This window comes from Pseudonocardia sp. CA-107938 (assembly GCF_050936315.1).
Classification (GTDB): Bacteria; Actinomycetota; Actinomycetes; order Mycobacteriales; family Pseudonocardiaceae; genus Pseudonocardia.
In genome coordinates, this window is record NZ_JBNJNA010000001.1 from 6,517,501 (window position 1) to 6,620,831 (window position 103,331).

Consider the following 103,331-nt stretch of genomic DNA (forward strand, 5'->3'; position numbering starts at 1 on the left):
GCGGGGTCGTCGGCGCCCCGGTAGGCCTCCACCTCGACGAGGCGCACCGCGACGATGCCCTCCGGGGTGTCGGCCTCGATCGTGGTGCCGAGCAGGCGGACGGCGCCCGTGAGGACGTCGTCCGCCAGCTCGGCACGATCGAGGAGAGCTGTCACGCCCCCTGCTGCGCGATCGCCAGCTTCACGCAGGTGGCGACCCCGGCAGTGGCCTTCTCGACCTCGTCGAGCACGGGGAAGCTCGGTGCGAGCCGGATCACGGCGTCATCGGGGTCCTGGCCGTACGGGTGCGTGGCACCGGCCGGGGTGAGCACCACACCGGCGTCCTTCGCCAGCGCGACCGTGGCGGACGCCAGGCCGGCCGGGACGGTGAGGGTGACGAAGTAGCCACCGTCGGGCCGGGTCCACGACACGCCCTCGACCCCGCCGAGCTGCTCGGAGAGGATCCGCTGCACCGCGGCGAACTTGGGCGCGAGGATCGCCCGGTGCTTCGCCATGTGGGCAGCGACACCCTCGGGGCTGCCGAGGAAGCGGGCGTGGCGCAGGTGGTTGACCTTGTCGGGGCCGATGGTGCGCTTGGCCGTGAGGGTCAGCCACCAGGCGAGGTTCGCCTCGGACGCGCCGAAAAACGCGACGCCGGCCCCGGCGAGTGTGATCTTCGACGTGGAGCCGAAGACGAAGACGCGGTCGGCGTTGCCCGCCTCGGTGGCCAGCGCCAGCAGGTCGGCGATCTCGTGCGCGGTGTCGGTGAGGTGGTGCACCGCGTAGGCGTTGTCCCACATGATGCGGAAGTCGGGCGCGGCCGTCGGCATCGTGGCGAGCCGGCGCACGGTCTCGTCGGAGTACACGACCCCGGTGGGGTTCGAGTACTTCGGCACGCACCAGATGCCCTTGATCGTCGGGTCCTCGGCGACCAGCTGTTCGACGACGTCCATGTCGGGACCGCTGTCGGTCATCGGCACCGGCACCATCTCGATGCCGAGCCGCTCGCACACGCCGTAGTGGCGGTCGTAGCCGGGGACGGGGCAGAGGAACACCACCCGCTCCTGCTCCACCCAGCGCTGCTCGGCGCCGGGCAGCGGCGAGAGCAGCGCGTGGACGAGCGTGTCGTGCATCAGCTCGAGGCTGCCGTTGCCGAACGCGACGAGCTGCGCGACCGGCACCTGCAGCGCGTCCGCGAAGATCTCACGCAGCTCCGGCAGCCCCTGCAGGCCCTGGTAGTTGCGGGTGTCGAGGCCATCGGCGGCGCGGAAGTCCGGGCCGGGGAGCGTGAGCAGGTCGTTCGCCAGATCGAGCTGCTCCGCCGACGGCTTGCCGCGCGTGAGGTCGAGCTTCATGCCCAGGGCCTTCAGCTCGTCGTACGCCGCGCGGGCGGCGTCCAGGTCGGGTCGGGCCAGATCGGCTGGCGAGGTCATGACGTTCCCTTCATGAGACGTGCGCGGGCGGCTGCGGCCCCCGCGCGCAGCTCGTCGAGCTGCTGTGCGACGCGTTCGCCCGCCGTACCGCCGCGGGCGTCGCGCGAGGCTATCGAGCCTTCGACCGTCAGCACGTCCCGCACCATAGGCGTGAGCGCGGGGTGGACGGCGGTCAATTCGGCGTCGGTGAGCTGGTCGAGGCCCACGCCGCGCGCCTCCGCCGCACGGACGCAACCGCCGGCCGCTTCGTGCGCGACCCGGAACGGGACGCCCTCGCGGACGAGCCATTCGGCGATGTCCGTCGCCAGGGTGAACCCGGCGGGCGCGAGCTCGGCCAACCGCTCGGTGTGGAACGTGAGCGTGGCGATCATGCCGGCCACCGCGGGGAGCAACAGCTCCAGCTGCTCGACGGAGTCGAAGAGCGGTTCCTTGTCCTCTTGCAGGTCGCGGTTGTACGCGAGCGGGAGGCCCTTGAGCGTGGCCATGAGGCCGGTGAGGTTGCCGATCAGCCGGCCCGCCTTGCCGCGGGCGAGCTCCGCGACGTCGGGGTTCTTCTTCTGCGGCATGATCGAGCTGCCGGTGGAGTACGCGTCGTCGAGGGTGACGTAGCCGAACTCGGCGGTCGCCCACACGATGACCTCCTCGCTCACGCGCGAGAGGTCCACGGCGATCATGGCCAGCACGAACGCCGCCTCGGCCGCGAAGTCGCGGGCCGCGGTGCCGTCGATCGAGTTGGCGGCGCTGGAGTCGAAGCCCAGCTCCTTCGCGACGGCCTCCGGGTCCAACCCCAGCGACGAGCCGGCCAGCGCCCCCGACCCGTACGGCGACACGGCGGCGCGCCGGTCCCAGTCGGCGAGCCGGTCGACGTCGCGCAGCAGCGCGTGCGCGTGCGCGGCCAGGTGGTGCGCGAGCAGGACGGGCTGCGCGTGCTGCAGGTGCGTGCGCCCCGGCATCGCGGCGCCCGGGTGCGCCTCGGCCTGCGCGACGAGCGCGTCGACGACGTCGAGCACCCCGGACCCGATGCGCACCGCCGCGTCGCGCAGCCACATGCGGAAGAGGGTGGCGACCTGGTCGTTGCGCGACCGGCCCGCCCGCAGCTTGCCGCCCAGCTCCGGTCCGGCGCGCTCGATGAGGCCGCGTTCCAGCGCCGAGTGGACGTCCTCGTCGGCCTCCTCCGGGCCGAACGCGCCGGACGCGACGTCGGCGGCCAGCCGGTCGAGCGCGTCGAGCATGCCGGACAGCTCGTCGTCGGACAGCAGTCCGGCGCGGTGCAGCACGCGGGCGTGCGCCATCGACCCGCGCACGTCGTACGGGGCGAGCCGCCAGTCGAACTGCGTGGACTTGCTCAGCGCGGCCAGCGCGTCGGCCGGTCCCGAGGTGAACCGACCGCCCCACAGCTGCGAGCCCGACATCAGTCCGTGCCCGCTTCCAGCGCGGCGGCGTCGAGCGAGCTGCCGTCCTCGCGCTCGCCGTCGGCCGTGGCGATCCGGTCGAAACCGCCCGACGGCAGCTCACCGAACAGCGTGCCGTGCTCGACGAGCACCGTGCCCTGCTCGGCCGGCTGCCCGGCGTACGCCTCCAGCTTGGCGCGCGAGTCGGCGATGTCGAGGTTGCGCATGGTGAGCTGGCCGATGCGGTCGGTCGGGCCGAACGCGGCGTTCTCCACCCGCTCCATCGACAGCCGCTCCGGGTGGTAGGAGAAGCCGGAGCCTTCCGTGTTGAGGATCGTGTAGTCGTCGCCGCGGCGCAGCCGCAGCGTGACGGTGCCGGTGACCAGCGAGGCGATCCAGCGCTGGATGGACTCGCGCAGCATCAGCGCCTGCGGGTCGAGCCAGCGGCCCTCGTAGAGCAGCCGGCCCAACCGGCGGCCCTCCGAGTAGTAGTTGGCCAGGGTGTCCTCGTTGTGGATGGCGTTGAGCAGCCGCTCGTAGGCGGCGAAGAGCAGCGCCATGCCCGGCGCCTCGTAGATGCCGCGCGACTTGGCCTCGATGATCCGGTTCTCGATCTGGTCGGACATCCCGAGGCCGTGCCGGCCGCCGATCGCGTTGGCCTCCAGCACGAGCGCGACGTGGTCCGGGAACCGGATGCCGTTGATCGCCACCGGATAGCCCGCCTCGAACGTGACGGAGACGTCCTCCGGCTCGATCACGACCGACGGGTCCCAGTGCTTGACCCCCATGATCGGCTCGATGGTCTCCAGCGACACGTCGAGGTGCTCCAGCGTCTTCGCCTCGTGGGTGGCGCCCCAGATGTTGGCGTCGGTGGAGTACGCCTTCTCCGCCGAGTCGCGGTAGGGCAGGCCGTGCGTGGCGAGCCAGCGGCTCATCTCGTCGCGCCCGCCCAGCTCCTGCACGAAGTCGGCGTCGAGCCAGGGCTTGTAGATGCGCAGCTCCGGGTTTGCCATCAGGCCGTAGCGGTAGAACCGCTCGATGTCGTTGCCCTTGAACGTGGAGCCGTCGCCCCAGATGTTGACGTCGTCGGCCTGCATCGCCCGCACCAGCAGCGTGCCGGTGACGGCGCGGCCCAGCGGCGTGGTGTTGAAGTACGTCTTGCCGGCCGAGCGGATGTGGAACGCGCCGCACGCGAGCGCGGCGAGACCCTCCTCGACCAGCTGCGGCTTGATGTCGACGGCGCGGGCGATCTCGGCGCCGTACTGCTTCGCGCGCGCGGGGACGCCGGCGATGTCGGCCTCGTCGTACTGGCCGAGATCGGCCGTGTACGTGCAGGGGATCCCGCCCTTGTCGCGCATCCACGCGACCGCCACGGAGGTGTCGAGGCCGCCCGAGAAGGCGATGCCGATGCGCTCGCCCTTCGGGATCGAGGTCAGGACCTTGCTCACGAGCACTCCTCGCTGACGCTCGTCGCGCGCGTTCGCGCTGCTGCTGTGCTGGACGATGAGCTCGCAAGCTCACTCATGTAACAGTCTCCTTGCTCACGAGTTCGCGCAGCCGCGCGACGAGTTGGGCGCCCGTGAGCGGTTCACGGGCGACCACGAGGATCGTGTCGTCGCCGGCGATGGTGCCGACGACGTCCTGCAGGCCGGCGCGGTCGAGCGCGCTGGCCAGGTAGTGCGCGGCGCCCGGCGGGGTGCGGAGCACGGCCAGGTTCCCACTCGCGTCGGAACCGGTGAGCAGCTCCCCCAGCAACCGGGCGACCCGGCCGGTGCCGTTCTCCGGCCCGAGCACCGGCTGGCCGTCGTCGGGGATCACGTAGGCGCCGCGCACCTTGATCGCGCCCAGCTCGTCGAGGTCGCGGGAGACGGTCGCCTGGGTGGCGTGGACGTGCCGGCTCTCCAGCTCGACCATGATCTGGCGCTGGTTGTGCATGCCGCCGGTGTGGATGATGTCGAGGATCATCGACTGCCGCTCGGCCCGGCTGATGGTCATCGTCGGACGAGCCAGGTGAGGAGGGCCTTCTGGGCGTGGAGGCGGTTCTCCGCCTCGTCCCAGACCGCGCTGTCGGGGGCGTCGAGGATCTCGTCGGTGATCTCCTCGCCGCGGTGGGCCGGCAGGCAGTGCAGGGCGATCGCGCCGGCGTTGGCCCGGGCCATCAGTGCCGCGTTCACCTGCAGACCGTGGAACGGGGCGATCCGGTCGAGGCCGTCGGACTCCTGCCCCATCGACGTCCACGTGTCGGTGACGACGACGTCGGCACCGTCGACGGCTGCGTGCGGGTCGGCGACCACCTCGGCGCCGCCGCCCGTCTCGGCGGCGCGCGCCTTCGCGTCCCGCAGGTACTCCGGGTGCGGCTGGAAGCCCTCCGGCGCGCACACGCGCACCGTCATGCCCGCGGTGGCGCCGCCGAGCAGGAGCGAGTGGGCCATGTTGTTGGCACCGTCGCCGAGGTAGGTCATCGTGAGGCCCGCCGTGCGGCCGAACCGCTCGCGGATCGTCTGCAGGTCGGCGAGCACCTGGCACGGGTGGAACTGGTCGGTCAGGGCGTTGACCACGGGGACCGTGGAGTGGGCGGCCAGCTCCGCGATGCGCGACTGGTCGCCGGTGCGCCACACGATGATGTCGACGAACCGCGAGAGCACCCGCGCGGTGTCGGCGATCGTCTCCCCGCGGCCCATCTGCGACGACCGCGCGTCGACGACGAGCGGGTGGCCGCCCAGCTGCGCCACGCCGGCCTCGAACGAGACGCGGGTGCGGGTGGACGGCTTGTCGAACAGCAGCGCCACGCTCTTCGGACCGGCGAGCGGGCGGTGCGCGAACCGGTCGGCCTTCAGCTCGGCCGCCAGGTCGAGCACCTCGGCCTGCTCGGCAGGGGTGAGGTCGTCGTCGCGCAGGAGGTGCCTAACCATCGGCTTCGTCCAGGAATCCGGGCAGGGCGGCGAGGAACTCGCCGGCCTGCGCCTCGGTGAGGGTGAGCGGCGGCACGAGCCGCAACCGGTCCGGCACCGGGTTGTTGAAGAGGAAACCGGAAGCGCGACCGGCCGCGGCGACGGCCGCCGACACCGGCTTGCGCAGCATCACCCCGATGAGCAGGCCGGCACCGTCGACCCCGGTGACGAGCGGGTGGCCCAGCTCCTCGATGCCGTTGGTGATCGTCTTGCCGACCAGCGCGACCTGCTCCAGCAGCCCCTCGGACTCGATGGTGGACAGCACCGCGAGCCCGGCGGCGCAGCTCACCGGGTTGCCGCCGAACGTGGTGCCGTGCTGGCCGGGCAGGAACAGCTCGCCCGCCTCACCGAGCCCGATGCAGGCCCCGATCGGCAGGCCGCCGCCCAGCCCCTTCGCCAGCGTGACCACGTCTGGGGTGATGCCGGCCTGCTGGAAGGCGAACCACGAGCCGGTGCGGCCGATGCCGGTCTGCACCTCGTCGAGCACCAGCAGGGCGCCGCGCTCCGCGGTGATCCGCCGGGCGGCCGCGAGGTAGCCCGCGGGTGGGGTGACGGCGCCGGCCTCGCCCAGGATCGGCTCCAGGAACACCGCGGCCGTCTGCTCGTCGACGGCCGCGTCCAGCGCCGCGACGTCGCCGAACGGGATGTGCGTGACGCCCGGGGTCATCGGCTCGAACGGGGCCCGCTTCGGCTGCTGCCCGGTGAGCGCCAGCGCGCCCATCGTGCGGCCGTGGAAGGCGTTCTCGCACGCGATGATCGTGGGCCGGCCGGTGCGGCGAGCCAGCTTGAACGCCGCCTCGTTGGCCTCCGTGCCGGAGTTGCAGAACAGCACCCGTCCCGGGGCGCCGACCAGCTCCAGCAGCCGCTCGGCCAGCGCGACCGGCGGCTCGGTGATGAAGAAGTTGGACGTGTGGCCCAGCGTCGACAGCTGGGTGGTGACGGCCTCGATCACCGCGGGGTGCGCGTGACCCAGCGCGTTGACGGCGATGCCGCCGAGCAGGTCGAGGTAGCGGCGGCCCGCGGAGTCCCACACCTCGGCGCCCTGCCCGCGCACCAGCGTGAGCGGCGGGGTGCCGTAGTTGTTCATGAGCGACGCCTGCCAGCGCTCGCCGAGCGCGTTCTCCCCGGTCATGCGCCCACCACCATCGTGCCCACTCCCTCGCTCGTGAAGACCTCGAGCAGCACCGAGTGCGGCACCCGCCCGTCGATCACGTGCGCCTGCGGTACCCCGCCGCGCACCGCCCGCAGGCATGCCTCCATCTTCGGTGCCATGCCGCTCTCCAGGCCGGGCAGCATCGGCTCCAGCTCGTCGGCCGTCAGCGAGCTGATCAGCGACTCCGGGTCGGGGTAGGCCGAGTACAGGCCCTCGACGTCGGTGAGCACGACCAGCTTCGCCGCCCCCAGCGCCGACGCGAGCGCGGCGGCCGCGCTGTCGGCGTTGATGTTGTAGACGGTGCCGTCGACGTCGGGCGCCACGCCGGCGACGACCGGGATGCGGCCGGCCGCGACGATGTCGAGCACCGCGTCGGGATTGACCTCGACAACGTCGCCGACCAGCCCGATGTCGACCGGCTCCCCGCCGACGAGGGCCGTGCGCTTCTCCGCGGTGAACATCCCGGCGTCCTCGCCGGACAAGCCGACCGCGTAGGGCCCGTGCTGGTTGATCAGCCCGACCAGCTCGCGACCGACCTGCCCGACCAGCACCATCCGCACCACGTCGATCGTCTCGGGCGTGGTGACGCGCAGGCCCCCGCGGAACTCCCCCGGCAGACCGAGCCGCTTGAGCATCGCGCTGATCTGCGGGCCCCCACCGTGGACGACGACCGGCTGGATGCCGGCGAGCCGCAGGAACACCATGTCCTGCGCGAACGCCTGCTTGAGCTCGTCGTCGACCATGGCGTTGCCGCCGTACTTCACGACGACGATCTTCCCGTGGAAGCGCTGCAGCCACGGCAGCGCCTCGGCGAGCACGCCGGCCTTGGCCAAGGCGCCGTTGATGGTCGAACTACGAGGAGTAGGCACTGTTCTCCTCCACGTAGGCGTGCGACAGGTCGGTGGTGAGGATCTCCGCGGTGCCCGTGCCGAGCCCCAACCCGATCTCGACGACGATGTCCTCGCCGCTGAGATCGGCCGCGCCCCGATCGCCGGCCGCGGTGCCGCCCGAGCAGAGCAGCACCCCGTTTATGGTGATGTCGAGGGTCTCCGGGTTGACGTCGGCGTCGCTGTAGCCGACAGCCGCGGCGATCCGGCCCCAGTTGGGGTCCGACCCGAACAGGGCCGTCTTGACCAGCGAGTCGCGGGCCACGGTGCGGGCGACGGTGACGGCGTCGTCCTCGCTCGCGGCGCCGACGACCTGCACCACGATCCGCTTGGTGACGCCCTCGGCGTCGGCCTGCATCTGCTGGGTGAGGTCGCGGCAGACGGCGGTCAACGCGGCCGTGAGATCGAGCGCGTCGGCGGTGACGCCGCTGGCGCCGGACGCCATCACCAGCACGGTGTCGTTGGTGGAGGTGACGCCGTCGATGTCGAGGCGGTCGAAGCTGACCCGCACGGCGGCCCGCAGCGCCTCCTGCAGGACGCCCTGCTCGACGACCGCGTCGGTGGTGACGACGGCCAGCATCGTGGCCATCGACGGCGCGATCATGCCCGCGCCCTTCGTCATCCCGCCCATCCGCCAGCCCGACGGATGGGAGCGGGAGGACTGCTTGGCGACGGTGTCGGTGGTCATGATCGCCGTGGCGGCGGCGAGACCCGCTGCCGGATCGGCCGCGAGCGCAGCGGTGGCCGCGTCGACGCCGGCGAGCACGCGGGCGCGCGGCAGCTGGGCCCCGATGAGCCCGGTGGAGCAGACGGCCACCTCGATGGCCCCGCACTCCAGGCCCTTCGCGGCCTGCTCCGCCGTGGCGTGCGCGGTCTGGAAGCCCTCGTGGCCGGTGCAGGCGTTGGCACCGCCCGAGTTCAGCACGACGGCGCGCAGGCGCTTCGTGGCCGCCAGCACCTGCTCGGACCACAGCACCGGGGCCGCCTTCACCTTGTTGCGGGTGAACACGCCCGCGGCGGTGAACGTGGGCCCGTCGTTGACGACGAGTGCGAGGTCGGGGTTGCCGCTGGCCTTGATGCCGGCCTTGACCCCGGCCGCCCGGAAACCTCGGGCGTGGACGACACTCACGGCGCCACTCCCGTCAGCGGCAGGCCGGTGGTCTCGGGCAGCCCGACGGCGAGGTTCATGCACTGCACGGCGGCGCCCGCAGTGCCCTTGGTGAGGTTGTCGATCGCACCGACGACGACCATGCGGCCCGCGTCGGGATCGACCGTGACCTGCAGCAAGACGGTGTTGGCGCCGAGCGTGGCGGCCGTGGTGGGCCAGACGCCCTCCGGCAGCAGGTGCACGAACGGCTCGTCGGCGTACGCCTTCGCGTAGACCTCCTGCAGCTCACCCGCCGACGCCGTGGTGGGCGCCGAGCAGGTGGCGAGGATGCCCCGCGGCAGCGGCGCCAGCACCGGCGTGAAGCTCACCGAGACCGGTGCGCCCGCGGCGGCGGACAGGTTCTGGATCATCTCCGGGGTGTGCCGGTGCGCGCCGCCGACGCCGTACGCGGACAGCGCGCCCATGACCTCGGAGCCGAGCAGGTGCGGCTTCGGCGACTTGCCGGCGCCCGAGGTGCCGGTCACCGCGGTGATCACGACCTCGGGCTCGACCAGACCGGCGACCAGCGCCGGAGCGAGCGCCAGGCTCGAGACGGTGGGGTAGCAACCGGGCACGGCGACGCGGGTGGCGCCGCGGAGTGCGTCGCGCCCGCCGGGCAGCTCGGGCAGGCCGTACGGCCACCGGCCGGCGTGCTCGCCGCCGTACCAGCGCTGCCACGCGGCCGGGTCGGCGAGCCGGTGGTCCGCGCCGCAGTCGATCACGACCGTGCCCTCGGGGAGCTGGGCGGCGAGCTCGGCCGATCGGCCGTGCGGGAGCGCGAGGAAGACGACGTCGTGGCCCGCCAGCACCTCCGCGGTGGACTCCTCCAGCACCCGGTCGGCCAGCGGCAGGAGGTGCGGCTGGTGGCTCCCCAGCAGGCTCCCCGCGTTGCCGCCCGCCGTCAGCGCACCGATCTCCACCTCGGGATGGCCCAGCAACAGCCGCAGGAGCTCACCCCCCGCATACCCGCTCGCACCCGCCACCGCGATCCGCACCATGCGGATGACTATGCAGGATCACGGAAAATCATGCAAGCGTGTTGTGGGGGCGCCGCCTTGTCGCTCGTCGCCGACGCGGCGGCGGCAGCTGCAGCTCGATCTGCGACATCACGAGCGGGAACAGGAGGACGGCGAGCGGAACGGCGATCACGGACCACATGCCTTCGGAGTCGCCACGATGCCCGGCGGGCAACCGCGACTGGAGCGGTCCGACCGGATCGGATGTCGCCCACCACCCGATCGGACCCGGCACCGGCCACGGTAAGTGCTGCTCAGCCCATGCTCTTCTGCCCGTCGATCGTCTCCCGGATGATGTCGGCGTGCCCCGAGTGCTGGGCGATCTCGGCGATCAGGTGCAGGAACACCCGGCGTACCGTCCAGTACACCCCCGCCGGCTGCCACGGCGCCTCGGGCAGCTCGTAGGTCGTGTCGAGGTCGACGGTGCGGACCAGCTCGTCGGTCGCCGCGGCCACCTCGGCGTACGCAGCCCGCACGCCGTCCAGGGTCTCGCCGTCGACGAGGCGGAAGTTCGCCTCCCACGCCGCGACCAGCTCCGGGGTGAACTCCCCCGGGCTGTCGGACCAGTCGTCCTGGTTGCCGTGCTTACCGGAGGTGGCGAACGTGGCCCAGCCCTTCTCCACCTCGGCGACGTGCTTGATCAATCCCCCGATGGTCAGCGCGCTGACCGTGCTGCGGGTGTTGGCCTGCTCGTCGGTGAGCCCCTGGGCGGTGTGCAGCAGGAAGTGCCGGGCCTTGGCCAGGCCGGCGAGGATGTCGGCCCGCTCGCCGGTGACGGCGGTCTGCTCGGTGGTGGTCATGGGCCGTACTCTAGGACCTGCTGGTGTCAGTTATTGACCTCAATCCGGCGGATCCTGGAATCCATGGCGAACACGAGCTCCCGCACGCTGCGGCTGCTGTCCCTGCTGCAGACCCACCGCTACTGGCCGGGCGCCGAGCTGGCCGACCGGCTCGAGGTCTCGGTGCGCACCCTTCGCCGGGACGTCGAACGGTTGCGCGAGCTCGGCTACCCCGTCAACGCCTCCCGCGGCGTCGACGGGGGCTACCAGCTGGCCGCCGGCGCGGCGCTTCCCCCGCTCGTCCTCGACGACGAGGAGGCGGTCGCGCTCGCCGTGGGGTTGCAGACCGCGGCGCAGGGAGGCGTCGCCGGGATCGCCGAGTCGTCCGTGCGCGCGCTGGCCAAGGTCGTGCAGGTGATGCCGCCGAAGCTGCGCAAGCGGGTCGATGCGCTGCGCGCCATGACCACGCCGGTGACGTGGTCGGCCGGCGGGCCGACGGCCGACCCGGAGGTGCTCACCGCGGTCGCGGAGGCGTGCCGCGCCGAGGAGCGGCTCGAGTTCGCCTACACCGCCGCCGACGGCGCGCGCACCGACCGGCTGGTGGAGCCGCTGCGGCTGGTGGCGCTCGGCCGCCGCTGGTACCTCGTCGCCTACGACCTGCACCGGCACGCATGGCGCAGCTTCCGGCTCGACCGGCTGGCCGGTCCGCGCTGCACCGGCGTCCGGTTCCGCCCGCGCGAGCTGCCGGCCGCCGACGCCGCCCAGTTCGTGCAGGCCGCCGTCGACCAGCGACCGTCGTCCTACGAGATCGAGATCCGGTTCGCGGCACCCGTCGAGCGGGTGCGGACGGCGATCGGCCGGTGGGGGCAGGTCGACGAGGACGGCGACGGCTGCCGCTTCCGCGTGCGCAGCGACACGCTCGACTGGGCCGCCATGGCGATCGCCGTGCTCGGTGCGGACGCTGAGATCGTCTCGCCGCCGGAGCTGCTCGACCACGTCCACGGCTGGGCCCGCAGCCTGGGCCGGGCCCGGTGAGCGCGCTGGCGCAGGTCCTGCGCACGCGACTGGCGGAGGTGGCCGACCCGGAGGCCGCCCCGGCGATGCAGGCCTACATGAAGTCGGCGATGCCGTTCCGCGGCGTGCCCAAGCCCGCCCGCGCGCGGGTGCTGCGTGCCGCGCTGGCCACGCACCCGGTGGCGGACGCAGCCGAGCTCGCCACCACCGTCGACGACCTGTGGGACGGCGCCGCGTACCGGGAGGAGCGCTACCTGGCCATGGACCTGGCCGCGCACCGCCGGCACCTGCCGTGGGTGGGCCTCGCGTGGCTGCCGCGGCTGCGCGGCTGGATCGTCGACGCCGGCTGGTGGGACGTCACCGACGAGCTGGCCAACCGGCACGTCGGCCGGCTGCTGCGGGCGCACCCCGCCGAGGTGACGCCCGTCGTGCGGAGCTGGATCTCCGACCCCGACCGCTGGCTGCGCCGCAGCTCGGTGATCTGCCAGCTCTCCTCCGCCGCCGCGACGGACCGCGACCTGCTGACCGACGCGATCGAGACCAACGCGGCCGACCCGGACTTCTTCCTGCGCAAGGCCATCGGCTGGGCCCTGCGGCAGTACGCCCGCACCGACCCCGACTGGGTCCGGGCGTTCGTCGCCGCACACCCCGAGCTCTCCCCGCTGTCGAAGCGGGAGGCGCTGCGCGTGATCACCACGTCCGGCGCGCAGCACCGGTCGCGTGGTTGACTGCCCCGTGGAGATCGGTGTGTACGGCTTCGTCGACGTGGCGCTGGACGCGGACCCGGAGGCTCCCGCGCTGCGGATCCGGGAGGCGGTCGAGCAGATCGCGCTGGCCGACGAGGTGGGGCTCGACGTGGCCGGCATCGGCGAGCACCACCGCCGCGACTACGCCTCCTCCACGCCCGCCACGATCCTGGCCGCGGCCGCCGAGCGCAGCAGCCGGATCCGGCTGACGAGCGCCGTCTCCGTCCTGTCGTCCGACGATCCGGTGCGCGTGTTCCAGCAGTTCGCCACACTCGACCTGCTCTCCGGCGGGCGAGCGGAGATCATGGCCGGTCGCGGCTCGTTCATCGAGTCGTTCCCCCTGTTCGGGCACGACCTCGCCGACTACGACGAGCTGTTCGCGGAGAAGCTGGAGCTGCTGCTCGCCCTGCGCGCGAACGAGCGGGTGACGTGGTCGGGCCGGCACCGCGCCCCGCTCGTCGAGCAGGCCGTCTACCCCCGGCCGCTGCAGGATCCGCTGCCGGTGTGGCTTGCCGTCGGCGGCAACCCGCCGTCGGTGGTGCGGGCGGGCCGGCTCGACCTGCCGATGGCGCTCGCGATCATCGGCGGGCAGCCGGCGCGGTTCGCGCCGCTCGTCGAGCTGTACCGCCAGGCCGGCGGCACCCAGCCCACCAGCCTGAACATGCACGGGTTCGTCGCGGAGACCCGCGCGGCCGCGGCCGACACGTACTACCCCGCGCACTCCGGCGTGATGGACCGCATCGGCCGCGAGCGTGGCTGGGGCCCGACCAACCGGGCCGCGTTCGACGCCGCCACCGCCATCGACGGCGCCTACCTCGTCGGCGCCCCGGAGGCCGCGGCGGAGAAGATCCTGCACCTGCACTCGCTGTTCGACCACGACCGGATGCTCATCCAGATGGCGATCGGCGACGTCGCACACCGCGACGTGCTGCGGGCGATCGAGCTGCTCGGCACGGAGGTGGCCCCGCTGGTGCGCGCGGAGGTGGCGCGCCGACACGCGCCCGCCGCCGGTTGAGAGGCCTCTACCGCACTCCGGCCCACAGCTCCCGCGTCGCGCCGCGCGGGTCGTCCGCCGTCTCCGTCGCGGCGCCGAACGTGCGGACGGTGCGGGCGTCGCCGTAGCGCGCCCACCCCGGATCCCGACCGGACGCGAACGCGACCCACGCGCCGTGCACGGTGTCGGCGAGCTCCTGCGGCGCGTCCGGCCCGTTCATGGCCTCGGCGGCGGCCAGCGTGTCGAACACGAACGGCAGCTCGACGGCGTGGCAGGCGCCGAGCCGCCCGTCCAGCCCCTGTGCCGGCCAGTCGAACTCGTAGACCCAGGCGCGGCCGTGCGCCTCGGCGAGCCGGATCGCGGGGATGCGGAACATCTGGTCGGTCATGACGTCGGACAGCACCTCCCAGGGCGCGCCGCCCGGGCGTCCGGCGCGGTAGCGGTCCACGGCGCCGTCGGGCAGCCCGAGCATCCCGACGAACCCGGTCATCGCGGCGTCGGTGACGAACTCCGTCATGCCGCCGGCCACGGTGAAGAGGTGGACCTCGTCGCGGGTGGTGCCGATCAGCACCTCGACGTCGGTGGCGCTGCCAGCGGCGATCCGGTCGATCGGCCGGCCGGGAAGCGACTCGCCGTCGACGATCGGGACGTAGACGAGCGCGCCGGCGGCCGCCTCACCGAACTTCACCGGGTCGGGCCTGGCCCGCAGTTCCTTCAGCAGCTCGGTGTGCGCGCGAACCAGGCGTTCGGGCGGGACCTGGCCGAGCTCGGCGGGCGCCAGCCCGACCTGCGCCGCGACGAGCGTGGCGATCTTCTCCGCCGTCTCGACGGAGTACGCGTTGTGCGCTGCGCCGCTCTGCAGGATCGCCCGCTGGAACAGGCCTTCCGCGGCTGGCATCGCGAGCAGCGTGCCGACGCTCATCGCGCCGGCGGACTCCCCGAACACCGTGACGCGGCCGGGGTCGCCGCCGAACGCCGCGATGTTGTCGCGGACCCACGTCAGGGCGGCCACCTGGTCGAGGATGCCGAGGTTCGCCGGGCCGCCGGGCAGCTTCAGGAACCCTTCGGCGCCGAGCCGGTAGTTCACCGACACCAGCACGATGCCGTCCCTGGCGAAGGCCGTGCCGTCGTAGACGGGCACGGCGTTGGAACCGTTGACGAACGCGCCACCGTGGATGAACACCATCACCGGCGCGCCGCTCGCGTCCGCGGGCGCCCACACGTTGACGGTGAGGATCTCGTCGCCCGGGATCACCGGCTCGGGCAGCACGTCGCGGAACACCGGCGGGTAGGGCCCTGCTGGCGCGGTCGCTCCCAGCTGCAGCGCGTCGCGGACCCCCGACCAGCCGGGATGCGGCTGGGTCGGGCGGAACCGGTGCTCCCCGAACGGGGCGGCCGCGTACGGGATGCCGAGGAAGCGGGCGACCCCGCCCTCGACCGTTCCACGGACGGTGCCGGAGATCGTCGTCGCCTCGATGCTCGTCACCCGACGACTCTAGGTGCGCAGCGCAGCCCCGTGGCGCTCGACGGCCACCGCGACCGCGGCGTCCCGGGCCGCGTTGGCCTCCTCGCTGGTCAGCGTGCGGTCGGGGGCGCGGAATCGCAGCGTGTAGGCCAGCGAACGCTTGCCCTCGCCCACCTGCTCGCCCGCGTACACGTCGAACAGCCGCACCTGCTCCAGCAGCGCGCCGCCGCCGTCCTCCAGCGCCTCGGCCAGCGCGGCCACCGGCACAGCCGTGTCCGCGACGAGCGCGACGTCGACCGTGATCGGCGGGTACGGCGACACCACCGGCACCGGCCGTGCCTCGTCCAGCGGGATGAGGTCGAGGTCGATCTCCATCGCGCACGTGCGCGGCGGCAGATCCAGCGCCTCGACGACCTTCGGGTGCAGCTCGCCGGCGTGCCCGAGCGGGAAGTCGCCGAGCCGGATCTCCGCGCACCGCCCCGGGTGGAACGGGGGCAGAGCGGCCGCGGTGGCCCGCAGCTCCACCCCGGCCGCCTTGCCCACGAGCAGGGCCGCCGCCACCGCGTCGGCCCAGCCGGCGGGACGTCCGGCGCCCCACCAGCCGCGCGCCTCCCGGTCGCCGGCGAGCACCACGCCGACGTGCGTGGGCTGCTGCGGCAGCGCGGCGTTGATCTGCGCGTACACGTCGTCGGACGGGCGGGCGTCGACGGGCGGGTCCGGCATCGGGACGGTCTCGTGGTGGGGCTGGGTGACCTGACCGATCGTGTAGAGGGCGAGGTCGACCAGCCCGCGCGACCGGTTGCGGCCCAGTGTCTCCAGCAGGCCCGGCAGCAGGGTGCTCGCCAGCTCGGCCCGCTCGGCGTCCAGCGGGTTCACCACGTGCACGGTGCGCCGGCGCGGGTCGCCGGCGTCGAGCCCGAACGCGTCCCACACGGTGGGGTCGATGAACGGGAACGGCAGCACCTCGACGTAGCCGTTCTCGGCGAGCGCCCGGCCCACGACCCGTCTGCGCTGCTGGGCGGGTGTGAGGCCACGTCCCGGCACCGCCGACGGGAGGATCGACGGGATCCGGTCGAGCCCCTCCAGGCGCAGGACCTCCTCCACGAGGTCGGCCGGGCGGACCAGGTCGGGTCGCCAGGTAGGCGGCGTCGCCACGACCTGGCCGCGACCGTCGTCGCCCGTGACCAGCTCGACCGCGCAGCCGATCTGGGCCAACCGGCGCACGGTGGCCCCGCGCTCGTAACCGACGCCGGCGACGCGGTCGGGCAGGTCGAGCGGCATGCGGACCGCCGCGGGTGCCGTGACGCCGCCCGCGTCGGTGCGTCCCGCGGCGATCGTCCCGCCGCCGAACTCGACGAGCAGCTGCGCCGCCCGCTCCGCCGCGACGGGAGGGAGCATCGGGTCGACGCCACGTTCGAAGCGCTTGGACGCCTCGCTGGGCAGCTTGTGCCGGCGCGCGCCGCGGGCGATCACGGCGGGCACGAAGTGCGCGGCCTCCAGCAGCACGTCGACGGGCTCGGTGCCACCGACCGGGATCTCCGTGCTGGCCCCGCCCATCACGCCGGCGAGGCCGATCGGGCCGCTGTCGTCGGTGATGAGCAGGTCGTCGGGATCGAGCGAGCGCACCACGTCGTCGAGGGTGGTGAGCTTCTCCCCCGCGACCGCCCGGCGCACCACGATCGGGCCGCTGACCAGCGACGCGTCATAGGCGTGCAGCGGCTGGCCGAGCTCCAGCATCACGTAGTTCGTGACGTCGACGATCAGCGAGATCGGCCGCATGCCACCCGCCAGCAGCCGCCGCTGCATCCACCACGGGGTGGGTGCGGTCGGGTCGACGCCGTCGACCCGGCGGGCGACGAACCGCGCGCATCCCTCGTCGTCGAGGCGGACCGGCCACGCGTCGCCGGTCGTGTCCGGCACCGCGACCCGCGCGGCCGGATCGGTGTAGTCGGCCTCGGTGGCAGCGGCCAGCTCGCGCGCCAGCCCGCGCAGCGCGAAGCAGTAACCGCGGTCGGGGGTCACGTTGATCTCGATCACCGGCTCGGCCAGGCCGAGCACATCGGCGGCCGGGGTGCCCGGCTCGGCCGTGCCGGGCGGCAGGACCAGGATGCCGGCGTGGTCGGTGCCGATGCCCAGCTCACGCACCGATGCGATCATGCCCTCGGAGAGGTGGCCGTAGGTCTTGCGGGCGCCCACCTCGAACCCGCCGGGCAGCACCGTGCCCGGCAGCGTGACGACGACGAGGTCGCCGACCGCGAAGTTGGTGGCACCGCAGATCACGTTCTGCGGCGCCCCGGTGTCGTTGGCGTTGCCGACGTCCACCTGGCACCAGCGGATCGGCTTCTTGAACTCGGTCAGCTCCTCGATCGCGAGGACCCGCCCGACCACCACCGGACCGCTGACGTCGGGCGCCGGATGGATCTCCTCGATCTCCAGGCCGACCTTGACGAAGGCCTCGCCGAGCTCGTCGGCCGACTTCGCGTCGACCCCTGTTCCGATGCTGACGTACTCCGACAGCCAGGACTGCGTTACGCGCACCCGATACCCCTAGACCCCGAACGCCCGGCTGAACCGGACGTCGCCCTCGACCATGTCACGCATGTCGGGGATGCCGTTGCGGAACATGAGCGTGCGCTCCAGACCCATCCCGAACGCGAAGCCCGAGTAGACGTCGGGATCGACGCCGCAGGCGCGCAGGACGTTCGGGTCGACCATGCCGCAGCCGCCCCACTCGACCCAACCCGCGCCGCCCTTCTTCTCCGGGAACCACACGTCCGGCTCGGCCGAGGGCTCGGTGAAGGGGAAGAACGAGGGGCGCAGGCGGATCTTCGACTCGGTGCCGAACATGGCCCGCGCGAACGCGTCGAGGGTGCCCTTCAGGTGCGCCATCGTGAGGCCCTTGTCGATCGCCAAGCCCTCGACCTGGTGGAACACCGGGGTGTGGGTGGCGTCGAGCGCGTCGGTGCGGAACGTGCGCCCCGGGCACACGACGTAGACCGGCAGGTCCCGCTCCAGCAGCGCGCGGATCTGCACCGGGGAGGTGTGCGTGCGCAGCACCAGCCCGGACTGCTCGCCGTCGCCCAGGTAGAACGTGTCCTGCATGGTGCGGGCGGGGTGGTCCTTCGGGAAGTTCAGCGCGTCGAAGTTGAGCCACGACGACTCGACCTCGGGGCCCTCCGCGACCTCCCACCCCATCCCGACGAACACGTCGGCGATCTGCTCGCCGATCTGCGTCAGGGGGTGGCGGGCGCCGCGCGGGATCCGGTCCCACGGCAGCGTGACGTCCACGGCCTCTTCGACGAGCACGCGCTCGTCGCGCTCGGCGACGAGCACGGCGCGCCGCTCGTCGAACGCGGCCTGCGCCTCCTGGCGCGCCGCGTTGACCCGCTTGCCGGCGTCGGCGCGCTCCGGGCCCGGCAGCGAGCCCAGCTCGCGGCGGGCCAGCTGCAACGGCGCCCGATCGCCGAGGTGGGCGGGGCGGACGGCGGCCAGCGCCGCCAGGTCGGCTGCCTCGGCGAACGCGGCGCGGGCGGCCGCGACCGCCTCGGCCAGCGCCCCGGCGTCCAAGAGTCCGGGGGACGGCAGGCCCGACGAAGGAGGGCCGGGGTTGGTAGGCCTGGTCTCGCTCATGATGGGCTCGATCCTAGAGAGCGGCTCCCGAGCGTCACGACGGGGACACCGTGTGCTGGAGGATGCGAGCCATGCGTGACGGGTTCGCCGAGCTGCTCGGCCGGCTGCGGCGTGGCGAGGAGACGGCGGAGCAGGCCGTGGCGGAGCGGCTGGCGCTGGTGCGGGCCGCGCACGAGCGGACCGGTGCCGTCGCCTTCTTCGAGGACGAGCGCGCGCTGTCGGACGCTCGCGCCCTCGACCGCGCGTTCGCCGGGACCGGCCCCGTCGGGCCCCTGCACGGCCTTCCGATCACGGTCAAGGACTGGATCGACGTCGAGGGCTTCCCGTGCGCGGGCGAGACGGACGACCGGGAACGCCGCCCGGTCCGGGACGCCGCGGCGGTGGCCCGGTTGCGGGCCGCCGGCGCCGTCGTCGTCGCGAAGACCAAGCCCTGGGGCGACGTCGCGCATCCGGGCGATCCCACCCGATCGGTGGGCGGTTCCAGCAGCGGGGAGGCCGCGCTCGTCGCCGCCGGCGCGTCGGTGCTCGGCATCGGCAGCGACTCCGGCGGCAGCATCCGACTCCCCGCGTCCTGGGCGGGGGTGTGGGGGCTGCGTCCCACCGCAGGGCGGGTGCCGACCACCGGGCACTACCCGCGCGTCGGCCTCCGCAGCGACGGCCGCACGCAGATCGGGCCGCTCGCGGACTCCGTCGACGCGGTCGAGCTGGCACTCGCCGTCCTCGCGGGGCCGGACGGCCGCGATCCGGCAGCAGCACCGGTCCCGCTGCTGTCGTCGACCACGGTGGAGCTGCAGGGGCGCCGCATCGCGGTCATCCCGGGCGGCGCGGTCCCGGTGGTCGAGGCAGCCGTCCGGCGGGCCGGCGCGGCACTCGTGGCTGCGGGCGCCGTCGAGGTGGAGTGGACCTTCGACTGGCTCCCGCCGGCCTGGGACGTCACTCGGCGGTACTGGGCCCGGGCCGGCGGGGAACCCGGCCTGACCGGCGCCGACGTGATGCGCGAGCTGGAGGACTGGGACCACTACGTCCACCGCTACCTGAGAGCCACCGCGGACGTCGACCTGATCGTCACACCGGCCACGCCCGACACCGCGCCGCTGCGCTCCGAACCCGTCGAGGGTGAGCGCTTCCTCCACCTCCTGCCGGCGAGCCTCGTCGGAGCGCCGGCGCTCGCGGTGCCCGCCGGGGCGGACGCGGCCGGACTGCCGATCGGTGTGCAGATCGTCGGGCGCCTGTGGGAGGACCACGTCGTGCTGGCGGCGGGCCGGACCGTGGGGGCGGCCGTCGGCCGGAGCTGAGGCGCCGGGTCAGCGGCGGGCGGCGACCGTCGCGTAGAGACAGATCGCCGCGGCAGTGGCCAGGTTGAGGCTCTCGGCGCGGCCGTGGATGGGTACCCGCACCCGGTGGTCGGCCGCGGCGGCGAGGTCCGCCGGCACGCCGTGCGCCTCGCCACCGAAGATCCACGCCACCGGGCCGGCCAGCAGTGCCGCGGTGCCGGGATCGTGCAGGTCCCGCTCGCCGTGCCCGTCCGCGACGAGGAGGGTGAGACCGGCCGCGCGGCACGCGGCCAGCACGGCGGCGGCGTCGCGGTCGCGGGCCAGTGGCAGGTGGAACACGCTGCCCGTCGACGCGCGGACGGCCTTGCCGTTGTGCGGGTCGACGGTGTCGCCGGCCAGGAGCACGGCGTCGGCGCCCGCGGCGTCGGCGACGCGGATGATCGTGCCCGCGTTGCCCGGGTCGGTGATGCCCGCGCACACCGCGACGAGCGTGGGCGCCGGACCCAGCGCGGTCGCCGGAGGGACGTCGAGCAGGTCGCAGACCGCGACCAGCCCCTGCGGGGTGACGGTCTCGGAGAGCGTCTCGGCGGCCCGTTCGGTGACCGGGCTGATCCGGGCGCCCGCGCGGTCGGCCGCGTCGATCAGCTCCGGGTTGCGCGCGGCGGCTGCGTCGGTGAGGAACAGCTCGTGCACCCGCCCGTACGCGAGCGCCTCCCGGACCGCCTGCGCGCCCTCGACGAGGAACCGCCCGGCCCGATCGCGGCCCGCGCGGCGCAGCAGCTTGCGTGCTGCGACCACGCGCGGGGTGCGGTCGGTGCCGGGCGGTCCCGGTACTGCCGTGCTCAGGCGGCGGTCCCGCCCGCCTGCGCCGGCACGTTCGCCTTGGCCACCTCGACGAGCGCGGTGAACGCGGCCGGGTCGGAGACGGCGAGCTCGGCCAGGTTCTTCCGGTCGACCTCGATCTCGGCGATCTTCAGACCTTGGATGAAGCGGTTGTACGTCATGCCGTTGGCGCGGGCGGCCGCGTTGATCCGCGTGATCCACAGCTGCCGGAAGTCACCCTTGCGGGCGCGCCGGTCGCGGTAGGCGTAGTTCAGCGAGTGGAGCATCTGCTCCTTCGCCTTGCGGTACAGCCGGGAACGCTGCCCGCGGTAGCCGCTGGCCGCTTCGAGGGTGGTGCGGCGCTTCTTGGCGGCGTTGACCGCGCGCTTCACGCGTGCCATGGGTGTGTCCTTACGTGTGGGAGGTCAGGGGCAGGGAGTGGTCAGCGACCGAGCAGCTTCTTGACGCGCTTGACGTCGGCCTTCGCGACGGGCGCGAGTCGCCCGAGGTCGCGTGCTTCCTTGCTCGACTTGACCTCCATCCGGTGGCGGAGGCCGGTCTGCTCACGCATGAGCTTTCCGCTCCCCGTCACGCGGATCCGCTTGGCGGTCCCCTTGTGCGTCTTGTTCTTCGGCATGGCGGGTCCTACTTCCCTGCCGGCGCGGACGCCGGCGTCGTGAGCTGTGCGAGCTGCTGCGGCCGTCAGGCCTGCGGAACGCTCTCGGCCGCGCGCGGGCGGCCCTTCTTGTTCGGAGCGATCACCATCGTCATGTTGCGGCCGTCCTGCTTCGGCGCGGCCTCGACCGTGCCGAGCTCCGCCACGTCCTCGGCGAGGCGCTGCAGCAACCGGAACCCGAGTTCGGGACGGGACTGCTCGCGACCGCGGAACATGATCGTGACCTTGACCTTGTTGCCGCCCTCGAGGAAACGCACGACGTTGCGCTTCTTGGTCTCGTAGTCGTGGCTGTCGATCTTCGGTCGGAGCTTCTGCTCCTTGATCGTGGTGAGCTGCTGGTTGCGGCGGGACTCCCGGGCCTTCTGCGCGCTCTCGTACTTGAACTTGCCGTAGTCCATGAGCTTGCAGACCGGCGGGCGGGCCTGAGCGGCGACCTCGACGAGATCCAGCTCGGCCTCCTGCGCGAGCCGCAGGGCGTCCTCGATGCGCACGATGCCGACCTGTTCACCGTTGGGTCCGACCAGTCGGACCTCGGGAACACGGATGCGGTCGTTGATGCGCGTCTCTGTGGTAATGGGGTCTCCTCGTTTCGGCGTCCAATGGCGCGACGAAGCGGAGACCCTACGATCAGGAGGCCACGCGTGCGCGGCTACCGGACCGGAACCCGGTCACCGGTGGTGGCGGGTGGGAGCGGGGCTCCACTTGAACGCCCTGACGCACGTGAGAACGCGCGACGGGGTGGTCGCATTCCGTAGGGTAGCAGGCAGCGTCGGTCGGTGCCCGATGGGCCCGCTCCGGCGACGTCACACAGCGCGTGGCCGCCTCACACAGGTTGCAACGTGTGTGCCGTGGCCGCGCGCTGTGTGAGATGAGTCAGGGGCGGCCGAGCGCGCGGTAGGTCCAGCCTGCCGCACGCCACCGGGCCGGGTCCAACGCGTTGCGTCCGTCGACGATCCGCCGCTCGGCGACGACCCCGGCGAGCTCGGCCGGGTCCAGTGCCTGGAACTGCGGCCACTCGGTCAGGTGCAGCACCAGGTGGGCGCGGTCGGCGGCCAGCTCGGGGGTGTCCTCGTAGCCGAGGCCGGGGTGCAGCTTGCGGGCGTTGTCGTTGGCGACGGGGTCGTGCACCGTGACCTGGGCGCCCTGCAGCTGGATGGTGGCCGCGACGGTGAGGGCGGGCGAGTCGCGGATGTCGTCGGAGTGCGGCTTGAACGCGGCCCCGAACACCGCCACCCGCTTGCCGATGAACGACCCGCCGAGCTGCTCGCGGGCGAGGTCGACCATGCGGGCACGGCGGCGCATGTTGATCGCGTCCACCTCGCGCAGGAACGACAGCGCCTGGTCGACGCCCAGCTCCCCGGCACGCGCCATGAACGCGCGGATGTCCTTGGGCAGGCAGCCCCCGCCGAACCCGAGCCCGGCGTGCAGGAACCGACCGCCGATGCGCGGGTCGAGCGCGAGCGCACCACCCAGCTGGGTGACGTCGGCGCCGGTGGCCTCGCACACCTCCGCCATCGCGTTGATGAAGGAGATCTTGGTGGCGAGGAACGCGTTCGCCGACACCTTCACCAGCTCGGCCGTCGCGAAGTCGGTGACCACGACGGGCACACCGGCGTCGAGGAGCTCGGCGTAGACCGTGCGGAGGACGGACTCGGCGTGCGCCGATCCGACCCCGAAGACCAGTCGATCGGGGCGCAGCGTGTCCTCTACGGCGTGCCCCTCTCGGAGGAACTCCGGGTTCCAGGCCAGCTCGGCCGTCGGCGCCCGCTCGGCGAGCCGTGCGGCCAGCCGGGCCGCGGTGCCGACCGGCACGGTGGACTTGCCGACGATCAGGCACGGACCGGCGACGTGCGCGGCGAGCGCCTCAACCGCCGCGTCGACGTGGCTGAGGTCGGCGGCCAGCTCACCCCTGCGTTGCGGGGTGCCGACGCACACGAAGTGCACGTCGCCGAAGGCCGCCGCCTCGGCGATCGAGGTGCCGAACCGCAGCCGGCCGACGGACACCTGCTCGGCGAGCAGCTCCGCGAGCCCGGGTTCGTGGAACGGCAGGCGCCCGGACTGAAGGAGCGCGACCTTCTCCGGGTCGACGTCGACCCCGAGCACGTCGAAGCCGAGCTTCGCCATGCAGGCGGCGTGGGTGGCGCCGAGGTAGCCGGTGCCGATGACCGTGAGGCGGGGAGCCATGGCGGAGGTGTAGCCGCCGCGGTCGAACCGGCCGGGACCTGTGCCGATCGTGTCGATGGCCGCCGGATGAACATCCTTGCGGTTGACGTGGCGTCAACTTCTACGCTGGTCCGCATGACGGTCTGGTCGACGCGCGAGGTGACGCGGCTGGCGGGGGTCACCTCCCGCACGCTGCGCCACTACGACCACATCGGGCTGCTGCGGCCCACCGACATCGGCGCGGGCGGCACCCGGCACTACGACCGCGACCAGCTGCTGCGGCTGCAGCACATCCTCGTGCTGCGGGAGCTGGGGCTCGGACTGCCCGAGATCGCCGAGGTCGTCGACGGCGACACCGACGTCGTCGAGACGCTGCGGCGCCACCACCGGCGGCTGCTGGCCGAGTCGGACCGGCTGAAGGAGCTGGCCGCGACGGTGGCCCGCACGATCGCCGAGCACGAAGGAGGGGTGCCCGTGGGCACGACCGAGATGTTCGACGGGTTCGCCGGCGACCCGTACGCCGCGGAGGCGGTGGAGCGCTGGGGCGACACCGCCCGCGAGGCGCAGGAGCGCGCGGCCGCGTGGAGCCCCGCGGAGAAGCGCGACTTCATGGTCGAGCTGCAGGAGGTGAACGAGCAGTTCGCCGAGCTGCTGCGCGGCGGAGCACAGCCGGGCGACCCGCCGGTGCAGGCGGTCGTCGCCCGCCACTACGCGTGGATGTGCCGGTCCTGGACGCCCGACCGCGAGGGCTACCTGTGCGTCGGACGCATGTACGTCGACGACGAGCGCTTCACGGCGAACATCGACCGCACCCAGCCCGGCCTCGCCGTGTTCCTGCGCGACGCCATCGAGGTGTGGGCGCCCGCGAACCTCGCCTGACCCCCGCTGCCCACACGCACGTGGTGCGACGTGTGCGCGAGGGCTGTCGTCCTAACCGGCCTTCACGAGCTGCCCGCGCACCGCGCCGACCCGGAACTGCTTCGTGTGCACGTCGACGAACCAGTCGGCGGGGTTGCTCTCCACCATGGCGAGCCGGAAGCCCCGGCCGGTGTCGCCCCTGGCCAGCACCACGCCGGTGGTGAAGGGACCTTTCAGGCAGCCCTTGCTGGTCAGCGGGCCGCCGGGCGGGCCCTGCGGGTCGGGGAACACCATCCGCGGGTAGCCGCTCTCCCCCGGCTTGCCCTCCTGCAGGTGCGTGGCCGTGCGCGCGGAGCTCTCGTACGGCTGCGTGACGCCGGTGAGCGTGATGTCGTAGCAGACGATGTCCTGCTGGCTGTTGATCCGCAGGGTGAACGTGCCCGACGCGCCGGGCTGGCCCGGCATCGGCTTGCCGAAGTCGTCGACCACCTGGTCGGGCGTCGCCGTCGACGTCAGCGTGCTGGTGAACGTCGTCGGCTCGGGCACCGACACGTCCGTCGGCGGCGCAGCCGCTGCCGGGCCCGCCCACACCGGCAGAACGGCGACCGCGGCAAGGCAGAGGGCCGTGCGGTGCAGCGACGCGCGGAACATGGCGACCTCCTCGACGGCTGACCGCCAGGATCGCCCTCCGGACCGCCGCGGCATCCGCACACCACGCCGAAACCCCCGGATCGGGTGGCGCCTGCTCAGTAGCGTGCGGCGTAGTGCGTCAGCGGCTCGCCGAAGAGCGCGGCGAAGTCCCGGGCGAGGTGCGCCTGGTCGGCGAACCCGAGCTCGGCGGCCAGGGCCGCCCAGTCGACGGGGCGGGCGTGCGCCATCCGCTCGGTGACCTCGCGCAACCGGTAGCGGCGGATCACCCGCTTCGGCCCGACGCCCACGTACTCCGCGAAACGCCGCTGCAGCCCGCGCACGTGCGTCCCGCGCAGCTCGGCCAGCTGGTCCACCCGCACGATCGTGCGGTCGGCCGCGACCAGCGCGACCGTCTCCGCCGCCCACTCCGCGGCCGGATCGTGCGCGGGGACGAGCGGCTCCAGCCAGGCTCGCAGCTCGTGCGGGCCGCCGGGCTCGGCGGGCGTGCCGCGCAGGCCAGGCACGTCGGCGACGCCCACGACCCGATCCGTCAGTGCGGCGACCCGTGATCGCAGGAACGGGCGGAAACCGCCCGGGCGGAACTCCACGCCCGTGACCCGGCCCTCCCCGTCCAGCTCACGGATCCGGCGGCTCGTCGCGACCCCGTGCACCTCGGGAGCGCACCCCGGCCGCACCGTCAGGTGCACGCCGGGGAACGGCACCACCACCTGACGGTACGGCCGCGCGTACGACCAGCAGGCCCACCAGATGCGCTCCACGAACGGCGCGAGCACCGGGCCCGGCTCGGCCACGCCGTGTCGCTGGGCGGCCCGCCAGGCGCCACCGATCTCACGCGTGTCGCGTTCCTTCAAGACCGGAGCTCCGCACGCCACCTACGGTCGCCGGTATGACCGCATCGACCGTCACCGCGATCGCGTTCGGCTGCGCCGACCCGGCTCGGCTCGCCGAGTTCTACCGCGCCGCCACGGACGCGACGGTGATCTTCTCCAGCGACACCAGCGTGTACCTCGACCTCGGCCATGGGTCGGCTTCGACCAGGTGCCGCACGCGGCCCGCCCCGACTGGCCCACCGGCCTCCCCACGACCCGGCTCGACCTCACCGCCACCGAGCTCGCCGCCGACGAGCGCCGGCTCCGTGAGCTCGGCGCCACCCGGCCCGGGCACCCGTTCTCCCTGACGACGGTCTACTGACCCACCGCGGCCTTGCGCCGCCGCGCCGGCTTCGCCTCAGCCGGCTCCTCCTTGACCAGCTCCTTCAGGAACTGCCCGGTGTAGCTGGTGGGGTGTGCGGCGACCTGCTCCGGGGTGCCCTCGGCGACGACGGTGCCACCGCCGGAACCGCCCTCGGGGCCCATGTCGATGATCCAGTCGGCCGTCTTGATGACGTCGAGGTTGTGCTCGATGACGACCACCGAGTTGCCCTTGTCGACCAGCCCGTTGATGACCAGCAGCAACTTGCGGATGTCCTCGAAGTGCAGGCCCGTGGTGGGCTCGTCGAGGATGTAGATCGTGCGGCCGTTGGACCGCTTCTGCAGCTCCGACGCCAGCTTCACGCGCTGCGCCTCGCCGCCCGAGAGCGTGGGCGCGGGCTGCCCGAGCCGCACGTAGCCCAGCCCGACGTCGACGAGCGTCTCGAGGTAGCGGCTGATCGAGGTGATCGGCTTGAAGAACTCGGCGGCCTCCTCGATCGGCATGTCGAGGATGTCGGCGACCGTCTTGCCCTTGTAGTGCACCTCGAGGGTCTCGCGGTTGTACCGGGCGCCCTTGCACACCTCGCACGGCACGTACACGTCGGGCAGGAAGTTCATCTCGATCTTGATCGTGCCGTCGCCGGAGCACGCCTCGCAGCGCCCGCCCTTGACGTTGAACGAGAAGCGGCCCTGCTGGTAGCCGCGCACCTTCGCCTCGGTGGTGGCCGCGAACAGGGTGCGGATCTTGTCCCACACGCCGGTGTACGTGGCCGGGTTGGAGCGCGGGGTGCGCCCGATCGGCGACTGGTCGACCCGCACCAGCTTGTCGAGCCCGTCGAGGCCCGTGATGCGGGTGTGCCGGCCCGGCACCTGCCGCGCGCCGTTGAGCTGGTTGGCCAGCACGGTGGCGAGGATGTCGTTGACCAGCGTGGACTTGCCCGAGCCGGACACCCCGGTGACCGCGACCAGCGTGCCGAGCGGGATGTCGACGTCGATGCCGCGCAGGTTGTGCTCGCGCGCGCCGACGACCGTGAGCTTGCGCTTCGGGTCGATCTTGCGGCGCTTCTCCGGGAGCGGGATCGAGCGCCGCCCGGACAGGTACGCGCCGGTCAGCGACGTGTCGTGCGACTCGAGACCGGCGACCTCGCCGCTGTAGACGATGACGCCGCCGTGCTCCCCCGCGCCCGGGCCGATGTCGACCGCCCAGTCGGCGGCGCGGATGGTGTCCTCGTCGTGCTCGACGACGATCAGGGTGTTGCCCAGGTCGCGCAGCCGCACCAGCGTCTGGATGAGCCGGCGGTTGTCGCGCTGGTGCAGCCCGATCGACGGCTCGTCGAGCACGTACAGCACGCCGACCAGGCCGGACCCGATCTGCGTCGCCAGCCGGATGCGCTGCGCCTCGCCGCCGGACAACGAGCCCGCCGCGCGGTCGAGCGAGAGGTAGTGCAGGCCCACGTCGAGCAGGAAGCCCAGCCGCGCCTGCACCTCCTTGAGGACGCGTCCGGCGATCATCGCCTGCCGCTGGTCGAGCAGCATCCCGTCGAGGAACTCCGAGCACTCCGCCACCGACATCGCGGAGACGTCGGCGATCGACTTCTCGCCGGCATCGCGGTGCGCGAGGGTGACCGCGAGGACCTCGGGCCGCAGCCGGGCGCCCTTGCACGCGGGGCACGGCACGTCGCGCATGTAGCCCTCGTACTTCTCGCGCGCGTACTCAGAGTCGGTCTGGTCGAGCCGGCGCTCCAGGAACGGGATGACGCCCTCGAAGTTGGCGTAGTACGAGCGCTCGCGGCCGTACCGGTTGTGGTAGCGCACGTGCACCTGGTCGGTGGAGCCGTGCAGCACGGCCTTCTGCGCCGCCGCCGGCAGCTTGCGCCACGGCGTGTCCATGCGGAAGCCGAGCTGGCTCGCGAGCCCCTCCAGCAGCCGGCCGAAGTACTCCGCGGTCTGCCCGCCCGCCCACGGGGCGATCGCACCGGCGGCCAGGCTCGCGTCCGGATCGGGCACGACGAGGTCGGGGTCGACCTCCTTCTTGATGCCGATGCCCGTGCACTCCGGGCAGGCGCCGTACGGCGAGTTGAAGGAGAACGTGCGCGGCTCGAGGTCGTCGAGCGCGAGCGGGTGGCCGTTGGGGCAGGCCATGCGCTCGGAGAAGCGGCGCTCGCGCTGCGGGTGGTGCTCGTCGAGGTCGACGAAGTCGAGCACCACGAGCCCGTCGGCGAGCCGGAGCGCGGTCTCCACCGAGTCGGTGAGCCGCTGCTTCGACGACGCCTTCACCGAGAGCCGGTCGACCACGACCGCGATGTCGTGCTTCTCCTGCTTCTTCAGCTTCGGCGGGTCGGTGAGCTGGTGCACCACCCCGTCGACGAGCACGCGCGCGTAGCCCTGCGCCTGCAGGTTGGTGAAGAGGTCGACGAACTCGCCCTTGCGGGTGCGCACCACCGGGGCGAGCACCTGGAACCGGGCGCCCTCCTCCATGGCGAGCACCTGGTCGACGATCTGCTGCGGGGTCTGCTTCTCGATGACGTGACCGCAGACCGGGCAGTGCGGCACGCCCGCGCGCGCGTAGAGCAGCCGCAGGTAGTCGTAGACCTCGGTGATCGTGCCGACGGTCGAGCGCGGGTTGCGGTTGGTGGACTTCTGGTCGATCGACACGGCGGGCGAGAGGCCCTCGATGAAGTCGACGTCGGGCTTGTCCATCTGCCCGAGGAACTGCCGGGCGTACGCGGACAGCGACTCGACGTAGCGGCGCTGCCCCTCCGCGAAGATCGTGTCGAACGCGAGGCTCGACTTGCCCGACCCCGACAGGCCGGTGAACACGACGAGGCTGTCGCGGGGCATGTCGAGGTCGACACCGCGCAGGTTGTGCTCGCGCGCGCCACGCACGACGAGCCGGCTACCTGCACGTTCGATGTTGCGGTCGACCACGGTGGGGAGCCTCCTGATCGGGCTGCCGGATCGCGTCTGGACGGCGGGATGCCGCCCCGATCCATGCTACGAGCGACCACCGACAGAATCCGGACGAGCATCCGTGCGAGCTTCGGCGCGGGCGTCGGGAACCGCTTCGGACAGGATCGCACGGACGTTCGAAGATCGGTCTTCGGGGGACCCTCGACGCAGCCTGGCCAGCAACTTCGCCGACTGGCGTGCCCCGATGTGGGGAACGTACGCACGGCCGATCGCGAGCCCGATCGAGGGCAGCGCCGCCGGATCGGGATAACACAGGTGCAGCGGCGCGTATTCCGGCTGGAACTTCGCCTTGAACGCGTGCAGCGAGCGGAACCCGTAGATGGGTTCGAGTGCCGCGCCCAGCCCGTCCAGCACGCGTTCGAGGCGCCGGGCGTCGCCGGTTCCGCGGTCCTGCCGCGCCAGCGGCGACCCGGACAGCGACAGGAACTGCGCGCCCTCCTCCTGCAGGTCCCGCGCCGCCGACGCGACGAGGAACTCCGAGACGCCGCGGAACGGGTCCGGGCCGGAGCGGCGGCGCATGAAGTCCAGCGTCCAGCCGACGACCTTGCCGTCGCGGTGCACCGGCATCCAGCTGGTGACGCCGTGCACGGTGCGGTCGGCGTCCACGGCCACGAGCACCCGCACGGCGTCGTCGGCGAGCTCGGCGAGCCCGCCCAGGGTGAAGCCCATCTCGGGCAGCCCCTTGTCGGCCACCCACTCCTCGCTGATCGCGCGGATCTGGTCGGTGATCGCCAGCGGCGCCTTCGCGAACGCGAACCACTCGGCCGTGATGCCCTGCTTGCCCGCCTTGTTCAGCGCTGTCCGCACGTCCTGCCAGCGCCGGCCGGTGAACGACAGCCCGGCCAGCGGCAGCACGATCTCCTCCGCCACCTGGACCGAGCGCAGGCCCAGCGCCGAGCACGCGTCCCGCGTGGCCGTGGTGACGCTGTAGAACGCCGGCACCCAGCCGCGTTCCGCGCAGGTCGCGACGAACCCGGCGACCGCGGCGGCCCGGCGCTCCGGGCTCCCGATCGGGTCACCGGTGGTGAGCGCCACACCGCCGATCACCCGATAGGCGACGGCGGCGTCGGGCGGGTCGGCGAACCAGTACGAGTTGCCCGCCCAGGTGGTGATCCACGCGAGGTCCGTCCCGCCGTGCTCGACGAGGATGGCCCGGGCGCGCGCAGCGTCGGCGGACGCCGGGTCGATCCGGGAGCGGACGAACCCCACGAGCAGACCGCCTACCACGACCAGCCAGAACACGACGCCGACCCAGTCCGACACCGCCGTGGCGACGGGGCCCTGCGGCAGGAACGACGGCGCCACCTCACCGAGGTAGCCCGGCGGCAGGAACCGCAGCGGCACGTCGGCGAGCAGCGCCAGCACCGTCGGCGGGGTGTCGAACTGGCCGGAGGCCACCAACCCGACGACGACGTAGAGGGCGGAGAGCCCCACGAACATGGCCGCGGCCAGCACGGCGGTGCGCCGGTACGTGCGGCGCGGCGCCTTGACCTCGAACTGCTCGCGGGTGAACCACAGCAGAGCCGCGATCACGGCCGGCACGAGCGCGGGCACCACCGTGGCCAGCGCAGCCCGGACCCCCGGCGCGGTCGTGTACGCGACCATCGCCTCGTCCGGGGTGCTCGCGATCAGCGCGCCCAGCCAGACCCCGAGCGCGGCCAGCACGACGTTCACCGCCATGCCCAGCACCCACGCCGCCCGGCGGCCCCGCCGCAGCCCCTCCGCGATCACCAGCAGCACGATCACGGGCAGCGCCGACGCCAGTGCCGGGCCGAACCCGAACAGCCGCTGCCGGGCCTCCATCGCGCGGCAGTGCCGGTTGACGCCGTGCGCGCACGCCTGCAGGACGGCACCCGGGTCCGGGGGTGGGGAGAGCAGCAGGAACCGCAGCACCGCCAGCGGGCCGATCGGGGTGTGCGCCGCCGCGGCGATCACCGGACCGACCGCGGTGGCCGCCACCACGATGGCGACGAGCACGCGCGTCTCGTTGCGCGACGCCGGCCCCGGGCGTCGATCGCGCCGGTGCCCGAACATCCACGCGCCGCTGACCAGCCCGATCAGCGCCGATGCCAGCAGCACGACGTCGGACAGCTGCCCCGAGTAGGCAACGAGCATCACCGGCACCGTCAGCAGGATCACCCGCAGCCGGCGCCGCCACAGCGCCGACAGCGCCGCCGACGTCGCCAGGCCGAGGCCGAACGCACCGGGCGCCGCACTCGTCATCTCCTGGGTGCCCAGCACGTCCACCCACGACCGGTCGAACAGCACCCCGACCTGGACGAACGCCGACACGAGCACCGTGCCCAGCACCTGGGTACCGACGAGGAACAGCGCCGTGCGGAACGGGCCGATCCGCCGCTCGGCCACCGGACCGGCCACGACCACCGCGGCCGTCGTCAGGAAGTGGGCGCCGATCCCGCCCCAGAACAGCATCGCCGTGACCGGGCTCCACCAGTGCCCGGCGCTGAGCGGGCGCGGCCCGCTGGTCAGGAACGCGACGAGGGCGTGCGCCGCCGGAGCGGGCAGCGTCCAGGTGAGGACGCCGACGGCCCACCCGACCGCGAGCACGCCGCAGGTGATCGGGGCCCGCCGCGCGAGCCGGACGAGGGTGGTCGGGAGCGTCCGGGTCCGGCCACGACGTTCGGCGTCCACCCGTGCAGCCTGCCCCAGTGCCCGAGCGGCACTGCTGGCGGGGACCGCCCGGCGGGCTGCCGATCGCCGTGATCAACCGGTGCGGCGGCCGAACACCAGATCGACCGCGAGCCGGGCCCGCAGCACCCGGCCGAGCCAGTGGCTGCCGTTGCCGCGCCGGGGCAGCGCGTCGATCCGGTCGGCGAGGCGCGGCAGCCGGTCGTGGTGCCCGGTGGCCACCGCGCCCACGACGTGCACGGCGGCCAGCGCGTGCGTGTCCAGGATGCTGTGCCCGGTGGTGGGCAGGGGCACCAGCACCCCGTCGGGGAGGTCCGCCACCAGCGCCTCGGCCACCGGCCGCGGGGTGCGCAGGTCCCGCGCACCCGACACGACGGCCGTCGGCCACTCGAACTTCGCCGACGCGGCCACCAGGTCGTAGGGCTCCCGCACGAACGCCGGGTGCCGGCGAGCGCCGTCGACGAGCTGCACCTGCGGGTCGAGCGGCAGCCCGTCCGGTGGGGCGCCGTAGTCGAGCTCGGCGTAGGCGATCCGGCCGACGAGGTCGGTCTCCAGCGTGTAGGCCGAACCCGGACCGTCCGCCTCCGCGCCGCCGACCGACTGCACCCAGTCCCAGGTCGTCCGACCACGACCCCGCGCCAGCGCACCGAGCAGCCGCTCCAGCACGTCCACGCCACCGGCCTCGTACACGACGGGCACGACGGCGCCGGTCTCGCGGGCGTCCACCACCCCGTCGGCGACCAGCTCCCGCAACCGGGCGGCGCACGCCGCGGTGTGCACCGTCCCGTCCCAGAGCAGCGACCGCAGGTGCCGCCGCACGACGTCGAGGTCGCGGGCCGAGCGCATCGGCGAGTCGAGCACCATCCCCGCGATCCGCCCGGGATGCCGCACGCCGAGGCCCTGCACCAGGTAGGTGCCGTACGACGAGCCGTACGCCACCACCCGGTCGACGCCCTCGGCGTCGAGCACGGCGACGAGGTCGGCGACGACGTCCTCGATCGTCAGCACCTCGGGTGGCAGGTCGGCGCCGTCCCGGTCGCAGCGCGACAGCCCGACCCCGCGGTGCTCCACCATCACCACGTCCAACCCCTTGGCCGCGGCGATCGCGCGCACCACGGCGTACGGCAGCACCGACGCCAGGCCCGGCCCGCCGGGCACCACCAGGACGGTCGGGCCGCCGCGTGGTCCGGTCCGCACGTAGCTCAGGTCGAACGTCCGCCCGTCCGGCAACGGGCGCGCGATGCGGCGCACCCCCGGCAGGCGCTCGGCGGCACGGCGCACCCCTGCTCCTCGATCCCCCATGCAGGGCCGAACGGCTGCCGGACCGGTCCGGTTCCGCCGGGTCCTCAGACCACTCTCAGGGGGACTACTCCTCGTCGCTCCCGGTGGCCGCCGCCTCCCGCGCCGCGCGCTCCTCGGACGCCTTCACGACCTGCACCTGGTCGCCGACCTGCAGGAAGTCGAACCACGCCCGGGCATCGGCGGCGTCGAGGTGGATGCACCCGGCGGACGAGCGCTGCGGGCTGCCGGCGTGGAAGGCGATGCCGCCGTCCTCGAAGAAGACCGACCACGGCATCGGTGCCGGCTCGCCGTTGGGCAGGCGCGACTCGGTGCTCTTGTGGTCGGCCTCCTTCCGGTAGACCCGCAGCGAGTGACCGACCGGCGTCTCGGTGCCGTTGCCGCCGGAGGAGATCTTCACCGGGCCGCGCACGACCTTGCCCTGGTCCAGCAGCCAGGCGCGCTGCGACTCGAGGTCGACGCACGAGCGGGCGCCGACCGAGCACGGCGTGCCGGCGGCGAGCGCCTGCGAGCGGGCGGCCTGCGCGGCGGGAGAGGCGGCGTCCGACGCGGCGTCGGCCTCGGCGAAGGCCTGCCCGGCCAGCACCGTCGTCGCGACCATCACCGATGCGGCTGCCGTCACGACTGCCGCCCGCGCCTTGCCCATGCCCGACTCCCCTACCTTCCGTGATCATGAGTGCACGTTCGGTCGACACACTCAGGAGGGCCAACGGCCGATCGGCGGGAAGGTTGCGGCCATTCGGCGCAATCGTCAGGCGCGCCGCGCCCATGCGTCGATGAAGCAGTACGCACCGAACGCGGCGATCCCGGCCGCGACCAGACCCAGCGCGACCGAACCCCACAGGTCGGAGCCGAGGGCCCGCAGCACCCCGTCGAAGCCGGCCGAGCGTCGCGGGTCGACGGTGAACGCGGCCCAGCCGAACGACACGCCGACGCCGCCCATGGCGACGGCGCGTCCGAGGTTGCCGGCCCGGCCGAGCCAGCGCGCGAGGGCGTGCGTCCGCGGCGGGAGGTCCCGCCCTCGCAGGTCGCCGAGGAAGGTCGCCCGGACGGCGGTGTAGACCATCGTGCCCGCCGTCACGACGGCGACGGCGCCGATCGCCGCGACGAGCCACCGTCCCGCGGGCAGCACGAGCAGCGAGGCGGTCAGCGACCGCACGGTCGCGTCGCCGTCCTGCACGGGTTCGCCGACGAGCGCCGGCACCGTGGCCGCCGCAACGGCGAACACCGCGACGGCCTTCGCGACCGCCCCGATCCGCTTGCGGACCCGCTCCCCGCCGTCGACCCAGCGGAACCCGGCGACGGCCGCGCAGACCTGCCACACCCCGAACGCGACGAGCCCGGCCGCGGCCACCCCGAGCAGCACCCGGCCGGCCGTGCCGAGACCGGCGACCACCGTGACGGCGCCGCCCTGGTCCGCAGCCGGCTGGCCACGGCTGCCGAGCATCGCGGCCACCACCAGCCACGCGATCAGCAGGTGCACGACCCCGTACGCCACGACTCCGGCGCGGCCGAGCACCTCCACCCACCGTCCGGGAGCGTCACCGCCGCCGCGCGCCACGGATCGGGCGTACCCCGGTCCGTGCGGCGGCAACCGATCGAAACCGTTCGCGGGCTACCGGTAGCTTTGACGGCCGAGAGACACCCCCCCGCAAGCAGACGATCTGGATGGACGATGCACCGATACCGGTCCCACACGTGCGGCGAGCTGACCACGGCCGACGTCGACTCCGACGTCCGGATCTCGGGGTGGCTGCACAACCGGCGCGATCTCGGCGGCGTGCTGTTCGCCGATCTGCGGGACAACTCGGGGATCGTGCAGCTCGTCCTCCGCTCCGACTCGCCCGCCTACGAGGCGCTGGGCAGCCTGCCGAAGGAGACGGTGCTGCGCGCCGACGGGCGGGTGCTGCGCCGCGACGCCGAGAACGTCAACCCGGAGCTCCCGACCGGTGAGATCGAGGTCTCGGTCACCGAGATCGAGGTGCTCGGCTCGTGCGACCCGCTGCCGTTCTCGGTGTTCCCCGAGGAGAAGGTCAACGAGGAGCTGCGGCTCACGTACCGCTTCCTCGACCTGCGCCGCCAGCGCATGCACGAGAACATCAAGCTGCGCTCGCGGGTGATCGCGGCGATCCGCGACAAGATGACCGCGCGCGGCTTCCTCGACCTGCAGACGCCGATCCTGTCGGCCACCAGCCCCGAGGGCGCCCGCGACTACCTGGTGCCCTCGCGCAACCACCCTGGGAAGTTCTACGCGCTGCCGCAGGCGCCGCAGCAGTTCAAGCAGCTGCTGATGGTGTCGGGCTTCGACCGCTACTTCCAGATCGCGCCCTGCTTCCGCGACGAGGACAGCCGCGCCGACCGCTCCCCCGGCGAGTTCTACCAGCTCGACATGGAGATGAGCTTCGCCGAGCAGTCCGACGTCTTCGGCGTCATCGAGGGCGTCATGACGGAGCTGTTCACCGAGTTCCGGCCCGACCGGCGCACCACGTCCCCGTTCGTGCAGATCCCGTTCGCCGACGCGCTGGCCCGCTACGGCACCGACAAGCCCGACCTGCGCTCCGAGCTGGAGCTCGTCGACGTCTCGCACCTGTTCGCGGGCAGCGGGTTCCGCGCGTTCGCCGACAAGCACGTGCGCGCGCTGCCGGTGCACGACACCGCGGAGCAGCCGCGCTCGTTCTACGACCAGCTCGGCGCGTTCGCCGTCGAGCAGGGGGCGCAGGGCCTGGCGTGGGTCAAGGTCGGCGAGGGCGGCACGCTCACCGGCCCGATCGCGAAGTTCCTCGACGAGGGCACCACGGAGAAGCTGCTCGCCGAGGTGGGCGCGCAGCCCGGCACGGCGATCTTCTTCGGCGCCGGCACCATCGACGAGGTCGCGAAGATCATGGGCGCGGTGCGCGTCGAGGCGGCGAAGCGGGCCGGGCAGTTCGTCGAGGACGAGTACCGGTTCTGCTGGATCGTCGACTTCCCGATGTTCGAGCGCAACGAGGACACGGGCGCGATCGAGTTCAGCCACAACCCGTTCTCGATGCCGCAGGGCGGGCTGGAGGCGCTGCGCACCAAGGACCCGCTCGAGATCAAGGCCTGGCAGTACGACATCGTCTGCAACGGCATCGAGCTGTCGTCGGGCGCGGTGCGGAACCACCAGCCCGAGGTGATGTACGAGGCGTTCCGCATCGTCGGCTACTCGAAGGAGCAGGTCGACGCCGAGTTCGGCGGCATGGTGCGCGCGTTCCACTTCGGGGCGCCGCCGCACGCCGGGATCGCGCCGGGCGTCGACCGCATCGTCATGATGCTGGCCGACGAGCCCAACATCCGCGAGATCATCGCGTTCCCGCTCAACCAGAACGCGCAGGACCTGCTGATGGGCGCACCGAGCCCGGTCACCGAGGCGCGGTTGAAGGAACTGCACCTGGCGCTGCGGCTGCCCCCTCAGAAGAATCCGTCGGCATGACGATCACGCTCTGCCGCACCTGCGCGGTCGAACACGCCGAGCCGCTGCCCGACGTCTGCGCGATCTGCGCCGACGAGCGCCAGTGGGTGCCCGCCGCCGGCCAGATCTGGACGACGCTCGAAGACCTGCAGGACGACGGCACCACGGTCGTCGTGAGCGAGCTCGAACCGGACCTCTACGGCATCGCCGCTCGCCCGGCCGTCGGGATCGGGCAGCTGACGAAGCTGCTGCGCACCCCGGCCGGCAACCTGCTGTGGGACCCGATCGGCTACGTCGACGACGCCGGCGCCGCGCGGGTCGCCGAGCTCGGCCCGGTGGCCGCGATCCTCGCCAGCCACCCGCACATGTACGGCGTGCAGGTGGAGTGGAGCCGGGCGCTCGGCGGGGCGCCGATCCTGGTGCCGGAGGCCGACGCCGAGTGGATCGCCCGCCCCGACGACGCGATCAGCACGTGGAGCGGCACCCGGGAGATCTTGCCCGGCGTCACCCTGTTCCAGCCGGGCGGGCACTTCCCGGGCAGCACCGTCGTCCACTGGGCGGCCGGTGCCGGTGGCGCCGGCGTGCTGCTGGCCAGCGACACGATCTTCGCCAACCCGGACCGGGTGTCGGTCAGCTTCATGCGCAGCTACCCCAACCGCATCCCGCTGTCCGCCGCGGTCGTCGACCGGGTGGCGAAAGCCGTCTCCAGCTACCCGTTCGACCGGCTCTACGGCAACTTCGACAACGTGATCCCGCGCGACGCCGCTGCCATCGTGCGGCGTTCGGCGGACCGGCACATGGCGTGGGTGCGGGGGGACTTCGACCACCTCACCTGAGGTCGGTCGGTCGGCGGCGCGGCGCCGGTCGACGTCACACATCGTCTGGCCGATAACGCGCGCGAACGGCACACCAGCGCAGTTTCGGCGCGTCCGAACTACCGTGTTGTGCCGTTCGTGCGTGCGACGGGTTCTGCGGGTCTGCGGTCAGGTCGGCCGGGCCAGGAGGTGCACGCCGTCGTGCTGGCGCACGGCCGGCGGGTCGTCGCCCAGGGCGTCGGTCACCCGGACCGCGTAGGCAGGGTCCATCAGTTCGGCGACCTCGCCCGGATCGACCCAGCGCACGTCTGTCGCCTCGGCGGTCGTCGAGGCGCCGGCGCTGAGCGGCGTGCAGCGGAACACGACGGCGACGATCCCTCGCGCCATGTTCTTGTAGACACCGGTGAGCCGCTCGACCGCGACAGCGACGCCCGTCTCCTCCATCACCTCACGGCGCACGCCGGCATCGAGGCTCTCGCTGAGTTCGAGCACGCCGCCCGGCGGCTCCCAGTGCGCGTTGTCGCGCCGCCTGATCACGAGGATTCGCCCGCGATCGTCGACGACGACTCCGGCGACGCTCACCGAGTGCTTCGGCGTGTCGGGCATGTCGAGCATCTCCGGTGGGCGGCTGCGTGTGCCACGATCGTACTGGTCCAGACGTCCAGGAAAGTGACTGGCAGTGATCCAGCTCGACCAGCTCGACCGATCCGATGCCCGGTCGCCGTACCTGCAGATCGCTGCGGCGCTGCGCGAGGCGATCGGCGCAGGGCGGCTCCGACCCGGTGATCGGCTGCCGTCGGAGAGCGAGCTGACCAGGTTCTACGGGGTCGCCCGCATGACGGTGCGGCAGGCCATCCAGGAACTGAAGACCGAAGGACTGGCCACGGCCGAGCACGGGCGCGGCGTGTTCGTCCGGCCGGTGCCGGTGGTGCGCCGGCTCGCATCGGAGCGATTCGCCCGCCGGCACCGCGAACACGGCCGGGCGGCCTTTCTCGTGGACGCCGACGAAGCGGGCTACGCCGCCGGGGTGGACGGGATTCGCGTGCACGAGGCGCCGGCCACCGCGGAGGTGGCCCAGCGGCTCAGGATCGCGGACGGGGAACCGGTGATCGTGCGTGAGCGGCGCTACCTCGCCGACGGTGAGCCCGTCGAGATCGCCACGTCCTACGTCCCGGCCGGCTTTGCCCGCGGGACGGCGATCACAGAGATCGACTCCGGCCCGGGCGGGATCTATGCCCGGCTGGAGGACGCCGGGCACCCGCTGGCCCGGTTCGTCGAGGAGGTCGGCGCGCGCATGCCCACCCCGCAGGAGCGCCGCAGTCTCCGCCTCGGACCTGGCATGCCCGTGCTGACGGTCGTGCGCACGGCGTTCGACGAGCAGGACGTGGCCGTCGAGGTGTGCGACACCGTCAAGTCCGCGGCGGCCTACGTGCTGGAGTACGACTTCCCAGCCCGCTGAAGGCTGACCGCGCCCCGCCCGGATTGCGTTGATCAAGGGCAAAAGGTCGTCATCCGATCTTGGGCAGCAACCTTTTGCCCTTGATCGGCGAACCCCGGCCGCGCCGCGCCACTCGCGCCTTGTCTAGTCGTGTAGCCATCCGATAACTTGTCTAGGCGAGCCAGCGGCCGGCGAGAGGACACACGGCGATGACCACACCGAGCAGCGCCAACCCCGCAGACCAGCTCCGCGCCGCCGCCGTTGCGTTCATCGCCGCGCAGCCGGGCGGGCCGCAGCGACTGCTGGCCCAGCACACGGCGGACGCGACTGGCCGCTGCCGCGGGTGCACCACGCCCGGCTACGGAACGGCGCACGGGCAGTGGCCGTGCACGCCCGTCCTGCTCGCCCGCGCCGCGGCACAGGACGCGTCGTGAAGGCTCAGGTCGTGGTGGCCACCGCGGAGCTGGCGCGGTTGCAGGCGGTCGACGAGCGCGCACGGTGGGCGGCCAGCCGCTCGATGCCGCACAGCACCTGGGACGGCGCGGCCGCTGTTGCTGCCGCCTGCATCGCGCAGGCCGAGTGGATCCACACCGGCCAGGACGGCCTCAGCGCCGCCGAGCACCGCGATGGCCCGCCGCGTGCTGATCGCTGACCGGCGCTCGAACCAGGACCTCGCGAGGACACCTCAACCCCTGCGAGGTCCCGGCCGTCACAGCGCCGCGATGCCGGGCACCGCCTCCGCCAGCGTTGCGACGGCCGCGTCGGTCCACGGTCCCGTCGTGATCACGCCGACGTGGTCGATGCCGAGCTCGACGAAGGCGCTGCAGCGCTCGACGAACGCCTCGGCCGTCTCGTCCGGGCCCAGCCGCGTGGCGATCATCTTCTCGATCTCGGCGTACGGACGGCCGATCTCGTCGCACAGCCGCTGCAGGACGCCGAGCTTGTGGCGGACGGTGGCGCCGCCGTCGGGGATGTCGAAGACGTTGCACACGTCGCCGTAGCGGGCGACCAGCGGCAGGGTCCGCTTCTCCCCCGTGCCTCCGATGAGGATCGGCGGCCGGCGGATCGGGGCCGGGCTGCTCTGCGGGTGCTCCAGGCGGTAGTGGGCGCCGTGGAACGGTGTCTCGTCGCCCGCCCACAGCTGCAGCGCGATCTGCAGCGCCTCCTCGAGCCGGTCGAACCGCTCCCCGACGGGCCCGAGCGGCAGGCCCATCGCCGCGGCCTCGTCGGCCTGGTAGCCGGCGCCGATGCCGAGCAGGGCCCGGCCACCGGACAGCACGTCCAGCGTGGTGACGGCCTTCACCAGCAACGCAGGCGGGCGGAACGTCACCCCGGTGACGAGCGTGCCGAGCTGGATGCGGCCGGTGACCGCGGCCAGGTAGCCGAGGGTGGTGTAGGCCTCCAGCATCTCGGTCTCCCCCGGCCGGGCGCCGTAGGGGTCGGCCTGCAGGAGGTGGTCGGCGACCCACAGGCCGTCCAGTCCGCCGGCGTCGGCGGCCCGGGCGATCTCGGCGAGTCGCGTGGCGAGGGCGCCGTCGCGCCAGGAGAAGTTGGTGACGCTCATACTCAGTCGCATGCAGATAGAGTACTAACGCTTAGACGTCTAATCAATAGACGTCACCAGTTCTGGCTCGTCACCTTCTCCACCAGCACGGACGTGGCGTAGCGCGGCAGCCCGTCGTCCGCCGAGTCCCCCTCAGCGGCCTCCGGCGCCACCGGCGCGTACTTCGCCGCGACCCGGGCCTCCAACGCCGCCTCGGGATCGAGCACCAGCTCGTCGACGCGTCCGCGCAGCTCCACGTACCGCGTCGGACGTGCGGGATCGACGATCACCACCGAGATCCGCGGGTCCCGGCGCAGGTTGCGCAGCTTCTGCCGGCCCTCGACGAGGCTGATCCGCACCTTCCCGTCCTCGTGCAGGAACCAGAGCGGGGTCGTCTGCGGCTCGCCGCGCGGCCCGATCGTCGAGACGAACGCGACGGCGGTGGAGTCGAGCAGGGGACGCAGAGCCTCGGGGATGTCCACGGGCACCGTTCTACCGCGCGGCCACCGCCGGCTCGGCGCCGATCCCCACGATCACCAGCACCGTCCCCGGGTCCCCTCGTACGCCGTCGCACGATGAGACATCACGCGCTCGGTCCGCGTGGGAGCGTGACGCGGCGTCCACCACCCGGGAGTCGCCGATGCTGACGACATGGCACCGCGAGGTGCTCGCCGCGATCCTGCGCTGGCCGTGGCTGCGCACGGCTGAGCAGCAGGTCAGCGCCGTCGTCGAGCCGCTGTACGACCGGCACCGCGACGCGCTCGCCGTCGAGCTCATGCACGGCGGGCGCTGGGCGGGCCATTCCGTGCACGCGGCGCTGTCGGACCTGCCGATCGGCTTCTACGCCGGCGCGCTGGTGCTCGACGCGTTCGGCGGGAGCACGCCGGGCCGGCCCGACCCGGCCGCGACGCTGTCGGCGGCCGGCATCGCCGCCGCCGCGATCACCGCCGCGACCGGGGTCACCGACTGGGCGGTCAGCGACGGCGACGACCGGCGGGTCGGGCTCCTCCACGGCCTGCTCAACGGCGCGGCGACGGTGCTGCAGGCGGCGTCGCTGACGGCGCGCGTGCGCGGTCACCGCCGGCCCGCGCAGGCGCTCGGGGCGGCGAGCATGGCCGTCACGGCCGCCGCCGGCTATCTGGGCGGGCACCTGGTGCAGGGCCGCGCCGTCATGGTGAACCGCGCGCTGGGCGGCAACGTCCCCAGCCGGTGGGTGCGTGCCCTCCCCGAGCCGGAGCTGCCGGACGGCGGGATCGCCGGCGTCGACGTGGACGGCCGCAAGGTGCTGCTGCACCGCGCCGGCGCCGACGTGCACGCCATCGACGACCTGTGCAGCCACGCCGGCGCCCTCCTCTCCCGCGGCGAGGTCACCGGCTGCGTCGTCACGTGCCCCCTGCACGCGTCCCGCTTCGACCTGCGCGACGGGCACGTCGTGCGCGGGCCGGCCCACCACCCGCAGCCGGTGCTGCCGGCGCGGATCCGGAACGGATGGATCGAGGTCCGCGGCGCCGAACCCCGGCGGCGCGGCAGCGGATAGGAGGCACCCATGGCGTGGGAAGCGGTCGCGGACCTCGACCAGCTCGAGGAGGGCGACATGATGGTCGTCCGCATGAACGGCGAGCCGATCTGCGTCGTCCGGCTCTACGAGGACGAGGCGGTCGCCGTGCACAACACGTGCACGCACCAGCAGCAGCCACTCAACGAGGGCTACCTGCAGGAGGACGACACCCTGATCTGCCCGGCGCACAACTCCTGCTTCGACCTGCGCACCGGCGAGCCGAAGGGGGTCCCCGCCGTCGCGCCGATCCCGGTGTACGCCTGCAAGATCGAGGACGACGCCATCTGGGTGGACGTCGACCAGCAGCTCAACGACGCCGAGATCCCCCACCGGCCGTTCCACTGACCGCGCCGACGTCGAGCGCGTCGCCGCGAGCGGCGCCCTGGGAGAACTCGGTGTCGAAGGCATCGCCCAGCGCCGCCCGCGCGGCGGCGGTGATCCGGTCGACGTCGCCGCGGTCGCTGGACACCTCCGTCCCGTCGACCCCGGCCCGGACGGCCGCCGCCGCGCCGAGCAGGCGGGCGGCGGCGCGGTGGTCGCCGCCGAGCACCCGCTCGCCGGCGAGGCCTTCGAACGCCAGCGCGACCGCGCGCGGGTCCCCGCTGCGGCGGGCCGCGTCGAGCCCTTCCGCGTGCAGGCGGCCGGCGGCCGCGGCGTCGCCGCGCTGCTCGGCGAGGAAGCCGAGCTCGGCGAGCGTGATCGCCTTGCCCGGCTCGTAGCCGGCGTCGCGGTACCACTCGTGCAGCTCCGCCAGGTGGTCCTGCGCCTCGGCGAGCCGGCCGGTGCGGCGGGCGACCATGCCCAGGCCGAGCTGCGCGTAGGCCGCCTTGGACTCGTAGCCCTGCTCCCGCGCGAGGTCCAGCGCACGGCGGTGGCGGTCGTCGGCGAGCGCGGGGTTGCCGGTGAGGGCGGCGATGCGGCCGAGGCGGCTCAGGTGGTCGATCACGGCGGGCCACAGCTGCAGTTCCTCGGCGCAGCGCAGGCCGTCCCGGTGCCGGCGGGCCGCCGACTCGTGATCGCCCGCGATCTCGTCGAGGTTCCCCAGGACCTCGGCCGCGCTGGTCCGCCCCCACTGGTCGCCGAGCTCGTCGAACAGCCGGGCGCTCTCCTCCCCGGCCTGCCGCGCCGCCTCGATCCGGCCGCGGGACATCGCGTACATGCTGACCTCGCGCGCCGCTGCGGCCGTGCCCCACGGGTCGCCGAGCTCGCGGAACGTGGCGTGCGCGGCCGCGGCGAGCCGCTCACCGGCCTCCAGCTCGCCGATCCCGCTCAGCACGTTGGCGTGCTGCCACTGCGCGTGCGCGAGCGCGCCCGCCGCGTCCAGGCCGGTGAACGCGGCGAGCGCGGCGCTGCTGTGCGCCACCGGATCGGCGACGCCGCGTTCCCGGATCTCGACGGCGGCGAGCGCGGCCCTCGCGGCGGCGCGCGCCACCGACGGTTCCTGCCCGGCGATCCGCAGCGCCGCAGCGAGGGACCGGCCGGCCGTGCGGTGGCGGCCCCGCAGGAACCAGTACCACGTGAGCGCGTCGACGAGCCGCAGCGCGAGCACCGGGTCCGGCCGGGCGACGGCGGTGTCGAGCGCCGCCTTGAGGTTCGCCGTCTCGGCGTCGAGCTGCGCCAGCCAGTCCCGCTGCTCGGGGCCGCGCAGCCGGGGTGCGGCCCGCTCGGCGAACTGCGTGTACGCGACCGCGTGGCGGTAGCGGACCGCGGCGTCCTCGCCGGCCTCGTGGAGCCGCTCGCACGCGTACGCGGCGACGGTCTCCAGCAGCCGGTAGCGGGTGCGGCTGCCGTCCTGCACCGGGAGCACCAGCGAGCGGTCCACCAGCCGGGACACGATCTCCAGCACGTCGTCCTCGTCGACGGGGGCGCCCCCGCACACCGCCTCGGCGAGCCCTGCCGTGCACCCGTCGGCGGTCGCCCCGAGCCTGCGCAGCACCGCCCGCTCGGACTCCGCCAGCGGTTCCCAGCTCCAGTCCATGACGGCCCGCAGCGTCCGCTGCCGCCGGGGCGCGTCGCGGGGGCCGGAGCCGAGGACGCGGAAGCGGTCGTCGAGGCGCGCGGCCACCTCGGCGAGGCCGAGCGTGCGCACGCGGGCGGCCGCGAGCTCCAGCGCGAGCGGGAGCCCGTCGAGCTGCCGGCAGACGGCGGCGATCACCGCCGCGTTCTCGCGGGTGAGGGCGAACCCCGGCGCCGCGGCGGCCGCGCGGGCGACGAAGAGCTGCACCGCCGCGGACCCGGCGGGGTCGGCCGGGTCGGTGGGCAGGTCGAGGGCCGGGACGGGTCGGACGACCTCGCCGCGCAGGCCGAGCGGTTCCCGGCTCGTCGCGAGCACGCGCACGTCGGGCGCTCGGCGCAGCAGGGCGGCCACCAGCTCCGCTGCCTGCTCGACGATCTGCTCGCAGTTGTCGAGCAGGAGCAGGACGCGCCGGTCGGCGAGCACGCCGACGAGGCGGCCGAGCGGGTCGGCGGACGCTGCCCCGTCGTCGCGCAGGTCGAGGACGGCGGCCACCAGATCGGCCAGCTCCCCGACGGTGGCGCCGCGCGCCGCGTCGACCCCGGACAGGTCGACCATCCACACCCCGTCGCGCGTCCCGGGCACGAGCCGGCGGGCCGTCTCGACGGCCAGCCGCGTCTTCCCGACGCCGCCGAGGCCGGTCAGCGTCACGAGCCGGGCCGTTGCGAGCAGGGAGCGCAGGTCGGCGACGTCGGCGTCGCGGCCGATGATCTCGTCCCACGTCGCGGGCAGGTTGGTGCGCGGGCGCGCCGGGGCGGCCAGCGCCGGTTCCTGGACGAGGATCGCCCGGTGCAGCTCGACGAGCTCCGGTGCCGGGTCGAGACCGAGCTCGTCGCGGAACCGGGCGCGCAGCTCGGCGTAGCGCTGCAGCGCCTCGGCCTGGCGGCCGGCCCGGTACAGCGCCCGCAGCCGGACGGCCTGCAGCTTCTCCCGCAGGGGGTGCTGGTCGAGCAGCGTGTTCAGCTCGCCGATGACGGCGTCGAGGTCGCCCAGCTCCAGCCGCGCCTCGGCCCGCTGCTCGACGGCGCCGAGGCGCAGCTCCTCCAGCTCGGCGATCGCCGGGGCGGCGAACTCCTCGTCGGCGACGTCGGCGAACGCGGGCCCGCGCCACAGCGCGAGCGCCGCGGCCAGCTGCTCGACGGGGCGCTCGCCGCGCCGGGCCGCCGCCACGAGCTCGGCGAACCGACCGGCGTCGACGGCTGAGGCCGGCACGTCGAGGACGTAGCCGGGCCCGCGCGAGACCACGAGCTCGCGGGCGCCCGGCTCGGCGTCGTCGAGCGCGCGCCGCAGCTGCGAGACCTTCACCTGCAGGGCGCCGAGCGGTCGTCGGGGCGCTTCCGCGCCCCACAGGTCCTCGACCAGGCGGTCGGCCGTGACCAGGGTGCCGCGGTGCACCAGCAGGTCCGCGAGCAGCGCGCGGACCTTCGCGCCCGGCACCACGACCGGCGTGCCGTCGTCGGTCCACACCGCCAGTGGCCCGAGCACCCCGAATCGCACGGTTACGACCGTAACGGGCGGATCGTCAGCGCACGGGAAGTGATCGGTAAGTGCGGAAGCACAGAGTCGGTCCCGTTCACACCGACGAACCGAGAGGGAAGACCGATGACCACCCGCATCCTCGCCATCTCCGGCAGCCTCCGCACCGACTCGGTCAACACCGCGCTGCTGCGCGCGGCGGCGACCGTCGCGGGCGACGACACCTGGTTCGAGGTCTGGTGCGGCCTCGGCGCCATCCCGCCGTTCAACGAGGACGGCGAGGACGACACCCCCGCCGCCGTGGCGGACATGCGGGCGACGATCGCCGGCGCGGACGCCGTGCTGATCTCCACCCCCGAGTACAACGGCTCGATCCCCGGCCAGCTGAAGAACGCGCTGGACTGGGCCTCGCGGCCGTACGGCGACTCGGTGCTCACCGGCAAGCTCGTCGGCGTCACGAGCGCGAGCCCCGGCGAGTACGGCGGCGCGTGGGCGGCCGAGCACCTCGGGAAGGTGCTGAGGATCGCCGGCAGCCAGGTCGTGGATCCCTCCTTCTCCCTGCCGCTCGCCGACGTCGCGTTCCAGCCGGGCACCGCCGTGCTCCGCGACCCCGCCCACACCGCCGCCTTGACCGAGCTGGTCGCGGCCCTGCAGGCCGCCGCCCGGCCCGCACTGGCCATCGCGAGCTGACCCCACCCCCGAGAGGAGGACGTGATGTCCCCGCGCATCGCCGTCGTCTACGACTCCGCGACCGGCAACGTCCACGCCATCGCCGAGGCGCTCACGAAGGGCGCGGCCGAGGCCGGCGCCGAGGTCCGGCTGCGCCGGGTGGCCGAGACCGTGCCCGACGACGTCGTGGACCGCAACCCGGACTGGCGGGCCCACCTGGAGGCCACCGCCGACGTCGGTGAGGCCACCCTCGACGACCTGACCTGGGCCGACGGGTACGCCGTCGGCACGCCCACCCGCTTCGGGAACGTGGCGGCGCAGCTCAAGCACTTCCTCGACGGGACCGGCGGGATCTGGGAGGCCGGCCACCTCGCCGGCAAGCCGTTCACCGGCTTCACCAGCACCGGTGAGGTGCACGGTGGCCAGGAGGCCACGATCCTCGCGCTGTACAACGTGGCCCACCACTGGGGCTCGGTCATCGTGCCGACGGGGTACGTCGACTACGACCTCATCCACGCGGCCGGCGGCAACCCGTACGGGCTGAGCACGGTGGCGGCGCCCGGCGGGCCACCGCCGGAGGTGCTCGCGGCGGCAGTCCACCAGGGCGCCCGGCTGGCCCGCATCACCGCCGCGCTCACGTCGGTGCGCGCGTCATGACCGCCACCGTCGCCCGGCCGGAGCCCCGCACGTTCCCGCGCCTCGCGCTGCTCGCGCTCGCGGCCGGAGCGTTCGTGATGTGCACCGCCGAGTTCGTCATCGCCGGGCTGCTGCCCGACCTCGCCGCGGACCTCGGCGTCGGCATCTCGACGGCAGGCCTGCTCATCTCCGGGTACGCGGCGGCCATCGTCGTCGGCGGGCCGCTGTTCGTCGTGGCGGGTACCCGGGTGGCGCGGCCACGGCTCCTGGTGATCGCCGCGGCCCTGTTCGTGGTCGGGAACACCCTCGCCGCGCTGTCCGGGACGTACGCGCTGCTCATGACGGGTCGGGTGCTCAGCGCGCTCGGGCAGGGCGCGTTCCTCGCCACCGCGTCGGTCGTGGCCGCCGACCTGGTCCCGCCGGCGCTGCGGGCCCGCGCCATCGCGATCGTCTTCGCGGGCGGGACGGTCGCGAACGTGGCCGGCACCCCGCTCGGCGCGCTCGTCGGGCAGCTGATCGGCTGGCGGGCCACGTTCTGGGCCGTCGCCGTGCTGGGGGCGGCGGCGCTGGTGGCCGTCGTGAGCGCGGTGCCCGCATCGGGGCCGCCGGCACCGACGTCGTTGCGGGCCGGCCTGAGCACGTTCGCCCAGGTGCAGGTGTGGTTGACGCTCGCGATCGGCATGGCCGGACTCGGCGGCCTCTTCGCGGCCTACACCTACATCGCCCCGCTGTTGACGTCGGCGAGCGGCTTCCCGCCCGGCGCGATCGCCCCGCTGCTGGGTCTGTTCGGGATCGGCCTGCTCGCCGGCAACGCCGTCGGCGGGCGGCTGGGGAGCCGGGCCCAGCTCCCGGTGCTCGGTGGCGGGTTGGCGGTGCTCGCGATCGGCCTGGCGGGCCTGGCCGTCGGGGCGGGCTCCCCGGTCGTCGCCGCGGTCCTGCTGATGATCGTCGGGGCCAGCGCGTTCGCGATCGTGGCGCCGTTCATGACCCGGCTGATCGACCAGGCCGCCGGCGCGCCGCTGCTCGCGTCCGCGGCGGGCGGGTCGGCGGTCAACGCCGGCGCCGCGCTCGGCGCGTACCTCGGCGGTCTCGCGATCGACACCACGCTCGGCGTGACCGGCCCGCCGATCGCCGGCGCGGCGATCGCGGCGCTCGGCCTGGTCGCGGTGCTGGCCAGCCGGCGCACGTGACGGCTCGCTCCGGCGCGCTGCGTTCCGCGGCGCGAGTCTTGCGTTCTGCGGGGCGAGTCCTGCGTTCGGTCGACGGGCGCCGGTGATCATGCCGGCCCGTCCGCGACGGTGAAACGCCGAACTCGCCCGGCAGAACGCAGGACTCGCGCGGGGAAACGCAGGACTCGCCCGGCGGAACGCAGGACTCGCCGAGCCAGGCACTCAGAACGGGGCGTCGTCCTCGTCCGCCGGCACCGCGAGCCCGCGGGAGCCGAGGAGCAGCGCCGCCGCCGCGCCGAGGACGCACAGCACCGCCGTCACCCCGAAGATCTCCCGGTACTCGACGAGCACGGCGCCGCGCAGGGCGTCGGCGTAGGCGGCCAGCCGCTGCTGGTAGACGGCCATCTCGACGAACCCGGTCGCGTCGAACGGCAGCGGCAGGGTGAGCCCGGCCGTCAGCTCGGCGAACCGGTGCAGGCCCCACGCGGTCAGCGCGGCCACCCCGACGAGCATCCCGGTGATGCGCGCGACCACGACGGCGGCCGACGCCACCCCGTGCCGGTCCGCCGGCACCGCCCGCAGCACGGCGGCGGACACCGGCGCGATCACCAGTCCGAGCCCGAGCCCGGCCAGCACCAGGTCGGCGTCGAGCATCGAGACGCCGAGCACCCGCTGCGCCGCGGTCGGGTCGACCGGCCAGCCCGACATGAACCAGTAGCCGACGGCGGCCACCACCATCCCGGCCGTCGCCGTCGGCGCGTCCCCGAGACGGCGGGCCAGCAACCCGCCCAGCACCGCGCCGGCGGGCAGCGCCACCAGGAAGCGCGTCAGCAGCAGCGCTGCGCCCGTCGCGTCCCGCGCGAGCAGGGTCTGGGCGAACAGCTCGACGTCGACGAGCGTGACCATCAGCGCCGCACCGGCCAGCAGGCTCACCACCAGCGCGGCGAGCACCGGCCGCCCGCGCACCCCGGCCGGGTCGAACAGCCGGGTCGCGGCCCGGCGCTCCCAGACGACGAGCGCGACCAGCGCCACCGTCGCGGCCGCGAGCGCCGGCCAGCCCCACGGCGGCAGCACGGCGTGCTTCGGATCGGGGTTGTAGAGCCCGACGACGAGCAGCCCGAGCGCCGCCGCGAGCAGCAGCCCGCCGACGACGTCGACCCGCCGTGCCGGGGACGGACGGGTCGCGGCCCGGGGCAGCGCGAGGTGCACCGCCACCATCGCGACGAGCGCCAGCGGCACGTTCACCCAGAACACCCCGCGCCAGCCGACGAGCGCGGCCAGCCCCGCCCCGTACAGCGGGCCGAGGACACTGCCGAACTCCTGAGCGGCCCCGACGATCCCCAGCATCGTCGCGCGCCGGCGCTCGGCCACGAGATCGCCGACCAGCGCCATCGTCACCGGCAGCAGCGCCCCGCCCGCGACGCCCTGCAGCGCCCGCCCGGCGACGACCGTCGGGAGATCGGTGCCGAGCGCCGTCACCACCGAGCCGGCCGCGAACCCGAGCAGGCACAGCTGCACCACGGGCCGGCGCCCGAACCGGTCCGACACCTGCCCGAGCAGCGGCATCGCGCCGACGTAACCGAGCAGGTACCCGGTGACCAGCGGCGTCGCCCGTTCCAGCTGGGTCAGCGGCACGGCGAGGTCGGTGATGATCTGGACGAGCAGCGTCACCACGACGTACGCGTCCAGCGCGGCGAGCAGCACCGCCACCGCACCGGCGCCGACGGCCGCGCCGGAGCGCGTCGGGATCGTGGCTCGCTCCTGCTGGCTCATCGAGCGGGACCCTAGCGGCGCGGGTCGTCGCGAGGCCCGGGGTGTCGGCTCCGGGGGGCGCCCCTCTGCACCTGCGCGCGCGGAGCGCTGTGCGACCATTCGGCGTAGAGGCGCACTGTCCGTGAGCACGGCGACCGGGACGTCACCCGTTCGAGGCGCGATCGGGTACGCGCAGACGCGATGGGGGCCGGGTGGAGGCGCTGGAGCAGGACGATCCTGCGACGGTCGGCCCGTTCGCGCTCCTCGGCCGGCTGGGTGCCGGCGGGATGGGCACGGTGTACCTCGGCCGGTCCGGCGACGGGGCGATGGCGGCGGTGAAGGTGCTGCACAGCGGGTTCGCCGCGGACGTCGAGTTCCGCAGGCGGTTCGCGCGCGAGGTGGCCGTCGCGCGGACGGTGCGCGGCCACGGCCTCGTGCCCCTGCTGGACGGGGACGCGGAGGCTCCCCGGCCGTGGCTCGCGACGGAGTACGTGGAGTCGCGGTCGTTGAACCAGGTCGTCGAGGACCGCGGGCCGCTGTCGGAGCCGGAGGTCACGGTGCTCGGCCGCGGCCTGGCGGACGCACTGGCGCAGCTGCACGCGCAGGGCGTGGTGCACCGCGACCTGGCGCCGTCCAACGTCCTGATCACCGACGACGGGCCGCGGCTGATCGACTTCGGGGTGGCGCGGTCGATCGGCGAGTCGGTGATCACCGCGACCGGCGCGGTGCTGGGCACCCCGGCGTTCATGTCCCCCGAGCAGGCCGGGGGCACCGAGATCCGGCCGGCGTCGGACGTGTTCTCGCTGGCCGCCGTGCTGGTGTTCGCCGCGACCGGGGCGGGCCCGTACGGTCACGAGACGGACGCCGTGGCGCTGCTGCGGCACATCCGCGACGACGAGCCCGACCTCTCCGCGCTCTCCCCCGGGCTGCGCTCGGTCCTGGAGCCGTGCCTGGCGAAGGATCCGACGACGCGGCCGGACGCGGCGTCGGTCGCCGCGCAGTTCGGGGCGCGCCGGCGGACCCCGACGGTGTCCCCGCTGTCCGAGTGGGACCCGCCGACCATCGGCCCGTACCGGCTGCTCGGGCTGCTCGGGGCCGGCGGGATGGGCAAGGTCTACCTGGGCGAGGAACCGACCGCGGACGGGCCGCGGCAGGCCGCCGTCAAGGTGGTGCACGAGCAGTTCGCGGCCGACCAGCGGTTCCGGGAGCGCTTCGCCCGCGAGGTTGCCGTCGCCCGCGCGGTGCAGGGGCCGCGGGTGGCCCAGCTGATCGATGCCGAGCCCGACGCGCGGGTCCCGTGGCTGGCTACCGAGTACGTGTCCGGGCCGTCGCTGGAGCAGGCCGTCGCCGGCGCGACGCTGCCCGAGCACGCCGTGCTTCGGCTGGCCGCGGGCCTCGCCGAGGCGCTGGCCGCCATGCACGCCCGTGGCATCGTGCACCGCGACCTGAAGCCGTCGAACGTGCTGCTGGCCCTCGACGGCCCGAAGCTGATCGACTTCGGCATCGCGCGCGCGTTCGACGAAGCCGGCATCACCCGCACCGGCGGCGTGCTCGGCGCCCCCGGGTTCATGTCGCCGGAGCAGGCCGCCGGACATGACGTCGGGCCGGCGTCGGACGTGTTCTCGCTGGCGTCCGTCGTCGTGTTCGCCGCGATCGGCCGTGGCCCGTTCGGGACGAGCACGACGCCGCTCGCGCTGCTGCGGCGCGTGATCGACGACGCCCCCGACCTCACCGGCCTGTCGCCGCGGCTGGCCGCGATCGTCGAGCCCTGCCTGGCGAAGCAGCCCGACGACCGGCCCACTGCGGCCGAGCTGGTCGACCTGATCGCGGCCGCGCCCACTGCCCCGGCCGTCGACGGCGGCACCCGGGTGCTGCAGGCGCCGGAGCCCGAGCGCCGTCGCCGCGGCATCGGCCGGCGCGGCCTGCTCATCGGGGCCGGGCTGGTCGGGGCGGCGGCCGCGGGCGGCGTCGGTCTCGTGCTTGCCGCACGGTCGACGCCGCGGGCCGCGCGGTGGGTCATCGACGTGCCCGGCCCCGCGACGCTGGACGTCGCCGGCGGCGTGCCCTACCTCTACGGCAGCGACCGGGTCGTGCGGGCCGTCGCACCCCGCGACGGCTCGGTGACCTGGACGTACGCCCTGCAGGACGACCACAGCCTGCTCCTGCCGCGCTTCCGGGCGACACCGGCCGCCTGCTACGTCGACGACGAGCCCGGCCTCTCCGCCGTCGACACGAGCACCGGGCTGCTGCGGTGGGCCGCGCCCGCGACCTTCCTCGTCACGGCCGACGTGGACGTGGTCGTCGCGTTCCAGCTGGTCGACGACGCGTGGTCGGTCGTCGGGCTCGATCCGGCGACGGGGACCCGGCGCTGGGCGGCCCCGACCGGGTTGCCGCACCCCGACGGCGCGGCCGTGCTCGACGGTCGCGTGTTCGTCAGCCAGGAAGCCGTCACCGCCTTCGACGCCGGCACCGGCGCGCAGCTGTGGCAGCAGCCGCGGGCGCCGCGCGGCTTCAGCTGGACCGTGTCCGGGGCCGGGCTGTTCCTCACCGACGGTCGTCAGGCCGTCGCCCTCGATCCCGCCACCGGCACGATTCGGTGGCGCCGCGACCTGCCCGACCCGCCGTTCCCCGCCGAGATCTCGCCCACCACGTACGCGACGGGCGCGGCGCTGTGCCTGACGTCGGCGGGCGGGCAGCGGGCGCAGGTCTGGTCGACCGACACCGGGCAGCTGCGGTGGCAGGCCAACGACCCCGATCCGCGCCAGCCGTCGAGCAAGCTGTGGCTGCTGGAGCCGCAGAGCGTCGGCAACGCGGACGTGATCTTCTTCGCCGAACGGGGATTCGACCGCAACGCGCCGATGTCGTACACCTCGTACACCTACCGGGTCACCGCCCGCTCGGCCGCCAACGGGGACATCCTGTGGACGGTTCCCCTGATCAGCCCGTCGGCGACCAACCTGGAGGCGAGCCTCGCGCTCGACGGCAACACCCTGTTCGCGCTGCTCGGCCCGCGGCGCACGTCCGGCACGACCAGCACGACCGGTGGCACGCTGCACGCGTTCGATCTGACCTGATCGGTGACGAACCCTGCGTTGCGCGCGGCGACCGTGCCCTGACAGTGTCGACCACGGCGACGTCGCCGGCACGAGGAAAGGACGAGGTCCGATGCGGTTGCAGCTGTCCCCGGAGGAGGAATCCTTCCGGCAGGAGATGCGCACGTTCTTCACCAGCCAGGTCCCCGAGTCGATCCGGGAGACGGTCGCGGCGCACCGGGAACTGACCCGTGACCAGTGGGTGCAGACCCAGCAGATCCTCAACGCGGCCGGGCTGGCCGTGCCGCACTGGCCCGTCGAGTGGGGCGGCCGGGAGTGGACGCCGCTGCAGCGCCACATCTGGCGCGAGGAGATGCAGCTGGCGTGCGTGCCGGAGCCGCTGCCGTTCAACGCCGGCATGATCGGCCCGGTCCTCGCGGCGTTCGGCAGCCAGGAGCAGAAGGAGCGCTTCCTGCCGGCCACCGCCAACCTCGACATCTGGTGGTGCCAGGGCTTCTCCGAGCCCGACGCGGGCTCCGACCTCGCCGGCCTGCGCACGTCCGCGGTCCGCGACGCCGACGACTGGGTCGTCAACGGGCAGAAGACCTGGACCACGCTCGGCCAGTACGCCGACTGGATCTTCTGCCTGGTGCGCACCGACCCGGAGGCGAAGAAGCAGCGCGGCATCTCGCTGCTGGTGTTCCCCATGGACAGCCCGGGCGTCACGCTGCGACCGATCGAGCTCGTCGACGGCAGCTTCGAGGTCAACGAGGTCTTCTTCTCCGACGTGCGGGTACCCGCGGAGAACCTCGTCGGCGAGGAGAACCATGGCTGGGACTACGCCAAGTTCCTGCTCGGCAACGAGCGCGTCGGCATCGCCCGCGTCGGCTACACCAAGCGGATGCTCGCGGAGGCCAAGGAGCACGCCCGCAGCGTCACCAGCAACGGGCGACCGCTGCTGGAGGAGCCGCGGATGGCCGCACGGATCGCCGAGATCGAGAACGAGCTGCTCGCACTGGAGCTCACCGCGCTGCGGGTCGTCGCGCACTCGTCCGACGGGCGCCCGCACCCGGCGTCGTCGGTGCTGAAGCTGCGCGGCTCCGAGCTGCAGCAGGCTGCCACCGAGCTGGTGCTCGACATCGCCGGCCCGCTCGCCGTCGCCTCCTTCGCCGAGGACGGCTCCGACGTGCCCGAATGGGCCCGCACCGCCGGTCCCGGCTACCTGAACTACCGGAAGGTCTCCATCTACGGAGGCTCCAACGAGGTGCAGCGCACCATCATCGCCGGCACGATCCTGGGGCTGTGAGCTGACGTGGACTTCGACTTCGACACCGAGCAGAACGACCTGCGCAGCGCCGTCCGCGCGCTGCTGGAACGCGCCTACGGCGAGAACGAGCAGCGCCGCCGGGCCGTCGCCAACGACCCCGGATTCGACGAGAAGGTGTGGTCCCGGCTGGCCGAGATGGGCCTGCTCGGGCTGCCGTTCCCCGAGGAGCACGGCGGCACCGGCGCCGGACCCGTCGAGGTGGCGATCGTGGCCGAGGAGATCGGCCGGGTGCTGGCCCCGGAACCGTTCGTGGAGGCCGTCGTGCTCACCGGCGGCGTGATCGACGCCGCCGGCACCGACGCCCAGCGCTCCCGCCTGCTCGCCGCCATCGCGGAGGGCACGCAGCTGGTCGCCTTCGCGCACGCCGAGCCGGGCAGCCGCTGGACCGTCGAGGCGTCGGCGGTGCGCGCCACCCCCGACGGGGACGGCTGGCGGCTCTCCGGCGTCAAGGAGCCCGTGGTGAACGGCGCCCGGGCGGACGTGCTGGTCGTGAGCGCGGCGACCGACGAGGGCACCCGCCTCTTCGTCGTGTCCGGTGACGCGGACGGCCTGACCCGCACCGGCTACCGCACCACCGACGGTGGCCGCGCCGCGCACGTCGCGTTCGCGGACACACCGGCCGAGGCGCTCGGCGACGCAGCGGACGACAGCGCGCACATCGAGCGGGCACTGGCGCAGGCCCGGATCGCCTACGCGCACGAGGCCGTCGGCGTGATGTCGTCGGCCATCACCGCGACCAGCGACTACCTGAAGACGCGCACCCAGTTCGGGGTGCCGCTCAAGACGTTCCAGGCGCTCACGTTCCGTGCCGCCGACATGTACGTCTCCCTCGAGCTGGCCCGCAGCATCGCACTGTGGGCGACGCTCGTGATCGACGCCGGCGGCGACGTCGTCGCTGCCGCCGACCGGGCCCGGCTGCAGACCAGCCGGGCCGGGCGGCACATCGGCGAGGAGAGCGTGCAGCTCCACGGCGGCATCGGCGTCACCGCCGAGTACTCCGCCGGGCACCGCCTCAGCCGACTGGCCGTCATCGACCACCTGCTCGGCGACGGCGACTGGGCGCTCGACCGGCTGGCCGAGCGGGTCGGCGACCACGAGACCGTCGACCCGCTCGGGGCGCCGTACGTCTGAGGTTCACACCATCCCGTGCGGGTTGGCCGGCGCGTCGGGGAACGGCTGGACGACGTCCCAGTGCTCGACGACCTGGCCGTCGAGCACGCGCAGGATGTCGACGACCGCCGTCGCCGGCGCGCCCGCGCGGGCCAGCCGGCTGTGCACCGCGACCAGGTCGTCGCCGGCGACGATCCGGCGGACCTCGGTGTCGGCCTGCATCAGCGCGGTGCCGGCCGGCCCGCGGAAGAACGCGAGGAACGCGTCGCGGCCGCTCTGCGTGGCCGGGTCGTGCGGGACGAGCGGGTTGTGGGAGACGAAGTCGGGGTGCAGGAGGGCACCGGCGGCGTCGAGGTCGTTCGCGTCGAAGACGAGGTGGAGCAGCTCTTCGACGATCTCTCTGTTCTGATTCTTGGTGCTCATGCAGGGAAGACGGATGCCGACGGGCCCGCGTCACGCGGCGCTAGTCTCGGCCTGGATGGCTGATCTCTTCGAGGCCGAGCGGCCGGCGCTGTTCGGGCTCGCCTACCGGATGCTCGGCACCCGCGTCGACGCCGAGGACGTGCTGCAGGACGCCTGGCTGCGCTGGAGCCGCGTCGACCAGGCCGGCGTCGAGGACCCGCGGGCGTACCTGTTCCGGCTGGTCACCAACACCGCGGTGGATCAGCTGCGGCGGCTGCAGGCCCGCCGCGAGACGTACGTCGGGCCGTGGCTCCCGGAGCCGCTGGTCGGCGACGCGGCGCAGGAGGTCGAGACCCGCGCGGCCGCGTCCGTCGGGCTGCTGGTGGTGCTGGAGTCGCTCGACCCGGACGAGCGGGCCGTCTTCGTGCTGCACGAGGCATTCGGGTTCGGCCACTCCGAGATCGCCGCGATGCTGGGGCGCACCGACCGGGCCGTGCGGCAGCTCGCCTACCGGGCGCGGCGGCACGTCCGGGATCGGCGGCCACGGCGGGAGCCGCACCCGCAGGAGCACCGCGAGCTGGTCGCCCGGTTCGCCGACGCGGCCGTCCGCGGCGACGTCGCGGCGCTGGTGGCGCTGCTCGCACCGGACGCCGTGTTCGTCGCCGACTCCGCCGGGCGCCGCGAGACCCCGCGCACGCCGCTGCACACGGCGGCCGCGATCGCCGACTGGTTCCGCAGTGCCCAGCCGTTCTGGCCGGCGGATCTCGGCCTGCACGTCGTCACGGTAAACGGCGAGCCGGGGCTGCTCGTCACGACGGGAGGGACGCCGTTCCTGGTCGCCGCGCTCGAGGTGGCCGACGCCCGCATCCACGCGATCCACGCGCAGCTGAGCGGGGAGAAGCTCGCCCTCGTCGCACGGGCGTGACGACGTACCGCTCCGCGGTGGAGTACGCGGCAGAACGCGTGGCCCAGGTCCGCGACGACCCCGCGGGCCGGTTGCGGCTGCTCGACGAGCTGTACCGCGACGGGGTCGCCGGCCGGCAGGCCTACCTCCCCTACCGGCGGGCCGCCGCCGCCTTCATGGCGTGGCAGCTGCGGCGGCGGCTGCTGGACCCGCCCGACGGGCCGTCGCCGGGGAGCCCGTGGTGGCGCGCCGTCAACGAACGGCTGCTGCGCGACGGCTGGGAGGCCCGCGCCCGCGCCGCCGGGTGCGGCGGGCCGCCGCCGTCGCCGAGCACCGCAGCGGCACTGGCCTTCATCACCCGGCCCACCGCGCGAAGCTGGTACCGCGCGCACAACGCCAGCATCGCCGCGGCCTACCTCGACCACCACGACCTCGCCCGAGCCGAGGGCCGGGTCGAGCGGTTCTTCCTCAACGTGGTGCTGATCAGGGTGATGTACGCCCACGCCATGGTCGCGGCGCCGCGGCTCGCACTGGGCTGGTTGGGCCCGGCCGCCCCGCTGCTCGGCGACCCGCGGCTGGGCATGACGGGGATCTTCCTGTCGCTGTCCCGGATCCTGCCCGACCGGTACCCGCTCGACGACGACGTCGAGCGGCTCGTCGCGATCGAGCACGGCTTCGGGCACCTCGTCGACTTCGGCGTGATCCAGCCGCGGCTCGCACGCCTCTACGCGTGGTCGGCCGTTCAGCTCGGAGTGCCGGAGCTGCGAGGCCTCGTCGAGGACGGGATCCCGACCTACGCCTGGTCGCCGGCCGACACCGTCCCCTGGACGCCTCGACCGTCGCGGGCCGCACGCGTCGCCCGCCGGGTCGTGCGCTGACCCGTTCAGGCCGACCGGGGCGCGCGCCGTGCCTTCCGCGCGGCGAGAGCGCACCGCACCAGGTACGCGGGGGTGGGCGGGACCCAGCCGAGCTGGCGCGCCATGCCCAGGTCGTCGCGGTTGGCCCAGTGCTCGAGGACCTTGCCGTCGGCCATGCGGAACCAGTGCGACTGCGTGATCGCGAACCGGCGGCCTGTCGGGACGAACGCCTGGTCGACCTGCGCGTCCTCGGTCCAGAAGACCACGGTTGCGGTGTGCCGGCCGTGCATCGTCGAGTTGACCGTGACGAGATCGCCGTCGGCGACGACGTGATGGATCTCGTACGACAGGTCGTCGATGGCCGCACGCAGCCATTCGGCGAGCGCGTGGAAGGCGGCCGGGCCGGTGCCGCGTGCCCACGGTGGTGCGGCCCGCCGCTCGCGGGTGAACCCGTCCGGGTGCACCACCTCGGCGAAGGCGGCCAGATCGCCCGCCGGCATCATCTCGATGCTGCGCACCGCGACGGATGCGAGGTCGTTCGCCACCGTGGGATCAGTGCTCATGCCGCACCGCCAATTTGAGTTCTGCCAGACTGAACTGAAAGTATGGAACCCGCGATGACCCAGGTCAAGAGGGCCTATGACAGCAGCGGGCGACGAGCACAGGGCCGCGCACGCCGGCTCGCCGTGCTCCGCGCGGCGCAGGAGCTGTTCGAACGCGACGGCTTCCGCGCCACGACCATCGCGGGCGTGGCCGCCCGGGCCGGAGTCTCGGACAAGTTCGTCTACAACGGCTTCGGCACCAAGGCCGCACTGGCCAAGGCCGTCTTCGACGTCGTCATCGCGGGCGACGACGAGGACGTCCCCGTCGCGCGGCGGCCCGAGGCGCTGACGATCCAGGCCGAGCCGGACGTCCGCCGCAAGATCGCGCTCTACGCGGACGGGCTGGCCCAGCGCATCGAGCGCTCGGCGAAGGTCCAGATGCTGATCCGCGACGGCCGCCACGTCGACGACACCCTCGAGCCGGTCTGGCGCGCCCTCACCGGCGAGGCCCTCACGGGCGCGACGATGCTGGGGCAGCACCTGCTCGACACCGGCCGCCTACGGCCGGACCTGGACCTCGACCAGGTCCGCGACCTGCTCTGGAACTACATGGCCGTCGACCACTACGAACGGCTGGTGCTCGACCGGGGCTGGTCGCGCGAGCGGTACGCGCAATGGCTGGCCGACGCCGTCAGTGCCGCGATCTGCCCATGACCTCCGCTCATGGAGCGCGCGCGACTCAGCACCTAGACTTCTGAATGTGGACCTGCGCCAACTCGAACACTTCGTCGCCGTCGCCGACGAGCTGCACTTCACCCGGGCCGCGGAGCGGTTGTTCATCTCGCAGTCCGGGTTGTCGGCGTCGATCCGCGCGCTGGAGAAGGAACTGGCGGCCGACCTGTTCATCCGCAACACCCGGCGCATGGAGCTGACCGACGCCGGACGGGCACTGCTCGAGGAGTCCCGGCGCACCCTCGCGAGCGTCGCGGCCGGGCGAGACGCTGTCGCCGCGGTGCGCGGCCTGCACCGCGGCCGGCTGCGCGTCGGCACCGAGCAGTGCCTCGGCATCGTCGATGTCACCGCGGAGCTGGCCCGCTTCCACGACGACCACCCCGGCGTCGAGCTGCAGGTGCAGCAGACCGGCTCGGCCGACCTGATCGAGGAGGTGCGGTTGGGCCGGCTCGACGTGGCCTTCGTCGCCGAGCCGGGCCCGGCCCCGGAGGACGTGCGGTTCCTGCGGCTGGCCACCGAGCCGATGCAGCTGGTCTGCCGGCCCGACCACCCGCTCGCCGGCCGCGGCGCCACCGGCTGGGATGCGCTCGCCGACGCCGCATTCGTCGACTTCCACCCGACCTGGGGCTCCCGGCGGATCACCGACCGCGGGTTCGTGGCCGCCGGGATCCCGCGTTCGGTGACCTCCGAGGTCAACGACGTCCACACCCTGCTCGACCTCGTCGAGCGCGGGATGGGGATCGCCGTCGTCCCCGCGCCGATCGCGCGCAAACGGCCGGACGTGCTGGCCGTGGTCGCGCTGCCGGCCGACGCCCCGAGCTGGCACGTCGCGATCGCCGTGCCGAGCGCCGCCATCACGCTCGCGGCCGAGACGTTCCTCGCCCCGATCCGGGCCCGGTTCGCCGTCTGAACGTCACACACGCCTGGGACCGACCTCAGACTGGGAACACTCACGGGACCGGGGTGCCGGCCTTCAGCACGAACAGACCGGCGATGTGTCCGTCCTCGTGGAACGTGACCCGGAACAGCCCGGGGTCGTGCGCCATCGTCAGGGGAACGTCGACCACGGTCCTCGACCGGCGGTCCCTCCGGTTCGAGACGAGCAGACCATTCGTGACCGTTGCGGTCAGCCCTGCCGTGGAGCAGGGTGTGAGCTTGGGCGGTCCTCGTCCGCCTTCCCGGTGATCCAATCCCGGTACGAGACGTCGAGGACCACGCCGTCGATCCCGCGGCACCACGTCGGCTCGACGTGCACGAACTCCATGGTCAGCACGTCGAACCGCACCGGTCGCAGACACACGTCGCACGGCGGGCGGCTACCTGGCTTCGGGACCACCCGCCCGCACCTCCTCCGCCGCGGCCGCCGCGGCATAGATCGAGCACGGCCAGCGACACCGGCCGGCCTGACCGCCGAGCTGGCAGGTGGTGCAGCGGCCCGACCCGTCATCGCGGTGCTGCGCGATCAGCCGACCGGCCATCCCCGGCTGGGAGACGATCAGCGCCACCAGCGGGGTCACCGGAGATCTCCCGCCCACAACTCACGTACGCTCTTCATCGACCTGGGACTCCTCAGTTCGGGTCACCGAGGCCTCGGCGGGCGCAATCCGCCGAGGCCTCCCTTGTTTCCACGCTTCCGCGCAGCCACGCCGAGCACCATCATTCAATCACATACATTCTGATACATCAGTAGCACGTTGGGCTTGACTGCACATCGGACTTCGGCCGACTATGGCCATCCATCTAGACTCAGGACGACTGCGGGGGGTTGGACGATGGTGAGTCGATTGCTTGCGGGCAGTTGCGATCAGGGCCCCTGCCCGACGCTCTACCTCGACGGGGAAGACGTGAAGGTGCAGGGCTACGTGACGACGTTGGACCGGCCGCTCCCGGCCAGTGAGGACGTCGTCCGCATCGACGCTCCGGCGTTCGGCCGGCTGCTGGCGGATCTGCCGGTCGGCATGCTCCTGCGCGCGCTGGTGTCGCCGTGGCGGTTCCGGCGCGTCCGTACGCCGGCAGCAGCGCTGGGTCCGGCCACACGGTGACCCCCGAGGAATTCGACGCCCTCTTCGACTCCTTCGCTTCGACCGTCTCCCGGCTGGAGACGCTGCCCGCCTACGACGTCGGAGGTGACGAAGCAGACCGCTTGGCCGCAGCCCGCGCCGGCACCCCGCGTCCGTTGCGGTCCGTGTCCACCTCCCCGTGGCTGACCCGCATCGCGATCCAGACGATCCAGCAGGGCAAGGTGTGGACCAGGGTCCGCGTCCTCGACGATCCACTCACCGACTACGAATCCGCCGAGCTGATCTCGTACGGCGAGGCGCAGGCTGTCGGCGAAGTGGTGCGGATCGCGCTGCGTGCCGACGTGCCCGGCGATGTCAGCGACTTCTGGCTGTTCGATGCCGGCCTTCCCGGCGAGCACGCCGTGCTCATGAGCTACGACGCCGAGGGTCACTGGCTGGGAGCGGACCTGTGCACCGACCCGGCTACGCTCGCGAACCTGCGCAACCAGCTGGAGGAGGTGCTGGCGCGGACCGTGTCGCTCAACGAATTCCTGGCAGGCCGACGTGGCTGAGGTGTCGTCGGTGCGTCGCCAGCTCGGCGCGGAGCTGCAGGCGCTGCGCACGCTGGCCGGCCTGACCCAGCGGGATCTGCAGGATGCGATCGGGCTCGGCCAGGTCGCCGTCTCCCGCATCGAGCGCGGCGAACGCCTGCCGACACGCGACCAGGTGCAGGCCTGGGTGCACCGCACCGCGGCTGCCGCCGAGGTCGTCGAGCGCGTGGTCGCGCTGGCCGAGGCGGCGCACGGCGCGACGACACCGTGGCCGGACCTCGACGACGCCCCGCACCTGCAGGGCGTCGCCGGCCGGCGCGAGGTCGCCGCGAGCCTGGTGCGGGGCTGGACGACGGAGTTCCTGCCGGGCCTGCTGCAGACGGCCCAGTACGCCCGCCAGCTGTTCCCGCTCGTGGATCCGTACGGATCGATCGATCATGCGGCATCGGTCGCGGCGCGGCTGGAGCGACAGCAGGTGCTCTTCGAGCCCGGCCGCCGCTTCGAGTTCCTGATCGCCGAGCACCTGCTGTCGTGGTCGCCGGGCCCCGGCGTGCTGCCGGCCCAGCTGGACCGGATCGTGTCGGTGGCGACCCTGGAGACGGTCGAGGTGCGGGTCCTGCCGTCGAAGCGGACGGGGACGCCGGGCTGGCACAGTTTCGCGATGTTCACAGCAGCCGACGACGGCGCGGTGTTCGTGACGACAGAGCTGCTGCACGGCGGGCAGGAGCTGCACGACCGGGACGTCGTCGGGCTCTACGAGCGGCTGTGGACGTCGCTGTGGGAGTCGGCGCTCTCGGAGCGCGACTCGGTCGAGCTCATCCGCGGCCTGATCGGCTGATCGACGGCGGCGCCGGCCTCTGAGGGCGCACCGCACACACCGCTGGGCCCGTTCACACACGTCAGAACGTGTGTGAACGGGCCCGACGATGTGTGCGGTCAGAGGACGCGGCCGCTGGCGCGCTGCGCCTTGCCCTGCGGGCCGTACGGGTAGTCCCCCACGATCGGCTCGCTGACCTCGTCCAGCAGCGCCGTCTCGTCGGCGGACAGGTGCAGGTCGGCCGCGGCGAGGTTGTCGTCGAGCTGCTCGACGGTGCGCGCACCGAGGATCACGGAGGTGACGGCCGGGCGGTCCGCCGTCCAGGCCAGCGCGACCTGCGCCATCGACACGCCGCGCGAGTCGGCGATCTTGCGGACCGCGTCGATGACCTGCCAGGTGCGCTCCTGCGCGTTGCGCGGCGCGTACGCCTCCATGCCGCGTTCCGGGTTGTCGCCGAGCCGGCTGTCGCCGGTGGGGACCTCGTCGCGGCGGTACTTGCCGGTGAGCCACCCGCCGGCCAGCGGCGACCACGGCAGGATGCCGATGCCCTCGTTCTCGCACACCGCGGTCAGCTCGAACTCGATCTCGCGGACGAGCAGGTTGTACTGGGGCTGCAGCGTGACGATCGGGGTGAGGCCGAGCCGGTCGGTGAGCATGGCCGCCTTCTGCAGCTGCCAGCCCAGGAAGTTGCTCACCCCCGCGTAGCGGATCTTGCCCGCGCGCACGGCGTCGTCGAAGAAGCGCAGCGTCTCCTCGAGCGGGGTCAGCGCGTCCCACGCGTGCGCCTGGTACAGGTCGATCGTGTCGACCTGCAGCCGGCGCAGGCTGGCGTCGAGCGCGCGGCTCAGGTTCACCCGCGACAGGCCGACGTCGTTGGGCAGGTCACCCATCGCGAAGCGGCCCTTGGTGGCGATCACCACCTGGTCCCGCACTTCCGACCGGGCGGCGAGCCAGCGCCCGACGATCTCCTCGGAGACGCCGCGCGAGTACACGTTCGCGGTGTCGATGAAGTTGCCGCCGCGCTCGAGGAAGCGGTCGAGCTGCGCGTGCGACACCTCCTCGCTGCTCTCGTTGCCGAACGTCATGGTGCCGAGGCACTGCGTCGAGACGATCGTTCCGGTGCCACCCAGGGTGCGGTACTCCATGCCAGCACTCTCGCGCGGGTCCGGCCCACCGTCCAACAGGGGTTCGCGATCCGATTCAGCAGCGCGGTTTCTGAGTCGGCGCCGACCGCTGGGCGTGACCGAGGGCCACCTGGTCGGCGCAGTCGATCACCCGACCGCTACGTTCGGCGCCTCCACTTGAGCGCAGGGAGTAGTTCGCATGCCGAGCCGGATCGGGCGTCGCGGGTTCCTCACCGCCGGCGGCGTTGCCGCAGCCGCGTTGCTCGCGCCCGGCACCGCACTCGCCGAGCCGGCTGTGCCGCCGCGCGTCGTGCCCGTCGACGGCTCCCTCAACGCCCGTGACGTCGGCGGCCACCGCACGCGTCAGGGCACGACCGTCCGCTACGGGCGCATGGTCCGCTCCGGCACCCTCAGCGGAGTCACCGAGACCGGACTCGCCCAGCTCGCCGCGCTCCGCCTGCACACGATCGTCGACTACCGCGACGCGACCGAGATCGCCCGCAGCGGGCCCGGCCGCGTGCCGCCCCGGGTGCGCGTGGTCGAGCTCCCGGTCGGCGCAGCTGAACCGGTGCTGAACGGGCTGCTGCCGGCCCGGCCCGATCCGGCACTCATCGCGACGTACCGCTCCTACACGTCGCACCCGGAGTCGCTCGGGCAGTTCGCCGCCACGTTCCGGCTCCTCGCGAACCCGACCGCGCTCCCGCTGCTCGTCACCGACGCGACGGGCACCGGCCGCGTCGGCTGGATGACCGCCCTGCTGCTGACCCTGCTCGGTGTGCCGCGCGACGCCGTCTACGCCGAGTACCTCTACTCGAACGCGCAGCTCGGCGGCCCGCACGTCGCGAAGGAGTACCTCGACGCCGCGTTCGACCAGGCCGTCGCGCAGTTCGGCAGCCTCGACGCGTTCTACACGCTCGGGCTCGGCGTCACGCCGCTGGTGCGCGGCCTGATCTACCTCAACTTCCTGGGGCCGGGGCACTGATCGAAATCCATTCGACAGCCTCTCCGGGAACGGCTTGGCTCCCCTGCGCCGGCCGGCGCCCGCACCCGGTACGTCCAACCCTGACCGGCCGCCGACCTGGACCGCGCTCGGCGTGGCCGCGCTGGCCATGCCGGGACTGTTCGCCGAGATCAAGTGCACCGCACTGCTGCCTGACTGAGCACCTGCGGCAGCTCGCGCTTGCGTTCGAGCGCACTCGAATCCCTAGCGTGCCGGGGCATGAGCGACCGTCGTGTCACCATCGTCACCGGAGCGTCCCGCGGGATCGGCGCGGCGACCGTGCGCGAGCTGCTGCGGGACGGTCACCGCGTCGTCGCCACGGGCCGCGACGCCGGCCGCCTCCACGAGCTGGCCGCGACCCTGCCCGACGACGCCGATCTCCGGCTGGTCACCGGACACGCCGGGGATCCGGGCGCCGTCGACCGGACGATCGGCACGGCCGTCACCGAGTTCGGCCGCATCGACACGGTCGTCGCCAACGCGGGCTACGCCACCCACGACGCGTTCCTCGACGGCGACCCCGAGCAGTGGCACGACATGGTCGTGACGAACGTGCTCGGCCCCGCGCTGCTCGCCCGTGCCGCCATCCCGCACCTGCGCCGGACGCGCGGGCGCATCGTCATCGTGGGCAGCGTCGCCGGGCACGTGCACACCCGGGGCAACCTGTACGGGGTGACGAAGTTCGCGATGACGGGCCTCGCGGAGAACCTGCGGCTCCTCGTCTCGCAGGACGGGATCGGGGTGACCTTGATCAGTCCCGGGGCGGTGCGGACCGGCTTCTTCGAGCCCATCGGCGGCCCGCCCGACGGACGCCCCGGCGGATACCTGGATCCGGCCACGGTCGCCGAGTGGATCGCGTGGGTCGCCGGCCGGGGCCCGGCGTCGACGTCGACCACCTGCTGATCCGCCGGATCGGCGCCGAGCGCTGACGCTCACCCGGTGACGAGCTGGTCGACGGGTTCGCGGCGGACGTGCAGGTCCCAGTAGCGGCGCGCGACCTGCTCGGGCTCGGTGAGCACCGCGCCTTCGGGGGCGCCCGGCGTGCCGGCCAGCCAGGCGCCGATCGCGACGTGGCCGGCGAAGATCCCCTTGTCCGCCAACTCCGACTCGAGGCCGAGCACCCACCTGCGCAGGGCCGCGCCGGCCATACCGGCGCCGACGAACATCGGCGTGGGCACCACCGACGAGGCGCCGGTGGTGTAGAGCAGCGTTCCCCGGCCGGCGGCCAGCATCGCCGGCAGCACCGCGCGGGTGGCGGCGACGGCCCCGAGGCAGATGCTGTCGATCTGCGCTGCGACGCCGCTCGCGGTGACGTCCACCGCGCCGGTGCGGCGGACGTCCGCGCTGCTGCCGGCGACGGGGGCGGCGTAGTGCAGCACCTCGATCCCGTCGAACCGGTCCGCGGCCCGCTCCAGTGCTCCGGCCAGCGCCGGCCGGTCGGTGACGTCGGCGGCGAAGCCGGCGGCCCGGATGCCGTCGGCCGCCACCTTCCCGGTGAGCTCGCCGAGCCGCTCCTCCGACCGCGCGACGAACGCGACGTCGAAGCCGTGCCGGCCGAAGAGCGTCCCGAGCGCCAGACCGAGGCGGTTACCGGCGGCGACGAGCGCGATTGCGGGCATGGATCGTTCTCCTGTGATCTGTCGGTGGGACTCCTCCACCCCAGCACCGGCGGCGCCGCAGCGTCCAAGACCGGCCGTGCCGCGATCGATAAACTGGAGGAATGGATCGCCTGGAGACGCGCGAGCTGGAGTACTTCCTGGCGGTCGCCGACGAACTGCACTTCGGCCGCGCCGCTGCCCGGCTGGGCATCGCGCAACCGGGCCTGTCCAAGTCGGTCCGCCGGCTCGAGCACCGCCTGGGCGTCACCCTGTTCGAGCGGAGCAGCCGCTCGGTCGCGCTGACCGAGGCCGGTCAGGTCCTGGCCCGCGAGGCGCGTGGCGGCCGCGGCGGCGCTGCGCACCCAGCGGGCCGGCACCCGTGCGCCGCGACTGGCGCTCGCCATGAAGCCCGGTGGCGACGCCGGCCTCCTCCCCGGCATCCTCGCGGCCTACGAGCGCGAGCCCGACGTCCTGCCGGTCGAGGTCGTCTTCGAGGTCGACTGCGCCCGTGCGCTCCGCGAGGGACGGGCCGATGCCGCGATGCTGTTCGCGCACCCGGACGAGCTGCGGGGGATGGACACCGAGACGCTGCTCGCCGAGGCGCCGGTCGCCGTGCTCCCCCGCACGCACCCGCTGGCGGAGCGCGCGAGCCTGCGCATGGCCGACCTGGCCGGCGAGAACCTCCACCGGCGACCGACCGCGCCCCACGAGATGACGAGCATCGGCGAGCTGATGCACGTCATCGCGCTCGGCCGCAAGGTCGCCGTGCTGCCCCGGGTGCTGACCACGCCGTTGCGCGACGACCTGACCACGATCCCCGTGACGGACCTGGAGCCGGCCGTCCTCCTGCTCGCCTGGCCGGCGCACAGCACGTCGCGATCGGTCGCGGCGCTCGTCCGCGCCGCCACCGCGGCGCCGGTAGGGCGCTGATCGACGTCGGCGGCGCGGCGGGCGAGATCGCCGGCGTGACGACCGCGCGGCGGGGCGGGGTGGTGTCGATCGAGGGGAGAACGTCGTCAGTGGATCTTGGGCGGCGACGTTCTGCCCTTGATCACCGACGAACCCGTCGGGCTGCGACCGCGCGCGAAGGGCCCGGACACCGTTCAACCGGTCACGGTCGGACGTCGACGGCGACCTCGTGGTGGCTGACCCGGTCGTCCCAGCGGGTGAGGGCACGGCGGGCCGCGTCCTCCACGAGGGCCTGCTCGTGGTCGTCGCCGGCGAACTCGCGGACATCGGCGAGGCCGGTGAAGAACGTGATGGAGGTGAACCGGACCTCGTCGCCGTCCTGGCTGCGTAGCAGGCGGGCGCCGCGAAAGCCACTGACGTGCCGGAGGTGGTCGGTCACCTCGGTCTCGTAGTGGCGCTGGTAGTCGTCGGCCGTGGCCTCGGACGCCCATCCGCGCCAGATCCGCGCGATCATCGGCACACCGTCAGGTGGTGGGTCATACCTCCATACTGGCGGCCGGAAGCGATCATCGGTGCGGGGACGGGGGCCCCGAGCTCGCCGGGGGGCCGAACGCGGTGAGGAACCGGTCGCGGAAGGAGTCCATCGGCCACACCGGGGCGGCCGGGCCGGGTCGCAGGCCGTCCTGCCAGCCCCAGCCGTTGATCCGGTCGAGGACGGCGGGGTCGCGGGCGACGATCGTGATCGGCACGTCCTTCCCGGCGGTCTCACCCGCGACGAAGGGCGCCGGCTGGTGGTCACCGAGGAAGACCAGCACCAGGTCGTCGTCGCCGTAGTTCTCGACGTACGAGATGAGCGTCGACAGCGAGTACGCGATGGAGCGGCGGTACCCGTCGCGCATCCGTTCGGGGCTCGCCTTCACCGCCTCTTCGGGGTCGCCCTGCCCCGCGCCGGGCCGGTCGTAGACGGAGCCGTCGCCGACCTCGTCCCAACCGAGGAGCCGCGGCACCTCCGCCCACGGCCAGTGGCTCGTGACCAGCGGGACCTCCGCCATCACCGGCCCGCGGCCGGGGCGCTCGCGGACCATGTGCTGCAACGCCGACATCGTGTACTGGTCGGGCGTCTGGAAGCCCGCGTAGGTCCGCGACCGGTTGCCGAGGTTGCCCGAGTCGTAGACCTGGTCGAAGCCGTAGAACGCCTGCTCGGGCCACGGGCCCGAGCTGGACGGCATGACCGCGGCGGTGTCCCAGCCCGCCTTGTGGAACGCGCTGGTGAGCGTCAACCGGTCACCGGTCACGAGCTTCTCGTAGCTGTGCTGGTTGGTGACGCGCAGACCCGACAGGAGGGTGGCGTGCGCCAGCCAGCTGCCCCCGCCCATCACCGACGAGGTGAGGAACGCGCTGCGCGCCGCGAACCCGTGGGCGGCCAGCCGCTGGGTGCCCTCGTCGAGCACCGCGTCGACGGTCGGTGCGAACTCCGGGCTCTCCACAGCGGACCGCCCGTAGCTCTCGACGTAGGTGAGCAGCACGTCCTTCCCGCGCAGCGCGGTCAGCAGGTCGGCGGGCGCGGTGTCGTGGAAGGCGTCGACGGCGGCCTGCTCGTCGAATCGCCGCTGGTCGGCCAGGCTCGTCGACACCAGCTGTGCGGTCTCCCAGGTGAGCGCCGCGGTGCTGCGCGCAGCGACCGGGACCGGCGCCACGAGCTGCGCGCCGGCCGCGAAGCAGGCCAGCCAGCCGACGGTCGCGACGGCGAGCGTGCGGGCCGTCGCGGTGCGGTGCCCGGCGACGAGCCCGGCCAGCCGCCGCACGGCCAGTGCCATGAGGACCGCCAGCACGACGGTGGCGAGCACCCCGGCGGCCACCGCGGCGACGCGGGCGGTGGGGCTCCCGATCAGCTCGATGCCGCTGCCCAGCTGCGGCCAGTCGAACAGCGGGTCGAACGGCCGGCCCAGCGCCGTGCGGAAGCCCATCTGCAGCGCGGCCAGCACCGTCAGCAGGCCCAGCGCCGCCCCGGCCACCACCGCGACGATCCGCCGGGCACGCCCGCGCAGGACGAGCAGCACCGCACCGAGCAGCAGGCCCTCCACCGGGATCCGCAGGAACGCGACCGGCGTGAGCTGCCCGACCTCCTTCGGCAGGACGAGCGCGACGAACACCAGCACGCCGGCCAGCACCGTGCACACGGCCGCGGCGACCCTGCTCCCGTTCTGCGATCCAGGCATGGCTCAGTACACGGACGAGAACCCGATCGGGTTCATCTGAACCTTCCGACCCGTGCATCCGTGTGCATGATGAAACCCCGACGCACCGGGAAGGCAGGTCACGGACATGACCACACGACCTCAGGCAGCCGGTTCCCACCGTCGCGACGACACCGGCGCCGCCGTCACCGTCCTGCGGTACCTCAGCGCGCTCCTGCTCCTGGCGATGGGCGCGATCCACCTCTACCTCGTGTTCGACGGGGTAGGCGGCCTGCTCGGCGTGCTGTTCGTGCTGAACGCCATCGGCGGCCTCGTGCTGGCGATCGCGATGGTCGTCCTCCGCGGCGGGCTGCTGCGCTGGGCCAGCGTGCTGAGCCTGCTCTTCATGGCCGGGACGCTGCTCGCGCTGGTGATGGCGCTGACGATCGGGTTCTTCGGCATCTTCGAGACCATCGACTACCAGTTGGTGCCCACCACGCTCGTCGTCGAGGCGATCGGCACCGTCGTCCTCGCCGTCACGACCGTGCTGGTGCTGCGCAGCCGCAACGCGACCTGATCGCGGGACCCGCCAGGCGCCGCGGAGTGGGAAGCTGCCCGTCATGAGCAGCGACTCGAGCCACGTCTACCGCGTCACCGAGATCGTCGGCACCTCACCGGACGGGGTGGAGGCCGCCATCGACAACGCCGTGGGCCGGGCCAACCAGACCCTGCGCAACCTCGACTGGTTCGAGGTCACCGAGATCCGCGGCCACATCGTGGACGGCGCCGTGGCGCACGTCCAGGTCGGGCTGAAGGTGGGGTTCCGCATCGACCCCGCCTGAAATTCTTCCGGGGACATGTCGAACGGCGCCGGAGCCGTTCGTAGCCAGGGTGAGAGACCGGCAACCGGCCGGTCGGATCGCCCCCGGAGGCCAGCATGTCCACCACCACCACCGCCACCACCGCCACCACTGCCCCCGCCGTCGCCGCGCCGTCGGCGGGCGCGCTGCTGCTGGGCGGTGCGGCCGCCACCGTCGCGGCCGCGGTCGCCACCGCCGCCGTCGCCGCGGCCGGTGCGGCCGCCGGGATCAGCCTCGCCGTCGCCGGCCAGCAGATCCCGCCGACCGGGTTCGCGACGATGACCGTCATCTTCTCGGTGCTGGGCCTGGTCATCGCGGCTGCGCTCCGTCGGTTCGCGCGCAGCCCGCGCACCGCCTGGATCCGCACCACCGTCGCGCTCACCGCGCTGTCCCTGGTGCCCGACGTGCTCGCCGATGCCGCCACGTCGACGAAGTTGATCCTGATGCTGACGCACGTCGTGGCAGCTGCCATCGTGGTGCCCGTCGTGGCCCGCCGGCTGCGCGCCTGACAGGGAGCGACCGACCATGGAGTACCTGCTGTCCGTCCAGGTCGACGAGAGCGCACCCCCGCCCGCCGAGGGCACCCGCCGCGCCACGTACGAGCGCGGCGTGCGCGTCAACAGCGCGATGCAGTCCGCGGGCGTGTGGGTGTTCGGCGGGAGGCTGCAGCGCACCCACAGCGCCACCGTCGTACACGCGCAGAACGGCACCACCGCCATGACCGACGGGCCGTTCGCGGAGACGAAGGAACAGCTCGCCGGGATCTGGGTGATCCGCGTGCCCGACCTGGACGCCGCGCTGACCTGGGCGCAGCGGTGCGCGGAAGCGGTCGGCGGCCCGGTCGAGGTGCGGCCGTTCGACGCGACGTCACAGGACTGACCCCGAGGAGGAGCATGCGGAACGAGCACATGGAACGCCTGGAGGTCCTGGTGGGGCCGTGGCGGACGACGCTGCGGAACGCGTGGTTCCTCGAACCCGCCGGGCTCGAGGTGCCGGGCACGGCCACCGTCGAATGGCTCGGCGACGCATTCGTGGTCGTCCGGTGGGTCATGACCGACGACGTCGGGAAGGCCGCGAGCGAGATGGTGCTGGTGCTCGGCCGCAGCGACGCCAACGACGCCTACACCGCGCTCTACCACGACGAACGCGGCGTGTGCCGGGTCTACGCGATGACGTTCGACGGTGCGCGCTGGACCTTGACCCGTGAGGACCCCGACATGTTCCAGCGGTTCGTCGCCGATGTCGGCGCCGAGCGGATCGCGGGGCGCTGGGAAGCCTCCGAGGATGGTGGAGCGACCTGGCGGAAGGACTTCGACCTCGACTTCGACCGCGTGCACCCGTCGTGAAGCTCCCGTCGAGCGTGATGCGGCACCTGGCCCGGCAGCTGGGCCGGCCGAGCGGGCCGGTCGGCCGGTACGTGATCGCGAGGATGCTCAACAAGGGCAACGGCCCGGTCGTCGCCGCCGCCGTCGATGCGTTGGCGTTGCAGCACGGCGACGTGGCCGCCGACATCGGGTTCGGCGGCGGGGTTGGGCTCCCGCTGCTCCTCGACCGGGTCGGCCCGGGCGGGCACGTGCACGGCGTCGACCTCGCGGAGGACATGGTGCGCCAGGCGACGGCGCGGCACCGGACCGATCGGCTCACCGTCCACCTCGGATCGATCACCGACCTTCCCCTGGACGACGCGTCGGTCGACGGGGCGATCAGCATCAACGTCATCTACTTCGTCGAGGCGGCCGACCGGGCGTTCGCCGAGGTGGCCAGGGTGCTGAAACCGGGCGGCCGGTTCGTGCTCGGCCACGCCGACCCGGACTTCATGCGCGGGTTGCCGTTCACCCGGCACGGGTTCCGTATCCGGCCCATCGAGCTGGTGACGAGCCTGCTCGGCGAGGCCGGGCTGCCCGTCACCGAGCACCAGCGGGTGGGCGACGGCGATCGCGCCTACCACCTGCTGGTGGGCACGCGCCCCGGCACGCCGGGGTGACGGGTCGGCTCCGGCGGGCGGTGGGCGACGGGTGGTGGCACGGTCGGGGCATGGCTTCTCCGATCACGTACAGCGCGACCGTCCTCGGTGCCCCTGAAGGCCGCGCGCTCGGCCGCTTCTACCAGCGTCTGCTCGACTGGGAGGTCGTCAGCGACGAGGCGGACTGGTTCATGCTCCGTCCGCCCGGAGGTGGTGCCGGCCTGTCGTTCCAGACCGAGAAGGAGCACACGCCGCCGACGTGGCCGGCCGGGGCGGACGAGCAGCAGATGCAGCTGCACCTGGACCTGCAGGTCACCGATCTCGCCGCCGGCAGTCGTCATGCCGAGGAGTGCGGCGCGGTGCTGGCGGAGTTCCAGCCGCAGGAGAACGTGCGCGTGTACCTGGACCCGGCCGGCCACCCGTTCTGCCTGTTCGTGGACTGACGGCGCCCGACTGCGGGTACCCGGACCTGCAACGACGGCACGGGGAGGCGCGGAGATGGCACGGGCGATCTGGACCGGTTCCATCAGTTTCGGGCTGGTGTCCATCCCGGTCGGGCTGTTCAGCGCGACCGACGACCACACCATCCACTTCCACCAGTTCGAGCGCGGCACCTCCGACCGGGTGCGCAACAAGCGCGTCAACGAGCGCACCGGCGAGGAGGTCGACTACGCCGACATCGTCAAGGGCGCGGACGTGGGTGGCGGCGAGCACGTCATCGTCGAGCCGGAGGAACTGGAGGCGATCGCGCCGGGCCGTTCGCGGGACCTGGAGATCTCCGACTTCGTCGACCTCGACGAGATCGACCCCCTGTACTTCCAGCGGACGTACTGGCTCGCGCCGACCGCCGAGCAGTACGCCCGCCCGTACGCGCTGCTGCTGGCCGCGATGACGCGCACCAACCGAGCCGCGATCGGCACGTTCGTGATGCGCGGCAAGCAGTACCTGGCCGCGATCCGCCCCGACCGGGACGTCCTCGCGCTGGAGACCCTGCACTTCGCCGACGAGGTCCGCGACCCCAAGAAGGACCTGGAGAACCTGCCCGGCAAGACCCCCGCGAAGGGCAAGGAACTCGACATGGCGACGCAACTCATCGAGTCGATGAGCGGCCGGTGGAAGCCGGAGAAGTACCGCGACACCTACCGCGACAAGGTCGACGCCCTGATCGCCGACAAGCAACGCGGCCGCCAGACCGTCGTCGAGGCCGAGCCGCCCGACCCCACCGAGATGGCCGACCTGCTCGCCGCCCTCGAACGCAGCGTCGCCGACGCCAAGGCGGGCCGCCGATCGGACCCGACCCCCAAGAAGAGCGGCGGGAAGAAGTCGAAAGCGAAGACGGACAAGGCCTCGAAGGCCGACCTCGCCGCCAAGGCGAAGGAGCTCGACATCAAGGGCCGCTCCACCATGACCCGCGACGAGCTGGCCGAGGCGGTGCGCAAGGCGTCCTGAGCTGGGGTGGCGTGTCGGGGCTCCGCCCCAATAGCCCCGGTCTGCGGCGTTGCGGCGCACGCCCGATCGACGGTGGAGCCTCAGACTGTGCGCTGGGCACAGTCCTGCCCCGGTCATGGCGCGGCCCACAGATCAGCCATCCAGGGTGGCGGGATGAACTCCGGCCGGCCCGAACTCATGTCTATTCGCCACTCGGTGGAATGGACTTGATCATGATGTTGGCAGCACAACATGACCAGGTTGTCCAGGGCGGTCGCGCCGCCGTGTTGCCACTCGATCACGTGGTGGACTTCGCACCAGGATGGTGGTCGATCACACCCGGGGTGGGCGCAACCGTGGTCGCGCAGGGCAACCGCCCGGCGCAACCAGGGCGGAACCAGGCGGTGGGTGCGGCCGACATCGAGGGGTTGGCTATCGCCGTCGAGCACGACCGGGACGAGGTGGGCGTCGCACAGCAGCCGCCGCAGTTGCCCGGGGGTCAGTTGTCCCCCGGTGTCGAGCATCGCGGTGCGGGCCCGGTCTTCCAGATCGTCGAGCCGGATGGTGACGGTGACCCGGGGCCGTTCCCCACCGACCTCGCCGGAGGCGCCGTGGTCGAGGGCGAACCCGCAGATCTCGGCCAACGCGGCCGCGTTCCGTTCGGCCGCAGTGGTGCCGCGGTTCTCCGCCGTGGGGCGGGTGCGGGCCTCGATCGCGGTGCGGATCGCGGCGAACGCCAACGGATCCTCGAACTGCCCACGCAGCCACCCGCTGCCATCAGCGTTGGCGCCCATCTGCAGGTCGTTGCGGCCGGGCCGCTCATCCGGCTCGGGCCCGTCCAGGTCGGCGGCGGCCAACAGTTCCAGCCCCATGACACGGACTTCCCGCGGGGTGAAGGTGCGGGCGGCCTCGCCCAGGCTGGCCTCGATCGACACCCGGTCGGCCAGGCTGATCCGGGCGGCCGGGTGGGAGTTCATCAGCGCGGCGATGATCTCCACATGCCGCAGGGTGGCCGCACCATCGGTGAACGCCGCCGCGGTCGCCGGCAGCACCGGCTCCAACGGCTCGCCATCCAGGGCGACCCGCGGCCCGACGTGTTCGGCGACGGTGACATGCCGGCGCGCGGTGTCGTGATCCCAGCCCAGCAGATCCTTCAACCCCGCGAGAGTGGTGCGATACCCCTTCTCCGCCAACACACCATCGCGCTCCACAGCAGCGATCGCAGAGACCTTCGCCCGGTCGACCTGCCGCGACACACCCTCCAGAACGAGGAGCGCGGCCAGGGGGTCGGGGTTGTCGGAGATGGCCGTGAACGCCTGCTCGATCAGGCTCGCGGCCTGGGCGAGTGGGTTCTCGGTCATACTCCGATTCTACCCGAACACAAGTTCGGACGGGTGCCGATTGCCGCAGGTCAAGTGCCGTTTGGCGCGAGTCAAAAGGCTCCACCGTCGGTCGGGCGTGCGTTGCAAGGCCGCGCCGGTGCTCGGGTGGCAAACACGCGTTTCGTTTGCCACCCGAGTGCCGGTGTGGCATCCCGGAGGGCGACCGAGCGACGGTGGTGCCGGCCGGAAAAGCTCCACCGGAGGGAGGCGCCGGGGCCCGGGGCAGAGCCCCGGAAGAAACTGCAACCACGGGAGACCGCGCTCCGAAGACCCCGACTGCTCGACGGTGTCGCCGCCGGCGACGGTTCGACGACCACAGCCGTGTGGCGATCTACGCAGGTCGGCCGCTAGATCGACGGGAGCTCCTGCTCCATCCCCACGAGCGGAGCGAGCGGGTCCCCCACCTCCCGCACCCGCTCCAGCACCGTGTGCACCGTCCACGAGTCGGACCGGAGATCCGGATCCTCCAGCTCCTCCCACCGGATCGGCACGGAGACGGGGGCGCCGGGGGACGGTCGCGGGCTGAACGGCGCCACCAGCGTCTTGTTGATCGCGTTCTGCGTGTAGTCGAGGCGGGCGAGGCCGCGGCGCTGGTCCTTGTGCCACTGCCAGCTGACGAGTTCGGGGACGGTGCGGCCGATGGCGCGGGAGATGCGTTCGACCCAGCCCCGGGTCTCGGCGAAGGTGTAGCGGGGCGTGATGGGGACCCAGATCTGGATGCCGCGGCTGCCGGTCACCTTGGGGGCGGCGGTGACGCCGAGGTGGTCGAGCGCGGTGCGGTAGAGCCGCGCCAGCACGAGGACGTCGGCGAACGTGCTGGACGTGCCCGGGTCGATGTCGATGAGTGCCCAGGTCGGGGCGTGGACGTCCGGGAGGCGTGAGGTCCAGGGGTGCAGTTCGACCGCACCGAAGTTGGCGAGCCACACCAGTGACGGCAGCCCGTCGGGGACGACGTAGCAGTCGGTCTCTCCCGCGTCGGCCTCCCGGTTGTGCCAGCGGACGATCCAGTCGGGCGCGTGGTCGGGCACCTCCTTGTGCCAGAACCCGGGCCGGTCGACGCCGTTCGGGTAGCGGTGCATGTTGACGGGCCGGCCGGCGAGGTACGGCAGCATCCACGGGCCGATCTCTGCCACGTAGCGGATGAGGTCGCGCTTGGTCACCGGCGCGCCGCCGTCGCGGGCGGGGAAGAGCACCTTGTCGAGGTTGGTGATCGCGAGCTCCCGTCCGGCCAGCGCCCACCGGCCCTTGCTGCCCAACGCGTCGAGGGCGGCGAGCTCGTCGGGGGTCGGTCCGGCCCAGGAGTCCGGCACGTGGAGCGGGACCTCGGCGGACGCGGCGGCCACCCCGCCCTGCCACATCGCCGGCGGTGCGGCGGCGACCTCGTCGTTGGTGCGGCCGCTCTTCACCGACCGCGGGTGGTCCTCCGGGTCCCACCCGTCGACGGCGTGCGCGTCCCGTTTGTGGATCATGAGCCATTGGTCGTCGTCCCCGCGCCGGACCAGCGCGAACCGGCCGGCCAACTTCTGCCCGTGCAGGTCGAAGTGCAGCTCCCCCGCCGCCACGGCGGCGGCCGGGTCGTCGGTGCGGGCCGGCTCCCACGTGCCCCGGTCCCACACGACGACGTCGCCGCCGCCGTACTGGCCCTTCGGGATCACCCCTTCGAAGTCGGCGTACTCCAGCGGGTGGTCCTCGACGTGGACGGCGGTGTGCCGTGCTGCCGGATCCAGCGTCGGCCCGCGCGGCACCGCCCAGCTGACGAGCACGCCGTCGATCTCGAGCCGCACGTCGTAGTGCAGCCGCCGGGCCCGGTGCCGCTGCACCACGAACCGCCGGCCGCCCGCGATCTCCGGGGCTCCGGCCGGCTCCGGGGTGCGGGCGAAGTCGCGCTTGGCCCGGTAGGACTCCAACGCCATGCGGGACGGGTACCCGGTCGCACCCCATGCATGTCTTCCGCGCGGCGGGGTACCGCTCCTCCAGATGCACCCGCCCGAACGGAGGAGTCCGATGTCGACCGACGCGATCACCATGCTCAAGGACGACCACAAGCAGATCCGCAGGCTGTTCCGGGAGTTCCAGTCCGCAGGCGAGAACGCGACGAAGGTCAAGGGCCGGCTCGTGGACCAGATCCTCGAAGCGCTGACCGTGCACACCTACATCGAGAACGAGGGCATGTATCCGCAGGTCCGGGAGCTGCTGCCGGCCGTGGAGGACGACGTCCTCGAGTCGTACGAGGAGCACCACGTCGCCGACCTGCTGTGCGCCGAGCTGGCCGCGATGTCGCCGGACGACGAGCGGTTCGACGCCAAGACCACCGTCCTCATCGAGAACGTCACCCACCACATCGAGGAGGAGGAGGGCGAGTGGTTCCCGAAGGTGCGGGAGGCACTGGGCCGCAAGCAGCTGCAGGAGATCGGCGCCCGCATGCTGGAGCTGCGCGAGAAGGCGCCGCGGCGCCCGTCGGCGCCCAGCGCGCTGAAGAAGGCCGCTGACGCGGTGCTGAGCTGATCGCGTGCTCGGAGGGCATCCCGGTGTGTCCGACGTCGAGCGCGCCGTGGCGTTCTGGACGAGCGCGCTCGACTGGGACCTCTACCCACCGGACGTCGTGGTGCTGGCCGACCCGGACGGCAACCCGTTCTGCGTCGTCGACCTGAGCACCGCACCGTCCGGCTGATCCCAGGTGTGCCGGAGCCGTTTCGCGGGAACGCCACAAGGACACCACGGAAGGAGCGACGTCATGCCTGCCGGATCGAACGCCAAGCGCGAACGCCAGTACGAGCACATCAAGGACTCCGCCAAGGATCGCGGCGAGTCGGACAAGCGCGCGAAGGAGATCGCCGCGCGCACCGTGAACAAGGACCGGGCCCGCTCAGGGGAGTCGAAGCAGGCGTCCAAGACGTCGAAGAAGGGTCCGTCGCCGGAGCACCGCGGCGGCAAGAACTCGCACTCCGGCTCGAAGGGCCGCACCAAGGAGCAGCTCTACCAGGACGCCAAGCGCCAGAACGTCAAGGGCCGCTCGACGATGACGAAGGCCGAGCTGGAGAAGGCCGTCAAGTAGCGGTCAGGGTCACAGGCCGGCATGCCGGCGGAGCCCGCCGGGTACCGGACCAGCCATGACCGCAACGACGGGACGACCGACCCGCAGCGAGCCGGCGACGGCATCGTTCGCCGACACCGTGCGCGTGCTGGGCCTGGCAGTGGCACCGATCGTGGCGCAGGGGGTGATCGCACGTCGCCGCCGCGTCGTCGCACTGGCCGGCAAGCTCGACACCGACGGGCGCGGGGTGCGGGAGCTGCAGCGGATCCGGGAGCGCTACGGGCCGGGCCCGGTGCGGCTGCGGATCCCACTGCGCCCGGTGGCGCTGGTGCTCGATCCGGCGGACGTGCGCAGGGTGCTGACCGGCACCCCTGGCCCGTTCACCCCGCGCAACCGGGAGAAGCGCGGGGCGCTGGGTCGCTTCCAGCGCCACGGCGTCCTGGTGTCGCGCAACGAGGAGCGGACGCCGCGACGTCGGGTCGTCGAGGAGGTGCTCGACGGCGGCCATCCCGTGCACCGCAACGCCGACGCGCTGGTGCGCGCGGCGCGCGAGGAGGCCACGGCGCTCGTCGCGCAGGCTCGGGGACGCGGCGGGTTCGACTCCGACGACTTCATGACCGCGTGGTGGCGGGTGGTCCGCCGGGTCGTGCTCGGTGATCCCGCCCGCGACGACCACGCGCTCACCGACGACCTGACGGTTCTGCGGCACTCCGCGAACTGGTCGGGCCTCGGTCGGCGGCATCGGCGCAGGTCGGAGCGGCTGCGCCGGCGGCTCCAGCGCTACGTCGACGAGGCGGCGCCCGGCAGTCTCGCCGAGCTGCTCGCCGCGCAGCCCGACGGCATCGCCGATCCCGTCGGGCAGATCCCGCAGTGGCTGTTCGCGTTCGACCCGGCCGGCGCCGTCGCGCTGCGCGCGCTGGCACTGCTGGTCGCCCACCCCGACGAGCTGGCCGCCGTCCGCGCCGAGCTCGCCGGCCGCGACCTGGACGCGCCGCAGGACCTGCCGCGGCTGCGTGCCGCGGTGCTGGAGTCGGCGCGGCTGTGGCCGACGACCCCGCTGGTCCTGCGCGACACGACAGAGCCGACGACCTGGGCCGGCGAGACGTTGCCGGCGCACACGGCGATGGTCGTGCCGGCCTGGTTCCTGCACCGCGACGACCAGGTGCGCGCCGACGCCGACCGGTTCCACCCCGAGCAGTGGCTCGACGGCAGCGCGCAGGCCGACTGGTCGCTGCTCCCGTTCAGTGCCGGTCCCGCGGCGTGCCCGGGCCGAGAGCTCGTGCTCCTCGTCGCGAGCACGGTGCTCGCCACGCTGCTCGACGCCGGCGACGTCACCGCGGCGGCCGGGGTGCCCGACGGCGGTCCGGGGCTGCCGCGCGGCCTCGACCCGTACGCCCTGCAGTTCCGCCTGCACGACACGACCCAGAGGAGTGCCCGATGACCACCACCGTGGGCGACCACGTGCTGCTCCGGCTGCGGGAATGGGGGGTCGACCAGGTCTTCGGCTATCCCGGCGACGGCATCAACGGGCTCGTCGTCGCGTTCGGCGAGGCCGACGACCAGCCGCGGTTCGTGCAGTCGCGGCACGAGGAGATGTCGGCGTTCCAGGCCGTCGGGTACGCAAAGTTCTCCGGGCGGCCCGGCGTGTGCATGGCGACGTCCGGGCCGGGCGCGATCCACCTGCTGAACGGGCTCTACGACGCGAAGCTCGACCACGTGCCGGTGGTCGCGATCGTCGGGCAGACCGAGCGCAGCGCCATGGGTGGCGCCTACCAGCAGGAGGTGGACCTGCAGGCGCTGTTCAAGGACGTCGCGAGCGAGTACCTCGTCGAGGTCAACGTGCCCGAGCAGCTGCCGAACGCGGTGGACCGGGCCTTCCGCACGGCCATCGCACGGCGCTGCCCCACCGTGCTGATCATCCCGAGCGACCTGCAGTCGGCCGAGTACACGCCGCCGGCGCACGCGTTCAAGCAGGTGCCGTCCAGCGGGCCGGGCTTCTCCGCGCCGGTGACGGTCCCGGATCCCGACGCCGTCACGCGGGCTGCGAAGATCCTCAACTCCGGCCGCAAGGTCGCGATCCTCGTCGGGCAGGGTGCCCGTGGCGCGGCCACCGAGGTGGCCCAGGTCGCCGACGTCCTGGGTGCCGGCGTGGCGAAGGCGCTGCTCGGCAAGGACGTGCTGCCCGACGACCTGCCCTTCGTCACCGGCTCGATCGGGCTGCTCGGCACCCGGCCCAGCTACGAGCTGATGCGTGACTGCGACACGCTGCTGATCGTCGGCTCCAACTTCCCGTACAGCCAGTTCCTGCCCGAGTTCGGCAAGGCCAGGGCCGTCCAGATCGACATCGACGGCGCCATGATCGGGATGCGCTACCCCACCGAGCTCAACATCGTCGCCGACGCGCGGGCCACGTTGCAGGCGCTGCTGCCGCACCTCGTCGGCCCGACCGACCGCGCATGGCGCGAGACCGTGGAGGAGAACGTCGCCGCGTGGTGGCGCACCGTCGAGCGGCAGTGCCTCGTCGACGCCGACCCGGTCAACCCGATGCGGATCGTGTGGGAGCTGTCCAACCGGCTGCCCGACGACGCGATCGTCACCGCCGACTCGGGGTCGGTCGCCAACTGGTACGCCCGCTGCCTGCGCATGCGGGCCGGGACGCGCGGATCGCTGTCCGGCACGCTCGCCACGATGGGCGCCGGCGTCCCGTACGCGATCGGCGCCAAGTTCGCCCACCCCGACCGGCCCGTCGTCGCGTTGATGGGCGACGGCGCGATGCAGATGAACGGGCTCGCCGAGCTGCTCACCATCGCCCGGTACCGGGACCGCTGGACCGACCCGCGGCTCGTCGTGTGCGTCCTGCACAACAACGACCTCAACCAGGTCACCTGGGAGCTGCGGGCCATGGGCGGCGCGCCCAAGTTCGAGGCGTCCCAGGTGCTGCCCGACGTGTCCTACGCCGACGTCGCCACGGACATCGGCCTGACCGGCATCGCCGTGGACCACCCCGACGGGCTGGGTCCGGCGTGGGAGCACGCGCTGTCGGCAGCAGGCCCGGTCGTGCTCGACGTCCGCTGCGATCCCGAGGTGCCGCCGATCCCGCCGCACGCCACCCTCGACGAGGCCGTCTCGATGGTCGAGGCCGTCCTCGGCGGCGACCCCTCCGCGGCACACCTGATCATGCAGGGCGTCAAGGAGAAGGTGCAGGAGATCCTGCCGGGGCGGCGCTGATGGCGGCCGAGTCCGTCGACGATGCGCACAGCCGCCCCGCCGGGGCGTCGGACGAGCTCGTCGCCGCGAACGGTGCGTTCGGCGAGGCCCTCGAACGGATCGAGCGTGCCCGCGGCGCCCTGTACGACGTCCACCAGCTGGTCGGGCGCGCCGACGCGCTCCTCGACGACGTCGTGGAGGGTCTTCGGGCGAGCGGGCACGACGACCTCGCCGACCGGGTGCGCGACGAGCTGATCGGCCGCAACGTGCTCGCCGGCCGCTGGACGTTCCAGATCGTCGAGGAGTTCGACGACGGCTACTACGCCGCGTTCCGCGACCTGGAGCGCACGGTGCGCGAGGCCACGATGGACGGGCGCCGGCACGTGTTCGAGGCCGAGATGAAGGAGCGCCGGCGCACCCGCGGCCGGACCGGGCACGAGGCCACGCCGAGCTGACGGGTCACGCGCGGCGGACGGCTCCGTCGACCGCGAGCTGGGCCGCCGCCACCGTCGGGAAGACGCGGTAGCGGCCCAGCGCGCACCGCACGGGCAGCGGCAGGCGCGCCGCGGCGGCGCCCGGCACGATCAGGTGCACCCCGACCCGCCAGCGGGCCGCGAGCTCGACCGCCTGCGTGAGCCCTTTCAGCCCGTCGACGGTCAGCCCGTCGGCCGAGGTCAGGTCGACGGCGACGTGCCGAAGCCGCACCTGACCCAGCTCCGCCATCCGCAACCGGGCCCCGACCAGGCCGACCAGCCGCGCCGCGCTCAGCCGGTCGAGGGTCCCGCGCACGGGCAGCACGTACCAGCCGTCGGCGCCGCCCTCCCGGCCGAGCAGCTCGGGCGTCGCGGTCACGACGCCGTGCGGGCCGCGGGTACGACGGTGGAGCCGGCGTGGTCAGGCGTCGGGACCTCCCGACCGCGGAACCGGCGGAACCGCCGGCCGCCGTGGATCGCCTGCACGGCGCGGGCGGCGTCGTCCATGCGGAAGGCGGCGCTCACGCTGTCCAGGATCTCCGAGACCCCCGCCGAAACCGCTGTGTCCGACCCGCTCATCACCGGTACCTCCCTGTTCCTGCTTCCTGTGGAGCGCACATTCCCACCGGACGAGCACCGCAAACCGGGCAGACGCCCGCATCTGCGCATCGCGACCGAGGTCACACCGTTTGCGGGCCGGTTCGGCGGGTACGCGGCGACCGTGACGTCACGAGTGCTGCCGGCCGACGAGATCATCGCCGTCGACGGCGGGCCGGCGTTCTGGCGCGACGAGGCCGCGCTGCAGGACGCGCTCCGCGAACCGGTACCCCGCATTCCGCCCGTCTTCGGGTACGACGAGCGCGGCTCGGAGCTGTTCGAGGAGATCACGCGCCTGCCGTCGTACTACCTGACGCGCGTGGAGTGGCACCTGCTGCGCGAGTTCGGGCCGCAGATCGGCGCTGTCCTGGACGGGGCGTGGTTCGCCGAGCTCGGCTGCGGCAGCGGCAAGAAGACCGTGACGCTGCTGGGCGAGGCCCACGTGCGGCCGGCCGCGTACCTGCCGGTGGACGTGAGCCACGACATGCTCGGCGTCGCGGCAGCCGAAGCTCGCGCAGCCGTTCCCGCGCTGCGGGTGCAGCCGCTGTGGGGCCGCTACGACGCCGCACTCACCTGGCTGCGGGCCCAGGAGCGGGCCGAGCCGCTGATCGTCGGGTTCCTCGGGTCCAGCATCGGCAACATGACGCCGGACGAGCGGTCCGCACTGCTGGCCGACATCGCAGCGACCCTGCGCCCCGGCGACGGCCTGCTGTTCTCCGCCGACCTGCACAAACCCGCAGCCGTCTTCGAGGACTGCTACAACGACCCACCCGGGCACACCGCGTTCGTCCGCTTCCGGCGCAACCACCTCGACCACCTCAACCACCGGTTCGGCGCCGACTTCGTCACCGACCGGTACGTGCCGCGCGCGCACTACGTCGAGGCCACCGGCATGGTGGAGGGCCTGCTGCACGTGACGGAGGACCACACCGTCGACGTCGCCGGCGTGCACCTGGACCTGCACCGGGGCGACGCGATCAACGTCGGGTACTCGGCGAAGTTCGACCGCGCCCGGCTGCGGGCCGAGATCGAGGGGCACGGCCTCGCGCATGCCGGGTCCTGGGTCGACGCCGGCTGGCAGTACGGCGTGTTCCTCGCGTGGCGCACCCCGTGACGGCGTTCCTGCGCATCGGCGGGTTCGTCGTTCTGGCCGCGGTGGCGGTGGCGGCGCTCGCACGCAGCGGCATCGTGCACCGGTTCGACCCGACCGCGCCCGCGGCGACTCGCTACCCCGCGCCGCGCTGAGCCGCCGGTTCCCGCAGCGACGAGCGGCCCGCCGACCAGCACGACAGCAGCCACTCCCCGAAGCGGTCGCCGAGGAACGTCGACGCCCGGATCCCGAACACGACGTCGGCGGCGAGCGCCGGCTCGGCGACCAGCAGCGGGGCGATGACCTGGCGGCGCACGAGCTGCTCGTGCACGGCGTCGGCCTCGACGTGCTCGGCGTAGAACGCGACCGCGGCCTCGGGCAGCCCGAGCCGGCGCATCCCGCGCACCAGCCGGTCGGACCCGGGCGAGGACGTCAGCTCGACCGTCGCGAACTGGCCGACCAGCGCACCCCGCAGCGCCCGGTGCAGCCCGCACAGCGACATCAGGTTCACCTCCGCCAGCGTCGTCGCAGCCGCCTGATCGAGGTACCGGCCGTAGGTCGGGTCGAGGTCCAGTGCCTCCATGAGCTGCGCGAACAGCTCGGAGTGCATGCGTTCGGGACGGCCGGCGCCGTACTCGTCGTGCTCGACGGTGACGAGCCCGGCCTTGGCCGCGCCGGCCAGCCGCGGGATGACGAACGCCTGCGGGTCGGCCTCCTTCAAGTGGTACAGCGAGCGGTGGCACACGTACTCGCGCAGCTGCTCCACGGTGCCCTCGTCCCGGAGGTGGTGGGACACCCCACGAGCCTCGGCCGGTTCGACGAGCAGCTCGTCGAGCGCCGTCGCCACGTCGTCGTCCGGTGTCGTGTCGGCGCGCAGCTGCGCCAGGAACCGCTGCTCCATCGCGCCCCGCAACGCGAGCAGCGGCACGTCCCACTCGCGCTCGTCGGGCACGCCGGTGAAGCCGCGGTAGTGCAGCTCGTAGCAGCAGTAGAGGGCGAGCTGCAGGTCGTCGCCGTAGGGATCGGCGTCCTCGACGGCGACCGACGGGGCGGAACCGTCGCGCAGGCGGGCGAGCACGGCGGCCGACAGCGGGCCGCGGGGGTGCGGCAGCTCAGGCACGGCGGCGCTCCTTCCGGCGGTGGCTCGTGTCGCAGAACGGCTGGGTGCGGCTGCGCCGGCACGTGCACAGCGCCGTGACGGCGCGGTCGGACCTCACCGCCGAGCCGTCGGGCAGCTCGACCTCGACCGGACCCCACACCAGCACCGGGCCCTCATCGGTGACGAGGACGCGCCGCGGCTCTTCGTCAGGCATGCCGGGCCCCCAGGACGACGATCTCCTCCGTTTGCCGGTCCGGCTCGATCAGCCCGCGGGCGGCCAGCTCGGCGGCGCGGCTGCGCAGCACCGGGCCGAACGGGATCTCCGCGGTGGCCACTACGGCGCCGGTGAGCCCACCGGCAGCCAGCGCCGCCAGCGTCGCCTCCACCCCGCTGAGCGCCGACTGCACCACCAGCAGTTCGCCGTCGGGGCGGAGCACCGCCGCAGCGCCGGCGCAGATCCGGTCGAGCAGCGCGCGCCCGTCCGTTCCGGCGTCCCAGCAGCGGCCGAGCGTGTGCCGCGGCAACCGGCCCGTCGCGGCCGGGACGTACGGCGGGTTCGCCACGACCAGCCCGAACCGGCGGCCCGCCACCGGCTCGAACAGGTCGCCCTGCAGCACCGTGACCGGCGCCCCGTGCAGGCGCGCGTTGAACCGGGCCGCCGCCACCGACCTGCGCGACAGGTCCACCGCGGTCACCGAGCGCGCCCCGGCGGCGTGCGCCACCAGCGCGAGCGCCCCGCTGCCGGTGCACACGTCCAGCACGTCCTGGCCGGCAGCCGACCCGTTGCGGCGCATGACCGCGGCCACGAGCCGGGAGTCGCTCTGGGCCCGGTACACGCCGGGCGGACGGACGAGCAGCATGGTCGACATGCCTGTCGGGTCCCCCGACGTACTCCGATCCACTCCTCCCTCCCCGAACGGTTGGGCGCCCGCCCACCGGGTAGCGAACCCAGGTACGCCCACGACGACGAGGAGGAACCATGGCAACCGGTGAGACCGGCTTCAGCGACGTGATGTTCGACCTGGTGTCCGTGCAGTACCACTCGCTCAAGGCCGGTCACGACTACGGCCAGTACGTCCGCGACGCCCGCAACGCCGGGTACGACGACGTCGCATCGTTCTTCGAGGACGTCATGAAGGAGGACTCGCAGCGCGCCACCCGCTGCCACGAGCTCCTGCGGGAGCTGCAGGGCAAGGAGGACACCGGCGGGACGTGAGGAGTCCCGGCTCTCCCGTTGGTTGAGGTTTCCGGGGGTTCCTGGCGGTTGCAGTTTGCGGGGCTCCGCCCCGGGCCCCGGCCCTCCCTCCGGTGGAGCGTTTCCGTGCCGGCTCTCTGGCTGGAATCCGGTGACTTCGCAGAGGTTCGGTGGTCCTCGCAGGAGTTCGAACCTCTGCGAGGACACTTCAACTTCTGCGAGGACCGGGGGTCGACCCACGCCCGGCGTTGAACGGTGTCTGACCTGCGATAATCGGCACCCGTTCGAACCTGTGTTCGGGTAGAATCAAGGCATGGCCGAGAACCCACTCGCACAGGCCGCGAGCCTGATCGAGCAGGCGTTCACGGCCATCTCCGACAACCCCGACCCCCTCGCCGCGCTCCTCGTTCTGGAGGGCGTGTCGCGGCAGGTCGACCGGGCGAAGGTCGCCGCGATCGCCGCTGTCGAACGCGACGGTGTGCTGGCCGAGAAGGGCTACCGCAACACCGCGGCCGGGTTAAAGGATCTGCTCGGCTGGGACCACGACACCGCGCGCCGCCATGTCACCGTCGCCGAACACGTCGGGCCGCGCACCACGCTGGATGGTGCGCCGTTGGAGCCCGTGCTGCCGGCGACCGCGGCCGCGTTCACCGACGGTGCGGCCACCATGCGGCATGTGGACACCATCGCCGCGCTGATGAACTCCCGCCCGGCCGCGCGGATCAGCCTGGCGGATCGGGTCACGATCGAGGCCAGCCTGGGCGAGGCCGCGCGCACCTTCACCCCGCGGGAAGTCCGTGTCATGGGGCTGGAGCTGCTCGCCGCCGCTGACCTGGACGGGCCGGAGCCGGATGAGCGGCCCGGTCGTAACGAACTGCAGATGGGCGCCAACGCTGATGGCAGCGGGTGGCTGCGCGGCCAGTTCGAGGATCCGCTGGCGTTCGCGGCGATCCGTACCGCGATTGAGGCCCGCACCCGCCCTTCGGCGGAGAACCGGGGCACCACTGCGGCCGAGCGGAACGCGGCGGCGTTGGCGGAGATCTGCGGGTTCGCCCTCGACCACGGCGCCTCCGGTGAGGTGGGTGGGGAACGCCCCCGGGTCACCGTCACCCTCCGCCTGCAGGACCTGGAAGACCGCGCCCGCACCGCGATGCTGGACACCGGAGGACAACTGACCCCCGGCCAGTTGCGGCGGCTGCTCTGCGACGCCCACCTGGTCCCGGTCGTGTTCGACGGCGACAGCCAACCCCTCGATGTCGGCCGCACCCACCGGCTGGTCCCCAGCTGGTTGCGTCGCGCGGTCGCCCTCCGCGATCACGGTTGCGCCCACCCCGGGTGTGATCGACCACCCCCCTGGTGCGAAGTCCATCATGTGATCGAGTGGCAACACGGCGGCGCCACCGCCCTGGACAACCTGGTCATGTTGTGCTGCCAGCATCATGATCAAGTCCATTCGACTGAGTGGCGAATAGACATGAGTTCGGGCAAACCGAAGTTCATCCCGCCACCGTGGATGACCGACCTCTGGACCGCGCCATGACCCGGGCACCACTGTGCCCAGCACACGGTCTGAGGCTCCACCGTCGATCGGGCGTGCGCAGCAACGCCGCAGACCCGGTCCGGCCGCAAACACGCCCCACCGTTTGCGGTCGGGCCGGGTCTGCGGCATCCCGACAGGGCGACCGATCGGCGGTGGAGCCGACCGCAGGTTTCCCGCTCCACCGGAGGAGGGTCGGGGTTCGGGGCGGAGCCCCGAGACGCTCCTCAGACCTCGGCCAGGTGGGCGCCCTCCACCAGCGAGCCGAGCTTGGCCCAGGCGATGCGGGGGTCCACGCCGCCTGCGCCGACGGCGAAGGTGGCCATGCCGCAGTCGGTCGAGGCGATGACGTGTTCCGGGCCGACGAGGTGGGCGTAGCGTTCGATCCGCTGGGCCACCAGCTGAGGGTGTTCGACGTAGTTGGTGGTGCTGTCGATGACGCCCGGCATGACGACCTTGTCGTCGGGCAGGCGGACGTCGGCGAAGACGGCCCACTCGTGCTCGTGCCGCGGGTTGGCGCCCTCGAACGACCACATGGCGGCGCGGGCGCCGAGCAGGACGTCGACGATGTCGCGCAGCTCCACGTCGCGGTGGTGCGGGCCTTCGTAGTTGCCCCAGCAGGTGTGGATGCGGATGCGGTCGGCGGGCACGTCGCGCAGCGCGTGCTCCAGGACGGCCAGGTTCTCCTCGGCCTGTGCGCGGAAGGCGCGCAGGCCGTCGGCGTCGGGCGGGAAGTTCGCGCGCGAGGCGGCCAGGTCGGGGCAGTCGACCTGCACGAGCAGGCCGGCCGCGTGGATCGCGTCGTACTCCTCCTTCATCGCCTCGCCCAGCGCGTTGAGGTAGGCGCTGCGGTCGCCGTGGTGCTCGTCGGGCAGGAACGACGCGATCACGCCGGGCGACGCCGCCGTCAGGAACCCTTCGACGCCAGGGTGCTCGGCCAGCGCGGCGCGCAGGGCGTCGATGTCGGCCTGCACGGCGTCCGCGCCGACGTACGCGATCGGGCCGGTGCACACCGGCATCCGCACGTCCGCCGCGGCCGCCGAGACGGCCTCGTGGCGCTGCCGCGCGAACTCGGGGAAGTCCGGGTCCAGCTCCCGCTCCCCGGACGGGCGCGACCCCGCGAACCCGGACAGCCGGCTGCTGGCGTAGGTGACGTAGCTGATCTTCCCGAGCTCGCCGTCGTTGACGAGGTCGAGCCCGAGCTCGGCCTGCCGCGCCACGCACTCCGCCACCGCGGCCCGGGTCTGCGCGGCCGACGGTCCCGCTCCCCCGCGCTCGCGGTCGAGCAACGCGGCGAGCAGATCGTCCGGGCGCGGAAGGCTCCCCGTGTGGGTCGTCCGCACCTTCCCCGTCACAGGATCGGGTTCCCGCCGGTCACGGCCACCCGCGCACCCGAGACGTAGCTCGCCTCGTCCGACGCCAGCAGGACGTAGACCGGCGCCAGCTCGGCCGGCTGCCCGGCCCGCCCGAGCGGCACCTGCTGGCCGAACGTGGCCACCTGCTCCGGCGGCATCGTCGACGGGATCAGCGGCGTCCAGATCGGGCCCGGCGCGACGCTGTTGACGCGGATCCCGCGCGGCCCGAGCATCTGCGCCAGCGCCGCGCACATGTTCGCGATCCCCGCCTTCGTCACGTCGTAGGGCATCAGCGTCGGCTTCGGGTTGTCGGAGTTCACCGAGCTCGACCCGATGATCGACGACCCGGACGGCATGTGCGGCAGCGCCGCCTTCACCAGGTGGAAGAACGCGCTCAGGTTGATCGCGAGCGTGCGGTCCCACTCCTCGTCGGGGATCTCCTCGACGGTCTCGTGCGTCATCTGGAACGCCGCGTTGCTCACCAGCACGTCGATGCGCCCGAACTCGGACACCGCACGATCGATCACCGCACGGCAATGGGCGGGATCGGCGAGGTCCCCCGAAACGAGCACGGCGCGCTGCCCGGCCTTCTCCACCAGGTCCGCGGTGTCGCGGGCGTCCGCGTGCTCGTCGAGGTAGCTGATCAGCACGTCGGCACCCTCACGCGCGTAGGCGATGGCGACCGCCCGCCCGATCCCGCTGTCCCCGCCGGTGATCACCGCCGCCTTGCCGGCCAGCCGGCCGCTGCCGCGGTAGCTCTGCTCGCCGTGGTCGGGGCGGGGTGTCATCTCGCCGGTCACCCCGGGCGGGGTCTGCTGCTGCTCGGGTCGTTCCTGCTCGGCCACCGTGGCTCCTCCGCTCGGCACGTCTGCTGTGTCGCCTACCCGGGTGCCGGCGCGCCACACCTCGGTTCGCCACCGCGTCCGACGGGGTACGGCAGGGGCATGACCGTCGAGGATGGACCCGACCCGCAGGACCGGCTCGCCGCCGACGTCGGCCGGAGCGCCGACGCGGCCGGCGTGACGCTGGCCGTCGCGGAGTCGATCACGGGTGGGCGCATCGCCGCCCGGCTGGCCGCCGCCGAGGGAGCCAGCTCCTGGTTCCGCGGCGCCGTCGTCGCGTACGCGTCCGAGGTCAAGCACGGCGTGCTCGGCGTCGCCCCCGGACCGGTGGTGTCGGCACCGGCCGCCGAGCAGATGGCCGAAGGGGTCCGCCGGGTGCTCGGCGCGGACGTCGCCGTGGCCGTGACCGGCGCAGGCGGGCCGGACCCGCAGGACGGGCAACCGCCCGGCACCGTGTTCCTCGCCGTCGCCGGACGGGGGCCGGTCACGGTCCTGCAGCACGAGCTGCCCGGCGACCCGGCGACGGTGTGCGAGCAGACCGAGCAGCTCGCGCTGGAGCAGCTCCTCACCCGGCTCACCCCACAGGACGGAGGTGCGTCGTGACGCAGACCGACCCCGCGCGCACCGCAGAACCCCAGGACGTGGGCACTGCCCCGCGACTGATGGGGGTCGAGGAGGAGTTCCTGCTCGTCGACCCCGGCACCGGGGTGGCCAGCGCGGCCGGCGGCGCCGTCCTGCTCGCTGCCGCCGCCGAGCACGACACCGACATGACGGGCGAGCTGCAGCGCGAGCAGATCGAGACGGGCACCCGGCCGAAGCGCTCGCCGGCGGACCTGGAGGCGGAGCTGCGGCGCACCCGCCGGCAGGCCCGCGACGCGGCGGCCGCCGCAGGTGCGGCGCTCGTGCCGCTCGCCACCTCCCCGCTGGCGACACGACCGACCGTGTCGCCGGCGCAGCGCTACCGGCGGATGGTGGAGCTGTTCGGCCTGACCGGCAGCGAGCAGCTCACCTGCGGCTGCCACGTGCACGTCGCCGTCGAGTCGGACGAGGAGGGCGTCGGCGTCCTCGACCGGATCCGGGCCTGGCTGCCCCCGCTGCTGGCGCTCTCGTCGAACTCGCCGTACTGGAGGGGCGAGGACACCCGTTACGCGAGCTTCCGCAGCCAGGTGTGGAACCGCTGGCCGTCGGCCGGGCCGACCGCGGTGTTCGGCTCGGCCGCCGCGTACGCCGTGGTCGAGCAGGCCATGCTCGCGACGGAGACCGTGCTCGACACCGGGATGGTGTACTTCGACGCGCGGCTGTCGCGCAGCCACCCGACCGTCGAGATCCGGGTCGCCGACGTCTGCCGCGAGATCGAGGACGCCGTGCTGATCGCCACCCTCTGCCGCGCGCTGGTGACCACAGCCGCCGCGGAGTGGCGCGCCGGCATGCCGGTGGACCCGGTGCCGATCGAGGTGCTGCGGCTCGCCACCTGGCGTGCGGGCCGGTCGGGGCTGAGCGAAGCGCTGCTCGACCCGCGGACCGGGCGCCCCGCGCCGGCCCGCGCCGTCCTGGACACGCTCGTCGACCACGTCGGGGACGCCCTCGACGAGGCCGGGGACCGCGACACCGTGACGACCCTGCTCGACGGGCTGCTCCGTCGCGGCACGGGCGCGGCCCGCCAACGCGCGGTCGCCGAACGCAGCGGCGGCGACCTGCGCGCGGTGGTGCTCGACGCGATCGGCTGAGTCAGCGCCCGTGCACCAGCGCCAGCGCCGCCGACGTGACGCGCCGGCGCACCGGCCCGGCCCACCCGTTCTCCCCCAGCGCGGCGCGGGCGGCGAGGAACCCGCAGACGCCGTGCACGCCGCCGCCGGGGTGCGCGGCGGCGCTGCCCAGGTACAGCCGCCCGATCGGTGTCTCGGGCCGGCCGAGCCCCGGCACCGGGCGGAAGATCAGCTGCTGGAAGAGCTGGGCGGTGCCGCCGTTCACGGCGCCGCCCACGAGGTTGGCGTCGGCGGCCTCCAGGTCGGACGGGCGCTGGACGTGCCGGTGCAGCACCCGGTCCCGGAACCCGGGCGCGTAGCTGTCGACGACCGCCTCCATGCGCTCGGCCAGCTCGTCGGCCGCGGCCGTGTCGGGCACCCCGCGGGGCAAGTGGCTGTACGCCCAGGCCGACTCGGTGCCGGCGGGCGAGCGCGTCGGGTCGGCGGTGGTCATCTGGCCCAGCAGCAGGAACGGCGAGCGCGGCACGACCCCGGTCTCCAGGTCGGCCGACCACCGGACGAGCCCGTCCAGGTCGGCGCCGACGTGGACGGTGCCGGCATCGTCGACGCCCTTGGCGCGCCACGGGATCGCCTCCTGCAACGCCCAGTCGATCTTGACGACGGGGGTGTCCCACACGAACCGGTGGGCGAGGTCGTCGAGGATCCGGGCGGGCACGACGTCAGGGCTGAGCAGCTGCGTGTAGAGCGCGTGCGCCGACACGTCGGCGATCACCGCGCGCCGGGCCGCGACGTGTGTGCCGGCCGCCGTCTCGACGGCCACGGCCTGCCCGTCGCGCACGACGATGCGCTCCACGGGCTCGCCGGTGCGCAGCTCCGCCCCGCCGGCCCGGGCCCGGCCGGCGAGCGCCGCCGTCAGCCGGCCGGTGCCGCCGACCGGTGTGGGGAAGCCGTGGTGCTGGCCCAGCATCGCCAGCAGCCAGCCGAACACGCCGCTGATCGGGGCGTGCGGGGGCGCGTCGGCGTGCGCGGTGTTGCCGGCCAGCAGCAGCCGCGCCGCCTCGCCGCCGAACAGCTCCTCCCCCATCCGCGCGGCCGGGAGCAGCGCGAACCGGGTCAGCCGCAGCGTCTCGGCCACCCCGAGCTCGCGGACGAGCGCGGCCGGACCGCGCACCGGGGGAAAGGCCGTGAACAGCGACCGCAGCAGCGCGGGCTCGATCCGCTGCCACTGCCGGCACAGCCGCAGCCACGCCTCCCCGTCGCCCGGGTGGTTCGCGTCGAGCCCGACGGCGGTGCGCTCCGCGTCGCGGTACAGGACGGCGGCCTCGACCCCCTCGGCGCGCAGCGGGTGCGCCAGCACGGCCGGCGCGTGCGCCCACTCCAGCCCGTGGCGGTCCAGCTCCAGCGCTCGCAGCACCGGCGACGCCGCGGCCAGCGGGTAGAACGCGCTGAACCGGTCGGCGACGAACCCCGGGTGGTGCTCGGCCGAGCGCACCGCGCCGCCGAGCTCAGCCTCGGCCTCCAGCAGCACCACGTCCCAGCCGGCGTCGGCGAGCACCGCGGCCGCGACCAGCCCGTGGTGGCCGCCGCCGACGATGACGGCGTCGGCCGTCCGCACCGCACCCATGCTCACACCCTCTCGCGGCAGACGACGGCCGCCAATCGCTGCAACGACTCGCGGTTGCGCAGACGAAGCAGGGCGGCCTCGACGGGGCCGGGGATCAGCCGGGCCGGGCCGGCCACGACCGTCTCGCGCATCCGCACGCATGTGCCGTCCGTGTGCGGTTCCAGCACGATCTCCACCCGTGCCCTGCCGAACGGCCACGCTCGTGCCGCGAGCACCAGCCGCCGCCCGGGATCCAGCTCGACGACCTCCGTGGTGTCCTCGATCAGCATCGGCCACGACCCGACGCTGTGGTGCAGCCGGGCGCCGACGGCCGGCCACTCCGGGTCGACCTTGCGCATGTGCGACGCGCCGACGACCCACAGCGGGTAGGTCCAGCCGTCGCCGAGCACGGCGAACACCTCCATCGGCGGGGCGGCGATGACCTGCGCGACCTCCGTCATGACGTCCACCTCCGACCGGCCGCGACCGCCCCACCGGCCAGTGCCACGACCCCGGCTGCCCGCCGGACCCGTTCCTTGCGGGCGCCGTCGAACCCGCCGTCGACGGCCCCGGGCGCTGTCGACGGGGTGAAGAGCGCACCTGCCGTGCCTTCGTCGTCCGGTGCGGGCCGGCGCAGCGCGATCCGCATGTCGATCGCCATCATCCGTTCCGCGAGCCGTGGCGTGACCGCGTGCTGCAGCGCGAACAGCCGCCCGAGCGGGCCGCCGGCGACGAGTTCGGGGCGGGGCCGGCGCAGCGCGCGCACGACCGTGCGGGCGGCGCGCTCGACCGAGTAGACCGGTGGCGGCGGTTGCGGTCGCCGCCCGGTCCGGTTCGCCGCCGCGGCGTAGATCGGGGTGTCGATCGCCGCCGGCAGCACGGTCGAGACGGCGACCCCGCGCACGCCGGCCATCCGCAGCTCCTCACGCAACGACACGCCGAGCCCGCGCACCGCGAACTTCGACATCGCGTACGCCCCCGCGACCGGCGGCGCCACCACCCCGAGCAGCGAGGACAGGTTCACCAGCACCCCGCTGCCCTGCTCGATCATCACCGGTAGCGCTGCGCGCGCCCCGTGCACCGTGCCCAGCACGTTGACGTCGAGGATCCGTTCGATCTCGGCCGTCGGCATCTCCAGCAGCGGCGCGAAGCCGGTCACCCCCGCCGAGTTCACCCAACCGTCGATCCGGCCGAACCGCGCCACCGCGGCAGCCGCAGCCCGCTCCACCGCCTCCTGGTCGGTGACGTCTGCGGGTACGGCGAGCGCCGCGCTGCCCCGTTGCTCGCACTCGGCGGCGACGGCGTCCAGTTCGTGGGCGCGCCGCGCGACCAGCACGGTCCGCGCTCCCTGTCCGGCCAGCGCGAGCGCGGTGGCCCGCCCGATCCCGCTCGACGCCCCGGTCACCACGACCACGGACTCCTCGATCTCCATGCCGCTCACGTACCCGAGCGCTGCGACGGCAACCGTCCGGCGCGAGGTTGCAGACTCCGCGCGCGGGTACGCGAACGAGGTGACTGGTACCCGAGCAGCTCGACCGTCGCGGATCTCCGACGTGTGGGGGACGCGGACACCCTACGCCGCCGGTGCGGAGTGGCCGGTCCGCGTCGACACGCACCTCGACGACGGTGTGGACCCGGACGCGGTGACGTGGGTGCGGTCGGCGTCGCTGCTGCACTCCAACGGCGACGCGTTCGACCTGGCCGTGCTGGACGGCCGGGTCGTCGGGGTCCGCGGCCGCGCGGAGGACCGGGTCAACCGCGGCCGGCTCGGGCCGAAGGACCTGTACGGCTGGCAGGCGCTGCGGTCACCCGACCGGCTGACCCGGCCGCTGGTCCGCGACGCGCGCGGCGAGCTCGTCGAGTCCGACTGGGACACCGCGATGGAGCGGATCGTGGCCCACACCCGGCAGCTGCTCGACGAGAAGGGCCCGTCCGGATCTCAGCCGGCCATCGGCTTCTACACGTCGGGGCAGCTGTTCGCGGAGGACAACTGGACACTCGCCGCCATCGCGCACGGCGCCATCGGCACCACCCACGTCGACGGCAACACGCGGCTCTGCACGGCGACGGCCGCGGCCGCGCTGAAGGAGAGCTTCGGCGCCGACGGCCAGCCCGGCTCGTACGACGACGTCGACCACGCCGACACGATCGCCCTGTTCGGCCACAACGTGGCCGCCACGCAGACCGTGCTGTGGGCGCGGATCCTGGACCGCCTCGCCGGCGACGACCCGCCGCGACTGCTGTGCGTCGACCCGCGGGACACGCCGGTGGCCCACGCCGCCCGCGAGAACGGCGGGTTCCACCTGGCCCCGCGGCCGGGCACCAACCTCGCCCTGATGAACGGGCTGCTGCACGAGATCGTCGCGGGCGGCTGGGTAGACCGCGCGTACGTCGACGCGCACACCGTCGGCTACGACGCGCTGGCCGAGCTGGTGGCGAAGTACCCGCCGGAGCGGGTCGCGACGATGTGCGGTGTGGCGCCCGGGGAGATCCGGGCCGCCGCGCGGCTGCTCGGGCAGGCGGAGCGCCTCCTGTCGACCGTGCTGCAGGGCTTCTACCAGTCCCACCAGGCGACGGCGGCGTCCGTCGCCGTGAACAACCTGCACCTGCTGCGCGGCATGCTCGGCCGCCCGGGCTGCGGCGTGCTGCAGATGAACGGGCAGCCCACCGCGGAGAACACCCGCGAGACCGGCGCCGACGGCGACATCGCCGGGTTCCGCAACTGGCACAACCCCGATCACGTCGCCGAGCTGGCCCGGCACTGGAACGTCGACCCCGACCGCATCCCGCACGACGGCCCACCCACGCACGCCATGCAGATCTTCGAGCTCGCCGAGCAGGGCGAGCTGGGGATGCTGTGGGTGATCGCGACGAATCCGGCGGTGTCGCTGCCCGAGCTCGGCCGGGTTCGCGACCTGCTGCGCCGCCCGTTCCTGGTCGTGCAGGACCTCTACCGCACCGAGACCACCGAGCTGGCCGACGTGGTGCTGCCCGCGGCCACCGGCGGTGAGAAGACCGGCACGTTCACCAACGCCGACCGCACCGTGCACCTGTCGGAGCAGGCCGTCGCGCCGCCCGGCGAGGCCCGCGCCGACCTGGACATCCTGCTGGACTTCGCCCGCCGCATGGACTTCCGCGACCGCGACGGCGCCCCGTTCCCGCCCTGGCACGACGCGGCATCGGCGTTCACGGACTGGGCCGCGTCCACCGCGGGGCGGCCGTGCGACTACACCGGGCTGAGCCATGACGTGCTGCGCTCCCGCGCGTCCGGGGTGCAGTGGCCGTGCCCGTCGGGGCAGACCGACGGCACCGAGCGGCTGTACGCCGACGGCGCCTTCCCCGCCCACCCCGACTTCTGCGAGGACTTCGGCCACGACCTGGCCAGCGGCACGCCCGTCGAGCCGGACGACTACCGCGCATGGAACCCGGAGGGCAGGGCGATGCTCAAGGTCACCGACTACGAGCCCGCCGCGGAGCTCCCCGACCCAGAGCACCCGTTCGCGCTGGTCACCGGGCGCAGCATCTACCACTTCCACACCCGCACCAAGACCGGCCGCGCGCCGGAGCTGCAGGCCGCGGCGCCGGAGGTGTGGGTGGAGTGCTCGACGGCCGACGCCGACCGCCTGGGGCTGGCCGAGGACGACATGGTCGAGGTCGTCGGGGTGCGCGGCACGATCCGCGGACGGCTGCGGACCACGCACGGCCGCGAGGGCGTGCTGTTCGTGCCGTTCCACTACGGCTACTGGGACGCCCCCGACCGGGCGCACGACCGCGCCGCCAACGAGCTCACCCCCACCGAGTGGGACCCGGTCTCCAAGCAGCCGCTGTTCAAGACCTCGGCCGCGAACCTGCGCCGGGTGTGACCCGCGACCGCATCGCCGCGCTGCTGCGCGGTCGCTCCGGCGAGGCTGCGGTACAGGCCGGCAAGGCCGGGGTGGCCGCGGTGCTCGCCCTGCTCGCGGCCCGGGCGCTCGGCGAGGGACCGCTGTTCCTCGCGCCCTACGCCGCGGTGCTCGCCGTCACCGCGACGGTGCGGCGGTCGTGGTCCGGTGCGGCCCGGCAGGGCGCGATGGTCGTCGCCGGGGTGGTGCTGGCGTTCGCCGTCGGGCTCGCCGGCCCGCCGCTGCCGGTCGCGCTCGGCATCGTCGTCGTGGCCGGGCTGCTGCTCGGGCGCTGGCGCCGCTTCGCCGACGACCAGCAGTGGATCGCCGTCACCGCGCTGCTGCTCACCGCCAACGGGACCGCGGGCCATCCCACCGACCTGGCCACCTGGGTGCTGCTGAGCCTCGCCGGCTCGGCGATCGGCGCCACCGTCAACACCCTGGTGCTGCCGCCGCTGCACCTGCGCGACGCCCACGACGCCGTCGACGGGCTGGCCGACGACATCGCCGGCATCGTCACGGCGATGGCGGCCGGGGTGCGTTCCGGCTGGTCGGCGGCCGACGCCGCCGGCTGGGTGAGCAGCGCGCGGCACCTGCGCAGCCGGGCCCGCCGCGTCGAGGAGACGGTCTGGTTCGGACGGGAGAGCGCGCGCTGGAACCTGCGCATGCGGCATCCGCGCCGGCCCGCCGCACCGCTCGCCGCGCCGGCGGCCGTCGAGCAGACCGAGCGGCTCGTCGAGCGGATCGTCCAGATCGCGGTGCTGCTCGGCGATCTCGCCGACCTCGGCGACCAGCCGGCCGACCCGACCCTCGCCGACGTGCTCGACCAGCTCGCCGCCACCATGACAGCCGCCGTGGCCCGGTTCGACGCCCCGGAGGAGCGCGACGAGCTCGTCGCCGCGCCGGCCGAACAGGTGCGCCAGGCGCGCGCGGACGGCTGCACAACGGGCAAGCACCTGCGCAGCGCCTGCATCACCACGGTGTCCGACGCGCTGACGGACCTGCACCACGACTCACGCACACCCTGATGTGCCCACGCACAGGGTGGAACCTGTGCGTGGGCACACCAGGGTGTGCGCGGGCCGGAGTCAGCGCGCTGTCTCCGCCAGCATCTGTCTCCGTAGCGTCGCCAGTGTCCTCGCGAGCAGGCGGGAGACGTGCATCTGGGAGATGCCGACCTCCTCGGCGATCTGGGTCTGGGTGCGGCCGCCGTAGAATCGCAGCAGCAGGATCCGTCGCTCGCGCGCCGGCAGCTGGGCCAGCAGCGGGCGCAACGCCTCCAGGTCCTCGACGAGCTCCAGCCGGTGGTCGTCGTCGCCGAGCCGGTCGGCGATCGCGTTGTCGTCCTCGGTGCCTGGGCCGGGCGCGTCGAGCGGCAGCGTGTCGTGGTGCGCCGCGGCCTTCAGCGCCTCCAGCACCTCGTCGAGATCGGCGTTCAGTGCCCTGGCCAGCTCGCTCGGCCGGGGTGCGCGACCCAGCTGCTGGGTCAGCTCACCCGTCATCCGATCGATGGCGACGGTGAGCTCCTTGAGCCGCCGCGGCACCCGCACCGCCCAGCTGCGGTCACGGAACCAGCGCAGCAGCTCGCCGCGCACGCACGGCACGAAGTAGCCCAGCACGTCACCCTCGGCGCGGGAGGTGTCCCACCGGTCGATCGCCTTGATGACGGCCAGCGACGCGACCTGGCGCAGGTCGTCGCGCGAACCGGCCCGTCCGGTGCCGTACCGGGCGGCGATCCGCTCGGCGAGCGGGAGGAAGGTCAGGATCAGCTGCTCGCGCAGCGGCTCCCGCTCCGGGTGGTCGGGGGGCAGCTCGGCGAGACGGCACAGCCGCTCCCGCTCCGCCGAGAACTCGCTGGGCGCACGGCCCTGCTGTGCCTCCGCCGCCACGGCCTCGGTGGCAACCGACATCGAAGACCTCCGCATCGCACGCTGCATCGGGCGCCATTCGGTTCCCCCGCCCGGGAACCGTTCAAACCGGCCGGTACCCGGACGTGCGCACTCAGGCCATCACGCGGATCGTCTCCAGCTGCGGGTCGGCCGGATCGGGCAGCACCATGCCCGCCTTCACCCCGCTCACGAGGTACTCGACGGCGTCGGCCGAGATCTGCTCGCCCGGCAGCAGCACCGGGATCCCCGGCGGGTACGGCGTGATCTGCTCCGCGCAGATGGCGCCGATCGCGTCCTGCACGGGCACGTCGCGGTAGTCGCAGAAGAACGCGTCGCGCGGGCGCACCGTGGCCTCGATCTCGAGCGTCTCCGGCTGGGGCAGCGACACCGGCGGCGCGACCGGCAGGTCCGCGGCGGCGAGCGCGGTGACGGCGTCGACGAGCACGTCGACGGTCTCCGGCGAGTCGGCGCAGGTCAGCTGCGCCTCGAACCGGCGGTGGTCGGCGAGCCCGACGTCGACGCAGCGTTGCGCGCGCAGCCAGTCCGCGGCCTGGTAGCCGCTGATGCCCAGCTCCGACGTGTCGAGGTAGATCTTCAGCTCGTCGAGCTCGTGCGAGGCCTCGGCCCCGATGAGCTCGTCGTGCAGCACGTGCAGGCCCGGCACCGCGGCGAGCCGTTCCCGGGCGTCGGCGGCGAGCGCCAGCGCCGCGTCGAGCAGTTCGTGCCCGTGCTCGACCATCTGCCGCCGCCAGGCGTCCATCCCCGCGTACACCATGACGTTCGCGCTGGTCGTCGACAGCATGTCCGCGCACGACGACAGGAACGCCGGGTCGATGCGGTCGCCCTGCAGGTGGAACACCGAACCCTGCTCGAACCCGGCCCCCATCTTGTGGATGCTCGCGACGCACAGGTCGGCGTCGGCGTTCATCGCCCAGGTCGGCAGCTCCTCGTGGAACGGCAGGTGCGCGCCCCACGCCTCGTCGACCAGCAGCGGCAGGTCACGGTCGTGGCAGAGCCGAGCGATGGCGGTGATGTCGGCGCACGTCCCGTACGGGGTCGGGCTGGTGATCAGCACGCCTGCGACGTCGGAGTCGGCGTCGAGGGCGGCCGCCACCTGCTCCGGCGACGGCGGGTGCGCAAGGTGCAGTTCCTCGTCGTAGCGCGGGTGCACCCACGTCGGGGTCAGGCCGGAGAGCACCAGCCCGGAGATCACCGACTTGTGCGCGTCCCGGCCGACCAGCAGCCGCCCGTGCCGGCCCGCCATGGCCAGCATGGCGGCCTTCACCGACAGCGAGCTGCCGCAGGTGGAGAAGAACGCGTGCTCGGCACCGACCGCGTCGGCCATCAGCTCCTGCGCCTTCGCCAGGAACTTCCCCGACGACGTCCGGTCGTCGAGGCCGGCGCTGGCGAGCAGGTCGGACCGGAACACGCCCTCACCCAGCACGGCGACCGCGCGCGGGTCGGCGCCGCGGCCCTGCTTGTGGCCGGGCGGGGTGAACGCGGTGTGGCCGTCCCGGTGGTAGGCCGCGACGGCGTCGAGGACAGGAGCAACCGAGTGATCCATGCGGAGGAGGTACCCCGCACGCCGGTCTTCACTCGGCGATCCCCTGTCAGGGGCGGAGCAGCGTCTTGACCATGCCGTCCTGCTTGGCCTGGAACGTGCGGTACGCCTCGGGCGCCTCGTCGAGCATCAGGTGGTGGGTGGCGAACCCGTCGACGCCGAGCGGGTCGTCGTCGGTGAGGAGCGGCAGGATGTCGGGCACCCAGCGATGCACGTTCGCCTGGCCCATGCGCAGCTGCACCTGCTTGTCGAACAGCTGCAGCATCGGCATCGGGTCCGCCGCACCCCCGTACACGCCGGAGAGCGAGATCGTGCCGCCGCGGCGCACCAGCTCGATCGCGGTGTACAGCGCGGCCAGCCGGTCGGTGCCGACCTTCGTCATCAGTGCCCGGCCCAGCGCGTCCGGCAGCAGGCCGGTGATCTGGTGCGCGAGCTTCCCGACGGGGGAACCGTGCGCCTCCATGCCCACCGCGTCGATCACGGCGTCCGGGCCGCGCCCGTCGGTCAGCTCCCGCACGGAGGCGCCGAGGTCGTCATGGCTGCGCAGGTCGATCACCCGCACCCCGTGCGCGGCGGCCCGCGTGATCCGTTCCGTCACGATGTCGACGCCGATGACCTGCTCGACACCCTGGTGCGCCGCGACCCGCGTGGCCATGTCGCCGATCGGGCCCAGCCCGAGCACGAGCAGGCTGCCGCCCTTCGGCACGTCGGCGTAGGCGACGGCCTGCCACGCCGTGGGCAGCACGTCGGACAGGTAGACGAAGCGGTCGTCCGGCGGACCGTCGGGCACCTTGATCGGCAGCGTGTTGCCGAACGGGACCCGCAGCAACTCGGCCTGTCCGCCGGGCACCTGCCCGTACAGCTTCGTGTAGCCGAAGAGCGCGGCACCGGTGCCGTACTCGCGCACCTGCGTGGTCTCGCACTGCGAGTGCAGGCCCTGCCCGCACATCCAGCACGTGCCGCAGGAGACGTTGAACGGCACCACCACGCGGTCCCCCGCGCGCAGCTCCGTGACCTCCGGGCCGGTCTCGACGACCACCCCCATCGGCTCGTGGCCGAGGATGTCCCCCGGATCGAGGAAGGGGCCGAGCACCTCGTACAGGTGCAGGTCCGAGCCGCAGATCCCGCTCGACGTGATCTGCACGATCACATCGGTCGGCTCCTGGATCCGCGGATCGGGGACGGTGTCGACTCGCACGTCCCGCTTCCCGTGCCACGTCACAGCGCGCATGCGGCTCCACCTACCCGAGCCGCGCTGGGCTAACCCCCGTGCGCCGGGCGGAAGCTCCGCTTGGTCGGCAAACCCTGCTCCGCACCACGTCACACACCGCTGGGCCCGTTCACACACGTTCGGACGTGTGATGTTTAAGTAACTTGGAGTTATGGCTCACAGGGCGCAGGATCATCCCAGGTCATCGGCACGTCCCGCGATGGTGCGGCGGTGGAGCGAGGATCGGTTGGCGTTGCCCTACCCGCTGCCGGTACCTGGTGGCGGTCCGGCCCTGGACATCTACGCGCGGCTGTCCCGGGCGGTCAACGGCGAGTTGATCAAGGTGACGGACCAGATCGAGCTGTGCGCCGATCAGATCTTGGAGCGCGGTGGCCAGGTCGGCGAGGTGTTCATGGACAACTCGCTATCGGCGTGGAATCCGCGGGTGGTCCGGCCTCAGTGGAACACGTTGATGGACAGGATCGAGTCCGGCGCGACGGACGGAGTGATGGTCTATGACGCGCGCCGGTTCACGCGGAAGATCATCGAGGGTGAGCGGCTGATCGATGCTGCTGAGCGTGGTGTGCGGGTGTGGTCGTATGGCGGTGAGTACCGGCTGACCACAGCGGACGGGCGGGCGGCGTTTCGGGAGGACATGGTCAAGGCTGCTGCGGAGTCGGACAAGACCAGCGAGCGGGTCAAGTTCGGCAAGCGTCGCAAGGCCCGGCGGGGCCGGGTCAAGGGCGGACACCGCAGTTTCGCCATGCCGGGATGGTTGCCGGTGGGCCCGGAGTGGGAACCGGGTGATGATCGGGAGCGAGTTCCTGCCGAGCAGGTGGAGGCGGAACGCGCGGTCGCGCGTGAGTGCATTGAGCGGTTGCTGGCTGGCGAGTCGACGCGGTCGCTGGTGGCGGAATTGAATCTGCGTGTCCGGGCCGGTGAGCTGGGGTGCGCGACCACGACCGGGGGCGAGTGGACGGTGTTGACGTTGTCGCGGACGCTGCAGCGGCCTGCGATGGCAGGAATCTTGACCTTCGTCGATTCCGACGGTGAGGAAAAGTCCGTGCCGTTGGCGGGAGTCGACCCGGTGGTGCCGCAGCAGCAGTGGGAGGAGCTGTGCGCACTGTTCGCCGCGCGTCGTCACGGCCGCCCGCCGACGCCGACCTATCTCTTAACCGGGGTGATGGTGTGCGAGCGATGCGGGTCGCCGATGCGGGGTCACCCGCGGAAGGGGCTGGCGCCCTACCCGGACGGGTCGATGCGCCGGGAGTACCGGTGCCGCAGGAACACAGCTACCGATCTTGCTTGCGGGCGCAACGGTATCGACATGCGGTTAGCCGATGAGGTGGTCCGCAGCGCCGTACTGGCCCGGCTGGGCGATCCCAAGCATGCGGGACGGATGGCCGCGCGCACCGCTGCAGTCAGCGAGCGTCGAGCGCGGCTGGAGGCTGAGATTGCCCGCTGGGACGACGAGGCGAGCGCGCTGAGTCAGAAGACATTGACATGGGGTGTCGCCCGGGTGGATCGGCAGATGGCCCCGATTCTGGCCAAGATCACCGCCTTGCGCGCGGAGCTGGAGGCGCTGGACGAGGAGGACACGCCGCGGGCCGCCCGTGCGAACGTGGTCGCGGCCTGGACGGGAGCAGAACGTGACGGCGACGTGGCCACCTTGCGCGCGCTCGTCCGCTACGCGTTCCCAAACCTTGCACTGGCCTGCCCAGCCCGCCGCGGAGACTCCAGCACAGCCCGATTCCTGTGGAACGGCCGGGAGGCCGCCGCGGCCGCGTAGCCGTTGCCGCGAGCGAGCGAGGTGGTCAACCGGTCCCGGGGTCACTGGGAAATTGCATTGATCACGACGGCGCGGTGACGATGGTCGGGCGAGAGATCGCGGATTCGACCGAGGGCCCGCAGCCCGCCAAGACGCACCGGTGCTGATGTCGACTTGCTCGCCGCTGTGGAAGCCGCGCGTCCGCGAGCCGTTCATCTGGCCAGCGGCCGGATGTGGCGCGTTCGTCACCGGCGCCACCACAAAGCCCCGCCGCCGGGCGAGGTGCCGCGCCGATCTCCTGTCGCCGAATTATCGAGCGCGCGCTCCGCGCGTTCCCGCACCCTGCAGTGGGCGGGCTGGGATGTAGCCAACTCGAACACCGAACCTTCGGCCCACTGCCGGCGCTTCTGCGCCAAAGGCAAGTACAAAATCGCCTCCAGAGCTAGATTGGCGCGCCCCCGGCGCATCTAGGTTGTGAACGAATACGCGATCAGCGTCGGCATTCACCAACTTTACCGAGTAGGAGAACCTACGAACAGATCTTTCGAATATGACGTCAAACGTCTCTGGCTGCCCTTCAAGCATTAGGTCTCGGGACCACCCGGGAAGAACTACATTCACAACGACGGTGTCACCGGCGTTAGCCCAATCCAAGTAGACATAGACGTCAATCTTGGGGAAGCTTCGCTTATCGGCAGACCATACTATGCTAGAAGCGACCGGATGCCTGTCGGTCGGGCTATCGTTCGATGCGCGCGCGCGCGCGCGCGCGCGCGCGCGCGCGCGCGCGCGCGCGCGCGCGCACACGCACACACACACACACACACGCACACACACACACACACACACACACACACACACACACACACACACACACACACACACACACACACACACACACACACACACACACACACACACACACACACACAC

General features: G+C 73.3%; 106 protein-coding genes and 1 pseudogene (1 of these 107 running past the window's edge). 54 read left to right on the forward strand and 53 right to left on the reverse strand.

Features of this window, described 5'->3' with window-relative positions; all coding sequences use genetic code 11:
• From ACQEVB_RS32190 to ACQEVB_RS32240, 11 genes are all read right to left on the reverse strand, one after another.
• Positions 1 to 155, reverse strand: partial view of a DNA-3-methyladenine glycosylase gene (locus tag ACQEVB_RS32190; protein ID WP_432979701.1) — the 5' end (the start) only. Its footprint begins 466 nt before the window's first position; the window shows 155 of its 621 coding nt (coding positions 1-155); its start codon is at positions 153 to 155; its stop codon lies off the left edge, out of view.
• Positions 152 to 1,411, reverse strand: a complete 1,260-nt coding sequence (locus ACQEVB_RS32195; protein ID WP_432979704.1) for an aminotransferase class I/II-fold pyridoxal phosphate-dependent enzyme — start codon at positions 1,409 to 1,411, stop codon at positions 152 to 154. Before ACQEVB_RS32195 ends, ACQEVB_RS32190 begins: the two co-directional genes overlap by 4 nt.
• Positions 1,408 to 2,823, reverse strand: a complete 1,416-nt coding sequence (gene argH / locus ACQEVB_RS32200; RefSeq protein WP_432979707.1) for an argininosuccinate lyase — start codon at positions 2,821 to 2,823, stop codon at positions 1,408 to 1,410. Before argH ends, ACQEVB_RS32195 begins: the two co-directional genes overlap by 4 nt.
• The gene (argG, locus tag ACQEVB_RS32205; RefSeq protein WP_432979710.1) at positions 2,823 to 4,250 is read right to left on the reverse strand and encodes an argininosuccinate synthase; all 1,428 of its coding nucleotides are present in this window, start codon (positions 4,248 to 4,250) and stop codon (positions 2,823 to 2,825) included. The genes argH and argG overlap by 1 nt, the downstream gene beginning before the upstream one ends.
• 73 nt (positions 4,251 to 4,323) lie before the next feature.
• On the reverse strand, positions 4,324 to 4,797 hold the full coding sequence (argR, locus tag ACQEVB_RS32210) for an arginine repressor (protein WP_432979712.1): 474 nt from the start codon (positions 4,795 to 4,797) through the stop codon (positions 4,324 to 4,326).
• Positions 4,794 to 5,714, reverse strand: coding sequence for an ornithine carbamoyltransferase (gene argF, locus ACQEVB_RS32215; RefSeq protein ID WP_432979715.1), 921 nt, complete (start codon positions 5,712 to 5,714; stop codon positions 4,794 to 4,796). Before argF ends, argR begins: the two co-directional genes overlap by 4 nt.
• Complete coding sequence (locus ACQEVB_RS32220) at positions 5,707 to 6,885, reverse strand: acetylornithine transaminase (protein ID WP_432979717.1); 1,179 nt, start codon at positions 6,883 to 6,885, stop codon at positions 5,707 to 5,709. Before ACQEVB_RS32220 ends, argF begins: the two co-directional genes overlap by 8 nt.
• Positions 6,882 to 7,775: an acetylglutamate kinase gene (gene argB / locus ACQEVB_RS32225; RefSeq protein ID WP_432979720.1), complete on the reverse strand. Its 894-nt coding sequence runs from the start codon at positions 7,773 to 7,775 to the stop codon at positions 6,882 to 6,884. The genes ACQEVB_RS32220 and argB overlap by 4 nt, the downstream gene beginning before the upstream one ends.
• Entirely contained in the window at positions 7,759 to 8,922 is a 1,164-nt protein-coding gene (argJ, locus tag ACQEVB_RS32230) for a bifunctional glutamate N-acetyltransferase/amino-acid acetyltransferase ArgJ (protein ID WP_432979723.1), read from the reverse strand. Before argJ ends, argB begins: the two co-directional genes overlap by 17 nt.
• On the reverse strand, positions 8,919 to 9,938 hold the full coding sequence (gene argC / locus ACQEVB_RS32235) for an N-acetyl-gamma-glutamyl-phosphate reductase (protein ID WP_432979726.1): 1,020 nt from the start codon (positions 9,936 to 9,938) through the stop codon (positions 8,919 to 8,921). Before argC ends, argJ begins: the two co-directional genes overlap by 4 nt.
• A gap of 272 nt (positions 9,939 to 10,210) precedes the next feature.
• Positions 10,211 to 10,756, reverse strand: a complete 546-nt coding sequence (locus ACQEVB_RS32240) for a DinB family protein (RefSeq protein WP_432979729.1) — start codon at positions 10,754 to 10,756, stop codon at positions 10,211 to 10,213.
• A gap of 63 nt (positions 10,757 to 10,819) precedes the next feature.
• Here ACQEVB_RS32240 and ACQEVB_RS32245 point away from each other — a divergent pair, with 63 nt between their 5' ends.
• From ACQEVB_RS32245 to ACQEVB_RS32255, 3 genes are read left to right on the forward strand one after another with little or no spacing between them, the layout of a single operon-like run.
• On the forward strand, positions 10,820 to 11,770 hold the full coding sequence (locus tag ACQEVB_RS32245; protein WP_432979732.1) for a helix-turn-helix transcriptional regulator: 951 nt from the start codon (positions 10,820 to 10,822) through the stop codon (positions 11,768 to 11,770).
• Entirely contained in the window at positions 11,767 to 12,477 is a 711-nt protein-coding gene (locus tag ACQEVB_RS32250; RefSeq protein WP_432979735.1) for a DNA alkylation repair protein, read from the forward strand. Before ACQEVB_RS32245 ends, ACQEVB_RS32250 begins: the two co-directional genes overlap by 4 nt.
• Entirely contained in the window at positions 12,470 to 13,510 is a 1,041-nt protein-coding gene (locus tag ACQEVB_RS32255; RefSeq protein ID WP_432979738.1) for an LLM class flavin-dependent oxidoreductase, read from the forward strand. The genes ACQEVB_RS32250 and ACQEVB_RS32255 overlap by 8 nt, the downstream gene beginning before the upstream one ends.
• Positions 13,511 to 13,517: 7 nt before the next feature.
• On the opposite strand, the gene ACQEVB_RS32260 is transcribed toward ACQEVB_RS32255, so the two are convergent.
• Genes ACQEVB_RS32260 through pheS form a run of 3 tightly spaced genes read right to left on the reverse strand, consistent with a single transcriptional unit; the run spans position 13,518 to position 18,584 of the window.
• Positions 13,518 to 14,975 carry a carboxylesterase/lipase family protein gene (locus tag ACQEVB_RS32260; protein ID WP_432979741.1) on the reverse strand — a complete coding sequence of 486 codons (1,458 nt, stop codon included), beginning with the start codon at positions 14,973 to 14,975 and terminating at the stop codon, positions 13,518 to 13,520.
• 9 nt (positions 14,976 to 14,984) lie between these two features.
• The gene (gene pheT / locus ACQEVB_RS32265; RefSeq protein ID WP_432979743.1) at positions 14,985 to 17,492 is read right to left on the reverse strand and encodes a phenylalanine--tRNA ligase subunit beta; all 2,508 of its coding nucleotides are present in this window, start codon (positions 17,490 to 17,492) and stop codon (positions 14,985 to 14,987) included.
• Positions 17,493 to 17,501: 9 nt separating this feature from the next.
• The gene (pheS, locus tag ACQEVB_RS32270; protein ID WP_432979746.1) at positions 17,502 to 18,584 is read right to left on the reverse strand and encodes a phenylalanine--tRNA ligase subunit alpha; all 1,083 of its coding nucleotides are present in this window, start codon (positions 18,582 to 18,584) and stop codon (positions 17,502 to 17,504) included.
• Between the two features lie 71 nt (positions 18,585 to 18,655).
• On the opposite strand from pheS, the gene ACQEVB_RS32275 reads away from it, so the two are divergent.
• Positions 18,656 to 19,879, forward strand: a complete 1,224-nt coding sequence (locus ACQEVB_RS32275) for an amidase (RefSeq protein ID WP_432979749.1) — start codon at positions 18,656 to 18,658, stop codon at positions 19,877 to 19,879.
• Between the two features lie 9 nt (positions 19,880 to 19,888).
• Here the strand turns inward: ACQEVB_RS32275 and ACQEVB_RS32280 are convergent, their stop codons facing one another.
• The 5 genes from ACQEVB_RS32280 to ACQEVB_RS32300 all read right to left on the reverse strand — a co-directional run bounded on the left by ACQEVB_RS32280 (position 19,889) and on the right by ACQEVB_RS32300 (position 23,540).
• Positions 19,889 to 20,656: a TrmH family RNA methyltransferase gene (locus tag ACQEVB_RS32280; RefSeq protein WP_432979752.1), complete on the reverse strand. Its 768-nt coding sequence runs from the start codon at positions 20,654 to 20,656 to the stop codon at positions 19,889 to 19,891.
• A gap of 44 nt (positions 20,657 to 20,700) precedes the next feature.
• Positions 20,701 to 21,081: a 50S ribosomal protein L20 gene (gene rplT / locus ACQEVB_RS32285; RefSeq protein ID WP_432979755.1), complete on the reverse strand. Its 381-nt coding sequence runs from the start codon at positions 21,079 to 21,081 to the stop codon at positions 20,701 to 20,703.
• A 41-nt stretch (positions 21,082 to 21,122) separates the two neighbouring features.
• Positions 21,123 to 21,317 (reverse strand): 50S ribosomal protein L35, encoded by a 195-nt coding sequence (gene rpmI / locus ACQEVB_RS32290; RefSeq protein ID WP_432979758.1) that lies wholly within the window; start codon positions 21,315 to 21,317, stop codon positions 21,123 to 21,125.
• A 65-nt stretch (positions 21,318 to 21,382) separates the two neighbouring features.
• Positions 21,383 to 21,931, reverse strand: a complete 549-nt coding sequence (gene infC, locus ACQEVB_RS32295) for a translation initiation factor IF-3 (protein WP_432980707.1) — start codon at positions 21,929 to 21,931, stop codon at positions 21,383 to 21,385.
• A gap of 298 nt (positions 21,932 to 22,229) precedes the next feature.
• Positions 22,230 to 23,540, reverse strand: a complete 1,311-nt coding sequence (locus ACQEVB_RS32300) for a UDP-glucose dehydrogenase family protein (RefSeq protein ID WP_432979761.1) — start codon at positions 23,538 to 23,540, stop codon at positions 22,230 to 22,232.
• 114 nt (positions 23,541 to 23,654) lie between these two features.
• On the opposite strand from ACQEVB_RS32300, the gene ACQEVB_RS32305 reads away from it, so the two are divergent.
• Entirely contained in the window at positions 23,655 to 24,398 is a 744-nt protein-coding gene (locus tag ACQEVB_RS32305; RefSeq protein WP_432979764.1) for a MerR family transcriptional regulator, read from the forward strand.
• Between the two features lie 51 nt (positions 24,399 to 24,449).
• On the opposite strand, the gene ACQEVB_RS32310 is transcribed toward ACQEVB_RS32305, so the two are convergent.
• Together ACQEVB_RS32310 and ACQEVB_RS32315 are read right to left on the reverse strand one after the other, a co-directional pair.
• A complete protein-coding gene (locus tag ACQEVB_RS32310; RefSeq protein ID WP_432979767.1) occupies positions 24,450 to 25,028 on the reverse strand; it encodes a CHRD domain-containing protein in 579 nt (192 codons plus the stop codon).
• Positions 25,029 to 25,123: 95 nt separating this feature from the next.
• On the reverse strand, positions 25,124 to 25,879 hold the full coding sequence (locus ACQEVB_RS32315; RefSeq protein ID WP_432979770.1) for an AraC family transcriptional regulator: 756 nt from the start codon (positions 25,877 to 25,879) through the stop codon (positions 25,124 to 25,126).
• Between the two features lie 187 nt (positions 25,880 to 26,066).
• On the opposite strand from ACQEVB_RS32315, the gene ACQEVB_RS32320 reads away from it, so the two are divergent.
• Positions 26,067 to 26,219, forward strand: coding sequence for a hypothetical protein (locus ACQEVB_RS32320; protein ID WP_432979773.1), 153 nt, complete (start codon positions 26,067 to 26,069; stop codon positions 26,217 to 26,219).
• On the opposite strand, the gene uvrA is transcribed toward ACQEVB_RS32320, so the two are convergent.
• The 5 genes from uvrA to ACQEVB_RS32345 all read right to left on the reverse strand — a co-directional run bounded on the left by uvrA (position 26,213) and on the right by ACQEVB_RS32345 (position 34,661).
• The gene (gene uvrA, locus ACQEVB_RS32325; RefSeq protein WP_432979776.1) at positions 26,213 to 29,146 is read right to left on the reverse strand and encodes an excinuclease ABC subunit UvrA; all 2,934 of its coding nucleotides are present in this window, start codon (positions 29,144 to 29,146) and stop codon (positions 26,213 to 26,215) included. The two genes, ACQEVB_RS32320 and uvrA, sit on opposite strands and share 7 nt — an antisense overlap.
• 66 nt (positions 29,147 to 29,212) lie before the next feature.
• Positions 29,213 to 31,840 carry a bifunctional lysylphosphatidylglycerol flippase/synthetase MprF gene (locus tag ACQEVB_RS32330; RefSeq protein ID WP_432979779.1) on the reverse strand — a complete coding sequence of 876 codons (2,628 nt, stop codon included), beginning with the start codon at positions 31,838 to 31,840 and terminating at the stop codon, positions 29,213 to 29,215.
• Between the two features lie 72 nt (positions 31,841 to 31,912).
• Positions 31,913 to 33,118, reverse strand: a complete 1,206-nt coding sequence (locus ACQEVB_RS32335; protein ID WP_432979782.1) for an alpha/beta fold hydrolase — start codon at positions 33,116 to 33,118, stop codon at positions 31,913 to 31,915.
• A gap of 85 nt (positions 33,119 to 33,203) precedes the next feature.
• A complete protein-coding gene (locus tag ACQEVB_RS32340) occupies positions 33,204 to 33,782 on the reverse strand; it encodes a L,D-transpeptidase (protein ID WP_432979785.1) in 579 nt (192 codons plus the stop codon).
• A 105-nt stretch (positions 33,783 to 33,887) separates the two neighbouring features.
• Positions 33,888 to 34,661: a DUF1206 domain-containing protein gene (locus tag ACQEVB_RS32345; RefSeq protein WP_432979788.1), complete on the reverse strand. Its 774-nt coding sequence runs from the start codon at positions 34,659 to 34,661 to the stop codon at positions 33,888 to 33,890.
• A gap of 150 nt (positions 34,662 to 34,811) precedes the next feature.
• Here ACQEVB_RS32345 and aspS point away from each other — a divergent pair, with 150 nt between their 5' ends.
• Both aspS and ACQEVB_RS32355 read left to right on the forward strand, forming a co-directional pair.
• A complete protein-coding gene (gene aspS / locus ACQEVB_RS32350; protein WP_432979791.1) occupies positions 34,812 to 36,587 on the forward strand; it encodes an aspartate--tRNA ligase in 1,776 nt (591 codons plus the stop codon).
• Complete coding sequence (locus ACQEVB_RS32355) at positions 36,584 to 37,402, forward strand: hydrolase (RefSeq protein ID WP_432979794.1); 819 nt, start codon at positions 36,584 to 36,586, stop codon at positions 37,400 to 37,402. The genes aspS and ACQEVB_RS32355 overlap by 4 nt, the downstream gene beginning before the upstream one ends.
• Before the next feature lie 147 nt (positions 37,403 to 37,549).
• On the opposite strand, the gene ACQEVB_RS32360 is transcribed toward ACQEVB_RS32355, so the two are convergent.
• Complete coding sequence (locus ACQEVB_RS32360) at positions 37,550 to 37,987, reverse strand: NUDIX hydrolase (RefSeq protein WP_432979797.1); 438 nt, start codon at positions 37,985 to 37,987, stop codon at positions 37,550 to 37,552.
• Between the two features lie 73 nt (positions 37,988 to 38,060).
• On the opposite strand from ACQEVB_RS32360, the gene ACQEVB_RS32365 reads away from it, so the two are divergent.
• The 3 genes from ACQEVB_RS32365 (at position 38,061) to ACQEVB_RS32375 (ending at position 39,471) form a co-directional block, all read left to right on the forward strand.
• Complete coding sequence (locus ACQEVB_RS32365; protein ID WP_432979800.1) at positions 38,061 to 38,840, forward strand: GntR family transcriptional regulator; 780 nt, start codon at positions 38,061 to 38,063, stop codon at positions 38,838 to 38,840.
• A gap of 188 nt (positions 38,841 to 39,028) precedes the next feature.
• A complete protein-coding gene (locus ACQEVB_RS32370; protein WP_432979803.1) occupies positions 39,029 to 39,253 on the forward strand; it encodes a hypothetical protein in 225 nt (74 codons plus the stop codon).
• Positions 39,250 to 39,471: a hypothetical protein gene (locus ACQEVB_RS32375; RefSeq protein ID WP_432979806.1), complete on the forward strand. Its 222-nt coding sequence runs from the start codon at positions 39,250 to 39,252 to the stop codon at positions 39,469 to 39,471. Before ACQEVB_RS32370 ends, ACQEVB_RS32375 begins: the two co-directional genes overlap by 4 nt.
• A gap of 57 nt (positions 39,472 to 39,528) precedes the next feature.
• On the opposite strand, the gene ACQEVB_RS32380 is transcribed toward ACQEVB_RS32375, so the two are convergent.
• Positions 39,529 to 40,395, reverse strand: coding sequence for a TIGR03560 family F420-dependent LLM class oxidoreductase (locus ACQEVB_RS32380; RefSeq protein ID WP_432979809.1), 867 nt, complete (start codon positions 40,393 to 40,395; stop codon positions 39,529 to 39,531).
• Positions 40,396 to 40,436: 41 nt separating this feature from the next.
• Complete coding sequence (locus ACQEVB_RS32385) at positions 40,437 to 40,844, reverse strand: PPOX class F420-dependent oxidoreductase (RefSeq protein WP_432979812.1); 408 nt, start codon at positions 40,842 to 40,844, stop codon at positions 40,437 to 40,439.
• Positions 40,845 to 41,002: 158 nt separating this feature from the next.
• On the opposite strand from ACQEVB_RS32385, the gene ACQEVB_RS32390 reads away from it, so the two are divergent.
• Positions 41,003 to 41,899 (forward strand): non-heme iron oxygenase ferredoxin subunit, encoded by an 897-nt coding sequence (locus ACQEVB_RS32390; protein ID WP_432979815.1) that lies wholly within the window; start codon positions 41,003 to 41,005, stop codon positions 41,897 to 41,899.
• Positions 41,900 to 41,908: 9 nt separating this feature from the next.
• Positions 41,909 to 42,265, forward strand: a complete 357-nt coding sequence (locus ACQEVB_RS32395) for a Rieske (2Fe-2S) protein (protein ID WP_432979818.1) — start codon at positions 41,909 to 41,911, stop codon at positions 42,263 to 42,265.
• Here the strand turns inward: ACQEVB_RS32395 and ACQEVB_RS32400 are convergent.
• Positions 42,228 to 45,431 carry a BTAD domain-containing putative transcriptional regulator gene (locus ACQEVB_RS32400; protein ID WP_432979821.1) on the reverse strand — a complete coding sequence of 1,068 codons (3,204 nt, stop codon included), beginning with the start codon at positions 45,429 to 45,431 and terminating at the stop codon, positions 42,228 to 42,230. The genes ACQEVB_RS32395 and ACQEVB_RS32400 overlap by 38 nt on opposite strands.
• 105 nt (positions 45,432 to 45,536) lie before the next feature.
• Between ACQEVB_RS32400 and ACQEVB_RS32405 the strand changes: the two genes are divergently transcribed.
• Genes ACQEVB_RS32405 through ACQEVB_RS32415 form a run of 3 tightly spaced genes read left to right on the forward strand, consistent with a single transcriptional unit; the run spans position 45,537 to position 47,905 of the window.
• Positions 45,537 to 46,100, forward strand: a complete 564-nt coding sequence (locus tag ACQEVB_RS32405; RefSeq protein ID WP_432979824.1) for an NADPH-dependent FMN reductase — start codon at positions 45,537 to 45,539, stop codon at positions 46,098 to 46,100.
• Between the two features lie 24 nt (positions 46,101 to 46,124).
• On the forward strand, positions 46,125 to 46,736 hold the full coding sequence (gene wrbA / locus ACQEVB_RS32410; protein ID WP_432979827.1) for an NAD(P)H:quinone oxidoreductase: 612 nt from the start codon (positions 46,125 to 46,127) through the stop codon (positions 46,734 to 46,736).
• A complete protein-coding gene (locus ACQEVB_RS32415; RefSeq protein WP_432979830.1) occupies positions 46,733 to 47,905 on the forward strand; it encodes an MFS transporter in 1,173 nt (390 codons plus the stop codon). The genes wrbA and ACQEVB_RS32415 overlap by 4 nt, the downstream gene beginning before the upstream one ends.
• A 201-nt stretch (positions 47,906 to 48,106) precedes the next feature.
• Here ACQEVB_RS32415 and ACQEVB_RS32420 read toward each other — a convergent pair whose 3' ends face one another.
• The gene (locus ACQEVB_RS32420) at positions 48,107 to 49,657 is read right to left on the reverse strand and encodes an MFS transporter (protein ID WP_432979832.1); all 1,551 of its coding nucleotides are present in this window, start codon (positions 49,655 to 49,657) and stop codon (positions 48,107 to 48,109) included.
• Between the two features lie 191 nt (positions 49,658 to 49,848).
• Between ACQEVB_RS32420 and ACQEVB_RS32425 the strand changes: the two genes are divergently transcribed.
• From ACQEVB_RS32425 to ACQEVB_RS32435, 3 genes are all read left to right on the forward strand, one after another.
• A complete protein-coding gene (locus ACQEVB_RS32425; protein WP_432979835.1) occupies positions 49,849 to 52,710 on the forward strand; it encodes a protein kinase domain-containing protein in 2,862 nt (953 codons plus the stop codon).
• A gap of 91 nt (positions 52,711 to 52,801) precedes the next feature.
• Positions 52,802 to 53,974: an acyl-CoA dehydrogenase family protein gene (locus ACQEVB_RS32430; RefSeq protein ID WP_432979838.1), complete on the forward strand. Its 1,173-nt coding sequence runs from the start codon at positions 52,802 to 52,804 to the stop codon at positions 53,972 to 53,974.
• Between the two features lie 6 nt (positions 53,975 to 53,980).
• Positions 53,981 to 55,126: an acyl-CoA dehydrogenase family protein gene (locus ACQEVB_RS32435; protein ID WP_432979841.1), complete on the forward strand. Its 1,146-nt coding sequence runs from the start codon at positions 53,981 to 53,983 to the stop codon at positions 55,124 to 55,126.
• Positions 55,127 to 55,129: 3 nt separating this feature from the next.
• Here ACQEVB_RS32435 and ACQEVB_RS32440 read toward each other — a convergent pair whose 3' ends face one another.
• Positions 55,130 to 55,528 carry a nuclear transport factor 2 family protein gene (locus tag ACQEVB_RS32440; protein WP_432979844.1) on the reverse strand — a complete coding sequence of 133 codons (399 nt, stop codon included), beginning with the start codon at positions 55,526 to 55,528 and terminating at the stop codon, positions 55,130 to 55,132.
• A 55-nt stretch (positions 55,529 to 55,583) separates the two neighbouring features.
• On the opposite strand from ACQEVB_RS32440, the gene sigJ reads away from it, so the two are divergent.
• Positions 55,584 to 56,432: an RNA polymerase sigma factor SigJ gene (gene sigJ / locus ACQEVB_RS32445; protein ID WP_432979847.1), complete on the forward strand. Its 849-nt coding sequence runs from the start codon at positions 55,584 to 55,586 to the stop codon at positions 56,430 to 56,432.
• 17 nt (positions 56,433 to 56,449) lie between these two features.
• On the forward strand, positions 56,450 to 57,289 hold the full coding sequence (locus ACQEVB_RS32450) for a hypothetical protein (RefSeq protein WP_432979850.1): 840 nt from the start codon (positions 56,450 to 56,452) through the stop codon (positions 57,287 to 57,289).
• A gap of 5 nt (positions 57,290 to 57,294) precedes the next feature.
• On the opposite strand, the gene ACQEVB_RS32455 is transcribed toward ACQEVB_RS32450, so the two are convergent.
• A complete protein-coding gene (locus ACQEVB_RS32455) occupies positions 57,295 to 57,831 on the reverse strand; it encodes an ester cyclase (protein WP_432979853.1) in 537 nt (178 codons plus the stop codon).
• A 54-nt stretch (positions 57,832 to 57,885) separates the two neighbouring features.
• On the opposite strand from ACQEVB_RS32455, the gene ACQEVB_RS32460 reads away from it, so the two are divergent.
• Positions 57,886 to 58,524: a TetR family transcriptional regulator gene (locus ACQEVB_RS32460; protein WP_432979856.1), complete on the forward strand. Its 639-nt coding sequence runs from the start codon at positions 57,886 to 57,888 to the stop codon at positions 58,522 to 58,524.
• 46 nt (positions 58,525 to 58,570) lie between these two features.
• Positions 58,571 to 59,452 carry a LysR family transcriptional regulator gene (locus ACQEVB_RS32465; RefSeq protein WP_432979859.1) on the forward strand — a complete coding sequence of 294 codons (882 nt, stop codon included), beginning with the start codon at positions 58,571 to 58,573 and terminating at the stop codon, positions 59,450 to 59,452.
• A gap of 406 nt (positions 59,453 to 59,858) precedes the next feature.
• On the opposite strand, the gene ACQEVB_RS32470 is transcribed toward ACQEVB_RS32465, so the two are convergent.
• Positions 59,859 to 60,059: a hypothetical protein gene (locus ACQEVB_RS32470; protein ID WP_432979862.1), complete on the reverse strand. Its 201-nt coding sequence runs from the start codon at positions 60,057 to 60,059 to the stop codon at positions 59,859 to 59,861.
• Between the two features lie 345 nt (positions 60,060 to 60,404).
• On the opposite strand from ACQEVB_RS32470, the gene ACQEVB_RS32475 reads away from it, so the two are divergent.
• Genes ACQEVB_RS32475 through ACQEVB_RS32485 form a run of 3 tightly spaced genes read left to right on the forward strand, consistent with a single transcriptional unit; the run spans position 60,405 to position 61,931 of the window.
• Positions 60,405 to 60,584, forward strand: coding sequence for a hypothetical protein (locus tag ACQEVB_RS32475; protein ID WP_432979865.1), 180 nt, complete (start codon positions 60,405 to 60,407; stop codon positions 60,582 to 60,584).
• On the forward strand, positions 60,581 to 61,114 hold the full coding sequence (locus ACQEVB_RS32480) for a DUF6879 family protein (protein WP_432979867.1): 534 nt from the start codon (positions 60,581 to 60,583) through the stop codon (positions 61,112 to 61,114). Before ACQEVB_RS32475 ends, ACQEVB_RS32480 begins: the two co-directional genes overlap by 4 nt.
• Positions 61,115 to 61,124: 10 nt before the next feature.
• The gene (locus ACQEVB_RS32485; RefSeq protein ID WP_432979870.1) at positions 61,125 to 61,931 is read left to right on the forward strand and encodes a helix-turn-helix domain-containing protein; all 807 of its coding nucleotides are present in this window, start codon (positions 61,125 to 61,127) and stop codon (positions 61,929 to 61,931) included.
• A 98-nt stretch (positions 61,932 to 62,029) separates the two neighbouring features.
• Here the strand turns inward: ACQEVB_RS32485 and ACQEVB_RS32490 are convergent, their stop codons facing one another.
• Entirely contained in the window at positions 62,030 to 63,055 is a 1,026-nt protein-coding gene (locus ACQEVB_RS32490) for an aldo/keto reductase (protein WP_432979873.1), read from the reverse strand.
• 178 nt (positions 63,056 to 63,233) lie between these two features.
• On the opposite strand from ACQEVB_RS32490, the gene ACQEVB_RS32495 reads away from it, so the two are divergent.
• Genes ACQEVB_RS32495 through ACQEVB_RS32505 form a run of 3 tightly spaced genes read left to right on the forward strand, consistent with a single transcriptional unit; the run spans position 63,234 to position 64,937 of the window.
• Positions 63,234 to 64,016, forward strand: coding sequence for a tyrosine-protein phosphatase (locus ACQEVB_RS32495; protein WP_432979876.1), 783 nt, complete (start codon positions 63,234 to 63,236; stop codon positions 64,014 to 64,016).
• 34 nt (positions 64,017 to 64,050) lie between these two features.
• Positions 64,051 to 64,194 carry a hypothetical protein gene (locus ACQEVB_RS32500; RefSeq protein ID WP_432979879.1) on the forward strand — a complete coding sequence of 48 codons (144 nt, stop codon included), beginning with the start codon at positions 64,051 to 64,053 and terminating at the stop codon, positions 64,192 to 64,194.
• Positions 64,195 to 64,253: 59 nt separating this feature from the next.
• Entirely contained in the window at positions 64,254 to 64,937 is a 684-nt protein-coding gene (locus ACQEVB_RS32505; protein WP_432979882.1) for an SDR family oxidoreductase, read from the forward strand.
• 29 nt (positions 64,938 to 64,966) lie between these two features.
• Here the strand turns inward: ACQEVB_RS32505 and ACQEVB_RS32510 are convergent, their stop codons facing one another.
• A complete protein-coding gene (locus ACQEVB_RS32510; protein ID WP_432979885.1) occupies positions 64,967 to 65,653 on the reverse strand; it encodes an SDR family NAD(P)-dependent oxidoreductase in 687 nt (228 codons plus the stop codon).
• A 101-nt stretch (positions 65,654 to 65,754) separates the two neighbouring features.
• Here ACQEVB_RS32510 and ACQEVB_RS32515 point away from each other — a divergent pair.
• Together ACQEVB_RS32515 and ACQEVB_RS32520 are read left to right on the forward strand one after the other, a co-directional pair.
• Positions 65,755 to 65,889, forward strand: a pseudogene (locus tag ACQEVB_RS32515) (LysR family transcriptional regulator); the annotation flags it as partial.
• Between the two features lie 79 nt (positions 65,890 to 65,968).
• On the forward strand, positions 65,969 to 66,562 hold the full coding sequence (locus tag ACQEVB_RS32520) for a LysR substrate-binding domain-containing protein (protein WP_432979888.1): 594 nt from the start codon (positions 65,969 to 65,971) through the stop codon (positions 66,560 to 66,562).
• Positions 66,563 to 66,743: 181 nt separating this feature from the next.
• Here ACQEVB_RS32520 and ACQEVB_RS32525 read toward each other — a convergent pair whose 3' ends face one another.
• A complete protein-coding gene (locus ACQEVB_RS32525) occupies positions 66,744 to 67,055 on the reverse strand; it encodes an antibiotic biosynthesis monooxygenase family protein (RefSeq protein WP_432979891.1) in 312 nt (103 codons plus the stop codon).
• Positions 67,056 to 67,107: 52 nt separating this feature from the next.
• The gene (locus ACQEVB_RS32530) at positions 67,108 to 68,760 is read right to left on the reverse strand and encodes a sulfatase-like hydrolase/transferase (RefSeq protein WP_432979894.1); all 1,653 of its coding nucleotides are present in this window, start codon (positions 68,758 to 68,760) and stop codon (positions 67,108 to 67,110) included.
• Between the two features lie 106 nt (positions 68,761 to 68,866).
• Here ACQEVB_RS32530 and ACQEVB_RS32535 point away from each other — a divergent pair, with 106 nt between their 5' ends.
• The 8 genes from ACQEVB_RS32535 (at position 68,867) to ACQEVB_RS32570 (ending at position 72,990) form a co-directional block, all read left to right on the forward strand.
• Positions 68,867 to 69,295, forward strand: a complete 429-nt coding sequence (locus ACQEVB_RS32535) for a hypothetical protein (protein ID WP_432979897.1) — start codon at positions 68,867 to 68,869, stop codon at positions 69,293 to 69,295.
• Positions 69,296 to 69,338: 43 nt separating this feature from the next.
• Complete coding sequence (locus tag ACQEVB_RS32540; RefSeq protein ID WP_432979900.1) at positions 69,339 to 69,560, forward strand: dodecin; 222 nt, start codon at positions 69,339 to 69,341, stop codon at positions 69,558 to 69,560.
• Between the two features lie 95 nt (positions 69,561 to 69,655).
• Positions 69,656 to 70,087: a DUF6069 family protein gene (locus ACQEVB_RS32545; protein ID WP_432979903.1), complete on the forward strand. Its 432-nt coding sequence runs from the start codon at positions 69,656 to 69,658 to the stop codon at positions 70,085 to 70,087.
• A 16-nt stretch (positions 70,088 to 70,103) separates the two neighbouring features.
• Entirely contained in the window at positions 70,104 to 70,457 is a 354-nt protein-coding gene (locus tag ACQEVB_RS32550; protein ID WP_432979906.1) for a YciI family protein, read from the forward strand.
• A 14-nt stretch (positions 70,458 to 70,471) separates the two neighbouring features.
• On the forward strand, positions 70,472 to 70,924 hold the full coding sequence (locus ACQEVB_RS32555; protein WP_432979909.1) for a hypothetical protein: 453 nt from the start codon (positions 70,472 to 70,474) through the stop codon (positions 70,922 to 70,924).
• Positions 70,921 to 71,562 carry a class I SAM-dependent methyltransferase gene (locus ACQEVB_RS32560; protein WP_432979912.1) on the forward strand — a complete coding sequence of 214 codons (642 nt, stop codon included), beginning with the start codon at positions 70,921 to 70,923 and terminating at the stop codon, positions 71,560 to 71,562. The genes ACQEVB_RS32555 and ACQEVB_RS32560 overlap by 4 nt, the downstream gene beginning before the upstream one ends.
• Before the next feature lie 50 nt (positions 71,563 to 71,612).
• A complete protein-coding gene (locus ACQEVB_RS32565; protein WP_432979915.1) occupies positions 71,613 to 71,984 on the forward strand; it encodes a VOC family protein in 372 nt (123 codons plus the stop codon).
• Between the two features lie 55 nt (positions 71,985 to 72,039).
• Positions 72,040 to 72,990: a Ku protein gene (locus ACQEVB_RS32570; protein ID WP_432979918.1), complete on the forward strand. Its 951-nt coding sequence runs from the start codon at positions 72,040 to 72,042 to the stop codon at positions 72,988 to 72,990.
• A gap of 113 nt (positions 72,991 to 73,103) precedes the next feature.
• On the opposite strand, the gene ACQEVB_RS32575 is transcribed toward ACQEVB_RS32570, so the two are convergent.
• Both ACQEVB_RS32575 and ACQEVB_RS32580 read right to left on the reverse strand, forming a co-directional pair.
• Positions 73,104 to 74,330 carry a DUF222 domain-containing protein gene (locus tag ACQEVB_RS32575; RefSeq protein WP_432979921.1) on the reverse strand — a complete coding sequence of 409 codons (1,227 nt, stop codon included), beginning with the start codon at positions 74,328 to 74,330 and terminating at the stop codon, positions 73,104 to 73,106.
• Between the two features lie 368 nt (positions 74,331 to 74,698).
• Positions 74,699 to 76,264, reverse strand: coding sequence for a DNA polymerase ligase N-terminal domain-containing protein (locus tag ACQEVB_RS32580; RefSeq protein WP_432979924.1), 1,566 nt, complete (start codon positions 76,262 to 76,264; stop codon positions 74,699 to 74,701).
• A 91-nt stretch (positions 76,265 to 76,355) separates the two neighbouring features.
• On the opposite strand from ACQEVB_RS32580, the gene ACQEVB_RS32585 reads away from it, so the two are divergent.
• The 6 genes from ACQEVB_RS32585 to ACQEVB_RS32610 all read left to right on the forward strand — a co-directional run bounded on the left by ACQEVB_RS32585 (position 76,356) and on the right by ACQEVB_RS32610 (position 81,047).
• The gene (locus ACQEVB_RS32585) at positions 76,356 to 76,856 is read left to right on the forward strand and encodes a hemerythrin domain-containing protein (protein WP_432979927.1); all 501 of its coding nucleotides are present in this window, start codon (positions 76,356 to 76,358) and stop codon (positions 76,854 to 76,856) included.
• Positions 76,857 to 76,860: 4 nt separating this feature from the next.
• Positions 76,861 to 77,022, forward strand: coding sequence for a VOC family protein (locus tag ACQEVB_RS32590; RefSeq protein WP_432979930.1), 162 nt, complete (start codon positions 76,861 to 76,863; stop codon positions 77,020 to 77,022).
• 63 nt (positions 77,023 to 77,085) lie between these two features.
• The gene (locus ACQEVB_RS32595; RefSeq protein ID WP_432979933.1) at positions 77,086 to 77,406 is read left to right on the forward strand and encodes a plasmid stabilization protein; all 321 of its coding nucleotides are present in this window, start codon (positions 77,086 to 77,088) and stop codon (positions 77,404 to 77,406) included.
• A gap of 55 nt (positions 77,407 to 77,461) precedes the next feature.
• A complete protein-coding gene (locus ACQEVB_RS32600; protein WP_432979936.1) occupies positions 77,462 to 78,826 on the forward strand; it encodes a cytochrome P450 in 1,365 nt (454 codons plus the stop codon).
• On the forward strand, positions 78,823 to 80,613 hold the full coding sequence (locus tag ACQEVB_RS32605; RefSeq protein ID WP_432979939.1) for a thiamine pyrophosphate-requiring protein: 1,791 nt from the start codon (positions 78,823 to 78,825) through the stop codon (positions 80,611 to 80,613). The genes ACQEVB_RS32600 and ACQEVB_RS32605 overlap by 4 nt, the downstream gene beginning before the upstream one ends.
• Positions 80,613 to 81,047, forward strand: a complete 435-nt coding sequence (locus tag ACQEVB_RS32610) for a hypothetical protein (RefSeq protein WP_432979942.1) — start codon at positions 80,613 to 80,615, stop codon at positions 81,045 to 81,047. Before ACQEVB_RS32605 ends, ACQEVB_RS32610 begins: the two co-directional genes overlap by 1 nt.
• Before the next feature lie 4 nt (positions 81,048 to 81,051).
• On the opposite strand, the gene ACQEVB_RS32615 is transcribed toward ACQEVB_RS32610, so the two are convergent.
• Both ACQEVB_RS32615 and ACQEVB_RS32620 read right to left on the reverse strand, forming a co-directional pair.
• Complete coding sequence (locus ACQEVB_RS32615) at positions 81,052 to 81,444, reverse strand: hypothetical protein (protein WP_432979945.1); 393 nt, start codon at positions 81,442 to 81,444, stop codon at positions 81,052 to 81,054.
• Positions 81,441 to 81,590, reverse strand: a complete 150-nt coding sequence (locus tag ACQEVB_RS32620; RefSeq protein ID WP_432979948.1) for a hypothetical protein — start codon at positions 81,588 to 81,590, stop codon at positions 81,441 to 81,443. Before ACQEVB_RS32620 ends, ACQEVB_RS32615 begins: the two co-directional genes overlap by 4 nt.
• A 196-nt stretch (positions 81,591 to 81,786) precedes the next feature.
• Between ACQEVB_RS32620 and ACQEVB_RS32625 the strand changes: the two genes are divergently transcribed.
• Positions 81,787 to 82,776 carry an L-histidine N(alpha)-methyltransferase gene (locus ACQEVB_RS32625; protein WP_432979951.1) on the forward strand — a complete coding sequence of 330 codons (990 nt, stop codon included), beginning with the start codon at positions 81,787 to 81,789 and terminating at the stop codon, positions 82,774 to 82,776.
• The gene (locus tag ACQEVB_RS32630; RefSeq protein ID WP_432979954.1) at positions 82,761 to 82,907 is read left to right on the forward strand and encodes a hypothetical protein; all 147 of its coding nucleotides are present in this window, start codon (positions 82,761 to 82,763) and stop codon (positions 82,905 to 82,907) included. Before ACQEVB_RS32625 ends, ACQEVB_RS32630 begins: the two co-directional genes overlap by 16 nt.
• Here the strand turns inward: ACQEVB_RS32630 and ACQEVB_RS32635 are convergent.
• Genes ACQEVB_RS32635 through ACQEVB_RS32645 form a run of 3 tightly spaced genes read right to left on the reverse strand, consistent with a single transcriptional unit; the run spans position 82,889 to position 84,720 of the window.
• Positions 82,889 to 83,872 carry an iron-containing redox enzyme family protein gene (locus tag ACQEVB_RS32635; RefSeq protein WP_432979957.1) on the reverse strand — a complete coding sequence of 328 codons (984 nt, stop codon included), beginning with the start codon at positions 83,870 to 83,872 and terminating at the stop codon, positions 82,889 to 82,891. The two genes, ACQEVB_RS32630 and ACQEVB_RS32635, sit on opposite strands and share 19 nt — an antisense overlap.
• Positions 83,865 to 84,065 (reverse strand): CDGSH iron-sulfur domain-containing protein, encoded by a 201-nt coding sequence (locus tag ACQEVB_RS32640; RefSeq protein ID WP_432979960.1) that lies wholly within the window; start codon positions 84,063 to 84,065, stop codon positions 83,865 to 83,867. Before ACQEVB_RS32640 ends, ACQEVB_RS32635 begins: the two co-directional genes overlap by 8 nt.
• Positions 84,058 to 84,720 carry a HemK2/MTQ2 family protein methyltransferase gene (locus ACQEVB_RS32645; RefSeq protein ID WP_432979963.1) on the reverse strand — a complete coding sequence of 221 codons (663 nt, stop codon included), beginning with the start codon at positions 84,718 to 84,720 and terminating at the stop codon, positions 84,058 to 84,060. The genes ACQEVB_RS32640 and ACQEVB_RS32645 overlap by 8 nt, the downstream gene beginning before the upstream one ends.
• A gap of 110 nt (positions 84,721 to 84,830) precedes the next feature.
• Here ACQEVB_RS32645 and ACQEVB_RS32650 point away from each other — a divergent pair, with 110 nt between their 5' ends.
• On the forward strand, positions 84,831 to 85,067 hold the full coding sequence (locus ACQEVB_RS32650; RefSeq protein WP_432979966.1) for an acyl carrier protein: 237 nt from the start codon (positions 84,831 to 84,833) through the stop codon (positions 85,065 to 85,067).
• Positions 85,068 to 85,359: 292 nt separating this feature from the next.
• Positions 85,360 to 86,586 (forward strand): DUF222 domain-containing protein, encoded by a 1,227-nt coding sequence (locus ACQEVB_RS32655; protein WP_432979969.1) that lies wholly within the window; start codon positions 85,360 to 85,362, stop codon positions 86,584 to 86,586.
• 224 nt (positions 86,587 to 86,810) lie between these two features.
• Here ACQEVB_RS32655 and ACQEVB_RS32660 read toward each other — a convergent pair whose 3' ends face one another.
• The gene (locus ACQEVB_RS32660; protein WP_432979972.1) at positions 86,811 to 87,926 is read right to left on the reverse strand and encodes a cobalamin-independent methionine synthase II family protein; all 1,116 of its coding nucleotides are present in this window, start codon (positions 87,924 to 87,926) and stop codon (positions 86,811 to 86,813) included.
• Positions 87,927 to 87,934: 8 nt separating this feature from the next.
• Entirely contained in the window at positions 87,935 to 88,726 is a 792-nt protein-coding gene (locus ACQEVB_RS32665) for an SDR family oxidoreductase (RefSeq protein WP_432980710.1), read from the reverse strand.
• Between the two features lie 156 nt (positions 88,727 to 88,882).
• On the opposite strand from ACQEVB_RS32665, the gene ACQEVB_RS32670 reads away from it, so the two are divergent.
• Complete coding sequence (locus tag ACQEVB_RS32670) at positions 88,883 to 89,383, forward strand: CinA family protein (protein WP_432979975.1); 501 nt, start codon at positions 88,883 to 88,885, stop codon at positions 89,381 to 89,383.
• The gene (locus tag ACQEVB_RS32675) at positions 89,380 to 90,507 is read left to right on the forward strand and encodes a carboxylate-amine ligase (RefSeq protein ID WP_432979978.1); all 1,128 of its coding nucleotides are present in this window, start codon (positions 89,380 to 89,382) and stop codon (positions 90,505 to 90,507) included. Before ACQEVB_RS32670 ends, ACQEVB_RS32675 begins: the two co-directional genes overlap by 4 nt.
• A gap of 1 nt (position 90,508) precedes the next feature.
• Here ACQEVB_RS32675 and ACQEVB_RS32680 read toward each other — a convergent pair whose 3' ends face one another.
• Genes ACQEVB_RS32680 through ACQEVB_RS32690 form a run of 3 tightly spaced genes read right to left on the reverse strand, consistent with a single transcriptional unit; the run spans position 90,509 to position 93,521 of the window.
• Positions 90,509 to 92,110, reverse strand: coding sequence for a phytoene desaturase family protein (locus ACQEVB_RS32680; RefSeq protein WP_432979981.1), 1,602 nt, complete (start codon positions 92,108 to 92,110; stop codon positions 90,509 to 90,511).
• A gap of 2 nt (positions 92,111 to 92,112) precedes the next feature.
• Entirely contained in the window at positions 92,113 to 92,550 is a 438-nt protein-coding gene (locus tag ACQEVB_RS32685; protein WP_432979984.1) for an SRPBCC family protein, read from the reverse strand.
• Positions 92,547 to 93,521, reverse strand: a complete 975-nt coding sequence (locus ACQEVB_RS32690; protein WP_432979987.1) for an SDR family oxidoreductase — start codon at positions 93,519 to 93,521, stop codon at positions 92,547 to 92,549. The genes ACQEVB_RS32685 and ACQEVB_RS32690 overlap by 4 nt, the downstream gene beginning before the upstream one ends.
• A gap of 79 nt (positions 93,522 to 93,600) precedes the next feature.
• On the opposite strand from ACQEVB_RS32690, the gene ACQEVB_RS32695 reads away from it, so the two are divergent.
• Together ACQEVB_RS32695 and ACQEVB_RS32700 are read left to right on the forward strand one after the other, a co-directional pair.
• Positions 93,601 to 95,952, forward strand: coding sequence for a molybdopterin oxidoreductase family protein (locus tag ACQEVB_RS32695; protein ID WP_432979990.1), 2,352 nt, complete (start codon positions 93,601 to 93,603; stop codon positions 95,950 to 95,952).
• A complete protein-coding gene (locus ACQEVB_RS32700; protein WP_432979993.1) occupies positions 95,949 to 96,998 on the forward strand; it encodes an FUSC family protein in 1,050 nt (349 codons plus the stop codon). The genes ACQEVB_RS32695 and ACQEVB_RS32700 overlap by 4 nt, the downstream gene beginning before the upstream one ends.
• Positions 96,999 to 97,058: 60 nt before the next feature.
• Here the strand turns inward: ACQEVB_RS32700 and ACQEVB_RS32705 are convergent, their stop codons facing one another.
• From ACQEVB_RS32705 to ACQEVB_RS32715, 3 genes are all read right to left on the reverse strand, one after another.
• The gene (locus ACQEVB_RS32705; protein WP_432979996.1) at positions 97,059 to 97,880 is read right to left on the reverse strand and encodes a sigma-70 family RNA polymerase sigma factor; all 822 of its coding nucleotides are present in this window, start codon (positions 97,878 to 97,880) and stop codon (positions 97,059 to 97,061) included.
• 91 nt (positions 97,881 to 97,971) lie between these two features.
• On the reverse strand, positions 97,972 to 99,423 hold the full coding sequence (locus tag ACQEVB_RS32710) for an aminotransferase class I/II-fold pyridoxal phosphate-dependent enzyme (RefSeq protein WP_432979999.1): 1,452 nt from the start codon (positions 99,421 to 99,423) through the stop codon (positions 97,972 to 97,974).
• A 46-nt stretch (positions 99,424 to 99,469) separates the two neighbouring features.
• Positions 99,470 to 100,651: an alcohol dehydrogenase catalytic domain-containing protein gene (locus ACQEVB_RS32715; RefSeq protein WP_432980002.1), complete on the reverse strand. Its 1,182-nt coding sequence runs from the start codon at positions 100,649 to 100,651 to the stop codon at positions 99,470 to 99,472.
• Positions 100,652 to 100,877: 226 nt separating this feature from the next.
• Between ACQEVB_RS32715 and ACQEVB_RS32720 the strand changes: the two genes are divergently transcribed.
• Positions 100,878 to 102,419, forward strand: a complete 1,542-nt coding sequence (locus tag ACQEVB_RS32720) for a recombinase family protein (protein WP_432980005.1) — start codon at positions 100,878 to 100,880, stop codon at positions 102,417 to 102,419.
• Positions 102,420 to 103,331: the final 912 nt, after the last annotated feature.

Coding starts and splice junctions, on each gene's coding strand:
- ACQEVB_RS32195 (WP_432979704.1), bottom strand. CDS start 1,411: ATGACCTCGCCAGCCGATCTGGCCCGACCCGACCTGGACGCCGCCCGC.
- argH (WP_432979707.1), bottom strand. CDS start 2,823: ATGTCGGGCTCGCAGCTGTGGGGCGGTCGGTTCACCTCGGGACCGGCC.
- argR (WP_432979712.1), bottom strand. CDS start 4,797: ATGACCATCAGCCGGGCCGAGCGGCAGTCGATGATCCTCGACATCATC.
- argF (WP_432979715.1), bottom strand. CDS start 5,714: ATGGTTAGGCACCTCCTGCGCGACGACGACCTCACCCCTGCCGAGCAG.
- ACQEVB_RS32220 (WP_432979717.1), bottom strand. CDS start 6,885: ATGACCGGGGAGAACGCGCTCGGCGAGCGCTGGCAGGCGTCGCTCATG.
- argC (WP_432979726.1), bottom strand. CDS start 9,938: ATGGTGCGGATCGCGGTGGCGGGTGCGAGCGGGTATGCGGGGGGTGAG.
- ACQEVB_RS32240 (WP_432979729.1), bottom strand. CDS start 10,756: ATGACCACCACCGAGCAGACCGCCGTCACCGGCGAGCGGGCCGACATC.
- ACQEVB_RS32245 (WP_432979732.1), top strand. CDS start 10,820: ATGGCGAACACGAGCTCCCGCACGCTGCGGCTGCTGTCCCTGCTGCAG.
- pheS (WP_432979746.1), bottom strand. CDS start 18,584: ATGAGCGAGACCAGGCCTACCAACCCCGGCCCTCCTTCGTCGGGCCTG.
- ACQEVB_RS32275 (WP_432979749.1), top strand. CDS start 18,656: ATGCGTGACGGGTTCGCCGAGCTGCTCGGCCGGCTGCGGCGTGGCGAG.
- rplT (WP_432979755.1), bottom strand. CDS start 21,081: ATGGCACGCGTGAAGCGCGCGGTCAACGCCGCCAAGAAGCGCCGCACC.
- rpmI (WP_432979758.1), bottom strand. CDS start 21,317: ATGCCGAAGAACAAGACGCACAAGGGGACCGCCAAGCGGATCCGCGTG.
- ACQEVB_RS32300 (WP_432979761.1), bottom strand. CDS start 23,540: ATGGCTCCCCGCCTCACGGTCATCGGCACCGGCTACCTCGGCGCCACC.
- ACQEVB_RS32305 (WP_432979764.1), top strand. CDS start 23,655: ATGACGGTCTGGTCGACGCGCGAGGTGACGCGGCTGGCGGGGGTCACC.
- ACQEVB_RS32310 (WP_432979767.1), bottom strand. CDS start 25,028: ATGTTCCGCGCGTCGCTGCACCGCACGGCCCTCTGCCTTGCCGCGGTC.
- ACQEVB_RS32340 (WP_432979785.1), bottom strand. CDS start 33,782: ATGGGCAAGGCGCGGGCGGCAGTCGTGACGGCAGCCGCATCGGTGATG.
- aspS (WP_432979791.1), top strand. CDS start 34,812: ATGCACCGATACCGGTCCCACACGTGCGGCGAGCTGACCACGGCCGAC.
- ACQEVB_RS32355 (WP_432979794.1), top strand. CDS start 36,584: ATGACGATCACGCTCTGCCGCACCTGCGCGGTCGAACACGCCGAGCCG.
- ACQEVB_RS32360 (WP_432979797.1), bottom strand. CDS start 37,987: ATGCCCGACACGCCGAAGCACTCGGTGAGCGTCGCCGGAGTCGTCGTC.
- ACQEVB_RS32370 (WP_432979803.1), top strand. CDS start 39,029: ATGACCACACCGAGCAGCGCCAACCCCGCAGACCAGCTCCGCGCCGCC.
- ACQEVB_RS32380 (WP_432979809.1), bottom strand. CDS start 40,395: ATGCGACTGAGTATGAGCGTCACCAACTTCTCCTGGCGCGACGGCGCC.
- ACQEVB_RS32390 (WP_432979815.1), top strand. CDS start 41,003: ATGCTGACGACATGGCACCGCGAGGTGCTCGCCGCGATCCTGCGCTGG.
- ACQEVB_RS32395 (WP_432979818.1), top strand. CDS start 41,909: ATGGCGTGGGAAGCGGTCGCGGACCTCGACCAGCTCGAGGAGGGCGAC.
- ACQEVB_RS32405 (WP_432979824.1), top strand. CDS start 45,537: ATGACCACCCGCATCCTCGCCATCTCCGGCAGCCTCCGCACCGACTCG.
- wrbA (WP_432979827.1), top strand. CDS start 46,125: ATGTCCCCGCGCATCGCCGTCGTCTACGACTCCGCGACCGGCAACGTC.
- ACQEVB_RS32415 (WP_432979830.1), top strand. CDS start 46,733: ATGACCGCCACCGTCGCCCGGCCGGAGCCCCGCACGTTCCCGCGCCTC.
- ACQEVB_RS32420 (WP_432979832.1), bottom strand. CDS start 49,657: ATGAGCCAGCAGGAGCGAGCCACGATCCCGACGCGCTCCGGCGCGGCC.
- ACQEVB_RS32430 (WP_432979838.1), top strand. CDS start 52,802: ATGCGGTTGCAGCTGTCCCCGGAGGAGGAATCCTTCCGGCAGGAGATG.
- ACQEVB_RS32440 (WP_432979844.1), bottom strand. CDS start 55,528: ATGAGCACCAAGAATCAGAACAGAGAGATCGTCGAAGAGCTGCTCCAC.
- sigJ (WP_432979847.1), top strand. CDS start 55,584: ATGGCTGATCTCTTCGAGGCCGAGCGGCCGGCGCTGTTCGGGCTCGCC.
- ACQEVB_RS32455 (WP_432979853.1), bottom strand. CDS start 57,831: ATGAGCACTGATCCCACGGTGGCGAACGACCTCGCATCCGTCGCGGTG.
- ACQEVB_RS32460 (WP_432979856.1), top strand. CDS start 57,886: ATGACCCAGGTCAAGAGGGCCTATGACAGCAGCGGGCGACGAGCACAG.
- ACQEVB_RS32490 (WP_432979873.1), bottom strand. CDS start 63,055: ATGGAGTACCGCACCCTGGGTGGCACCGGAACGATCGTCTCGACGCAG.
- ACQEVB_RS32495 (WP_432979876.1), top strand. CDS start 63,234: ATGCCGAGCCGGATCGGGCGTCGCGGGTTCCTCACCGCCGGCGGCGTT.
- ACQEVB_RS32505 (WP_432979882.1), top strand. CDS start 64,254: ATGAGCGACCGTCGTGTCACCATCGTCACCGGAGCGTCCCGCGGGATC.
- ACQEVB_RS32510 (WP_432979885.1), bottom strand. CDS start 65,653: ATGCCCGCAATCGCGCTCGTCGCCGCCGGTAACCGCCTCGGTCTGGCG.
- ACQEVB_RS32525 (WP_432979891.1), bottom strand. CDS start 67,055: ATGATCGCGCGGATCTGGCGCGGATGGGCGTCCGAGGCCACGGCCGAC.
- ACQEVB_RS32530 (WP_432979894.1), bottom strand. CDS start 68,760: ATGCCTGGATCGCAGAACGGGAGCAGGGTCGCCGCGGCCGTGTGCACG.
- ACQEVB_RS32535 (WP_432979897.1), top strand. CDS start 68,867: ATGACCACACGACCTCAGGCAGCCGGTTCCCACCGTCGCGACGACACC.
- ACQEVB_RS32540 (WP_432979900.1), top strand. CDS start 69,339: ATGAGCAGCGACTCGAGCCACGTCTACCGCGTCACCGAGATCGTCGGC.
- ACQEVB_RS32545 (WP_432979903.1), top strand. CDS start 69,656: ATGTCCACCACCACCACCGCCACCACCGCCACCACTGCCCCCGCCGTC.
- ACQEVB_RS32550 (WP_432979906.1), top strand. CDS start 70,104: ATGGAGTACCTGCTGTCCGTCCAGGTCGACGAGAGCGCACCCCCGCCC.
- ACQEVB_RS32555 (WP_432979909.1), top strand. CDS start 70,472: ATGCGGAACGAGCACATGGAACGCCTGGAGGTCCTGGTGGGGCCGTGG.
- ACQEVB_RS32565 (WP_432979915.1), top strand. CDS start 71,613: ATGGCTTCTCCGATCACGTACAGCGCGACCGTCCTCGGTGCCCCTGAA.
- ACQEVB_RS32570 (WP_432979918.1), top strand. CDS start 72,040: ATGGCACGGGCGATCTGGACCGGTTCCATCAGTTTCGGGCTGGTGTCC.
- ACQEVB_RS32575 (WP_432979921.1), bottom strand. CDS start 74,330: ATGACCGAGAACCCACTCGCCCAGGCCGCGAGCCTGATCGAGCAGGCG.
- ACQEVB_RS32580 (WP_432979924.1), bottom strand. CDS start 76,264: ATGGCGTTGGAGTCCTACCGGGCCAAGCGCGACTTCGCCCGCACCCCG.
- ACQEVB_RS32585 (WP_432979927.1), top strand. CDS start 76,356: ATGTCGACCGACGCGATCACCATGCTCAAGGACGACCACAAGCAGATC.
- ACQEVB_RS32595 (WP_432979933.1), top strand. CDS start 77,086: ATGCCTGCCGGATCGAACGCCAAGCGCGAACGCCAGTACGAGCACATC.
- ACQEVB_RS32600 (WP_432979936.1), top strand. CDS start 77,462: ATGACCGCAACGACGGGACGACCGACCCGCAGCGAGCCGGCGACGGCA.
- ACQEVB_RS32605 (WP_432979939.1), top strand. CDS start 78,823: ATGACCACCACCGTGGGCGACCACGTGCTGCTCCGGCTGCGGGAATGG.
- ACQEVB_RS32610 (WP_432979942.1), top strand. CDS start 80,613: ATGGCGGCCGAGTCCGTCGACGATGCGCACAGCCGCCCCGCCGGGGCG.
- ACQEVB_RS32640 (WP_432979960.1), bottom strand. CDS start 84,065: ATGCCTGACGAAGAGCCGCGGCGCGTCCTCGTCACCGATGAGGGCCCG.
- ACQEVB_RS32645 (WP_432979963.1), bottom strand. CDS start 84,720: ATGTCGACCATGCTGCTCGTCCGTCCGCCCGGCGTGTACCGGGCCCAG.
- ACQEVB_RS32650 (WP_432979966.1), top strand. CDS start 84,831: ATGGCAACCGGTGAGACCGGCTTCAGCGACGTGATGTTCGACCTGGTG.
- ACQEVB_RS32655 (WP_432979969.1), top strand. CDS start 85,360: ATGGCCGAGAACCCACTCGCACAGGCCGCGAGCCTGATCGAGCAGGCG.
- ACQEVB_RS32665 (WP_432980710.1), bottom strand. CDS start 88,726: ATGACACCCCGCCCCGACCACGGCGAGCAGAGCTACCGCGGCAGCGGC.
- ACQEVB_RS32670 (WP_432979975.1), top strand. CDS start 88,883: ATGACCGTCGAGGATGGACCCGACCCGCAGGACCGGCTCGCCGCCGAC.
- ACQEVB_RS32680 (WP_432979981.1), bottom strand. CDS start 92,110: ATGGGTGCGGTGCGGACGGCCGACGCCGTCATCGTCGGCGGCGGCCAC.
- ACQEVB_RS32685 (WP_432979984.1), bottom strand. CDS start 92,550: ATGACGGAGGTCGCGCAGGTCATCGCCGCCCCGCCGATGGAGGTGTTC.
- ACQEVB_RS32690 (WP_432979987.1), bottom strand. CDS start 93,521: ATGGAGATCGAGGAGTCCGTGGTCGTGGTGACCGGGGCGTCGAGCGGG.
- ACQEVB_RS32705 (WP_432979996.1), bottom strand. CDS start 97,880: ATGTCGGTTGCCACCGAGGCCGTGGCGGCGGAGGCACAGCAGGGCCGT.
- ACQEVB_RS32710 (WP_432979999.1), bottom strand. CDS start 99,423: ATGGATCACTCGGTTGCTCCTGTCCTCGACGCCGTCGCGGCCTACCAC.
- ACQEVB_RS32715 (WP_432980002.1), bottom strand. CDS start 100,651: ATGCGCGCTGTGACGTGGCACGGGAAGCGGGACGTGCGAGTCGACACC.